The sequence below is a fragment of the Campylobacter sp. LMG 17559 genome (genome assembly GCF_024723605.1).
GTDB lineage: Bacteria > Campylobacterota > Campylobacteria > Campylobacterales > Campylobacteraceae > Campylobacter_D.
In genome coordinates, this window is the sequence record NZ_JANQCZ010000004.1 from 1 (window position 1) to 111914 (window position 111914).

Below are 111914 nucleotides of genomic sequence, written 5' to 3' on the forward strand. Positions count from 1 at the left end.
AATGGGTTTAGTCAATGAAGGATTTAAGTGAATTAATCATCAAATTTTTGACCTAAAATATTGCCTTTAAAATCTGTATAAATTTCCATCATATTATTTGTTCTAAATTTATAGCCATTTATTCTTTTATCTACTTCTACAATAGCTGCATTTGGTTGCGCTGCTTGTACTTTAGTTATTACTTCTTTTGGGATAAATCCTGTTGGAATGCCTTTGTATTTACCATCAACTTCTTTCCAGTCTCCATTAATGATAAAGTCAATTTCTGTTCCATCAACCAAATTTACTTCGTAAGAATCCACGTCTTGTTTTACATAACCTACATTTACACCTTTAAAATGAGTGTTTAAAAACTCTTGAGCCTTTTGAGGTAAAGCACTTGGACTAACAATCATATCTGCAAACATAGAACTTGCACAAACCAAACTAGCCAACATTAATTTCATTTTCATTTTTTCTCCTTTAAATAAAAGTTGAAAGAATGATATTATTTGCTTGTGAAATTTGTGTGAATTTTAATTTTTAAAGCCAACTATCTTATTTTTGTCAAATGAAGATTCTATTTCTTTTTCTATGGTGTGTAAAAAATCACTCATTTTAAAAACACCATCTTTAGAAATAGCCGCTTTTAAAGCCGTATTTTTAACCACCATTACAATTTGAGCTCCACTTAATTCATATGAGGCTAATTTTTTTAAATCAAAACTACCTTCAAATTTAGCATTTTTAGGTAAAGCTTTTTGCCATATCATTAAGCGTTGTTCATAATTTGGCTTTTTAAATTCTATTTTATACTCAAATCTTCTTGAAAAAGCCACATCTAAACTTTCTAAAAAGTTAGTTGTTGCTATGATAACTCCACTAAAGCGCTCGATTTGTTCCAAAAAAATATTTTGCATTTGATTATGCATTTTATCAGCACCGCCACTGCTTTCTACTCTAGTACTTAAAAACTGATCCGCCTCATTTAAAAGTAAAATAGGGCTTTGCTTACTTGTTTGACAAAGCTCTTTATAAGTATCAAAAATCTTTCTTACATTTTGTTCACTCTCGCCCACATATTTACTTAAAATTTTCGAGCAATCAAAACTCAAAATGGATTTTTTCATAGCTTTTGCCATACTTAGCGCACTCATAGTCTTACCCGTACCAGCAGGGCCATAGAAAATTATCTTAGCTTCTATATTTTTATTAGTTTTTATACCCCATTTATTTAATCTTTCTAAAACCTTTTTATCTTGTTGTTTTAATATGCTTTCTAATAAATCTTTAGTGCTTTGGGGCATAATAACATCATCTATATTGGTATTTGGCTCGATTAGCTCAAAAATATCTTGCTCTTTAACCAAATTTTGAAGTTTAATTTTTTTATTCTTCTTTGGTTCTTTAAAATTAATAATTCTTTGTAAAATATCATCACTTAAATAAAAAATCTTAGTTATATCACCCAAAGAATTAACAAATTCATCATATTCTAAAAGATTTGAACTAAGTAGCTTAGAATCTTCTTCCAATAAAGCTTTGTTTTCTTGTTTTTGAGCCTCATCCTCGCTAATTAAATGAAGCAAAAAATTAAAATCTCTACTATAAGAATTTTCAGTATTTAGCAAATACTCTTCTTTTAACAAACTAATAAATATCAAGCATTCTTTATCATTTAAAGCATATTCTTTAAAAATCTCTGCTAAAACATTAGAAATTTTACTTTTCTTTAAACGCTCTTTAATGTATGCTTCAAATATAGCTATATCTTTTTTAATATTCTTGCTTTGAGAGCTTTTAGCAAAAAAACGCAATCTTTGATAAAGCTCGATTTTAAAAAATTCATCTTTTAAATATGCAATATGATCTTCATAAATTTGATCTTGCATATAATCTTGTATGGTTTTATTTTCTAAGACTTGCAAGAAAACTTCACTTAAACTTAACTCACATTGTAGCAAATTTAAAAGCAAGCTTGAGTTTTTACTTGCTTTAAAATCAGAAAAAATTTGAACAATAAAACCTTTTTCTATAAGATTTTTAAGATCTTTTAAATGATCTAAATACTCATACTCATCATTTTTAAAAACTTCGCTAAGAAGATTATAAGCATTAATACTTGCATTTGCCTGCAAATAATTTTTGCATAAATGCTTTAAAATTAAAATTTCATCTTCACTGCATTGTAAGTTTTTATAAATATTGCTTTTAAAAGTATCATTAAGAAAAAGTTTTAAATCTTTCATATTTTCCTTTATATTGACTTTATGCTAAATTTGATTTTGGATTTTTTATCATTAAAACTCATATTTTTATCACAAACCTCATAAAAAATATCATAATTTTTACTTACAATCTTTTGAGTAAAACCACAAGAAGTAGTTTGTTTATTTTTTCCATAAAAAATAGGTTTTTTATAGATTAGATCTTGCAAAAAATCATCATAATATTCATTATTAAAAAATCTTTTATTAAAAAAAGTTTTTGCATAGCATATGCCATTAACACAAATTTTATCGCTAATTTTTAATTCAAGTAAGGCTTTAGAAGCACTATAAAGCTCTAAACTTGTAAAATTTTTTCCCTCATATAAAAAACCATAATCAGCAAATTTAAACTCTGGGGTTTTTAAAATAACATAAGTACTTTGTGCTTGTGTTTTGCTTTTTAAAGCACAAGAGCTTAAAAAAACACACACAAAACACAAAAAAACTATTTGAAGTAAAGTTTTCATTTAAGGTTTTTAAAACTAAGATTAAGTTCTAAATTGAGTTCTTTTACTATTTTCATCACGCTTTGTAAATCATCAATTTGCTTACCAACTACGCGAATTTCATTACCTCTAATGCTTGAAGTTACCTTTAGCTTGCTATCTTTTATAGCTTTATTAATCTTCTTAGCACTATCAGTATCAATAGCGTCATTAACTTTTAAATTTAGTCTAAAATTTACTCCACTTTCCCTGCTTAACTCTTTAATACCATTAGGGTTTATCCCTCTTTTAATAAGCTTTGAAATAACAATATCTTTTAGCACTTCAAGCTTTGCTTCGCTAGAGCAAATAAATTTATAAACACTTTCTTTTTCATTTAACTCTATTTCACTTTTAATACCTTTTAAATCATATCTGCTATCAAGCTCTTTTTTAGCTTGCTCTAAAGCATTTTTTAACTCTTGCTTATCAATTTCCCCACTAATATCAAAACTATGTTCACTTGCCATTTTCTATAAACTCCTTAAGATTATTAAATACAATTTGGACTAAATTTTGTATAGATTCTTCACTTGCCCATGCAACATGTGGAGTGATGATTAAATTTTCTTTATTTTTTATACCAAGTAAAGGATGATTTTTAATCATAGGTTCTATTTCAAGCACATCAAGCCCTGCTTTGATGTTTTTCTCATTCATAACTTGAGCTAAATCTGCTTCGTTGATGATTCCACCGCGTCCTACATTAATCAAAATAGCATCATCTTTTAAAAGCATTAGTTCTTTTTTACTTAATAAATTTTTTGTCTTATCATTTAAAGGTGCGTGGATGCTAATTACATCACAAGTTTTTAAAAGCTCTTCAAGGCTTACTTTTTCATATTCATCATTATTATTAGTCCCTGAGGTAGAATAATAACAAATTTTAGAACCAAACATTTGAGAAACCTTAGCCACTTCTTTACCTATAGCTCCAAGTCCTATAATGCCATGTTTTTTACCAGTTAAAGTATGCAAAGTCTTGCTAAAATCACAAAACATTTCACTCTCACACCATTTACCCTCTTTGCTCCATTTATCATAATATGGAATTTGATTTAAAAAAGCAAAAAGCAAGGCAAAGGTATGGCTTAAAACACTTTTTGTAGAATAACTAGCTACATTTTTTACCACTATACCTTTAGAATTTGCATAAGCTACATCTATATTATTTACCCCTGTACCAAGTTGTAAAATAAGTTTTAGATTAGTGTTGTCTATCACTTTTTTGTCAATGATGATTTTATTTATCATCACAACTTGTGCATTAGCTATTCTTGCAATAACCTCATCTTTAGAAGTTAAATCATAACTTACAAACTCGCCAAAACTTTCAAAAGCCGTTAAATCCGCTCCACCTAAGGTAGCAGCATCTAAACACACTATTTTCATTAATCTTTTACTATATGTCCTACAAATTTAGAATAATTATCAAGTACTAATCCACCTTTTCTAAAACCTAACCCACAACCCTCATAAGCAAAGAAAACTCCTGCTTGATAATAATCATTTTCATTTTTGTTAAACTCAGCAAATTCTTGATATACAAAGCGATTATTTTGATAATCTCCCTTTGTTTCAAAACTTACATCTCCATTAGCTTCTATAATAGAAACATTGGCTCCTTCTCTACCAAAAACAGGTTTTTTAACACATTTTTTACCCACTAAAGGTTGATCACTTGTTTCAAGCAATAAAGGATGATTTGGATAAAGCTCCCATAAAATTTTCATTATACCTTTACTTTGAAAAAGTAAAGTATAAGCAGGATTTAAAATGATTGCTTTTTGATTTTGCATGATTTGCGTTAAAAGCATAGCAAGCTCACCCTCTTCTATGGCTATACTCTCCCAAGGAATGAGTTTGAAAAAATACTCAAAATTTACATCATTTTTAAAAATACCTTCAGGCGAAAATTCAACCTCATCTATGTAAGAAAATTCACTCTCAAAACCTGCTTCACTAGCAATATGTGCTAAAAGTTTGGTTGTAATCATATCCTCATCACTTCCTGCAATTGAAGAAAATAATATCTTCCAACCTTCATAATATTTTTCAAACTCACTTACATCTTCTTCTAAAGTGATAAGTCTTTTAAAATTATCTTTTAAGGCTTCATATATATTATTAAATTGCGAGCTTTCATCTAGGTTGTTTTGCTTTAAAATAGCCCATTGTAAAATAGCACTTTCAAATAAAGATGTTGGAGTATCAGCATTAAATTCTATTAGTTTTATAGGCTTACCATCAAGCCCACCTGCTAAGTCAAACCTACCATATAAATGCCAATGCACATCATTTTCCCAACTCATCTTAATCGCATCAACCAAATTAAAAGGAATTCCAAGCTCATCAAAACGATCATTATCAATCACTTCTTGCGCAGCAGCTACAAACATATCATAAAGCTCGTTCACTGCTTCATAATATGCATTTGCTTCATTTTCCCTCACGCAAACTAAGTTAGAATCTAAATAATCACTTCCATCATTATCTGTATGCCATGAAAAACCTATTTGTTCTAAGTAAGATTTTTCTAAAGGATTTACTTTTAAAAAATTCATTTTTTACCCTTAAGATCCAAAAGAGTTAGAAGAACTTGAGGTAGCCTTAGAGCCACCACCAAAAAAGCCTGATTTTTTCGCACTTGAGCTTGAAGTAGCACTTGTACTTGCTTTATTAAAGCTATTTACACTTCTTTGATAAGCACTTTGATTTGAAAATGCTCCTCTTTGTTGATTTGCAAAATTTTGATTATTAAAAAGCTTTGAACCTATCCAACTACCAAGTATAGCACCAGCTGCACTTGCAAGCAATGTTTCGCCTAAAGAAAGTCCTCCGCTACTCATTTGAGCGTTATTTGGATTTGTTAAATTTGAGGTACCATTGTCTATTTTAGCAGCCTCTTCTTGGATTAATTTATCCATTTCTTCTTTACTTAAAACTCTTTCAGTTCCATCAAGTTGTTTTAAAACCACCCTAGTTTCATCACTTGGAAATTGATCTTTGATTTTGTATTGATTTGGAGCGGTTTCTTCAATGATAACAAAAGCACCTTGAGTATTTGCTGCTTGGCTTAATGCATTATTAGAATCATTTGTATTGTTGCTACACGCACTTAAAGCACCGCCACTTATAGCAGCAATACCGCTTATCATACTAAGCTTAAGTATAGTTTTTATATGTTTCATAATCTTTCCTAAATTTATAAGTTTAACTTAATAAGATTTTAACAAAAAAAGTATTAATAAAAATTAATTGCTTTAATTTATCATAATCATTAAATTACTACTTAAAATAAATACAGCAAAAGCAAAAAATATAAAAGCACTTAAATAATCAATAAGTTTTAAATTCTTTTGATAAATTCTTACCATGAAAGGTTTTGAAAATAATAAAGAAATCAAAGAAAAGTAAATTATGGTTTCTAAAATCAAAACAAAAATTAAAACTATCAACATCCACCGCATTTGGGCAAAATCAAAACTTGCAAAAACGCTAGCAAAATAAAAAATAACTTTTGGATTAGATAAATTTGTAATCATCCCACTTAAAAATGCAGATATATGAGTCTTTTGGACTTTTATATTACCTATTTTTGCATTTTTATAAATCCCATAGGCTAAATACAAAAGATAGCAAGCTCCAAAACTTGATAAAGCAATTTGCAAAAATGGAAATTGATGAAAAATCACACTCAAACCAAGTATAGAAAGTATAATCCACACACTCATGGCCAAACTCACACCCAAGCTAGCTTTTAAAGCACTTTTAATACCCTCTCTTAAGGCATAAGAACTTACTAAGAAAAAATCAGGTCCTGGTAAAATAAGTCCAAAAAAATGAATGATTAAAATCCAAAGAAACATAAAAATAATCGAAGAAAAGCCGAAAATTCGGCTTTTTGGTATTAGAGTCTTGACTCGTAGCGTCTAAGCATATAAAGTCTTTTAAGCATTTTTTTGCGAGCTGAAATTTTTTGTTTTTTGCGAATTTCAGTCATAGGCTCAAAAAATCTTCTTGCGCGAACTTCAGTAACAACTAGATTTCTATCTACTTGTTTTTTGAATTTTCTATACGCTTCATCAAAAGACTCATTAGGATGTACCTTGATTCCTGGCACGACCCTCACCACCTTTCTTAAATAAAATTAAAAAAAGGATTATATCACAATTTCACTTGAAAATAAAATTTATTTTTGTAATAATTACATAAATAAAAATTAAACATAAATTCTTAATTAAGACAAAGTTTGGTTTAATTTTTCTAGTACTACAATTAAAAAAACTTTTTTAAGGAAAATAAAAATGAGTGCTTGTATCACCAACTATACTAAAAAAAGGTATATAGCTTATATTGTTTCTATGATTATTTTCATAGCATTACCTTTTGTAAAAATCAATGGAAATCATTTCTTTTTATTAAGTTTTGACCATAAAAAACTTAATTTGTTTTTTATTGCTTTTGATACCCAAGAGCTTTATTTAATGCCTTTTGTTATCATGGGTATGTTTTTAACTATACTTTTTGTTACCACCTTAGCAGGAAGAATTTGGTGTGCATGGAGTTGTCCTCAAACTATTGCTAGAGTTATTTATAGAGATTTATTACAAACAAAAATCTTTAAAATTCACAAAAGCACAGCAAACAAACAAAAACAAGCTGAGGGATTTTTTGTTCAAAAAGTTTTAAGTATTGTGATTTTTTATCTTTTTTCTCTATTAATGATGAGTGCTTTTTTATGGTATTTTGTGCCACCTGAAGATTTTTTTGTATATATTCAAAACCCTGCTGATCATTTATTGCTTTTAGGGATTTTATTTTGTGCCTCTTTGGCCTTTACTTTTGATATAGTGTATTTGGGTGAAAAATTTTGTGTTTATGTATGTCCTTATGCAAGAATTCAATCTGTAATGTTTGATAATAACACCGTTCAAGTTATCTATGATGATAAAAGAGGGGGTGTGATTTATGATGGACATACCAAACTTTATCAAAAACCACCACAAGGTGAATGTATAGGTTGTGAAGCCTGTGTAAAAATTTGTCCTACACATATAGATATACGCCAAGGAATGCAACTTGAGTGTATTAACTGTCTTGAATGTGCTGATGCTTGTTCAAAAATTCAAGCCAAATTTGATCGCCCTAGTTTGATTAACTGGACTAGTGCAAAAGCCATTGAAACAAGAGAAAAAGTAAAATATTTTAGATTTAGAACTATCGGATATTTAGTGGTTTTATGTGGTGTTTTTGCAGCCTTAGTTTTAATGGGAAGTAAAAAGGAAAATATGCTTTTAAATATTAATCGTTCTAGTGAGCTTTACCAAATTAGAAAAGCCCATGATGGAGAATTAATCATTAGCAATGCTTATGTATTTTTATTTCAAAACACAGACAATAAAACTCATGAGTATTATTTTGATGTGAAATTACAAGGCATTGAAGATGGTTTAGAAATCATTAGACCAAAAAAACCTTTTAAATTAAAAGCTGGTGAAAAAGATAAACAAATAGTTGTTTTAAAAGCTACTAAAAAACTAGCTGATAATGATAGAAAAGATACCGTAATACCTTTAACTATCAAAGCTTATGCGCTTGATGATAAAAACATCATAATCACAAGAGAAAGTAATTTTGTATATCCAAAAAATACCATTTTAGAAAGTAAAAAATAGTATGAAGAAAAAAATTTCTTCAAAATCTCAAGCAAGGCTTGAAAAAATCAAACAAATTGCTACAGAGTCATTTTTAAAAAACGGCTATGAAGCAACTAATCTTAAAGATATTATCAAGCAAGCTGGTGGATCTTTTTCTTGTGTGTATGAGCATTTTAAAAGCAAAGAAGGTTTATTCAGATCGATTTTAGATGATTTTACAGAAGAACATTTTGTTTTTACTCTAAAACGTATGGAAAATATACAAGATTCAAATTTAGAAACTTTTCTTTTTGAATTTGCTTTAATTTATCTTGAAATTTTTAATAATAAAAAAACATTAGCGGTGTCAAGATTAATTTTTTCTCAAGTATATAACGATAAAACAAATATTAGTGGATGGTTTGAAGAAGAAAATGAAAGAGAAGTGGAATATATACTTCAAAAAAGATTTAAACAAGACCAAAATCCCAATATTTCAAAAAATTGTAAATTCTTAAGCACAACCTTTTGTGCAATGCTAAGAGGTATATTTTTTATACAAAGTATCTTTAAAAATCAAGTTTTAATGGACAAGAAAACACAAGAAGATTACGCTCAAAAAATAGTAAAGTTATTTATACAAGGACTTATTAACTTTGATTAACTAAAATAAGATAGTATTTCCAACTTAAATAATTTTTGTAATATTAATTACACTTTTAATTAAAAATATTTTAAGGAAAACAAATGAAAGCAAAACTTTTAACTCTAGCTTGTGCTTCGCTTATATTTGTAGCATGCTCAGATGATAAGAATGCACAAGTTAAACAACTTCCTCCCCAACCTGTTAGCATTATGACTATGCAAAGTGCTAATTTGCCTTTAGAATTTACTTATCCTGCAAGATTAAGCACTGAATTAGATGTGGTGATCAAGCCTAAAGTAAGCGGTGAAATCAAAGCAAAATATTTCAAAAGTGGCCAAGCTGTTAAAAAAGGAGATAAACTTTTTCTTATAGAGCCTGATAAATACCAAGCAAGTGTAAATATGGCTTATGGAGAAGCTTTAGTCGCAAGAGCTAGTTTTGATGATGCTGAAAAAAATTTCAAAAGAGATCAAATTTTAATAGAAAAAAATGCTATTTCACAAAAAGAATTTGATGCAAGTTTGGCTAAATTTAATTCTACTAAAGCTAATTTAGAAAGCGCTAGAGCAAAGCTTACTAATGCAAGATTAGATTTAAAATACACCGTAGTAAGCGCTCCATTTGATGGGGTTTTGGGAGATGCGCTAATGGATGTGGGCGATTATGTAAATGCTTCATCAACTGAGCTTGTGCGTATTACAAACATTAACCCTATCTTTGCAGACTTTTATATTTCTGATGTAGATAAAATCAATATGAATAAAAATATTCAAAGTGGCAACTGGCAATTAGAAAATATCCAAGTGCAAGCTAATGTTGGCGGAGAGCTTTTTAATGGAAAATTATATTTTATAGATAGTGTTATAGACACCCATAGTGGTGGGGTAAAAGCAAAGGCTATTTTTGACAATAACAACTCAAGTTTAATGCCTGGTTCTTTTGCAAATGTTCATGTTGAAGGCTTTGTTCAAAAAGATGGTTTTGAAATTCCTCAAGTTGCACTTTTACAAGATGATAGTGCTACTTATGTTTATACCTTAGTAGATGGAAAAGTAGTTAAAACTATTGTTAATGTTATTTATCAAACTTCTGATAAAGCAATCATTGACAAGGGCTTAAAAAATGGCGATAAAGTGATTTTAAATAACTTCAAAAAAATCCGTCCTGGTGCAAGTGTTAGCGTAATGGAGAATAAATAATGTTTTCTAAATTTTTTATAGAAAGACCTGTATTTGCTTCTGTTGTAGCTATTATCATTTCTTTAGCAGGGATTATAGGGCTTTATTCTTTACCTGTAGAACAATACCCTTCTCTAACTCCACCCGTTGTAGAAGTAGAAGCTACTTACTCAGGAGCCGATGCTCAAACAGTGGCTCAAACAGTGGCTATTCCTCTTGAAGATGCAATCAATGGGGTTGAAAATATGATTTATATGGATTCAACTTCAAGCTCTTCAGGTGATATGAGTTTAAGTGTGTATTTTAACATAGGTACAGATCCTGACCAAGCAACAGTTGATGTTAATAATAGAATTTCAGCTGCTATGGCAAAGCTACCTGAAGATGTTAAAAAAACCGGTGTTAGCGTAAGAAAAACTGGTTCAAGCATTTTAGAGGTTGCTACTTTATATTCCCCTGATGGTTCTATGGATTCACTTGAAGTATATAATTATGCTGCATTAAATATCTTAGATGATCTTGCTAGGGTTCCTGGTGTGGGTAAGGCTGTGGCTATTGGCTCAAGAAATTATTCTATGAGAATTTGGCTTAATCCTGATTTATTAAACAAATACCAAGTTACTACAACGGATGTTATTGCTGCAGTTAGTGAGCAAAATGCTCAATATGCTACTGGTAAGATAGGTCAAGAGCCTGTAGTAGAAAAATCTCCTTATGTGTATTCAGTAACCATGCAAGGAAGGTTAAAAAATACCAAAGAATTTGAAGATATTATCATAAGAGCAAATAGTGATGGTTCTTTTTTAAGACTTAAAGATGTGGCTGAAGTTTCTTTAGGTTCAAGAGAATATCTTTTTAATGGTAGATTAAATGGAAATGATGCTACTCCTATTTTGATTTTCTTACAAACTGGAGCAAATGCAGTAAGCACAGCTGAATTAGTACAGAAAAAATTTGAAGAACTTTCTAAAAGTTTTCCTGAGGGCTTAGCCTATAAAGTGCCTTATGATACAACTTTGTTTATTAAAGCTTCTATTAAAGAAGTGGTAAAAACTTTTTTTGAAGCACTTATTTTAGTTGTGATTGTAATGTATTTATTCTTAAAAAATTTCCGCTCAACCATTATACCTATGATTGCTGTACCTGTTTCTATTTTAGGAACTTTTGCAGGATTATATGTCTTAGGCTTTAGCATTAACCTACTTACGCTTTTTGCTTTAGTTTTGGCCATTGGTATTGTTGTTGATGATGCAATTATCGTGGTTGAAAATATCGATAGAATCATGCATGAAGATCCAAATATAAGCATAAAAGAAGCAGCTATTAAAGCCATGGATGAAGTTGCCGCACCTGTTGTATCTATCGTTCTTGTGCTTTGTGCAGTATTTATACCTGTTTCATTTATATCTGGCTTTGTGGGAGAAATTCAAAAACAATTTGCTATAACCCTTGCAATTTCAGTTGCAATCTCAGGTTTTGTAGCCTTAACACTAACCCCATCTTTATGTGCGATTTTTTTGAAAAGAAACGAGGGTGAGCCATTTTATTTTGTGAAAAAATTTAATGATATTTTTGATTGGTCTACTGAAGTTTTTGGAGCTGGTGTAGCTTATATACTTAAAAGAACTGTACGTTTTGTTATGATATTTTTTCTTTTAATAGGTGGTTTATATGGATTATTTAAATTAGTACCAAACTCACTTGTTCCACCTGAAGATCAAGGAAGCTTTTTATCGGTTGTAAATTTACCTGCAGCATCTTCTCTTAATAGAACTACTCAATCAATGGATGCTATGGCAGAAGAAATTCTTAAAAATGAAAATGTGACAGATGTTGTAGGTCTTATAGGTTATGATCTTTTCACAGGCTCTTTAAAAGAAAATGCCGGTGCAATGTTTGTGAATTTAAAAGATTGGAATGATAGAGATACCAGTAGTTTTGACTTAGTTGGATCTTATAACAAACAATACTTTTTAAATCCAAATTTCCAAACTTTTTTTGTTAATCCACCGCCAATCCAAGGTTTAAGTTTAACTGGTGGTTTTGAAATGTATGCACAAAATCGTGGTGGTAAAAACTATGATGAAATTCAAGCGGATGTAAATAAATTAGTTGAAGCAGCAAACAAACGTCCTGAACTTAACAACGTAAGAACAACGCTTGATACTAATTTCCCACAATTAAAATTAGAAATTGATCGTGATAAAGTAAAACTTTATGGTTTAAATTTAGCAGATATATTTAACACGCTAAATGCCACTATAGGGACTTATTATGTAAATGATTTTTCTATGCTTGGAAAAAATTATCGTGTAAATATTAGTGCCATTGGAGATTTTAGAAATACTCAAAATGCCTTAAAAAATATCTTTGTTAGAGCAAAAGATGGTTCTATGGTAGCCCTAGATAGCGTTTTAACACTTCATAGAGGGGTTGGACCTGATGATGTAAAACGCTTTAATATGTTCCCATCAGCACTAGTGCAAGGCGATCCTGCTCCTGGTTATACTTCAGGACAAGCAATTGATGCTATTGCTCAAGTTGCTAAAGAAACTTTGGGAGAGGATTATTCTATTGCCTGGGCAGGTTCAGCTTATCAAGAAGTTACAAGTAGTGGCGCAGGTCAAGTAGCTTTTGTGCTAGGACTTTTATTTGTATTTTTAATCTTAGCAGCACAGTATGAAAGATGGCTCATGCCTTTAGCAGTAATCACTGCTGTACCTTTTGCGGTATTTGGTTCTTTACTTCTTGTATGGCTTAGAGGCTTAGAAAATGATATATATTTTCAAACAGGACTTTTACTTTTAATAGGTCTTTCAGCTAAAAACGCCATTTTGATTGTTGAGTTTGCTATGGAAGAGCATCTTAAAAAAGGAAAGAGTATTTTTGAAGCTTCTATTAGTGCGGCAAAATTAAGATTTAGACCTATTGTAATGACTTCATTAGCATTTATTTGTGGTATTTTACCTTTATACTTTGCTTATGGAGCAGGAAGCGCAAGTCGTCATGCAATAGGTACGGGTGTCATAGGGGGTATGATAGCAGCTTCTACTATAGCCATTTTCTTTGTACCTTTATTTTTCTATTTACTAGAAAGTTTTAATAAATGGCTTGATAAAAAAAGAGGTAAAATCAATGCGTAAATTAATAATTTTTGCAAGTTGTTTTTTAATAACAGCTTGTAGTTTAAAACCAAATTTAGAAATCAAAGATGTAAATTACACTAAAAGTTTAGATCAAAACATTAGCATTAATAAACAATGGTGGAAAGCTTTTAATGATAATTATTTAAACACCTTAGTCGATCAAGCTTTAAAAAACAATAACGACTTGCAAATTGCATATATGAATTTACAAAAAGCTTATGAAACTTTAGGTATAGCAAGAAGTGATTTGCTTCCTAAGCTTGATGGAAGTGCTAGTGGAGCAAGAGGAAAAACTAGCATTAATGCTCCAAGCAACAAAAGTAATGAATTTGTCTATGGTAATGATTTTAACATGGGTTTAAATTTAAGCTATGAAGTAGATTTATGGGGCAAATACAGAGATACTTATGGTGCTTCAAAAGCAAAATTACAAGCTAGTGAGTTTGACTATGAAAGTGCGAGATTAAGCTTAATTTCTAATGTAGTAAAAACTTATTTTAATCTAGCAAGCTTAAGCGAGCAAGTAAAAATTTTAGAAGAAACAACCCAAAGTTATCAAAAAACTTATGAGTTAAAATTAGAGCATTTTAAACTTGGAGTGATTAGTGAGTATGAGCTTAACAAATTTAAAGCTGAGCTTGAAAATTCAAGAGTTTTACTCACAAATGCTAAAATTCAAAAAGAAGCTAATACTAAAGCTTTAAAAATCTTAACTTCAAATGATATTGATGATATACTTTATAATAGCATAGAGTATAAAAAAATAGGACAATACGAGCTTAGCATACCTGAGGGCATTGGCAGTAAAATTTTACTTCAAAGACCTGATGTGCAAGCAAGTTTAAAAACTTTAGAAGAAAAAAACTATCTTGTTGGAGTAGCTAGAACTGCATTTTTACCAAACCTTTCTTTAACAGGACTTTTGGGCTTTCAAAGTAATGATTTAGATCTTTTAGTCAAACATGGAAGCAATACTTGGAATGTAGCTGGAAATTTTGCAATGCCGATTTTTCATTGGGGTGAGATTATGAATAATGTTAATATTGCAAAACTTACCAAAGATGAAGCATTTTTACAATATGAAAACACCTTAAAAACAGCCTTTGGGGAAATAAGACTTGCTTTATTTAACCGCCAAAGCTATTATGAAAATGAGCAAAATTATAAAAATTTATTTCTAGCTCAAAGTAAAATTTATGAAATTTCTACCTTAAGATATGAAAATGGTGTGATTAACTTGGCTGATTTTTTACAAGATCAAAGAAATTACCTAAATGCTAAACTTTCTTATACTAACTCATCTTATGAGCTTGCAAATTCTATCGTAGATGTTATGAAAGCTTTTGGTGGAGGATTTAACGCTAAAGAAGAATCAAAAGAAAACATCAAAGCTATGGAAGAAAACTTAAAGGAAAACTTTTATAACAACTAAGTCTTTAAGGCTTAGTTGTTAATGCATTTGAATTTGAATTCTTTGATTAAAATTATTATTTCCTCTATCTTTTGGGCTATTATGCTCAAAACGATAACGCATACTGCCTGAAACATTAACATCTTGGAAAATTTCATCTAAAGGCGCAGAATTTGACACACTTATAAGTCCTAGTAAAAATACAAAAAATGCTATAAAAATCTTTTTCATTATAAAGCCTTTGTAAAAATATGATACAATTATAGTCTTTTTAAATAACTACAAAATGAAAATTTAGGAAAAATATGAATTTTTTACAAAACCTAGCTCTTTCTTACTCACACAAAGCTATGCAAAAATCTTTAGAAAATGGTTTTGATGTGAAACTTTTAAAAGAAGGACAAGAAAAAAAATTTAATCCAAAAAAATCTTATATGCTTTATGCTCACATACCATTTTGTCATACTTTTTGCCCATATTGTAGTTTTCATAAGTATTATTACAATGAAGATTTAGCAAAAAGATATTTTGAAAGTTTAAGAGAAGAAATCAAACAAGTCAAAGATAAAGGATTTGATTTTACTTCTATGTATGTGGGTGGTGGTACTACTTTAATCAACGAAGAAGAGCTTGCTAAAACTTTAGAACTTTGCAAAAAATTATTTAACATCAAAGAAATTTCTTGTGAAACCGATCCAAACCATATTGACCCGAAAAAATTAGAAATGTTTAAAGGGCTTATAGATCGTTTAAGTTGCGGTATACAAAGTTTTGATGATGATACTTTAAAAAAAGTAGCAAGATATCATAAATTTGGTTCAAGTAAAGAACTTCAAGAAAAACTCTCTAAAGCCATAGGCGTGCTTCCTATTATGAGTCTTGATTTGATTTTTAATTTTCCTTCTCAAACCAAAGAGCAATTACTCAATGATTTAGAAATAGCCAAGAGTTTAAAACCTCAACAAATCACAACTTATCCTTTGATGAAATCCAATTTAACCAAAGATAATATCGCAAAAACTTTAGGAGTAAGTTTTAAAGATAATGAATTTGAGTTTTATAAAATCATTGTAGATTTTTTCAAAGATTATGAAAGAAATAATGCATGGTCATTTTCTTTAGAAAAAAGTAGCTTTAATGATGAGTATGTAAGTAGCCATCATGAGTATTTAGGTGTTGGAAGTGGAGCTTTTAGCTTTTTAGATGGAGAACTTTTAATCAATGCTTTTAATTTAAATGATTATTCTAAACTCATCAAAGAAAAACAAAATGCAAATATTGCTAAAGCTAATTTTGGTAAAAAAGAAATCATCAAATATGTCTTTTTAACCGAAATGTTTACTGGTAAAATCGAAATTGATAAATTTAACAAAACTTTAGAATGTAATTTAGAAAAAGATCTTTTCATCGAGCTTTTAGGCCTTAAACTAAGCAAAGCTATAAAAAAAGAAAACAATACTTTATATACAAGTGAATTTGGACGTTATTTGTTTATGGTATTGATGAAAGACTTTTACACAGGCATGGATTTAGTGCGTGCTGTATTTAGAGATGATAAACGCTTACAAGATAAAGAACGCATTAATATCATGCAAGAAAATGTTGATCCACTTGATTTTAAAAGTATGGAGTTTAAAGGATAAAAAGCCTTAAAAAAAGGCTTTTTATTAAAACGGTCTTACCACCATCATAATAGCGATGATTATAAATAATATCGTTGGAATTTCATTATAAGCTCTAAAGAATTTTCCACTTTTTTGGCAAGTATCATTTTGAAGTTGTTTTAAATAATAATAATTTTGCAAATGATAAATGATTAAAAGTAAAGCACAGGTTAATTTAGCATGCATATATCCACCTACCATTAACACATCTTTATTAGCCATCATCATCAAACTTCCAGTGATTGCAGTAGCTATCATAGCAGGAGTTTGGATATAAAAATACAATTTTCTTTCTTGAATTTTCACCACTTCCACAAAGCCTTTATTGTCTTTATGCTCTGTGTGATAAACAAAAAGTCTTGGCAAATAAAACATTCCAGCCATCCATGAAACAAAAGCCAAATAATGCACCATTTTAATCCATAAATACCATTCATTCAAAAAATCTAACATTTTTCTCCTTTTTTATTAAAAATTTCTTTTATTAAAATCAAAGCTACGCTAATGTTAATCATCACATCAGCTAAATTAAACACAGCAAATTCAAACCACTTATGCCAAAATACAAAATCCACTACACCTATATGCACAAAGCGATCAAGTAAATTAGAACACCCAGCAGATAACATAATAGCAAAAGCAATCAAATGCGTTTTAAAAAAGTCTTTTTGATAAAGCAAATACCCAAACAAAGCCAAAATAAAAACAAGCTGTATGTATTTTAAATACTCTCCTAAAAATGCAAACATTGAAAAGGCCACACCGGTATTATAGGTTAAAACTAAATCAAAAAATTCACCCTTATACTCAAGCCCTTGTAAAAACAAACACTTGCTTGCTTGATCTAATATAAAAATCAAAGCAAAAACAAGCCAAAATTTTAAAGGCAAGATTTTAAGCATTCAATGCTTTCATAAAAAAGCTTTCAACAGCTTTCATTTCTTTTTCTAAAAGCTTAATGTCTTTTGCTTCAAGTAATAAGCGTATTAAATTTTCTGTGCCTGAATACCTAAACAAACTAGCAATTCCTTTTTTCTCTAAGTCTTTTTTCAACTCTTCTAAGCCTGCAAGCTTGCTTAAGTCTTTTTTCTCTGAAATTTTAAGATTATGTAAAAGTTGTGGATAAGGCTTAACTTGATTTAAAATTTCACTTGCGCTTTTTGCTTCACTAAGCATTAAAGCACTAAATTGTAAAGCAGCTACCAAACCATCTCCGGTTTTTGCATAGTCACTAAAGATAATATGCCCACTCTGCTCTCCGCCAAAATTTCCACCACATTCTTTGAGTTTTTCAAGCACGTATTTATCACCTACATTGCAAGTTTCATGTGTGATTTTATGTTTAGTTAAAAACTCTTTTAAAGCACCATTACTCATTATAGTGCTAACCACGCTTGATTTTAGCTTGCCTTGTTTTTTCAAAAATAAAGCTAAAACACCTAAAAGACTATCTCCATGAGCTACTTCGCCTTTTTCATCCACAACAACCAAACGATCTGCATCCCCATCAAAAGCAAAGCCCACATCTGCTCTAAATTTCTTTACTTCCAAAGCTAAATTTAAAGGATGCAATGCTCCACAATTTTCATTGATATTTAAACCATTTGGCTTATCATTGATCACAATCACATCTGCACCAAGTTCTTTAAAAACCGTAGGTGCTACCTTATAAGAAGCTCCATGAGCCACATCTAAAACAACGCGTAAAGACTTTAAAGTCAGCTCTTTAGGAAAAGAATTTTTTATAGAAACAATATATCTTCCTATCACATCATCAATTCTTTTTGCTTGACCAATTTGTGATTTTGTTGTTCTTGCTTCTTCTATGAGTTTATCATTAAAATAAATTTCTTCTATTTTTGCTTCTGCTTGCTCATCAAGTTTATTTCCATGTGCATCAAAAAATTTAATGCCATTATCATAGTAAGGATTATGCGAAGCTGATATCATAATACCTGCATCACAACGCATATCTTCAGTTAAAAACGCAATAGCAGGTGTTGGCATAGGACCTATTTCTATAACATTATAACCTATAGAAGTAAGTCCTGAAACGATAGCATTTTCTATCATATAACCGCTTCTTCTTGTGTCTTTTCCTACCAAGATATTATTTGTAAGGGCTTTATCTTTAAAATAAATTCCAGCAGCCATAGCCAAACGCATAGCTAAAAACGAGTCCAAAAACTCCCCTGCTTTACCGCGTACTCCATCTGTTCCAAAAAGTTTCATTTTTTTACCTTTGATTTTAAATAGTGCAATTATAAGAAAAAAAGTTAAGTAATGTATAAATGTGAGAATTTTATAAACATTAGTTAGTAATAAAAATATATAATTTTTAAAATTTCACTTAAGGAAAATGAATGAAAAAAATCATCGCAGGGGTTGTAGTAGTAGTTTTACTAGCTATAGGGTTTTTTGCCTCAGCTTCTTACATTAACTCAATCAATGGAAAAATATTTGCTCAAATGAGCCAAGATACAGCATATTACAGTGTTGAAGATGCTAACTACACCAAAGGACTTTTAAATTCCAAAGGAAGTTTTATAGCTACACTAAATGACTTACCTTATAGTTTTAAAGTGAATGTGGATTTTTCTAATAATTTTTTTGCAAGTAACAATGCCATCGTTTCTATTTTAAATGAAAATGAAGACTTAAAAGGCATTTTCCCAAATGAAGAAATCTTTAAAATCTTAGTTAGTGCAAAAGGTGGAGACATTAACATCAATGCAAAAATAAATGATATTAATTTTACGCGCAATGATACAAATTTAGTTTTAAATAATACATCTTTTAAAATTACAGGTTCTGAGGAATTTGTAAAAAATATGGAACTTAATCTAGGTTATGTTTTATTAGAACAACTATCTCATGAAGAAAAATTAGAAGCAAAAAATATCAAAATTTCTGAATTTCCTATACAAAAATTAAGTTTTAATGATATTTTTAGCCCTAGTAGAAATAGTGAGCAAAATATAAGCATTGATAGTGCTAATTTTATAAGTTCTATTGCTTTTGACTTTGATAAATTAAAAATTTTTGCAAAAACAGCTCAAAATGCTCAAAATGATTATGATAGTGTTTTAAAACTAGATTTAGCTAAATTTAACCTTGTAAATGAAAACTTTATGCTAAATAACATTAACTTAGATATGAATTTTAATAATCTTTCTAAAAAAGCTTATGATAGCTTAGTGCAAAACTCAAATACTGATATTTTTTCTATGATGCTTTTAGCAAGTCAGTTTTTAAAAGCAAACCCACAAATCATCTTAAATAATCTAAGCTTTGAAAAAGAAGGTAAAAAATTTGATGCAAATGGGCAAACTATTTTCACTGAAAATAATATAAAATCACAATTTCACGCAAACACAGAAATTCTTCCTAGTCAAATTTGGCCTGATTTTGCAAATTTTGATACTTATTTTGTAGATAATAATGGCTCTTATGTACTTGATTTTATCTATGATGATTCTAACAAAAGTGATGTTACAACTATCATTAATGGCGAAAGACTTACCATAAATCCACAATGACAAATTTAAGCTTAACTTTTCGTCCTAAAACTTTAGATGAGGTTTTAGGACAAGAAAATTTAGTAGAAATTTTTAAAAAATTCATACAAGTTTCAAAACTCCCTCATAGTGTATTTTTTGGTCCAGCAGGTTGTGGAAAAACCTCTTTTGCAAGGACTATAGCGTATGAGTATAAACTAGACTTTTATGAGTTTGATGGAGGAAATTTTAAGCTTGAAGAGCTTAGAAAAATACTAAGTAATTATGAAAATTCTTTATACAAACCTTTGATATTTATCGATGAGGTGCATAGGCTTTCAAAAACCCAACAAGAAATGCTTTTAATCCCTTTGGAAAATCAAAAATGCCTTTTCATAGGTGCAAGCACTGAAAACCCTTACTTTACTTTAACTTCAGGCATAAGAAGCAGAAGTATGCTTTTTGAATTTAAAGGTTTAGAGTATAAAGACTTAGAAAAACTTGCCACAAAGGTGCAAGAAAAACTCCAATGCAAAATCGATGATGATGCCAAAGACTTTTTAATCACTTCTAGTGCAAATGATGCAAGAAGCTTTTTAAATTTATGTGAATTTGCTTTGGCTTTAGATAGCACTCATATCACGCTTGAAACTTTGAAAAAATTAAGAGCAAATGTTTTAAGCGATGGCACTTCAAGTAAAGACACACACTATAGACTAGCTAGTTCTATGATAAAGAGCTTAAGAGGAAGTGATGTGGATGCGAGTTTGTATTATCTTGCGAGATTGATTGATGGGGGCGAAAGTGCGGATTTCATCGCTAGAAGATTAGTGATATTTGCAAGTGAAGATATCTCAAATGCAAACCCACAAGCACTTAATCTAGCCACAAGCACACTCATAGCAGTAAAAAACATAGGTTATCCTGAAGCTAGGATCATCTTAGCTCAGTGTGTGGTATTTTTAGCAAGTTCGCCCAAGTCAAACTCAAGCTATCTTGCTATAAATGAAGCGCTAAATTATGTGCAAAACAACCCTGCATTAAAAATACTTCCTTATCTTGATAATAACAACACTCAAAGAAAAAACTACCTTTATCCGCATGATTTTGGAGGATGGGTTAAGCAAAGATACCTAGAAAAAGATTTGAAATTTTATCATAGCAAAGGCATAGGTTTTGAAGCACAGCTAGACTTATGGCTAAATGATATGAAAAAAGTTAAAAAGTGATTTTAAGCACAATGTAAAAATATTTTTATATAATTTTCATTTTTTGGTTCCGTAGCTCAGTTGGTAGAGCACCACCTTGACATGGTGGTGGTCGTTGGTTCAAGTCCAATCGGAGCCACCATTTTTTATTTCTTTTGATCAATTCACTACATATATTTTAACAAATTCGTAAATTCTTGGATTTCTTTTTCTTGATCTAAAATGATTTTTTTCGCTATATCAGTGATAGTTTTGTCTTTAGAGTAAAATAAAATTTGTTTTGAAGCATCTACAGCGCCTTGATGGTGTGCTATCATCGCTTCTAAAAAATCTTTATTGATGTTTTTGCTTTCTTTAACCGAACTCATTAAAATCATCATTTTTTGCATTAACTCTTTTTCTTCTTGGACAAATTTTTTATAAGTTTCTTCATCAATTTGAGTTTTTGTATAAAGATTTTTATCTAGAATTTCTTGAAATTCTTGAATTTCTTTTTCTTGAGCTTTGATGATATTTTGAGCGATTTTTTTCATCTCTTCACTTTTAGTATGTTCTAATAAAAGCTTAGATGAATCAATAGCACCTTGATGATGTGGAATCATATTAGCTAAAAAATCTCTTTCTATGTCATTGCTTTGTACTAAAGGATTTTTCATCATAGGTTCATGCATACTCATCATGATTTGTGATGAAATACTTCCAGAAGCTTCATGATGAGCATGATGAGAATTTGCAGCAAATAAAGCACTTGCCAAAACTAAACTTGAAACTATAGTTTTTATTTTCATTTTTTTCCTTAAACTTTTAATTTAAAATCAAAAATATATAAAAATATCACAAACTAAAATTAACAAAAAAATTCAATTTTTTTTTGTTATAATTTATTTAAAAATACACAAGGATGGAAAATGCTTAGAGAACTACTTGAGATAAAAAAAGAAATGGAACCTATAATTCATGATTGTTCAGTAAAAATTCAAGTAGCCGCAAGAGAAGTAATCGTAAGAAAAAGAGAATATGAAATTTATGGGCCTATGATAGATAGAGTATATCTTGATAATGCCATTTATATTAAAATTTTTGGTAGTGGACGTGATACAAAAAGCACTAAAGTAGATATTAAAAACGGCCTTTATATGGTTTATGTAGCACCTGATAAACCAACTAATCAAGAAATTATGAATAAACTAAAAATAGCATTTGAAAGTATAGATAATAAATTCATCTCAAGAATTTTAGAACTCAATAGAAGAATGAAAGAAGTGATTAATAAAACCCAAGCAACCCTAGCAAAAGCATCAAATATGAATGTTTTAATAGAAACTAACCTAGGCGAAGCAAGTGCTGCACATAAGTTTGTAATCACTATCAAATATTTAAAAGATAATCAAAAATTAGAATTAAAAAATTCAAAATCTGCAGGTAGCTTTAGAGATACCAAAAATCACATCAACCTAGTAGTAGAAAAAAGCACTGATTCAGCAGTATGTGAAAAACTTTTACATGATGTTGAAATTTATTTTATAGGAAATGGAAAATAAAATTACTTTTTCACTCTCAAATTTGCTAAATGCGTCAAAGCCACTGCGATAGCATCTGTGATATCGAGTGGCTTAATATCTTTTGAAATTCCAAGCAATCTTTTCACCATAAAAGCTACTTGTTCTTTAGTAGCTTTTGCTTTACCTGTTACGGTTTTTTTTACTTGCAAAGGTGTGTATTCTGCAAATTCTCCATGGGTTTGTAAGATTTTTAAACTCAAAGCTCCACGAAATTGTGCTAGTTTTAAAACCGTTTTTGGATTATAAGCAAAAAATATATCTTCTATAGCTACCTCATCAAATTGATGATTTTTAAAGATTAAATCAAGTCCTTCACATAATTCTGTGATTTGATACTGTAAATCATTAGGCTTGATTTTAATAAGCCCTGCTTCTATGAGTTGATTTTTATTATTAATTCTTTCTACAATAGCGTATCCACAATACCTAGAACCAGGATCTATCCCTAAAACTTTCAAACTTTTCACCTTTTTATTCACATAGATGTGAAATTTAAATTTTTATGTGAATAATTTTAACCATTTTTTATAAAAAATAAGCTAGAATTTTAAGTTTTACATCATAATTTATAAGAAAAATAATGAATATAAAAGATTTTTTACTTGAGTTTAAAACTGAAATTAGCAATAACGAATACAATACTTACATTTCTCACTTACAATTTAGTGAAAAATTAAGTAAAAATAATATCTTAGTATTTATTGCACCAAATCATTTTTTGGCTAAATTTATACAAACAAAATACGCACAAAAATTAGCTTATTTTTATGAAGTAAAAACAGGAATTAATCCTCAAGTTAAAATCATCACAAATGATCAAAAGGTAGAGAAAAAACATTTTTCTACAGATATTTCACAGATTAAATTTCAAAGTACTATTTTAAACCCTTCTTTTACTTTTGAAAGTTTTGTTGTAGGAGATTCTAATCAATTTGCCTATGCAACCTGCAAAGCCATAACCGATAAAAGCAAACTTGGAAAGTTATACAACCCTATCTTTATCTATGGCCCTACAGGACTTGGAAAAACTCACTTGCTTCAAGCTGTCGGAAATGTGTGTTTGGATAATGGATATAAGGTTATTTATGCTACAAGTGATAATTTTATCAATGATTTTACCATGCATTTAAATAACAAAACCATGAGTAAATTCCATGAAAAATACAAAAATTGCGATGTTTTACTCATCGATGATGTGCAGTTTTTAGGTAAAACAGACAAAATTCAAGAAGAATTTTTCTTTACTTTTAATGAAATCAAAGAAAAATTTGGACAAATCATCATGACAAGTGATAATCCTCCAAATATGCTAAAGGGCATAACAGAACGCTTAAAAAGTCGTTTTGCAAATGGGATCATCGCAGATATCACTCCACCTCAGCTTGATACAAAAATCGCAATTATCAAGAAAAAATGCGAATTTAATGCTATTTATCTTAAACCCGAAGTCATAAGCTACATCGCTACTTCAATGGGAGATAACATCCGAGAAATAGAAGGCATGATTACAAATTTAAATGCTCAAGCAAGACTTTTTAACCAAGAAATCACTTTAGAAATTGTTAAAAGCTTTATGAAAGATCACATTAAAGAAACAAAAGAAAATATTAGTGTTGAAGATATACTTGCTGATGTTTCAAAAAGCTATAATCTTAAACCTAATGATATAAAATCAAATAAAAAAACACAAAATATCGTTATGGCAAGAAGGGTTGTGATATTTTTAGCAAGAGAGCTAACGACTATGTCTATGCCTCAACTTGCTAGATTTTTTAATATGAAAGATCACACCGCCATTTCACATAATATTAAAAAAATTCAAGAACTAATGAGTGAAAATGAAAACTTAAAAGCCATAGTAGAAGAATTAAGAAATAAAATTTTGACAAAAATAAAAAGCACCCTGTGAATAAAAGTGAAAAACAAAAAATTTTATTCTACGAGTAAAATTTCTATAAAAAAAGACTTTTAAAAAGCATTTCACATTTTCACATTGCCTATTATTATGATAAAATAAATTTAAAAAATAAAGGAAGTAAAAATGAAAATTAGCATTAACAAAAACACTTTAGAATCTGCCATAGTTTTAACTAATTCTTATGTAGATAAAAAAGACTCAAGCAATATCGCTTCTCACTTACTTTTTGAAGTGGTTGAAGATAAATTAATCATAAGAGCAAGTGATTATGAAATAGGTATTAATTATAAAATCAAAAAAATCAAAGTTGAAAGTGCAGGTTTTGCAACTGCTAATGCTAAAAGTATTTTAGATATTATAAAAAGTTTAAATAATGAAGATGTAGTCTTAGAAACCATAGAAAATTTCCTTTTTATTAGACAAAAAGGAACTAAATATAAACTTCCTATGTTTAATTATGAAGATTTTCCAAATTTCCCAAGCACAGAAGGAAAAGATAAATTTGATATTGATTCAAGTGATTTAAGTAGATCTTTGAAAAAAATCCTACCTGCGGTTGATACAAATAATCCAAAGTATTCTTTAAATGGTGCTTTACTTGATATAAAAACTACTCACATTAGCTTCGTAGGAACAGATACAAAACGCTTAGCAGTTTTCACACTTAATAAAACAAATGAAAAAGAATTTAATCTTTGTATTCCTAAAAAAGCTATTTTAGAAATACAAAAAATCTTTTTTGAAAAAATTGAAATTTATTATGATGAAAATATATTGATTGCAAAAAATGATAATTTTGAGTTTTTTACAAAACTTATCAATGATAAATTCCCTGATTATGAAAGAGTAATTCCAAAAAATATCACAAAAGAATTTATTTTTAAAACTGAAGAATTTATGGATGCATTAAAAAAAATCAATGTAATTACTGAAAAAATGAAATTAAATTTCCATAAAGATAAACTTGTATTTGAAGGTATTAGTTTAGATAATATGGAAGCAAAAACTGAACTTGAAATGGAACTTAATATAGATGAAGAATTTAATCTTTGTATAAAAAATAAATTCTTCACTGACTTTTTAAATTCTATTGAAAGTGAAACATTTAAACTTAGCATAAATGAACCTCATATGGCATTTTTAGTTTCAAGTGAAGAATTACAAACTGTAATTATGCCAGTTATTTTATAAGGAAAATAAATGCAAGAAAATCAAAACTATGGCGCAGGAAATATTAAAGTTTTAAAAGGCTTAGAAGCTGTTAGAAAACGCCCTGGTATGTATATAGGTGATACCAATATAGGCGGTCTTCATCATATGATTTATGAAGTAGTGGATAATTCTATTGATGAAGCTATGGCAGGTTTTTGTGATACGATTAATGTAGAAATTACTACAGAAGGCTCTTGTATAGTAAGTGATAATGGTAGAGGAATTCCTGTGGGAATTCATCCTACTGAAAATATACCTACTTTAACTGTAGTTTTAACCGTACTTCATGCAGGTGGAAAATTTGATAAAGATACTTATAAAGTTTCAGGTGGTTTACACGGGGTTGGTGTGAGCGTTGTAAATGCTTTATCAAAAAAATTAGTTGCTACAGTACATAGAGATGGAGAAATCTATCGCCAAGAATTTTCAGAAGGTAAAGTCACAAGCAATTTTGAAACCATAGGTAAAAGTAAAAAAACAGGAACAATCATAGAATTTTGGCCAGATGATCAAATTTTTGAAGTGACTGATTTTGATTATGAAATTTTAGCTAAAAGATTTCGTGAACTTGCATATTTAAATCCAAAAATTACTATAAATTTTAAAGATAACCGCGTAGGAAAAGCAGAAAGTTTTCATTTTGAAGGTGGTATAAGCCAGTTTGTTACAGATTTAAATAAAAAACAAGCTTTAACTAAAGCCATATTTTTCAATGTAGATGAAGAAGATGTAAATGTTGAAGTAGCATTGCTTTATAATGATAGTTACAGTGAAAATTTACTTTCTTTTGTAAATAATATCAAAACTCCAGATGGTGGAACGCACGAAGCAGGTTTTAGAATGGGCTTAACTCGTGTTATAAGTAATTACATTGAAGCAAATGCTAGTGCTAGAGAGAAAGACTCTAAAATCACAGGTGATGATGTAAGAGAAGGTTTAATAGCAGTTGTAAGTGTAAAAGTGCCTGAGCCACAATTTGAAGGACAAACTAAAGGAAAATTAGGTTCAAGTTATGTTAGACCTATAGTTTCTAAGGCTTCTTTTGAGTATTTGACAAAATATTTTGAAGAAAATCCTATCGAAGCAAAAGCTATCATGAATAAAGCCTTAATGGCAGCTCGTGGTAGAGAAGCAGCTAAAAAAGCTAGAGAGCTAACAAGAAAAAAAGAAAGTTCAAGTGTAGGAACTTTACCAGGAAAATTAGCTGATTGTCAAAGTAAAGATCCAAGTGAAAGTGAAATTTACTTAGTTGAGGGTGATAGTGCGGGAGGTTCTGCAAAACAAGGTAGAGAAAGAACTTTCCAAGCGATTTTACCTTTAAGAGGTAAAATACTCAATGTTGAAAAAGCAAGACTAGATAAAATTTTAAAAAGCGAACAAATTCAAAATATGATCACAGCTTTTGGTTGTGGGATCGGTGATGAGTTTGATATAGAAAAACTAAGATATCATAAAATCATCATCATGACCGATGCTGATGTGGATGGTTCTCATATACAAACTTTGCTTTTGACATTTTTCTTCCGCTTTATGAATGATCTTGTAACAAATGGACATATTTATTTAGCTCAACCACCTTTATATCGCTATAAAAAAGGACAGAAAAAAGAAATTTATCTAAAAGATGAAAAAGCTTTAAATGATTATTTGATCGAAACAGGTATAGAGAGTTCTACTTATGAGGGTATAGGATTAAATGATTTAAAAGATTTTCTAAAAATCGTTGCAGCTTATAGAAGTGTTTTAAAAGAATTAGAAAAAAGATTTAATGTAATTTCAGTGATTAGGTATTTGATAGAAAATCCTGATTTGATAAAAGCTTCTAATGAAGAATTATTTAAAGTTATAAAAGAATTTTTAGAAAAACAAAGTCACAATATCTTAAATTCATACATTAATGAAAATGAAATTCGTGTTTATGTGCAAACTGAAAATGGTTTAGAAGAGCTTATCATTAATGATGATTTATTTGCTAATCCTTTATATGAAGAGGCAAATTATATTTATCAAAAAATCAAAGATAGAGATTTAAAATTTGATAAAGATATTTTAGAAATTTTAGATGAAGTTGAAAAAAATGCTAAAAAAGGTGCTTATATACAACGCTATAAAGGTCTTGGTGAGATGAATCCTGAACAACTTTGGGAAACAACTATGGATCCAAGTAATCGTCGTTTGTTAAAGATCACCATAGAAGATGCTCAAAGAGCAAATGATACTTTCAACCTTTTCATGGGTGATGATGTAGAACCACGCCGTGAGTACATACAAGCTCATGCTAAAGATGTTAAACATTTGGATGTTTGATTTTTAAAATGAAAACTTTTTTACAAAATATTCCAAAAGTAGAATTACACTTACACATTGAAGGCTCATTAGAGCCTAAAATGATGTTTGAATTAGCTAAAAGAAATAACATTGTTTTAAAATATAAAAGTGAAGATGAGATAAAAAAAGCTTATGATTTTTCAAATTTGCAAGATTTTTTAGATATATATTATCAAGGTGCAAATGTCTTACAAACCAAGCAAGATTTTTATGATTTAACCTTTGCTTATATGAAAAAATGTAAAGAGCAAAATGTAGTTCATACCGAAATTTTTTTCGATCCTCAAACTCATACTGCTAGAAATATACCTTTAAAAGATGTTATAGAAGGTATTTGGCAAGCTTTACAAAAAGCAAAAGAAGAATTTGGAATTTCAAGTTTTTTAATCGCTTGTATTTTAAGGCATTTAAGTGAGGATGAGGGTTTAAAAACTTTAGATGAGCTTTGTTTATATAAAGATAAAATCAAAGCCATAGGACTTGATAGTTCCGAAATCAATAATCCTCCTTTTAAATTTAAAAATTTATTTCAAAAAGCTAAAGAAGAAGGTTTTTTGTTAGTTATGCATGCGGGTGAAGAAGGAAGTAGTGAGTATATCAAACAAGCTTTAGAGCTTGGTGTAAGTAGAATAGATCATGGTGTAAGATGTGAAGAAGATTTAGAGCTTGTAAAACAATTAGCAAAAAGTCAAATTCCACTAACAATGTGTCCTTTATCAAATATAAAATTAAAAGTTTTTCAAAATATGCAAGAACATAATATTTTAAAACTTTTAAAACAAAATCTTTGTGTTTGTGTAAATTCAGATGATCCTGCGTATTTTGGTGGATATATCTTAGAAAATTTTATAGCCTTAGATGAAACTTTTAAGCTTAGTAAAGATGAGGTTAAAAAACTTTGTATTAATGCTGTAAATGCTTCTTTTTTACAAGAAAATGAAAAAGAAAATTTAAGAAAGCTAATTTTTAATTTTCAAGAATGATTTTTTTAATTAGCGGAGAAAGTCATACAGGTAAGACCTTGCTTGCTCAAAAACTTCTTGAAAAATTTTCTTATCCTTATTTGAGTTTAGATCATCTAAAAATGGGTTTGATTAAAGGAATGAAAGATTTTCCTTTTAAAGTAGATGAGGATGAAAAAATAGCTGAGTTTTTATTTCCTATTGTAGATGGTATAATTCAAACTTGTATAGAAAATAAACAAAATTTAATCATTGAGGGAATTTATCTTACTCCTAAAAGAGTTCAAAAATTTAAAAATAATTCTTTAATAAAGATATTTTATATTATTTTTTCAAAAGAATATATCCTACAAAATTATAAATTAATATATCAAAAGAAAATATTATAGAAACTCGTTTAACCAGTGAAAAAGAAAATATAAATATTTTAATATCAAATCATCAGTATTTAAAATCACAATGTGAAAATTTTAATTTACCTTTTTTAGAAATCAAAAAAGACTATGAAATTGAAATTCAAAAAGCTTTTGAAATTTTTGTATAATTTTAATTTTAAATAGGAGAAATTGTATGAGATATGGTGAAAAAGAAATCAAAGAATTTGATGTTGAAAATATGGAAGTTTGGCCAAATGATGCTAAAAATGATTATGTGATTAAAATTACTTTGCCTGAATTTATGTGTTGTTGTCCACGTAGCGGGTATCCTGATTTTGCTACGATTTACTTAGAATACATTCCAAATAAATTAGTAGTAGAACTTAAAGCAATCAAACTTTATATCAATACTTTTATGTATAGAAATGTTTCACATGAAGCAAGTATTAATGAAATTTACAATACTTTAAAAGAAAAACTTGATCCAAAATGGATAAAAGTAGTAGGTGATTTTAACCCTCGTGGTAATGTGCATACTGTGATTGAATGCAGATCTGACTTAGTAGTGCCACAAAATTAAATTTTTATTAAAAATAAAAGGATATATTAAGTCTTATTTTAAAGGAGGAAAATATGAAATTAAAATTATTTAGTTTAGTTGCAAGTGTTGCTTTGGTTTCAAATTTAGCTTTAGCAGATGAAAATTCAGGTTTACTTTTAGGTATTGATGCGGGATGGTTTCATACTAAGGTAAAATCTGATCTTGATCATAGTAAAACAAAAAATATTAAATATAACGGTGATTTAGAAGGTGATGTTCCTGTTTTTGGTTTAAGAGTTGGTTATCGTTTTAGTGAAAATCATAGACTTTATGGTGCTTATAATTACTCAAGTGAATTTAGTGATGTAATCAATACTACAAGATTAAAAATTGATGGAGAATTTACCACACATAAGTTTTTACTTGGTTATGATTTTACTCCAAAAATTTTTGAAAAAACAAGAGCAGTTTTAGGTGTATATGGTGGTTATGCAAGAACGGATATGACTTTAAAAACAAGCTTTTTATCTTTATCTCAAGACTTTGATGGTTATACGTATGGGGCAAAAATCGGTGCTTTATATGAGTTAAATCAAGCAAATGAAATTGAGTTTGGTTTTAAAGCTGAGCAAACTCATTACAATACAAGAAATTTTTATCAAAATATGGTAGGTTCAAACTTTTATGATCCTAAACAAACAAATTATGGTTTATATCTAGGATATACTTATAAATTTTAAGGAGAATATATGCCAAAAGATGCAAATGGAACTGAGCTTAATGCAGGTGATAGTGTAAGTGTTGTGAAAGATTTAAAGGTTAAAGGTGCAAGCACTACTTTAAAGCGTGGCACGACTATAAAAAATATTAAACTTACAAACAAAGACACTGAAATTGAAGCTAAAGTAGATAAATTTGGTGTGATTGTTTTAAAAACTGAATTTCTTAAAAAAATATAGTAAAAATTCCCAATCAATCTTGGGAATTTTCTTCTTGATAAACACAATGTTTAAAAATAAATTGATGTTCCTCAGGCAAATTTTCAAATAAAGCATTTGCGAGTTGTCTTATCTCCCAAAGAGCTGATTTTGAGCTTCTTAGAGTAATAAAATTTTGCAAACTTCTTGCATTAATCGTTAAAGTTAATTCTGTTTTATAGCTTTCTGGTAAGCAGTATTTTGCTATGTCTAAACTAATGCTATTTTGCAAAATCAAACGCAAATTTTCTAAAGCTTTAATACTTGCATTATCTACTACTTCATTTCCAGTTAATACCAAGTATCTTTTAGCATTTTCAAAGTCATTTTCTTTAAATTCACTTTCATTTCTTAGTTCTTTTAAAGTATATCTTGTGCTTTTTACACTAGGACTAGTATGGCGGTGTCTTGCAACTTCTTGTAAGCATGCTCTTGAAATACCTTGTATATAAAAAGTATAGTTTAAATGCTCTAAGGTTGAAGCATGTTTGAATTTATTTCCCACACGATCTATTAATTCTTTATCTTTTTCGCCACCACAATCGCCTTTGTCAAAACTTTGCCAACATGTTCTTGTCGCATGAGAGCATACAGAAAGTGGAGTATGGTTTAATAATGTGATTTTCATCGAAAAATTCCTTCAAAAATAATTGAATTTTACACAAATGTTTATAAAAATAAAATTTTTTATTCGTTATAATTTCAAAAAAAGAAATTAAGGTTATTTTATGAAATTAAAACAAACTAAGTATATTTTTGTAACCGGTGGTGTTTTAAGCTCATTAGGAAAAGGTATAGCAGCGGCTTCTATAGCTACGATTTTAAAAAATTCAGGTTTAAAAGTAAGTATTTTAAAAGCAGATCCTTATATCAATGTAGATCCTGGTACGATGAGTCCTTTAGAGCATGGAGAAGTGTTTGTTACAGATGATGGAGCTGAGACAGATCTAGACTTAGGACATTATGAGAGATTTTTAAATGAGAGCTTATCTCAGGATAATAACTTCACAACAGGTAGAGTTTATCAAAGTGTTATAGAAAAAGAAAGAAGAGGAGATTACTTAGGAAAAACTATACAAGTAATCCCTCATATAGTTGATGAGATAAAAGATCGCATTAAAAAGGCTGGAGTTGATAAAGATATTTTAATCGTTGAAATAGGCGGCACAGTAGGAGATATAGAAGGTTTACCATTTTTAGAAGCCATTAGAGCTTTAAAGCTTGAAGTAGGTAAATATAATGCTATTAATATTCACTTAACTTTAGTGCCATTTATCAAAGCAGCAGGAGAACTTAAAACAAAACCAACTCAACATAGTGTGGGAGAATTACGCCGTATAGGTATAAGCCCTGATATGATTATTTGTAGAAGTGAAAAATCTTTAGATAGAGAGTTAAAAGACAAAATCGCAATTTCATGTGGAGTTGAAAAAAATTGTGTTATAGAAAGTGTGGATGCAGCTAGTATTTATCAAATTCCACTAAATTTCTTAAAACAAGATATTTTAAACTCTATTGCAAGTTTATTAGATCTTCAAAATTTAAAGCCAAATATGAATGAATGGGATTCTTTAGTAAAAAGAGTCATCGCTCCAAGTAATGAACTTAGCATTGCTTTTGTAGGAAAATATGTAGATTTAAAAGAAAGCTATAAAAGTTTAACAGAAGCCATTATCCATGCAGGTGCAGCACTTGATGCGAGAGTAAATTTAAAATGGATCGATAGTGAAAAATTAGAAAATGCAAATATCGAAGAAAGTTTTAAAGATGTAAGTGGGATTTTAGTAGCAGGTGGTTTTGGTTATCGTGGGGTAGAAGGAAAAATCAAAGCCATACAATATGCAAGAGAAAATAAAATTCCATTTTTAGGAATTTGTTTGGGTATGCAGCTTTCTTTAGTGGAATTTGCACGCAATGTTTTAAAACTTGAAGATGCAAATTCTCATGAGTTTAATCCAAATTGTAAAAATCCTATCATCTTTTTGATTGATGAATTTATTGACGCAAGTGGGGAAAAGCAAATTAGAACAAGTAAAACTCCACTTGGTGGAACTATGCGTCTTGGGGCTTATGAGTGTCATATCAAGCCAAATACACTTTTAAGTAAGGTTTATGATAATCAAAAAAGCGTAAAAGAACGCCACCGCCACCGCTATGAAGCCAATCCAAAATACAAAGAAATGTTTGAGAAAAATGGGCTTATTATAAGTGGGGAAAATGAAGGTTTAGTTGAGGCTGTGGAGCTTAAAGATCATCCATTTTTCTTAGCAGTGCAGTTTCACCCTGAATTTACTTCACGCTTAGTTAGGGTTAATCCAGCTATTTTTTCTTTTATCAAGGCATCTTTAACAAATCATGCTAAATAAAGCCAAAATAAAAGAAATTTTACACCAGCGTTTTATCAACGATACGCATGTAAAGCTTTGTGATTTACCTATGCCATCTTGTTTAAAAGATGTCTATAAGGGTGCTTTACGTATCAAAGAAGCGATTGAAAAAAATCAAAAGCTTGCTATTGTTGGGGATTATGATGTAGATGGGGTGATTTCTTGTGTGATTTTATCTGAATTTTTTGATGATATCGGATATGACTATGTGGTAAAAATTCCAAATCGTTTTAAAGATGGATATGGTCTAAATGAAGAAATCATCAATGAACTTGATGGAGTAGATTTAATCATCACTGTAGATAATGGTATAGCAGCTTTTGATGCAGCAGAGCTTTGTTTGCAAAAAGGAATTGATTTAATCATCACTGATCATCATATGCCTCCAGCTACTTTACCAAAAGCTTATGCGATCATTAATCCTAAACAACAAGATTGTGATTTTCCTGATATTGAAATTTGTGGAGCTCAAGTGGCTTGGTATTTAGTCGCTGCGATAAAAGAAGTGTGTAAGATTAATTACAATATGTGTAAATTTATAGAGCTTTTATCAATTGCAATTATCGCAGATATGATGGAGCTTAGAGATTTAAATAGAGCCTTAGTTAGAAAAGGTATAGAGTGTATTAATGATTCAAAGCGTGTGGCATTTAAAGCGATTAAGCAGTATTTTGGTAAGGATAAATTTGAACTTGATAATATCAGCTTTTTAATCGCACCTTTGATTAATAGTGCAGGAAGAATGGATGATGCGATTATTTCTTATAAATTTTTACATTCTAAAAATATTGATGAGGTTATGGGTTATTTAGAACAAATCATTACTTATAATAATAGCCGTAAAGATGAAGAACGTGAGCTTTTTAAGCAGTGTTTAGAACAAGTTGATGAAAATGATCCTGTGATTATTGTCAATGGCCAAAATTGGCATGAAGGTGTTTTGGGTATAGTTGCAAGTCGTTTGGCAAAGCATTTTAACAAACCTGCCTTTGTTTTTTCAGAATGTGAGCAAAAGGCTAAAGCTAGCGTTAGAAGTGTGGGTAGGATAGATATTTTAAATGTTATAGAACAAGCTAAAGAATTTGTTTTAAGCTATGGTGGACATAAAGGTGCAGCTGGAGTTTTAGTAGAGCTTGAAAAATTTGGTGTTTTTAAAAGTAGACTTTATGAAATTTGTCAAAATATCCCTAAAGATGATTTTTATAATACTGATGAGGTTTTGGGTAGTATTGATCCAAATGAAGTTGATTTTGAACTTTTAGAGATATTAGAATTTTTTGAGCCTTTTGGGCATAAAAATCCAAGGCCATATTTTAAATTTGATAAGCTTTTTGTAAAAAATAAAAGAAAGCTAGGTAAAGATGAAAATCATATGAAGCTTATTTTAACTCAAGGAAATAAAACTCTAGAAGCTTTATTTTTTAATTTTGACTATGAGCCAGAACTTGGAGAAAGCATTGATCTTATAGCTAGTGTTTCTAAAAATAATTTTAGAGGATTAATCACCCCACAACTTACTATAAAAGAAATTCTTAGATAATTCATTAACTTAGCTATATAGTTTATAAATTTGCTATAGTATAAGTAATATAAAGGAGTAAAATGTTAAAAAATTTTTTATTGTTAGTAGTATTTTTTAATTTTACTTTTGCTTTTGATACAAAAATTTTTATAGGCGATACTTATATACCTGAAGATTTTTATAAGTACGATAAAGACTTTAAAACTGCAGCTAGAAAGTACAATATACCGACGGCTTTACTCAAAGCCATAGCTTTAACAGAAAATGCAGCTTATAAGCATAATATCACTAGCAAAAATAAAAATCAAACAAGAGATTATGGCTTAATGCAAATCAATAGCATTCATTTAAAACGCTATGGGATTAGTGAGAGTGAGATTGTAAAAGCTAGTGTAAATATTGACATAGCAGCGAGATTACTTCATGAGATTATACAAAAACATGGCTTTAGTTGGAATGCTATTGGAAGGTATCATTCAGCAAATGACAAATATAAAAATATTTGGCTTGATAAAGTGATGAAAAATTTAGTTGCTATAGTTTTAAAAGATAGTAAAGATCTTTTTATAATGGAAAAATTCAGAGCTTTTAAACTTGCTTCTCTTTTGATAAATGTGGATAAAAAACAATATAGAATTTTATTAGCAAGTAATAATTAAAACAAGAAATTATAAATTTTCTTGTTTTAAAGCTTCTGCTTGGTAATAAGCGATTAATGGCTCGATGATCTCATCAAAAAGACCACCTTCCAAAATCGCATCAAGTCTATATAAAGTAAGATTTATTCTATGATCGCTAATTCTATTTTGAGGGAAATTATAAGTGCGTATGCGCTCACTTCTATCGCCACTTCCAACTTGTGATTTTCTTGCCTCGCTTTCTTTAGCTAAGCGTTCTTGTTCTTGCATTTCAAAAAGTCTTGCTTTTAAGACTTTCATAGCACTTTCTTTGTTTTTATGCTGGCTTTTACCATCTTGATTTACTACAACTATACCTGTTGGAATATGAGTAATTCTTACAGCACTATCTGTGGTATTAACACTTTGTCCACCATGACCGCTACTACGCATTACATCGATTTTTAAATCATTTGGATTGATTTGAATTTCAACATCATCAACTTCTGGCATAATAGCCACTGTAATAGCTGAAGTATGAACTCTACCTTGAGATTCTGTTTCAGGTACTCTTTGAACTCTGTGCGTTCCACCTTCGTATTTTAATCTTGAATAAGCTCCATTTCCTTTGATGAGAATGATAATTTCTTTAAATCCCCCTACACTACCCTCGCTAGAACTTACGATTTCGTATTTGTAATCACGATTTTCAGCATAGCGTATGTAGGCTTTTACTAAGTCTCCAACAAATAAAGAAGCTTCATCTCCTCCTGTTCCAGCACGAATTTCTAAAAATATATTTTTATCATCGTTTGGATCTTTAGGCAATAAAAGAATTTTTAATTCTTCTTCAAGTTGTGGCTTTAAGACTTCGAGATTTTTAAGCTCTTCTTTTGCAAGCTCCCCTAGTTCTGCATCAGATAAAAGAATTTTATTTTCTTCGATTTCATCTAAAGTTTTAAGGTATTCTTTTGCTTTTTCTACTATGGGTTCTAAATTCTTTTGCTCTTTAGATAGAGCTGTCATTTTAGAAATATCATTAGAGATATTAACATCGCTAAGAAGAGTATTTAACTCATCAAAGCGTGCTAAAAAAGGTTTGAGTTTATCAGCTAACATTAAAAATTATGCTAATTTATTTACCAATAATGCTAATCTACTCACACGGCGTGATGCAGTTTGTTTTTTCAAAAATCCACGGCTTACCATAGCGTGAATGCTTTTATTAGCTACTTTTAGTGCATTTTGTGCAGCTTCTTTGTCATTGTTTGCTGCTGCTTCGCGAACCGCTTTTGTAATGTTTTTTAATCTTGTTCTATAAAATCTATTTCTTTCAGTTCTTTTGATAGTTTGTCTTGCTCTTTTTTCAGCAGATTTATGGTTTGCCATAATTTTCCTTTTTTATATAAATTAAATTGCTAATTATACAAGATTAAAATTAAAATTTAATTAATTTAAGTAATTTTAAAGTATCAATTAATCATATTCATGGCTTTTACTATGCAAGATTTTTGATCTTGACATTGATTTTCTAATTTTTCCGCAAGAGTTTCTTCATGTGTGACTGCAATAAAAACCATAATTACACTAAAAAGAGTAGTTAGAATTTTCATTAATTTTTCCTTTTTTAAATATTTTGAAAAATTATAAAAATTCTTTGTGGAAATAATGTGAATTTAATATTTTATATTATTTGTCTTTAAAAAATCGCGTAGTTTTTCGTACTCACCATTTTCCAAATAACGATATTTTCCTGCTTTTAACATACCAAGATCTAATGCTCCAAAAGCTACTCTTTTAAGATCCATCACTTCTAAATCAAAATGCCCAAAAAAGCGTCTTAGTTCTCTATTTTTACCTTCATTAATGATTACTTTTAGCTTCGTATAGCCACCACTTGAGCCAAAAATTTCAAAGCCTAAAAATGGAGCAAAACTCATTGAGGTTATTTTGGTTTTAGCATGAGCCCCTTTTTTTTCATTTTGAATTTCTAAGCCATTTTGCATAGCTTCGATAACATTTTTATCTATATTACCTTTTACTTTTAAGTAATATTCTCTTTCTAAATCACTATGCATAAGCGCATGGGCTATCACAGGTGAATCAGTTAACAAAAGCAATCCCTCGCTTGCAAAGTCAAGCCTTCCTACACTAAGCCAAGTGCTAAATTGTTTTGGTAAAGTATGATAGATGGTTTTTCTACCTCTATCATCTTTTTTACTAACTATTTCACCTTTTTGTTTGTGATAAATAATGACTGAAAATTGTGTTTTTTTATGGAGTTTTTTACCATTGATAAAAACTTTATCTTCAGCATTTACGCTATCACTTAGTAAGGCTGTTTTTTTATTGATTTTTACTAAGCCTTGCTTGATTAGCTCATCAGCCTCACGGCGAGAATATTTGCTATTATGTGAGATGAATTTATTAATTCTCATAATTTTTCTTTACATCACAAAAATAGTTGGTACTATGGTTGGATATTTTTTGATTTTTCTAAAAATATGTTTTCTTAGTACTTGTCTAATTTGAGCTTCTAAAACTTTTGGATTATCTAAAATTTCATCTTTTACATTTGGGAAAAATTGACTTAAAACATCACTCATTTCTTTTGAGAATGCTCCATCTTGTTTATCAGCTACCAAGCCATAACTAAATACTCTTGGTTTATTAATCAGTGTTTTACTTGCTTTGTCAAGCTGGGCGATGATGACAACTATACCACTATCTGCTAGTTTTTGTCTATCAATTACCACATCATCTGCGATTTGTTTGTTGATTTGATTATCTACAAAGACTTTTCCTGTTTTAACTGTTTTTACGCGTTTGATGTATTTTTGGCAAAGCTCTACTTGATCCCCATCACTCATTAAGTAGATATTTCTTTCAGGTATGCCACATTTTAGAGCAGTTTCTTTGTGTTTATTGATATGATTATACTCTCCATGCACTGGTAAGAAAAATTTAGGTTTTACCAAAGTTAGCATGAGTTTTTGCTCTTCTATACTAGCATGTCCGCTTACATGAATTTCGCTAAATTCTTGATAAGCTACTTTAGCCCCTGCTTTTAAAAGAAAATCAAGCACAGCAGAAACATTTGCTTCATTACCTGGTATTGCTTTAGCTGAAATGATGATTTGATCGCTTGGTTTTATTTTGATGAATTTATGTTCATCAGTTGCCATTCTATATAAAGCGCTCATAGTCTCACCTTGACTTCCTGTGGTGACAATTAGCACTTCGTTGTCTTTGTATTTGCTTACTTCATCAGCATCAATGAAAATTTTTCTATCAAGCTTGATATAGCCAAGTTCCATAGTGGTATAGAGATTTCTTTCCATAGAACGCCCTATAACACACACTTTTCTGCCGTATTTTAAACCATAGCTAATAGCTTGATATACGCGGTGGATATTAGAACTGAAAGTGCTCATGATTACTCTACCTTTAGTTTTGGCAAAAATTTGATCAAAAGTAGGCCCTACGGAGCTTTCACTTTTTGTATAGCCTTCTTTATACGAGTTTGTACTATCGCTTAAAAGACAAAGTACACCTTCTTCGCCATAATATGCTAAACGATTTAAGTCTGTTGGATAGCCATCAATTGGTGTTTGATCTATTTTAAAATCACCAGTGTGTATGATAGTCCCTGCTTTAGTTTTTATAGCTAAAGCACAAGCATCAATAACAGAGTGTGTTATATGGATCCATTCTAAGTTAAATTCACCTATTTCATAAATTTGTCTTTTAGTTACTGGCCTAAACCATTTACGCTCAGCTTTTAAACCATGCTCTTCAAATTTATTTGAAATCATACCTAGTGCTAAAGGTGTTGCATAGATAGGAAATTGAAATTCTTTGAAAAAATATGGCACAGCACCGATATGATCTTCATGAGCATGAGTGATGATGATAGCACGAATTTTATTTTTTATCTTTCTTATATAGTCAAAATCAGGTATGATAATATCTACTCCATGCATAGTTCCATCTGGAAAACTCATACCTATATCAACAATAATCGCATCGTTATTAGTTTCAAAAACAGTGATATTTCCACCGATTTCTCCAAGCCCACCCAAAGGTGTAATGCGAATTTTATGTTCACTTGAATTATTGTGTTTTAAAGGGTGAAGTCTTAGCTCATGCATGATCTTATTAGCTTCTATGCTTTTAGCAAGTTCTATTTGCCATTCTTCATTGCCACTTAATTTAGAAGGTAAATTTCTATTTTTTTTCTTTTTCTTTTTTTCTTCACTAGCTTCAGTTTGAGTATTTTCTATTTTTGTTCCGTTTTTATTTTCACTATTTTGCTCTTGATTTTGTGAATCTTTTTTTCTTTTGTTTCTAAATTTATTAAATCTTTTAGTTTTATTTTGCTCTTGAGTTTTGTTTTCTTCGCTCATAGTCATCCTTTAAATAGTCATAAATTTTAAGGTATGAATCAACGCTAATTTCATGAGCTCTTGAGGTAGAAGAGAGATTTAGTGCTTCAAATGCTTTTAAAATTTTTTCTTTTTTATTTTTAAAATTAGATAAGAGTTGTTTTCTAGGATTTTGAAAACAAGCTCTAAGAAATTCTTTAAAAGCTTCTATATTTTCACATTTTTGCTGATAATGAGTAGTTTTTATTAACTTCATTACAGCTGAAGTAACTTTTGGTGGAGGATTAAAGCTTTGTGGTTGTATATCAAAAAGCATTTGTCTTTGGCATATCAATGCACAAAGCACCCCTAAAGCCGAAAAATTACTTTCTTTTTCATTTGCACAAAATTTCTGTACCACTTCTTTTTGCACCATTACTATAAGCCCAAGACAATTTTGATCTTCTAGGGCTTTTAAAATCAAATTTGTAGCAATATAATATGGTAAATTTGCTACCAAAAAGTACTCTTTATCGCTTAAACTTCCTTGATCAAAAGCATCACTTGCATTTTGATGAATAAGCTCAAAATTTCCACCTTCAATCTCATTTTGAAATTTTTTATTTAAAATAGGAATCAAATCTTTATCAATCTCATAAGCTCTAATATGAGCTTGTGGGATTTTCAAAAGTTCTTGCGTTAAATCACCTAAGCCAGGCCCAATCTCAACTATATTTTTAGTATCTTTGGGTATGGCTTGGATGATTTTATCTACCACGCTTTTATCACATAAAAAATTTTGCCCAAAATGTTTTTTTGCTTTTATCATAAATTTATTTTATCTAAAAAATATTAATTATAGCATTATTTTAAGCGCTAATTAGATAAAATTTGAATTATTTTTTATAAAGGTTAATTTTTGAAAAATCTTATAGTATGTGCAGGAGGAAATGAGGATTTTAAATTTGCACAAAGTATTGGTATAGGTTTGGTTAATTCTGCTTTTTCTTTAGGTAAAATTTTAAGTCAAGTAAAAGTAGATAGAGTGATTTTTATAGGTACATGTGGAATTTACCAAGAAGGAAAAATTCTAGATATTTATGAAAGTTCTAACGCAGCGAATTTAGAATACGCAGATTTATTTGATAGTTTTTATACGCCTATAGCAAATGAGATTAGATTAAATGTTTCACATGAAACTATGATTAATTCTTCAAATTATATTTGCAAAGATGAAAATATCGCCCAAGAATTTTTTAAAAAAGGCGTACATATAGAAAATATGGAAGCATACGCAGTGCTTTCTTGTGCAAAAATGCAAGGGATAGAAGGAATTTGTTATTTATGTGCGACAAATTTTTGTAATGAATTTGCACATGAGGATTTTTTAAAAAATCACCAAAAGGCAAAAGAATTATTAAAAGATTTTTTGTTAGATAAAAAACTTATATAGGAAAAAAATTGAGTGAATTAAAAAATATATTAGATTTTACTAAAGAAGAATTAGAAAATTTAGTCCAGCCAAAATTTAGAGCAAAGCAAATTTTTGAATGGGTATATAAAAAATATGCAGACGATTTTTTACAAATGTCGTCTTTGCCAAAAGATTTTAGAGTGTACTTGCAAGAAAATTTTCATTTTTCACCTCTAAAATGTGTGAAAGATGAAAAAAGCAAAGATGGTAGTATAAAATATCTTTTTGAACTTTTAGATGGTAAAAAAATAGAAGCTGTTTTGCTACCTATGAAAGAAGAACTTGTAGATGAAAATGGAAAAATCATCAAACATGCAAGATATACTATTTGCGTTTCCTCGCAAGTGGGGTGTAAAAGTGGGTGTAGTTTTTGTCTGACTGCTAAAGGCGGTTTGAAAAGAAATTTAAGTGCAGGAGAAATAGTAGGACAAATTTTGTGGATTAAAAAATATAACAACATACCTTATGAAAGAAGAGTTAACATAGTCTATATGGGTATGGGTGAACCTTTGGATAATCTTAAAAATGTTTCTAAGGCAGTTAGAATTTTAGCAGATAATGATGCTTTAGCAATAAGCCCTAGAAGACAAACTATAAGTACAAGTGGTTTAGCAAAACAGATCAAAGAGCTTGGAGAAATGAATTTGGGTGTGCTTTTGGCTATTTCGCTCCATGCTGTAAATGATGAGCTTAGAAGTGAATTAATGCCCATTAATAAAGCTTATAATATAGCAAGCATTATGGAAGCGGTGAGAAGTTTTCCTATAGATCAACGTAAAAGAGTGATGTTTGAATATCTTTTAATCGATGGGATAAATGACAAAATAGAGCATGCCAAAGAACTAGTGAAGCTCTTAAATGGTATAAAAGCTAAAGTGAATTTAATACTTTTTAATCCACATGAAGGAAGTTTATATAAAAGACCAAGTGTTGAAAATGCGGTTAAATTTCAAGATTATTTAAGCGCCAAAGGTGTTACTTGTACGATAAGAGAAAGTAAAGGACTTGATATTTCAGCTGCATGCGGACAGCTTAAAGAAAGGCAGAGTAAACAATGACTTTTTTAGATATAGCACAGCTTATTTTTATAAGCATAGTGGTGATCATAGGACTTGGTGGAATTATTTATGTATTAAAAAATGAAGATAAATGATTAATTGATATATTTTTTTAATCTATCAATGACATCTGTTATAATTTTATCTATTTCATGACATAATAATTCATTGCATTTTTTATCGATAAAAACATAGTCTTTGTTGTATGTTGGCCAAAATATACTATCCTTTTTAGGATATAATCCAATACTAGGGATTTTTATATTGCTTGCAATATGAATTGGGCCTGTACTAGGGCTAATAATACATTTTGATTGAGATATAAGTTCTACTAAATTTAAAATATCATCATTGTTTTTAAAAATATAAATTTCTGATAAAAGATTTATATTATATTGTTTAACACTTCTTATAAAAGTGTCATGAATATCATTATAAGTTGGAATAATAATATTTATATTTGGATATGAAAATCGAATTTTTTCTATGAGATTAAAAAATGAAACTAGGTTTAGTGTAAAATCTACTGTAATGCTAAAAGGGTTTATAATGATAAAATTTTTAATATTGTTTTCTTGAAGATAATTTTTAACAATATCTTTATTTTCATCTAATGTTTTTATAGTGGTATCAAAATTGATTTTTTTATGCATTTATCAAATTTTTTAGGATCTATTTTTCTAGCATAATATAACATTCTATCTCTATCACTTCTATTTTTAAAAAATCTTTTTGTTATACTTGTAAAGATAGTTTTACATTTAAAAGAAAATATACTAACAAATTTTGCTTTTACAATAATATTTTTTGTGTTTGTTTTTATAAGAAGTTTAATTAAAAAAGATTTTGCATGAAATGATATTAAATAATCTAGTGAATATTTATTGATTTGATCGATAATATTTTCATCAATTTTTTCAATTAGTTCTATATGATCAATAAAATTAAAATTTTTTAAAATGGACTCGGTGTTTTTTCTGCAAAAAACTGTTATATTTGCTTGGTAAATATATTTAATTGCATATAGCATATCTAAACTAGCAACCATATCTCCGATATTATGAGGACAAAAGTATCCAATAGAAATATTTTCTTTCATTGTATTATTTCCTTTAAAAACTCATCTTTTATATCTTTTTGAGATTGTATCAAAAATTTTTGATTTTTATATGTAAATTCTAAGCTAAAAGAGTGTAAAAGCAGTCTTTTAGCACCTGTGATTTGAGCTCTTTTTATATCGCTCATTTTTCCATCTAATATTTGCTCTATTTGTGTTTTTTCTAAACCATATAAAGGTTCACCTAAAATTTTATGTTTCACATGAAACAAATGTAGTCTTATTTGGTGTTGTCTGCCTGTTAGAGGTTTAGCTAAAATTAAACTAGTATCTAAATTTTCAAAATATTCTAAAGTGTAAAATTGCGTTAAGGCTTCTTTACCATTTTCACAAATATACATTCTAGTTTTGACTGTGTCGTAGTTTTTAGCCAAATCCATACTTTTATCTACTATAAATTCTTTTTTAGTTTTTCCTTTTACTAGAGCAAGATAGCTTTTTTGCACTAATCTTTTTTCAAACATGGTTTTTAACTCAATTTGTGCATTTTTATGTTTAGCTATGAGTAAAAGTCCGCTTGTTTCTTTATCTAATCTATGAGCTACGCAAGCTTTTTCACCCCATAAATGCCAAATTTCATCACAAAGACTATAAGTACAATTGCGTCCATTAGGATGAGTTAGTACCCCGCTTGGTTTTTCTACTACAGCAAAATCTTCATTTTCATAAACTATTTCCAATCCTTTAGGGTTATTTTCATATACGATTAATTCCACTAAGCCATCTAAAAATTTGTTTTTTTCTTCTACCAAATTTCCATTACAAAATAGTCTTTTTTTATCAATGAGTTTTTGCGCTTCACGCATAGAGATTTTTAACTCATCCATAAGTAGTCTAAATGCCTTTTTTCCATTATTTGCTAGTTTCTTTTTTATATATGCCATTTAATAACTTTCTTAGGTAATTTATAATAAAATTCAAACTATTTTTTTTCATAAAAATTATATAAAAAAAGGTCTTGAAAATGGTTGAAAGATATAGTAGAGAAATCATGGTTAAAAAATGGGACATGCAAGCAAAATATGATGCATGGTTAAAAGTGGAATTAGCTGCTGTGAAAGCGTGGAATAAACTTGGTCTTATTAAAGATGATGATTGTGAAAAAATTATAAAAAATGCAAAATTTGATATAGCAAGAATAGATGAGATAGAAAAAACTACCAAACATGATGTTATCGCTTTTTTAACTAGTGTAAGTGAAAGTTTAGGCGAGGAAAGTCGTTTTGTGCATTATGCGATGACAAGTTCAGATTGTATTGATACTGCAGTTGCTTTGCAGATTAAAGATAGTTTAGAACTAATCTTGCAAGATTTAGATCAAGTTTTAGCAGCGATTAAAACAAGAGCGTATGAGCATAAAAACACCTTAATGGTAGGAAGAAGTCATGGAATTCATGGAGAGCCTATAACTTTTGGCTTAGTTTTGGCTATTTGGTATGATTCGCTAGTTCATGCAAAAGATTTAATCATTCATGCAAAAGAAGTGATTAGCTATGGAAAAATCAGCGGTGCTATGGGAAATTTTGCTCATGCTCCGCTTGAATTTGAAGAAGAAGTTTGTAAAAATTTAGATTTAAAGCCAGCACCAGTTTCAAACCAAATTATACAAAGAGATCGTTACGCACAGGTTATCTCGGCTTTAGCTATTTTAGCTTCAAGTTGTGAGCAAATTGCTGTTGCTATCCGCCATTTTCAAAGAACAGAAGTATATGAAGCTGAAGAATATTTTTCTCAAGGACAAAAAGGAAGCTCAGCTATGCCTCATAAAAGAAATCCTGTTTTGAGTGAAAATATCACCGGTCTTTGCAGGATGATAAGAGCTTATGTAACACCTGCTTTAGAAAATGTAGCATTGTGGCACGAAAGAGATATATCACATTCTAGTGTAGAAAGATTTGTATTGCCTGATGCTTTTATCACGACTGATTTTATGCTTGCAAGATTATGCGGTGTGATAGAAAAGCTTTTGGTGTATCCAGAAAATATGATGAAAAATTTAAATTTAACCGGAGGGCTTGTATTTTCTCAAAGAGTGTTGCTTGAACTTCCATTTAAAGGTATAAGTAGAGAAGAAGCTTACAAGATCGTTCAAAGAAATGCTATGAAAGTTTGGGCTGATTTGCAAAATGGCAAGCCTGCGTTAAATGAAAAAGGTGAGAGTTTGTTTTTGCTAGCTTTATTAGCTGATGAGGATTTGAAAAAGTCTTTAAGTGAAGCAGATATTAGAAATTGCTTTGATTATAACTACTATACCAAAAATGTAGATAAAATTTTTGCAAGAACTTTTAAATAATAAACTAGGGGTTGTGAGTGAAAGTATTAAAAAGAAATGGTAGAACTGAAGAGTTAGATGTTTCCAAGATTAAAAAATATACCACCGACGCGGTGGCAAATTTAGAAAATGTTAGTCAAAGCGAGCTTGAAGTAGATGCAAAAATTCAATTTCGCGATGGCATAACAACAGAAGAAATCCAACAAACTCTTATAAAAACAGCAGTAGATAAAATAGATATTGATAGACCTAATTGGACCTTTGTTGCTGCAAGATTATTTTTATATGATTTGTATAAAAAAGTAAGTGGTTATAGTGGTTATAAACATTTAAGAGAATACCTTGAAAAAGGTGAAAAAGAAGGTAGGATTTTAATCGGCTTAAAAGAAAAATATGATTTAGATGATCTTAATACTTATATCAAGCCAGAGCGCGATTTACAATTTACTTATCTTGGTATAAAAACTTTGTATGATAGATATTTGATTAAAGATTCTAAGGGTATGCCTATAGAATTACCACAACAAATGTTTATGGCTATTGCGATGTTTTTAGCGCAAAATGAGCTAGATTCTCAAACTTGGGCTAAGAAATTTTATGATTTAATCTCAACTTTTGAAGTAATGCTTGCAACCCCAACCCTTTCAAATGCAAGAACCACAAGACATCAATTAAGTTCATGTTATATAGGAAGCACGCCTGATAATATAGAAGGGATTTTTGATTCTTATCAAGAAATGGCACTTTTATCTAAATTTGGCGGTGGTATAGGTTGGGATTGGTCTAAGGTGCGTGCTATGGGTGGAAGCATAGATGGGCATAAAAATGCAGCAGGTGGGATCATACCATTTTTAAAAATCACCAATGATATAGCAGTAGCTGTTGATCAACTTGGTACTAGAAAAGGTGCAATTGCTGTATATATTGAACCTTGGCATATGGATATTAATGACTTTTTAGATTTGCGTAAAAACTCAGGTGAAGAAAGAAGAAGAGCGCATGAGCTTTTCCCTGCTTTGTGGATTAATGATTTGTTCATGAAAAGAGTAAGAGCAAATGACAAATGGACGCTTTTTGATCCTGCTGATACAGCAAGTTTGTGTGATTTATACGGTGAAGAATTTGAGAAAAAATATGAAGAATTTGAAAAAGATGAAAGCATAGTCAAAGAAATTGTTGATGCTAAAGAGCTTTGGAAAAAAATTCTTTTATCTTATTTTGAAAGTGGCTTGCCGTTTTTGTGTTTTAAAGATAGTGCAAATAGAACAAATCCAAATTCTCACGCAGGAATTATAAGAAGTTCAAATTTATGTACAGAAATTTTTCAAAATACAGAACCAAATTATTATCAAATCAAAATCGTATTTGATGATAAAACAGAACTTCATTTAGATGAGGATGAAGAGCTTACAATAGATGGAGGATATAAAAAGCTTGCTAAAAAAGTTTCTACTTTAGATAGTATTAACGGTAAAAAAGTCTATATAGTAGAAAAATACAAAAACGAAGGAAAAACCGCAGTTTGTAATCTTGCAAGTATAAATTTAAGTAAAATCAATACCAAAGAAGATATTCAAAGAGTAGTGCCAACAGCGATAAGAATGCTTGATAATGTGATTGATTTAAATTTTTATCCTCATGTAAAGGTTAAAAATACCAACCTAAAATCACGCGCTATAGGACTTGGTGTGATGGGTGAAGCGCAAATGTTAGCTGAAGCTCAAATTTATTGGGGTTCTAATGAACATTTTGAAAAAATTGATCGCATTATGGAAATGATTAGCTATGAGGCTATTTTAGCTAGCTCAAATTTAGCCTTAGAAAAAGGAAGCTACCCTGACTTTGAAGGATCAAACTGGAGTAAAGGTATAGTGCCAATTGATGTAGCAAATGAAAATGCTAAAAAACTTACTGCAAGCGAAGGTTTATTTGATCAAAGTGAGTGTGATTGGGAAAAATTAAGAGAAAAACTAAAAAGAGATGGTATAAGAAATGGTTATTTAATGGCTATAGCACCAACTTCTTCTATTTCTATTTTAGTAGGCACTACTCAAACAATTGAGCCTGTATATAAAAGAAAATGGTTTGAGCAAAACTTAAGCGGTATGATACCAACCGTGGTGCCAAATCTAAGTGCTAATACTTGGCAGTATTATACTCCTGCTTATGAGCTTGATCAAAAAATCTTAGTAAAAGCAGCAGCGATTCGTGGTAAATGGATTGATCAAGGTCAATCATTAAATATCTTTGTTTCTTTAGATAAGGCAAGCGGTGGATATTTAAATGAAATTTATCAACTTGCTTGGGAATTAGGTGTTAAATCAACTTATTATCTAAGAAGCGAAAGCCCTGATAGTCAAAAAGTAAATGATGATGTGGTTGATAGAACTATAGAATGTGAAGGTTGTCAATAAAAATGGAGAAACAAAATGCATACAAAAAACTCACTACCGGAGCTTACGCTTAGGGGTATAATACTAGGAAGTATTTTAACGATTATTTTTACTGCCTCAAATGTATATTTGGGGCTTAAAGTTGGTCTTACTTTTTCTACTTCTATTCCTGCTGTTGTGATTGCAATGGCCGTTTTAAAAATCTTTAAAGACTCTAATATTTTAGAAAATAATATGGTTCAAACTCAAGTTTCAGCCGCAGGTACGCTTTCGGCTGTGATTTTTGTTATACCAGGTCTTTTTATGTGTGGATATTGGTTTGAATTTCCACTTTGGCTTACTTTTATGCTCTGTCTTTGTGGGGGTGGATTGGGCGTGCTTTTTACCATACCTTTGCGTAGAGCTATGGTGGTAGAGAGTAAATTAGCTTATCCTGAAGGAAGAGCTGCTGCTGAAATTTTAAAAGTAGCTAATAAAGATCAAGCCGATAAAAAAGGAAAAGTAGGCTTAAAAGAAATCACACTTGGCGTGGCTTTTGCTTCTGTGATAAGTCTTTTTTCAAGCGGTTTTAAACTACTTTCAAGTGGAAGTAGTTTTGCATTCATTTGGCAAAAAATGACTTTTGGCTTTTCTATGGGCTATTCAGTAGCGCTTTTGGGTGCTGGATACTTAGTAGGTATAGCCGGAGGTGTTGCGTTGCTTGTGGGTATGGTGCTTGCTTGGATGGTTTTTGTGCCATATTTTTCTGCTAAAGAAAGTTTTGACGCGAGTTTAAGTGCACTTGATATAGCTAATCAAATTTGGGCTCAAAAGGTGCGTTTAATAGGCACAGGAGCTATTGCCATAGCAGCATTATGGACTTTAATAGAACTTGCAAAACCTGTATATGATGGCATGAAAAATATGCTTAAAAAAACCTCGTTAAATCTTTCACAAGATCCTAAAGATATGGATTTATCTTTAAAAGCTATGTTGGGTTTATTTGTACTTATGTGTATAGGTTTGTTTGTTTCATTTTACGCTTTTGTGGCTGATTCAAATTTAGCAAGTGGCTATCAAATTCTTTTTGCCTTAGTAGGAGCTTTAGTGGCTATTTTTATAGGCTTTTTTGTAGCTTCTGCTTGTGGATATATGGCAGGTTTAGTGGGTTCATCATCTTCTCCTATTTCGGGTATAGGGCTTATTGGGATTATAATTTCTTCTTTGATTATTTTACTTTTGGGTTATCAAGTAGATTTATTTAGCGATCCTTTAATGTCTAAATTTGCCATCGCTTTTGCTATATTTACTACTAGTGTTATTTTAGCAACTGCTGCTATTTCTAATGATAATTTACAAGATTTAAAAACTGGTTATTTAGTAGGTGCAACTCCTTGGAAACAGCAAGTTTCTTTGATTATAGGTTGTGTATTTGGAGCTTTAGCTATCGCTCCTGTTTTAAATTTATTATACCAAGCTTATGGTTTTGTGGGTGCAATGCCAAGAGAAGGAATGGATGAGGCAAATGCACTTGCTGCACCACAAGCAAATTTGATGAGTACTATAGCACAAGGCATTTTTAACGCTAATATCGATTGGAGTTATATTATAGCGGGAGCTTTTGTGGGCGTTGGTATAATTATCGTCGATCGTTTATTAAGAAAGAAAAATATGTCTTTGCCACCTTTAGCTGTGGGTATAGGTATATATTTGCCACCTGCTATTATTATGCCTTTGTTTATAGGTGGATTATTAGCGTATTTAATCAAAAGGCGTTTAGAGCAAAGATATGCTAAAAATGCTCATAAAAAAGAACTCATTCAAGAGCATGAGCAAAAAGGAACCTTATTTGCCTCTGGTTTGATAGTAGGTGAGAGTTTGTTTGGAGTGTTAATAGCTGGTTTAACTGTGCTTTCTATTAGTAGAGGTGGGGCTGAAGATCCACTTGCTATTGCAACTTCATTTAAAGACGATGGGATTATAGGTTTTGTAGTTTTTGTAGCGATTATGCTAATTTTTGCAAGAAGAGTACTTAAAAAATGAATTTAGATTATTACTATGCTTTGATTTTAGGAATCATTGAAGGTCTGACAGAATTTTTACCTATTTCATCTACAGGACATATGATCTTAGGTGCTGAAATTTTGGGTTTAAATATAGATGATTTTTGGAGAAGTTTTTTTATCATCATTCAGCTTGGTTCTATACTAGCGGTGATTTTTATTTTCAAAGATAAACTAACTCAAAAACTTGATATTTGGTTAAAACTTGCTGTGGGCTTTTTGCCTGCAGGTGGAGTAGGTTTTATAGCATATAAGTTTTTAAAAGAAATATTTAATGGCTATACCGTGGCTACTATGTTAATCATTGGTGGGATTATTTTTATCATTATAGAACTTAAACATAGAAAAAAAGACTATGATATACATTCTTTAGATGAGGTAAGTTATAAACAAGCTTTTTTGATAGGTTTAACTCAAGCTCTTGCTATCATACCAGGTACTTCAAGAAGTGGAGCAAGTATCATAGGTGGCTTATTGCTTGGGCTTGATCGCAAAGTGGCTTCTGAATTTTCATTTTTACTTGCAATTCCTACTATGATTATCGCAACAGCTTATAGTATTTATAAAGAACCACAAATTCTAAGCAATATGAATAATTTCATTCCTTTAGCCATAGGTTTTGTAACAGCTTTTATAGTGGCTTTTGTGGTAATAAAAATATTTTTAAAATTAATCAGCAAGATAAACTTCATACCTTTTGGAATTTATAGGATAATTTTAGGTTTTTTATTTTTATACCTTTTTATGAGTGGTGCTTTAGATATATCAAGAACGGGTGTTTGAAATATAAAAATATCCTTTATTTAAAAAAAGTTTAAGTTTTTCATAGCTAAAATTAGTCTTATATTTTAATTTAAGCTCACAAGGTTAGTGAGTGTTAAGGGTAGAAATGACAAAAGATATAATTGCATATGCAAATAATGAAACTTTGGTAGATACTCAAAGTTTTAACAATGACACAAATTTAATTCCGATTTATTTTGATAACTCTAAAGAAAGTTTAGAAGTTATCCGCCACTCTTGTGCGCATTTAATGGCTCAAGCGATTAAAAGTTTATATCCAGAGGCTAAATTTTTCGTAGGGCCTGTGATAGAAGATGGGTTTTATTATGATTTTAGAGTTGATAGTAAGATTTCAGAAGAAGACTTAAGCAAAATCGAAAAGAAAATGAAAGAACTAGCAGAAGCAAAGCTAGACATCATAAAATACGAACTTTCAAAGGCTGAGGTTAAAGAAAAATTTGCTAATGATGATTTAAAACAAGAAGTTTTACTAAGAATTCCTGATGGGAAAGTAAGTATTTATAAGCAAGGTGAATTTGAAGATTTATGCCGTGGACCTCATGTACCAAATACTAGATATTTAAGATTTTTCAAGCTTACTCGTGTAGCGGGAGCGTATTTGGGTGGTGATGAAAAAAGAGAAATGCTCACAAGAATTTATGGTACTGCTTTTGCAGATAAAGAAAGTTTAAATGAATACTTAAAAATCATTGAAGAAGCTAAAAAAAGAGATCACAGAAAACTTGGTAATGAAATGAAACTTTTTGCCTTTGATGATGAAATAGGCGGTGGGCTTCCTATATGGCTTAGCAATGGTGCAAAATTAAGAAGCAAATTAGAGCATTTATTATATAAAGCACATAGATTAAGAGGTTATGAGCCTGTGCGTGGGCCTGAACTTTTAAAAGCTGATGCTTGGAAAATTAGTGGGCATTATGCAAACTATAAAGAAAATATGTATTTTACGCAAATTGATGAGCAAGAATATGGCATTAAGCCGATGAATTGTGTAGGACATATTAAAATTTATCAAAGTGATGTTAGAAGTTATCGTGATTTACCTTTGAAATTTTTTGAATATGGTGTGGTACACCGCCATGAAAAAAGTGGAGTTTTGCACGGGCTTTTTAGGGTAAGAGAATTTACTCAAGATGATGCGCATATTTTTTGTATGCCAAGTCAGATAAAAGAACAAGTTTTAGAAATTCTAAGCTTTGTTGATACTTTGATGAAGGCTTTTGAATTTGATTATGAAATGGAAATTTCAACACGCCCAGCAAAAGCAATAGGCGATGATGAAATTTGGGATATAGCTACAAAGGCTTTAAAAGAAGCTTTAGATGAGCAAGGTTTAAAATATGGCATTGATGAGGGTGGTGGAGCTTTCTATGGTCCAAAAATCGATATCAAAATCACTGATGCACTAAAAAGAAAATGGCAGTGCGGAACTATACAAGTAGATTTTAACTTACCAAGTCGTTTTAAACTCGAATACACAGACGCAGATAATGAGAAAAAACAACCTGTAATGCTTCACCGTGCTATTTTAGGTTCTTTTGAAAGATTTATAGGAATTTTAGTAGAGCATTGTGCGGGTGAGTTGCCATTTTTTATAGCACCAACTCAAGTAGTTATAGTGCCTATTTCACAAAATCATCATGATTATGCAAAAGAAATAGCAAGAAAACTTTTAGAACTTGGCATTGATAGTGAAGTGTATAATAAAAATGAAAGCTTAAATAAAAAAATCCGCACAGCCGAAAAAGCACATGTGCCTATGATACTTGTTTTAGGCGATGAAGAAGTAGCAAACAAAAGTGTGGCTTTAAGAGATAGAAGAGCAAAAGAACAAAAAACAATGACTTTAGATGAATTTATAACCCTAACAAAGGAGAAATTAAGTGAGGTACGCTTTTGAGTAAAGAAAAAGAAGTATTGCTAAATGAAGAAATTCAAGCAGATGAGATCAGATGTATAGGTGATGATGGCAAGGTTTATGGCATTATTAGTAGTGATGAAGCGCTAGATATAGCAAATAGGCTAGGGCTTGATTTGGTGATGATAGCCCCTGAAGCCAAACCACCTGTATGTAAGATAATGGATTATGGAAAATTCCGTTATCAACAAGAAAAGAAGCAAAAAGAAGCAAAGAAAAAACAAAAAGTTATTGATATAAAAGAAATCAAACTTTCTGTGAAAATCGCTCAAAATGACATTAATTATAAAGTCAAACATGCAAGTGAGTTTTTAGAGCAAGGCAAGCATGTTAAATTTAGAGTGTTTTTAAAAGGTCGTGAGATGGGCTCTCCTGAAGCAGGGGTGGCGTTGCTTGAAAAAATTTGGCAAATGGTTGAAGATATAGCAGATAGAGACAAAGAGCCTTTGCTCGAAGGACGCTATGTAAATATGCTAGTAACTCCTAAAAAGAAAAAATAAAATGCCAAGAGAAGCTTTAAGGAGTAGCATAAGTCAGCATATGCCAAAAAATACTTATTCAAAAAATGATGATTTGAATATAGATGAGGCTATGAGACAAACTAAATTATACTTAGAAAATAGATTTGGAGGTATTGATAATTTTTCTAAAGAGCAATATTATCTTACTATAGAAAATAAACTCGATATTTCTTTTATGATTAATAGTATAAAGGAAACAAATATCCGTGCTCAGTTTGATATGGAATATGAAAATAATTTTATAAAACCTGATGGAGGAGTTTTGTTTTTAAATAATCCTTCAGGATATAAAAAAGTATTATTGATCGCTGAAGCAAAACGACAAGGGACAAATGATATTAGGTTACAAGAAGGAAAAAATAGACAAGCTACAGGAAATGCAATAGAGAGATTGGGAAAAAATTTAACAGGTATCAAAGCCATGTTAAATCATGAAAAAATAACTCCTTTTGTATGTTTTGGATGGGGTTGTGATTTTGCTTCAGATCAAAAAAGTGTATTAGCAAAATTAAATGTATTAAATGAATTTTATTATTTGAATAAAACTTATATTTTTAAAGCCGATGGGAATAGTGATCATAATTATTTTTCTCCTGTTAGTATGTATTTTAGAGAAGAAAAATGGGAGATTGGTGAAATGTTTGAAATTATGAAAGAAATAGCTGAGACATCTTTAAGGTATTATATTTTTTAATGAATAATAAAAAAGAAAACCCACGTTTTTTAAAAGAACAAATCATAACCTATCTTGGTAATAAAAGATCCTTGCTTGAGTTTTTAAATCAAGGCTTTAAATTCGCACAAGATGAGCTTAAAAAAGACAAATTTAGTTTTTGTGATGTATTTAGTGGCTCTGGGGTAGTTTCGCGTTTTGTGAGGCCTTATGCAAGTTTTATTATGGCAAATGATTTGGAAGATTATTCTAAAATCATCAATGAGTGTTATTTAAGCAATCAAAATGCACAATTTTTACAAGAATTACAAAAATATTATGATTTTTTAATTTCTGATTTAAAACTCAAAAAAGGCTTTATAAGTAAGCTTTATGCGCCAAATGATGATGAACATATCCAAAAAAATGAAAGAGTTTTTTACACGCTTAAAAATGCGATGTATTTAGACTCTATGCGAGAAAAAATTTCAAGCCTGCCAAGTAATATACAAAAATACTTCATCGCACCACTTATCTATGAAGCAAGTGTGCACGCAAACACAAGTGGGGTTTTTAAAGGTTTTTATAAAGATAAAAATGGCATTGGTAAATTTGGAGGAAATGGAGCAAATGCGCTTAGTCGTATAAAGGGTGATATAGCTTTAAAAATGCCTATTTTTTCAAATTTTACTTGTGAATATGAGGTTTTTCAAAAAGACGCAAATATTTTAGCTAAAGAGCTTGATAGCTTTGATGTGGCGTATTTGGATCCACCTTATAATCAGCACCCTTATGGATCAAATTATTTTATGTTAAATTTAATCGCTAATTATAAAAAGCCAAGGGAAATTTCAAAGGTTTCTGGCATACCAAAAGACTGGAACCGCAGTGCTTTTAACAAAGAAAAAAAAGCCGAAGATGCTTTGTTTGATTTGATAAATGATTTAAAAGCTAAGATTGTATTGCTTTCTTATAATTGTGAGGGTTTTGTAAAAAAAGAAAATTTCACAAAAAGACTTCAAAGTCTTGGAGAATGCTTTGTACTTGAGCAAAAATATAATGCCTTTAGAGCTAGTAGAAACCTTTCTAAGCGCTCTATGCATATACAAGAACAACTTTATGTATTAAAAAAGAAGAATTAGAATTTAATTTTTCTAAAGCATAGTTGTAGTAAAATGATAGCTTTCTTTTATGAAAAAATTTATCCAAAGGATACACATGCCAAAAATGAAAAGCGTTAAAAGTGCTGTTAAACGCTTCAAAGTAGGTAAAAATAAAATCAAAAGAGGCGCTGCTTATAGAAGCCACATTTTGACTAAAAAACCTGCTAAAAGAATGCGTGATCTTCGCACTTCTAAGTATGTTCACTCAACCAATGTTAAAGCGGTTGAAAAAATGTTAGGAATTTAAGCTCGCTTAAATTTAGTTTTTGACGAAAGTCATTCAAACTCCCCTTATTTTAAAGGGCAAGATTCGTTTAACGAACGCCAATTTGTGAAAGGATAAATATGGCAAGAGTAAAAACAGGTGTTGTAAGACGCCGTAGACATAAAAAAGTTTTAAAACTTGCGCGTGGTTTTTATAGTGGTCGCCGCAAACACTTTAGAAAAGCTAAAGAACAATTAGAAAGAAGTTTGGTTTATGCGTATCGTGATAGACGCCGCAAAAAACGTGATTTCCGTCGTCTTTGGATAGTGCGTATCAATGCAGCTTGCAGACTAAATGATATTAGTTATTCAAGATTTATAAATGGTCTTAAAAAAGCAGGCATTGAGCTTGATAGAAAAATTTTAGCTGATTTAGCGATGAACGACGCAGCTGCTTTTGCTAAAATCGCAGATGCTGCTAAAAAAGCACTTTAATCTTACTGCAAGGCTTTTTATAAGCCTTGTTTTTCTCTTTACTCTCTTTTTAAATTCTCTTTTTGCTAAAGATATTTTGCTTTTTAAAGTTTATGATGAAAAAGCATTTAAAGATGTAAATTTAAGCCATTATCTCATGAGCGAAAAACTCGATGGCGTAAGAGGGCTTTGGAGTGGTAAGTCTATGCAAACAAGAGCAGGAAATGCTATAAAACTCCCTTCATTTTTCACAAAAAACTTTCCTAAATTTGAGTTAGATGGAGAACTTTGGATAAAAAGAGCTTCTTTTGAAGAAATTTCATCTTTAATACGCCAAGAAAACCCTGATGAAAAACTTTGGCAAAAAGTAAGTTATAATGTCTTTGATGTGCCAAATGCTTGCGAGGAATTTAAACTTGATCCTTGTACTTTAGAAGCAAGATTAGAAGTTTTAAAAAAGTATTTAGCTAAAAATCCAAATGATTTTATAAAAATCATCCCACAAATTCGCATTAAAGATAAAAATCATTTAAAGCAATTTTACCAAGATATCATTTCGCATAAAGGCGAGGGTGTGATCATAAGATTAAACAACGCACCTTATGAAAAGAAAAGATCAAACAATGCTTACAAACTAAAACCTTTTGATGATACAGAATGTGTTGTAAAAAAGCATTTTGAAGGTAAGGGAAAATTTGAAGGTAAAATGGGATCTTTACTTTGTGAAGCAGTGATTGAGGATAAAAAAGTAAGTTTTAAGATAGGCTCAGGCTTTAAAGAAAGCGATCGCTTAAACCCTCCACCAATTGGTGCTATCGTCACTTTTAAATACAATGGCTTAACCAAAAATGGCAAGCCAAAATTTGCTAGTTTTTTAAGAGTGCATGAAAATAGCGTTTTAAGATAAAAGTAAATTTCAACTTTTCTTTAAAAAAGCACTAAAACAAAGATAAAACACAAAAGCTATACAAGCGCTAGCTATGATACAAGCTCCACTTGCAAGATTATAATAAAAACTCACAAAAAGCCCTATCACGCAAAAACTTATGCTCAAAAGTGTAGAGATGATCATCATTTGACCAAGCTTTTTAGAAAAACTCTCAGCGATAAATGCAGGTATGCTAAGCAAAGCTATCACAAGTATAAGTCCTACTACTTTGATGCTTATAACGATACAAAAAGCCATCATTGCGATTAAAAGATAATGAAAAAGATTAGTTTTAACCCCTCTTAAGCTTGCAAATTCTTTATCAAAGCTTAGAATTTCAAATTGACGATAAAAAAGCAATACTAAAATGATAAAAATCACATCAATCACTGCAAATAAAACTATATCTTGTGTAGGCACAGACAAAATACTACCAAATAAATACCCCATTAAATCACCATTATACCCAGGGGTTAAGTCTATGAGTATGATACCAACAGCCATTCCAAAAGCCCATATAACCCCGACTATATTGTCACTTCTAAAAGGATATTTTTGTACTAAAAACGCTACAAGCAAGGCTAAAAAAAGAGTAAATAAGCTCGTACTAACAAGTACTGGCAAACCAAAATAAAATGCTATACCTATGCCCCCAAAAGCCCCATGCGTAATACCTCCTGCCATAGAACTTAAGCGGTTGATCATGATCAAAGTCCCCATAATCCCACAAGCAATGCTAGTTAAAAATGCAGCCAAAAAAGCATTTTGTATAAAAGAGCTAGATAAAAGTTCAAGCATGGTTTTTTCCTTCACAGCAACATTGCTCCAAGCTAAGCTCCACATCACAAAAATGCGTGTGATTTTGGCTTAAATGCGCTAGTAAATGTGCCTTTTTTTCAGGGGTGTTTTCATGCAAGAATAATTCTTTGTTTAAATATGCGATTTTATTTGCATAAGCTAAGCTTACATTTAAATCATGGCATATTACTATCACACCAACCCCGCTTTCGTGTAATTTTTTCAAAAGCTCAAAAATCTGCACAGAGCCTTTAGTATCTATACTTGCAGTAGGCTCATCAAGGATTAAAAGCTTGCATTCGCTTGCTAGGGCTCTTGCTATATAAACTCTTTGTCTTTGACCTCCGCTTAGTTCGTTGATTTTTTTATCCCAAAAATTTCTCATACCTACTTTTTCTAAGGCTAGTAAGGCTTGCTCTTGATCTTTTTTGGTATAAAAACCAAAGAATTTTTTATCCACCCTTCCCATCATCACCACTTCTAGTACACGCACTGGAAAGTTTGGGTTTGCTAAAGTATTTTGTGGGACATAACCTATATCTTTTAAACTTAAGTTTTCAAAGTTTATGTTTTTATGACTATTTAGTAAGCCTAGTATGAGTTTTAAAAGTGTAGATTTACCTCCGCCATTTGGCCCTACTATGGCTAAAAAGTCTTTGCTTTCATAGTTTAGGTTGATATTTTTTAAAACCTCATCTTGGTTGTATGAAAAGTTTAAATTTTTAATATTGATTTTTATCATTGTAAAACGCTTGCTATATTTTTTGCATCTTTTAAAAGTTCATTTTCATAATCACTTGGCAAATGATCAAGTTCTATGATTTTAAGATTATAATTACTCGCCATAGCCTTAATAGTATTATTATTAGCTCCTTTAGGTACAAAAATAGCTTTTATTTGCTCTTTTTGTATGAGTTTTGCAAGCTTGGCTAAGTCTTTTGGCTTAGGTTCTTTTCCTTCTATTTCAACAGGAATTTGGCTTAGATGATATCTTTTTGCAAAATACCCCCAAGATGGATGATAGACTAGAAAATGCTTGTTTTTTACATTTTTAAATAAAGCTTGTATTTGTAAATTTAATGCATCCATTTCTTTTAAGAAATTTTCTAAATTTTGCTCATAAAATGCTTTGTTTTGTGGGTATTGTTCTATAAGTGCTAAAGTGATATTTTTAGCATGAGTTTTTGCTAAAAGTGGATCAAGCCATGTGTGAGGGTCATCTCCATGATGATGGTGTCCTTCATGCGCATGCTCTTGCAAAGGTATAAAATCAATGCCATTTTGAGTAGAGATGATTTTGGTATTTTTAAGATTATTTTTAAGTTTTAAAATCCAAATTTTTTCAAATTCTAAATTGGCTGTGAAGTAAATATCGCTTTTTTCAAGCTTTAAAATACCGCTTGGTTTAAATTCGAAAGTATGCTCATTTGCATTAGGTGGTATGACTATATTAATATCTAAAGTATCTTTGGCAATTTGCTTTACAAAGTAAGCTTGTGGGGCTATGCTAACACTTACCAAATCTTTAGCATATATACTTAAAAATGAAATCAAACACAAAAACAATACACGCATAATTTTCCTTTCTAAAAACAAAAAAATATTATACTATATTAGAAAAAATAAGGAGTGAAGATGAATTTATGGAATAAAAAAGCAAAAAGCTATGCAAGGTATAATCCTAGTTTAAACGAAATTCAAAAAGCTACTTTTGCAAAACTTGGATCTTTACAAGATAAAAGCGTGGTAGATATAGGTTGTGGGAGTGGTGTTTGGACTTTACATTTGGCACAAAAAGCAAAAAGTGTTTTGGGTGTAGACAGCTCTAGTGCTATGCTTGAAATTTTACAAGAAGATGCAAAAACTCATGCTATATCAAATGTAAAAACCCTAAATTTAGACTTTGAAAACTTTTATAAAAACAATAACACGAAATTTGACTTAGCCTTTTTGAGTATGTCTCCTACTTTACAAAATGAAAAAGACTATAAAGCTTTTTTAAGCTTAGCTTCTAAAAAAGTGTATTTAGGCTGGGCAAGTAGGCGCAAAAGTAGCTTTTTAGATCCTATATTTGAGCGTTTTAACACGCATTTTAAAGGTTTTTATGAAGAGGATTTACAAAGTTTTTTAAATGCGCAAAATATCTCTTATGAAAGTGAAGTTTTTAACGAAACTAGAGTGGTAAAAAGAGACAAAGATAGTGCGATAGAAAATGCTTTGTGGCATTTGAGTATGAATGGTATTAATGCAAACAAACAAGAGTTAGAAAGCTTTGTAAAAGATGAGGTAGAAGAGATTATAGAAGCTAAGATAAAACTTTTAATCATTAGCTAGTTATACTAGCTAAGATTGATTTTTGAAATTTCATCTTGAATTTTTAAAGTTTCATTTAAAGTTTGTATGATCAAGGTAAAATGTTTATGGTCTATGTCTTCTTCTTTGTGGCTTTTTAAGTATTTATCTAGCACAGCATAACCACCTATTTTAAACTCATAAATTTCAGGACTTACTTCGTTAAAATACAAACTTTCGTTTATAAAAAGCTCTTTTGTGTCTTTGTTGTATTTTATTTTTTGTATTTTGAAATTTTTATTTTTGACACTTTTAAACAAAGCTTCGCCCGCATTTGAATTTAACTCATCATCTTTTAATAAATGTAAATTTAAAAGCTTTAAACCTAGTTTGCTTAAATTTTTAAAAGTTTTTTTATTTTCTACAAAAGGAATTTTTGGAAAATCAATTTTTAAAAAATCAAGGTATTTTTCTCTATAGTTTTTATGAAAAAGCACAGCATAAACATAGCCTAGTATATCTTCAGGCGAGAATTTTTCTTTGTAAAGATCATCTATGAAAGTTCTAAAGCTTTCTTTGAAATTTTCTATTTTTGAGGTGAAATTTTCTTCATTGAAATTTGGATTTTCTTTTTTTAGGAATTTTTTACTTCTAGTTGTAGGGTAAAGATAGAGTGGGAAGATATTGTTTGGGCCATTACCTCCAGATGCTAATGCTTGATCTGTAATTGTTGTTGTTAAAAAACAATGATTCCATTCTGTTTTAGAATCTTTTAATTGTCTAGGAATGCTTAATCCTAAATTTTTTCCTTCTAAAAATGTTCCATTACTTCTCTCCTAGGCATACAATGAAAACCCTTTGATTGTCCTGTATAATAAGTCCAACGAATATCAAATGGACGATAGTGAATTTTCTTATAATTAAATGAATTATTTTGAGTATCTTTTAGTTCTTTTTGTGCGTATTCTATTTTCCAATCTCTAGAATCTTGTCCTAAATCAAATTCCTTTCTTGCACTTTCTATATCTAATGATAAAAATCTTTTAATTCTTGTTTTAAGATTTTCTAAAGATTCCAAGCTATTGGAATTTGATATTACAAATTTATCTCTACCGCTAACAATTCCTACACTTGAAAGCATAAAAATATCTTTTACGCTTATGCCTTTGTTGTATTCTTCTAATAAATCATTATTTTGTGGTAAGAAAAGATAAAAAGGCTCATTATTTTTAACCAAAGTCCATTTAATAGAATTTAAATCATTTTCATATAAAAATTCGTATTTGTCTTTTCTTTTGCCGTATAAATCATGATAATAAATCTTTGTATTTTTTGTTTTTGAATTTTGTTTTATAAAGATATTTATGCTCACACCTTGCATGATATCAAAGACATTATCATCTTTACTTCCATCTGGAGCTTTTTCTTTTTTATTGGTATCGCCATGTAAGTTAAGTATATAAATTTTATCAAAGCTTTGCATTAAAGAATATCTCATACCTCTAAAGGTAGGATTATCTAAAAAGCCATTATTTGAAATAAAAGCAAAAATTCCACTTTCTTGAGAGTCGATTTTACTTTGTGCAAAGCGTATAAATTTTACATAATCATCTAAAAGCCATTTTGGATTTTTTTCATTTTCTAGTTTGTGTTTTTCATATATAGCTTTAAAAGTACTTGTGTTTTGTTTGGATTTTTCTTTAAGATACGAGCTTATCCACTTTTTTTGTTCATCATTAAGATTTGCTTTGCTTGGTTCTAAACCATAGCTTATTTTGATCTCATCTTCATATAAGCCTTTGTTACTACTTGCTCCACTATAAGGTGGATTGCCTGTGATGATTAGAATTTGTTCTTCTTTTATCTTTTGGGCTTTTTTAAATTCGTTGGTTAAATCAGCAAGTGTAAAAAGTGTGTTTTGATTATCTTGTTCTTTGGATATGCTTTTAGAATACAAAGTATTTGTTAGTGCTATTTTAAGACTTTCATTGCCATTTAATGGAGAGCTAAATTCTTCTTTAAAGCTTTGAGAAAGTTTTAAGTGTGCTATGGTATAAGGTGCTATTAAAAATTCAAAACCGCAAAATTTATCTATCAAAGCTTTTGGATTATAATTAACGCTATTTTTATTTATAGGTTCTAAGGCTTTTCTAAAAGCTTCAAGTAAAAATGTACCAGTGCCTGTGGCAAAATCAAGCAAGGTTATATCTTTGTTTAAAGCTTCGCTTAATCCTTTTTTGTGATTGAAATCTTGTTTTAAAATTTCATCTATGGCATTTATGATGAAATTTACCACAGGCACAGGAGTATAATACACTCCCCTTACTTCTCTAAGCTTTGGATCATAGCTTGCTAAAAATGTTTCATAAAAGTGTAAATAAGGATCTTTGTGAGTAGATAAAATACTACGATTAAATAGATCTTTTTCACTAGTTTTGTTTAGTTCTTTTATAATACTTGTAATGTCTATGTGATTTATAATGTTTATAATTTCTTCCAAAAGCCATTTTATATTTTCTAAATTTTCAAAACTATCATCTAAAAATCCACTCATAGAACGAATCAATGGAAATGATTTTGGTATGAATTTTTTGGCATTGTTTAGATCTATTTCTTTTGCGGTATCGTTGTTTAATTTAGCTAAGAATAAGCTATAAGTTAGAGTTTGTGCAAAAGAATCACAAAATTCTTCATAGGATAATTCTTTATAAAGTGTTTCTTTGAAAGTGTTAAATAAACTTATCAGCACTTCATTTTCGATAGAAAGCAAAAGCTCATCTTTTAAAATTCTTGTTCTTAGGCTTAGATGATTTGCAAAATCTAAAGCTGAATTTATGGGATTTGGGATTTTGGTAAAAAATATACTAAAAAGCTCGTTTAACTCTTGCATTTTAGTATCTAGCAAAGATTGATTTTTAATAATGTTTTTTATCTCATCAAGAGAGCAAATTTTTACTTCTTTGCAAACAACGATCTCGTTTTTCTCATTTAAGCTTAATAATATAAATCTTAAATAATCTGTGAGAATGATATTTGGGCTTAATTTTGTGTATTTTAAAATTTGATCACTTTTTATGATGTTGTCAAGATTTGCATTTACTCTTTTATTTTCTATGTAGCCTAGTGTTAGAAAATCTTTTGTTATTAAAAAATCCGGAGCGCCTCTACCTTCTTTGTCATTGTTTGGTTCTTGTTTGATAGAGATTTTATTTTGCTTGTCTTGATTTTCTTTTATAGCTTGTAATAAATTTTGCAAAGCTGTTCTATGTGTGTGTTCTTTATCATTGATAGAAATATCTTTTATGTCTTCTAGATAAGCTTTTAGCATTAATTTCCTTTTAATTTGCAACTTTGAAATTTAAAGTTTTTCCTGCCATAAATGGCACTACATCGCCGTATTTTTGTGCTACTTGCCATTCTTGTTTTTCTAAAGTGATGATTTTATCTTTTTCAAATTTAAGATTATGGATTTTACAAGCATTATCTGAAATAAATTTTTGTAAATTTGCTTCATTTGAATGTATTTCAAAAAGTTCAGCTAAAACAGGCAATATAATAGGCGCACTAAATACTCCAGCTGCACACCCACAGCATTCTTTGGTATGTAATGGATGAGGTGCGCTATCGCTTCCAAACATAGCTTTTTCATAACCACTAAAAGCAAGCTCACATAAAGCGTCTTTGTCTTCATAGCGTTTTGCAATAGGTTTGCAAAATAAATGTGGATCCATCTTGCCACCCACTACATCATCAAGCGTTATCATCAAATGGTGTAAAGTGATGGTTGCGTATAAATTTTCATAATCTTTTAGTAAATCACACAAAATTTTAGTGGTAATATGCTCCATTACGATTTTTAATTTTGGAAAGTTTTTTGCCAGTTTTTCATAAATTTTAGCAAAATTTGCTTCTCTATCCATTACAAAATCATTTGTTTCTCCATGCACTAGCAAAGGTATGTTTAATTCACTCATAGCATTTAGTGTAGGTTTTAACTTTTCTATATCAAAGCTTGAAATTCCATTATCTGAGTTGGTAGTGATACCTGCAGGATAAAGCTTGATAGCAAAAAGCTCATCTTTAGCTTTTTCTAAAAATTTCTCATCATAGTCTTTAAAAAATAAAGTCATCAAAGGCGTAAAATCTTCATTTTTGCATGCTTTTAAAATGCGTTCTTTGTAAGCTTTTAATACATTTGTTTCGGTAAGCGGGGTGATTAAATTTGGCATGATAACCCCTGCTTTAAAGTCTTTTGCGCTAAATGGAGCTACAAGTTCAAGCATGCTTTCATCGCGTAAATGTAAATGCATATCCAAAGGGTTTTTAAGTGTCATTTTATCTCCTATTTGAGCTTATATAAGCCGTTTTTGAGCTTTTCAAGCAAAGCTTTTTCTTCTAAAAATTTAAAAGTAGAAATGATGGTAGGTTTACTGATGTTTAGTTGTTTAGAAAGCTCTTCTATGTTTGCAAAGACAAAACCATCATCATCAGCATGAAGGGCTAAAAATTCTAAAATTTCAAAGCGTTTTTTACCAAATATTTTTGCACATAGTATTTTTACTTTATCATCCATTCTCTAACCAAATCAAAAAGAATAAAACTCCAAGTAATTATAGCTAAAACCACGCTAAAAAACACCCCAGCGCTCGCACAATCTTTTGCCTTTTTAGCTAAGATGTGAAATTCGCTCGTGCAAAGATCCACACAAGCTTCTATGGCAGAATTTAGCGCTTCTACGATTAAAATTAGCACCAAAACAAATACAAGCACAAAATGCTCTAAAAAACTTACAGGCAAAAATAAGCTTGCAAAAATCAAAGGTAAAATAATGGCAAATTCTATCCTAAAAGCCATTTCATCTTGGAGTAAAAATTTAATTCCATTAAAGGCATAGCTTGCATTTTTAAATAAAGAATACTTTGGCTTCATTAAGGATTTTCCTTTAAATTTTTGCTAAATATATCATAATTTGCCTCATATTCTTTGCTATTTACACTAAAATACCCCAGCAAGCTTGAAAAAAGATTATCTTGAGAAAGTCTATAGTCTTTTTTGCTCTGCAAATCTTGGCTTAATTTGCTATCTTTACTCCAAAATATCATTGGTATATGTTTTTGTTCTTTTGGTGCTATTAAATAAGGCATACCATGAAGATAAATTCCATTTTCACCTAAACTTTCTCCATGATCTGATAAATAAAGCAAAGAAGCTTCTTTGGCAGGATTTTGCTTAAGCATATCTATAAGGCTTTTTATAATAAAGTCTGTATAAAGTAAAGTATTATCATAGGTGTTGATGATTTGTTCGTGTGAGCAGGTATTTAGCTCGTTTGTATCACATGTTGGCATAAATTTTTTAAATGCATTTGGATAACGTTTGTAGTAAGTTGGCCCATGTGAGCCTTGTAAATGTACAACGATGATTTTATTTGAATTTGTATTTTCAAGTTCTTGTTTTACAAGTTCAAGTAAGCTCTCATCGTAGTCTTTTGCAATGAGTTTGTGTTTTATACGATCGCAATTTCCTTTACAGCCCCCTGAGTTATTACCAAACCAAACACTTTGTACTCCAACATTTTGCAAGATATCTAAAACATTTTCTTCGTATAATCCATCTTCAAAATTTACTCTTTTGTGTCTTGAAAACATACAAGGCAAACTTCTTGCAGTAGCCGTTCCACATGAACTTACATCGCTAAAATATACTAAATTTGGTTCATTTTTGGTATAAAAATTAGTATCATTTGTGCTGTATCCACCTAAAGAATAATTACTCGCTCTAGCAGTTTCACCTATGACTAAAATCATAAGCTTAGTTGTATTGGTATCTTTTAAACTTGCATCATTTGAAATGATAGTTAGTTCTTTTTTACCTGCTAGTTTTTTCTTTGTAAATTCTATGCTTGAGTATATTGGATAAAATGGCAAATTATACATTCTAACGATATTGTGTGATCTTAAAAAAGGCAAAAGTGTTTTTGAACTAAGAGCTACTAAAGCAAAGCAAAATACCAAAGAAGTCAAAAATAATACACTTTTTTTGAAAAAATATCTTTGATAATCAATCTTAGTAAAAATCACAAGCAAACTAGGAAAAATCACAAAGACTAAAATATACAAAGCAAAGGAAAAATTAAAATAAGAAAAAAACTCTCTATTGTCTGTTTCAACGACATTTTGTATCATATGATCATCGATTAAAACCCCATAATTGCTAACAAAATAACTACAAATAGCACAAGTACTAAGTAAAAATATGCTTAAAATTTTGGTGATATAGGGAAAATATACCAAAGATAAAACACTCAAAACCAAGAAAAAATAAATTCCAAAAAACACACTAAAAAGCATAGTGTTTTGATCTATCTTTTCATATACAAACTCAAACAACGGGAAATTAAACGCCATGATAAAAATCGTATTAAGCAGGGTAAATTTTGTCCATGAAAGCTTTAGGTGCATTTTTTTCCTTTGGAATAAAATAAAAACTTAGTCTATTTGAATAAAATTAATAAATCACATATAAAATAGCAACAAAAGAAGATTGGTAAAGGTATTTTATGAAATTATTATCATGGAATGTAAATGGCCTAAGGGCAATTTGTGATAAAAACGCACTGGATTGGATTGAAAAAGAAGAAATCGATTTTATAGGTTTTCAAGAAATCAAAGCACATGAGGATAAATTTCCAAAAAGAATTTATGAGTATCCTTTTAAACATATGTATTCAAATAGCGCTAAAAGAGCAGGGTATTCTGGTGTAATGAGTTTGTGTAATTTTGATAGTGAAGTCAAAAAATGTGAATTTTTTGATGATGATGAGGGTAGGGTTTTAGAACATAGTTTTAAAAATGTAGTTTTGTTTAATATTTACTTTCCAAATGGTCAAAAAGATGAAGAGCGTTTGAGCTTTAAAATGAAATTTTATAATGATTTTTTAGTGTATTTAGATAAACTTTTAAAAGAAGGTAAAGAAATTATTATCTGTGGAGATGTAAATACTGCTCACCGTGAGATAGATTTAACCCACCCAAAAGCTAATGAAAAGACTTCAGGCTTTTTGCCGATTGAGCGTGCTTGGATAGATGATTTATTAAAATTAGGCTTTATAGATACTTTTAGGCATATAAATGGTGATATTAAAGAAAAGTATTCGTGGTGGAGCTATAGAATGAAAGCAAGAGAAAGAAATGTAGGCTGGAGGATTGATTATTTTTTCATTTCTAATGGCTTAAAGGATAAGCTCAAAAATGCCTTTATAAGAGATGATATTTTTGGTTCAGATCATGCTCCTGTAGGGATAGAAATAGATATTTAAGGCATTTTTTGATGTCTTAAATAATTATTAAGTAAAAATTGCTATAATTTTGTCTTCAAACTGCAAATTGGCCCATTCGTCTAGCGGTTAGGACATCGCCCTTTCACGGCGGTAACACGAGTTCGAGTCTCGTATGGGTCACCACTCTATATTTTTCTCCACAGTATTATTTTTTTCATTTTTTATCAAAATTCATCTATTTATTTATAATTATTTATTATTTTGTAAATATATATTTATATTAAGTTAATTTTAAATTAATAATTATTAATATTCCAAATCTTTTGTTTAATTTCATTAAATTTATTTTGACTTCACACTTGTTTTTTAAAATATACAAAAAGGAGGGGCAAAATGTATAAAGTTAAAAACAAAAATGAGTTAATGAATTTGGTGCACAATGAAAGAATTTCTCTAAGAGATATTGATGTTTCTTTGATAGAAGATTTTTCATTCGTTTTTTATTGTTCTACTAGAAAAGATTTTTTGGGTATTGAGCGTTGGGATGTATCTAAGGCTAAAGATATGTCTTATATGTTTTATTGTTGTGAAAGTTTTAATGCAGACTTATCACGCTGGGATGTTTCAAATGTCGAAAATATGGCAAGTATGTTTTTTAACTGCAAAAATTTCAACAAAGACTTATCAAGATGGAATACACAAAATTTAAAAGATATGTCTTATATGTTTTTTAATTGTGTTAAATTTAATCATTCTTTATTGCACTGGAAAACCTCTAATGTAATCAGAATGGCACATTGTTTTGAAAACTGCCATGCGTATGAGCATAATGTGGCAAGCTGGGATGTGCAAAATGTAATTACCATGGCCTATCTTTTCCATAATTGTAAAAATTTTCACCACGAGCTAGATGAGTGGAATATCCAAAGAGATTGTAATACTGATAAAATGTTTGGAAATCGTGGTATTGATAAACTTTATGCTGTAAAAGGCGTGGAGTTAAAATAATCAAATTCACACATTTTTTGTGTGAATTTTTCTTTTATTTCTTTAAGTTTTTCATCAAGTTTTTGTACTAAACTTATCTTTTAAAAGTGCTATTTTATAGTGCTTAGAGATTATTTTTTAGGAAAATTTCCATGAGAATAAAATTTATTATAAAAAGAGATAAAAGCCAAGTTACATTTGATATTTTTAAAATTAAAAATGCTATTTTCAAAGCCAATATAAATTCCACAGATGAAAAATTAAATAATGATTTTTTAGATAAACTTTGTGATGAGGTTGTGGCTTTACTGGATGAAAAACACATACAAGTAGAACAAATTCAAGATAAAGTTGAAGAAGTTTTAATCAAAAATGCCTTAGTCAATACTGCAAAATCTTATATTTTATATCGCCAAAAAAGAACACAAATTCGCAATGGTAGCTATGATTTGCTAAGTTTATATGATGATTTAACTTTTAAAGATTCTAAAGAAGCTGATTTAAAAAGAGAAAATGCAAATATTAATTCAGATAGCGCTATGGGTATGATGTTAAAATATGGCTCAGAAGGTGCAAAATACTATGTAGATGAGTGTATTTTGCCAAAACATATCGCAAATGCGCACAAAAACGGCGATATACACATACACGATAAAGACTTTTATATGCTAACGCAAACTTGCTGTCAAATAGACTTATTAAAGCTTTTTGAAAATGGCTTTAGCACAGGACATGGAAGCTTGCGTGAGCCAAATGATATCAGATCTTACGCTTCTTTAGCTTGCATTACCTTGCAGGCTAATCAAAATGAAATGCATGGAGGCCAGTCTATACCCAATTTTGATTTTGCTATGGCAAAAGGCGTGGCAAAGACTTTTCAAAAAGAGTATAAAAAGGCTATAAATGCTTTTTTTGAAATAAAATTAGAGCAAAGTTTAGATGAGCAATGCTTTAAAAATGCTAATTTTCAAGCTTCAAGTGAAAAAGAATGCTTCAAAGAGCTTTTAAGGCTTGATTTAAATAGTGATGAGAATTTTTTAAAACAAGCAAATGCTTATGCTTATAAAAGAGCATTAAAGCAAACCCAAGATGCGACTTTTCAAGCTATGGAAGCTTTAGTGCATAATCTTAATACTATGAACTCAAGAGCAGGAGCCCAAGTGCCTTTTAGTACGCTAAATTATGGTACCGATACATCTTTTGAAGGGCAAATGGTGATAGAAAATTTACTAAAAGCTACGATGAGAGGTTTAGGAAATGGCGAAACGCCAATTTTCCCTGTGCAAATTTTTAAAGTAAAAGAAGGTATTAACTATAATGAAGCGGATCCAAACTATAAGCTTTTTAAGCTTGCTATAGAGTGTGCTTCTAAAAGACTTTTTCCAAATTTTAGCTTTTTAGATGCGAGTTTTAACGCAAAATACTATAAAAAGGGCGATTATAATAGTGAAGTAGCTTATATGGGTTGTAGAACTAGAGTTATGGCAAATGTTTATGATGAGAGCAAAGAAATCACAAGTGGCAGGGGAAATTTGAGCTTTACAAGTATAAACCTTGTGCGTTTAGCCATAGAAGCTAAAGGAAATTTAGAGCTTTTTTACTCACTTTTAAAAGAAAAATTAGAACTTGTGTATGAGCAATTACTTCATAGATATAAAATTCAAAGTCTAAAAAAGGTTAAAAATTTCCCATTTTTAATGGGCGAGGGAATTTGGATAGATTCAGATTCTTTAAAAGAAAATGATAGCGTAGAAAAAGTTATCGCACATGGGACTTTGGCTATAGGTTATATAGGACTTTGTGAGAGTTTAATAGCTTTGATAGGTTCTCATCATGGACAAAGCCAAGAAGCAAGAGAGTTTGGCTTGCAAATCGTGCGTTTTATGCGTGAATTTGTCGATGAAAAAGCACTCAAAGATAAGCTTAATTTTTCACTCATAGCTACCCCAGCTGAGGGTTTAAGTGGAAGATTTTTAAAACTAGATCAAAAAAAATACGGCATTTTAAAAGGCATAACCGATAAAGATTTTTATACCAATTCTTTTCATATTCCTGTAGATTTTCCTATTAGCATATATGAAAAAATTCAAATAGAAGCTCCATATCATGAGCTAAATAATGGCGGGCATATTACTTATGTAGAATTAAATGGCGATGTGAGTAAGAATTTAGAAAGTTTTGAACGCATTATAAAATGTATGAAAGAAAGCAATATAGGCTATGGCTCGATTAATTTCCCGCTAGATAGGGATCCAGTGTGTGGTTATAGTGGTGTGATAGATGAGTTTTGTCCAAAGTGCCATAGAAAAGAAGATGATATTAAATTCGAACGCATAAGAAGAATCACAGGCTATTTAGTAGGAACGCTTGATCGTTTTAATGACGCTAAAAAAGCTGAAGTTCATGCAAGAATTAAACACGATTTTTCTTAGATTAGCTGGTGTTATAAAAGAATCCATAGTCGATGGCTATGGTTTGCGTTATGTGATTTTTACTCAAGGTTGCCCTCATCATTGCAAAGGCTGTCATAACCCACAAACGCACGATTTTAACAAAGGATATTTGCAAGATTTAGCAAGTTTGTATAATGAGATTTGTAAAAATCCTTTGCTTCAAGGTGTTACTTTTAGTGGTGGAGAGCCTTTTATGCAAGCAAAAAAATTAAGCATTCTAGCAAAACACATTAAGGCTTTAGGACTTGATCTTACCATATATACAGGCTTTACTTATGAAGAGCTATTAGAAGAAAAATCAAAAAAAGAATTACTTATCTTAGCTGATGTTTTGATAGATGGGAAGTTTATTTTAGAGCAAAAAGACTTATCTTTAAAATTTAAAGGTAGTAAAAATCAACGCATTATCGATGTAGCAAAAAGCTTAGAGCAAGGCAAAGTAATACTTTTTGAAAAATAAAGACTCATTTAGTCTTTTTTAATTTAACTATGTTAGAATGTTATAAAATTTAAAAAAGGAGAACAATATGTTTGAATTAAGAAAACTACCTTATGAAGCAGACGCTTTTGGAGACTTTTTAAGTGCAGAAACTTTTGCATTTCATCATGGCAAACACCATCAAACTTATGTAAACAACCTAAACAATCTTATCAAAGATACTGAATTTGCGGGAAAAGATTTAGTTTATATTATACAAAATTCAAATGGTGGAGTTTTTAACAACGCTGCTCAAGTATATAATCATGACTTTTATTTTGATTGCATTAAGCCAAAAACATGCTGTGGCTGTGGCTGTTCTTTGAGTGCTGAGTTTAAAGCAGCAGTTGAAAAAGACTTCGGCTCTATGGAAAATTTAAAAGAAGAATTTATCAAAGGAGCTACAGGGGTATTTGGTTCTGGTTGGTTCTGGTTAGTTTATAACACTCAAAATCAAAAATTAGAACTGGTAGCTACAAGCAATGCTGCTACACCTATTACTGAAGGTAAAGTTCCGCTTTTAGTAGTTGATGTATGGGAGCATGCTTACTATGTAGATCACCGCAATGCGCGCCCTGCGTATTTAGAAAAATTCTACGCGCACATTAACTGGGAATTTGTAGCAAAAGCTTATGAATGGGCTATTAAAGAAGGCATGAACTCAGTAAGCTTCTATGCAAACGAACTTCACCCTGTAAAATAATCAAGTTTTTTTAAGAAAAACCCCGTAAAATAGACTAAATACAAAAATTAGGAGGTTTTATGGAGGTTTTTCTTTCTGTCGTGGCTACTTTATTTTGTGTATTTTTAGTAGCCTATTTTATTCTTAAAAAATACAATCCTATCTTTACTTTTTTTCTCTCAGGTATTATTATCTTAATCATCATTTCTTTAGCAACTGGCGAGTCTGTGCTAAAACAAAGCTTAGGAAATCCTGTTTTTGATGTCTTTGGTTTTGTAACTCAAACTTTTAAGACAAATTTAGCTGGTGTGGGGCTTATTATAATGTCTGTTGCAGGTTTTGCAGCCTATATGAAGCACATTAATGCTTCGGCAAAGTTAGCTTTTGTAGCAAATAAACCGCTAGGCAAGATTAAAAATAAATACCTAGTTTTAAGTGGAACTTTTGTAGTGGGCATGGCTTTAAAAATAGTTATTTCAAGTTACACAGGATTGTTACTTTTGTTGCTTGCTTCGATTTATCCTGTTTTAATCGCCATAGGAATTCGTCCTATTACTGCTGTATCGGTTTTATCATTAATTGCACTTGATTATGGTCCTAAAGATGGCAATTCTATAAATTTAGCAGATATGGTAGGCATTGAAAATGTTGTTGCTATGTTTTTTGAATACCAAATTTATCCTGTTATAGCTTATGTTGTTGTGATAGCTTTGCTTATTCCGTTTTATTATAGTTATATGGATAAAAAAGACTTAGCAAAAGGCGTTGTGGATAATATCGAACACATGGAAATAAAAAACCCAAATTGTCCTTTATTTTATATTTTCTTACCTTGGCTTCCTATAGTGTTTTTATTTGGTGCTTATTTTGCAAATTTATATGGATATAAAGTGAAGCTAGATGTGGTGAGCGCCAATTTTTTAAGTATAAGTTTGGTTTTTATTTTAGAGTATGTTAGACATAAAGATGCAAAAAAACTTGCAGATGATTTGATGGTGATACTAAAAGCTATGGCAGAAATTTTTGTAAGTGTTGTTTGTATTATCATTGCAGCTTCTATTTTTGCAGAAGGTATTAAAGCGTTAAAAGGTATAGAACATTTAGCCTTAGCAGTTTCTTCTATGGGGGCTTCTGCTGTGTTGCTTACTATTATAGTTTTAAGCTTTATTGTGTATTTTGCAAGTGTGATTATGGGTAGTGGGATTGCTGCTTTTAATGCTTTTGGAAGACTTGCTCCAGATATTGCTCAAAAACTAGGGATTAATCCTATCTCACTAGCTTTGCCACTTGAGATTGCTTCTTGTTTGGGGCGTGCTGCCTCGCCAATATCGGGTGGAATTTTAGCCTTAGCAGGCTTTGCAAAATTAGATCCTATAGCCATTGTTAAAAGATCTACTCCTATGTTGCTTGTAGGAATGGCTTTAAATATCCTAATAGCTTGGTATTTTGCATAAATTTAGAGTGATGGCTTTTAAGCTATCACTCTAAAACAACCCCTTCATTTAGCACAACTTCGCCTATTACATAAGCGTCTGAGCTTTCTAAAACTTTTCCTACATTAGATGGATCTACCACCATAACTAAACCCACACCCATATTAAAGCTTCTATACATTTCAGCCTCTTCTACACTTTGGCCTATTTGGTAAAAAATTTCAGGAGTTTTTAGATGATGTTTTCTGATGATTGCGCCTATTCCTCTTGGGAAAACTCTAGGTAAATTTTCCACCAATCCACCACCTGTTATATGAGCTAGTGCATTAATGAATGGTTTTAATTTTAAAAAGTCTTTTACATAAATTCTTGTAGGTTCAAGTAAAATATCGATTAAATTTTTACCATTTATTTTATCATCAAACTTAAGCTTTTGTGCTTCAAATAGCACTTTTCTAGCTAAAGAATATCCATTAGAATGAAGCCCGCTACTAGGCAAAGCTAGTAAAATATCTCCATTTTTTACAAAATTTCTTCTATCGATTTCATCTTTTTCGGCCATACCCACTGAAAAACCTGCTAAGTCAAAATCATTGCTATGATACATTCCAGGCATTTCAGCGGTTTCTCCGCCTATTAAGGCACAATTTGCTTTTTTACAACCATTAGCAATCCCTGCTACGACTTTTTTAGCAACTTCTACATCTAATTTTGCAGTTGCATAATAGTCTAAAAAAAACAAAGGCGTAGCAAAATTACAAATTAAATCATTCACACACATTGCTACTAAATCTTCACCTATGGTGTCAAATTTTTGACTATCAATAGCAAGGCGCAACTTTGTACCTACGCCATCAGTTGCTGCTAGCATAACAGGATTTTTAAAACCACTTGGCATAGCAAAAGCACCCGAAAAAGAGCCTATGCCACCTAAAACATTTTCATTAAAAGTTTCTTTTACTAAAGGCTTGATTGCTTCTACAAAAGCATTGCCATTGTCTATACTTACGCCCGCATCTTCATAGCTTATATTCATTTATCTTCCTTTAAGAATTTAAAAGGTATTTTAACTAAAAATGTTTTAAGGCTAAATTATGCAAAATGCTTATTTTGTAACTTCAAATATAGCGGGTGGAAAGTCAAGCTTTATAAAAATAGTTCAAAATTTGGGTTTTGATACTTTAAGCGCAGATGTGATAGCTCATGAGCTTTTAAATGAAAATGCAAATTCCATAGCTAAGCTTTTTGATAACGATGATTTAATCATAGCGGGAAAAATAGATAGAAAAAAACTTGGAGCTATTGTATTTAATGACTTAAATGCTAAAAAAAAGCTAGAAGATTTTTTACATCCTAAAATCAAAGAAGTTATTTTACAAAAAGCTCAAATTTTAGATAAAAAAAACAAGGCTTTTTTTATAGAACTGCCTTTATTTTTTGAAAACAATCACTATCAAAATTTAGGAAAAAGTATATTAATTTATACTCCAAAAGAACTTTTGCTTCAAAGACTAATGCAAAGAGATAATTTAGATGAAAACGAAGCTTTAAAAAGAATTAATTTACAACTTGATATAGAAGAAAAACTAAAAAAAGCAGATTTTGTGATAAAAAATACCTCAGGTTATGAAAATTTTGAGAAAAATGTGCTAAATTTTTTAAAACACACTTTAAAGGTTGAAAAATGAAATTTTACAAGTACTGTGCTAGCGGGAATGATTTTGTGGTGTTTGCAGATAGTGAAAAAAAAGATCGTAGCGAATTAGCTAAAATTCTTTGTAATCGTTATGAAGGCATAGGCGCTGATGGGCTTATAGTAGTTGTGCCTCATGATAGATATGATTTTGAATGGGAATTTTATAATTGTGATGGGAGCAAGGCAAGTATGTGCGGTAATGGCTCACGCGCAGCAGCTCATTTTGCTCATCATTATTTAAAAAAGTCTCAATATTTAAATTTCTTAACCGGCGCAGGACTTATAAAATCTTTTGTTGATGATGATATAGTTGAAATCAAACTTAGCGGGGTAAAGGATATTAAAGAAGCTTTTGAGTATAAAGGTAGAATTTGGCAAGGCTGTAATACTGGTGTCCCGCATATAGTAACCTTTGTTGATGATTTAAACGAATTTGATGTAAATTTATGCAAAGAAGTGCGTAAAAGATACAATGCAAATGTTAACTTTGCCAAAGTAGAAGATGATGAATTTATAAGAGTTAGAACTTATGAACGTGGAGTAGAAGATGAGACTTTAGCTTGTGGTACGGGTATGGGGGCTTGTTTTTATCTAGCGTATTTAAATCAAGAGGTAAAAGATGATATTTTGGTAAAGCCAAAAAGTAATGAAAGTTTGTATTTTAGATTAGAAGAGGATCAAATATTTTTTAGAGGAAAGGTAAAGTGCTGTTTTGAAGCTGATTATAATTTTACTTAGTAGTGTTTTATTTTTAAAAGCTGAATTTATAGCAGGTTTTGATGAGCAATATTATGCTTTAAGTGTAAAAGAAAAGCGTGAAGTTTTTATCAAAAAAATTAATGCTTTATTGGATGTTTCTTTTAAAGAGATAGAAAAGGAAAAAGAATTTATAGAATTTTTCTTTAAAGAGGCTATAAAGAATAATTTTAGAAAGCTAAATACTAATGCTGTACAAAAACTATGGTCTTTGAAAGAAAAATACCGTGTTAAAAATTTATATGATCACAAAGAATATCAAATGCGTATCCAAAAGGTTCCAAAGTCTTTAGCTATAGCTCAAGCTATTATTGAAAGTGCAACTGGTACAAGTCGCTTTGCTAAAGAGGCAAATAATTTATTTGGAGAATGGACTTGGGGTGAAAAAGGTTTAGTGCCAAAGGAAAGAGGCGAGGGTAAAACTCACAAAATTCGTATATTTGATAGCTTGCAAGAAAGTGTGGATTCGTACTTGCTTAATTTAAATCGTCACGATGCTTATAAGGAATTTAGAGCTTGGCGGTGGGATGCTATAAATCAAAATGAAAAACTTGATGGTAAAGAAGCGGCAAGTCATTTAGAAAAATATTCAGAGATTAAAAGTAATTACACTAAGCTTATTTTATCTATCATCGAGCAATATAAGCTTGATGAGTTAGATTAATTACCCAAGGCCCACTCATCAAAAGGTAAAATCATCACGCGCACCCCCTCAACGAAAAACTCATCTCTTTGTGAAAGCGTGATGATATAAATAGTCGAAAGTGCAAGTTGATTTTTACTAAGGATTTTTTTGACTTTTAAGCTAAGTAAATCTTTATCTTTAAAGGGTGAGCATAAAAATGCATTTTTAAGACTTGGTAAGTAAAAATCAAAATGCTTAGTATAAAAAATTTCTTGTTTAAATTTAAACAACTCACTTAAAATTAAATTTTCAAACAAAGTACTAAAGTCTTTTTGTATGCTTAGAGAATTTTTTAGTGAAAAGTCCCAAAAATATACTTTTTTTAAATTCTTTTCAAGATTTTTTACAAAATACAAAGTGTAGTTTGATTCTAGTTTTTCTATGCTTTTATATAAGGTATCTTTGGAAATTTTTATACTATTTTTTAGAGTTTTTAATAGTCCATTAACGCTAAATTCATTCCCAAGTTCTAAGGCGATTTGTTTGAGCATGGTAAGCTCTAATGGGGTATAAAAGCTTTTTAAGTATGATGAGTTTGTGTTAAGGTTGTGATTTAAAATCACATTGCGTCCTGTATGTAAAAAATAACTTACCATGGTTTTGGTATCAGCATATTTTTTGTTTAGGCTTAAAAATTCTTCAAAGTCTAAATAATCTAAATGAAGTTCTTCAAACTGATCTAAGCAAAAATTACTATCACAAACGCTTATTATGATTTGTAAATTAAGGTGTTTTAAACTAGCAAAGTCAAAATCATGAGTAAAGTTACAAAGTGCTAAAAATTTAATCTGTGGATTATAAGTTAAAAACGAATTTAAATTTATTAAAGCATTTGCTTGAAATTTTAAATCATCACAATCAATAAAGAGTATATTTTCACTTTTATACAAAGATAAAAAATTTAAAATCAAATTTTTCTTACCACTTGCAAAACCACCTTTTATGATGATGTTTTTATGGGTTTGGATTTGAATTTTTCTTTCATCAAATTTTTGAAATTTTGGGTAATTATCGTAAAAAAATTGTAGTGATTTCATAGATTTCTTTATACTAAATGGTGGAGCATAGCGGGTTCGAACCGCTGACCCCAACGCTGCCAGCGTTGTGCTCTCCCAGCTGAGCTAATGCCCCTTTAGATTTTGAAATCATACTATATTTTTTCTTAGATTTTCTTAATGCATAAAAAATCTTGTAAAATTTATAAAATTTAATTTTTATCCTTTCTAAAAGGAAAATAATTAAAAAAAATGCATAAATTTCTTGACATAGCAAAGTATGTTTTTATATAATCTCAACATCATTTTATATGGTGGTTAGATTCTTATGGGTCTAACGAGTTCTTTACAAAGGAAAAAATATGGAAAGAATCAGGCTTAAGCTAAAAGCTTATGACCACAGAGTTCTAGATCGCACAGTTGCAGCAATTGTAGAAGCTGTTAAAAGAACAGGTGCTGACATCAGAGGTCCAGTGCCAATGCCTACAAAAATCAAAAGATACACAGTTTTGAAATCTCCACACATCAATAAAGATTCACGCGAACAATTTGAGATGAGAATTCATGCTCGTATGCTTGATATTGTAGCAGCTACTCCAGATACAGTAGATTCACTCACTAAGCTTGACTTGGCTCCAGAGGTCAATGTTGAAGTAAGAGCTATGGGTAAATAAGGATAGAATATGGAATACATTGTAGAAAAAATTGGTATGAGTAGAACAATCAGCACACCAAGCATTCCTGTAACCTTACTTAAACTTGTTCAAACTAAAGTATGTGAAGTAGAAAATGGAAAAGCTTTGGTTGCTTATGTAAAAGGCAAAGCAAATAATAAATGCATTGCGGGTCAGCAAAAAAAATACAATCTTTCAGCTGAATATAATAGATTTGCTTCTTTAGAAGTAGCAAACACAGAAGCAGGCGATATTGATCTTAATCCTTTAAAAGAAGCTTCTATTTTAAAAGTAAGCTTTAATTCTAAAGGTAGAGGTTATAGTGGGGTTGTTAAAAGACACGGATTTGCCGGAGGTCCTGCAAGTCACGGTTCAAGATTCCACAGACGTCACGGATCAATCGGTAACCGCGAATGGCCAGGTCGTGTTCAACCAGGTATGAAAATGGCAGGTCATTATGGTAATGTAAAAGTTACTGTTAAAAATGAAGTAGTTTCATTTGATGAAGAAAATGGCATCTTAGTAGTAAAAGGTGCAGTACCAGGATTTAATGGTGCTATGGGTAAAATAAGGATTGCAAAATGAGTAAAGTAACTGTTTTAAATGATAAATTTGAAAAAGCTAGTGAACTCGATCTTCCAGCAAAATATGCAGAAGTTAATCCTCACAACCTTTATTTATATGTAAAATCTTATCTTGCTAGCCTTAGAGCAAACACAGCTCATACTAAAGGTAGAAGCGATGTAAGCGGTGGTGGTAAAAAACCATGGAGACAAAAAGGTCGTGGTGGTGCAAGAGCAGGTTCAACAAGAACGAATGTTTGGGTTGGTGGTGCTGTGGCATTTGGTCCTACAAACAATCGTAACTATTTCCAAAAAGTTAATAAAAAACAAAAACGCTTAGCGCTTGAAAGAGCATTGGCTGATAAAGCACAAAACAATGCATTATTCTCAGTAGATAGTTTAAGCATTGAAAGCGGTAAAACAAAAGATGCAAATGCAGTTATTAAAAAGCTTGGTTTAAAAGATGCTTTAATTGTAAAAGATTTACTAGATGAAAAAACACTTCTTGCTTTTAGAAACTTAGCAAATTGCTATGTAGTTGATATTAGCGAAGTAAATGCTTATTTAGTATCTGTATTTAATGCTGTTATCATTGAAAAAGCAGCGCTTGAATCTATCGTAAAAGAGGGTTAAAATGGCAGATATTACTGATATAAAAACAATACTTTACACTGAAAAAAGCTTAAACCTTCAAGAGCAAGGTGTTGTAGTTATTCAAACTTCTCCAAAAATGACTAAAAATGGTCTAAAAGAAGTTTTAAGAGAATATTTTGGTGTAACTCCAGTAAGAATTAATTCTTTAAAAATGGATGGAAAAGTAAAGCGTTTTAGAGGTCGTGAAGGTCAAAGAAATAGCTTTAAAAAATTCTATGTTAAGCTACCAGAAGGTGTGAGCTTAGAAAGTTCGGAGGCATAAGATGGCAATTAAAACTTATAAACCATATACTCCAAGTAGAAGATACATCACAGGTGTAAGCTCTGATGATATCACAGCAAAAGCTAGTGTACGTTCATTACTTGTAAAACTTCCAGCTCATGCAGGTCGTAACAATAATGGTAGAATCACAAGCCGTCATAAAGAAGCAGGTGCTAAAAAACTTTACAGAATTATAGATTTTAAAAGAAGAAAATTTGGTATTGAAGGTAAAGTTGAAGCAATCGAGTACGATCCATACAGAAATTGTCGTATTGCATTAATCTCTTATAGAGATGGTGAAAAAAGATACATCTTACAACCAAAAGGTTTAAGCGTTGGTGATGTTATTTGTGCTGCTGAAAGCGGACTTGACATTAAACCAGGTAATGCAATGAAATTAAGAAATATCCCAGTGGGTACTATCGTACACAATATCGAGTTAAAACCAGGCAAAGGCGGTCAAATGATCCGTTCAGCAGGTGCTTATGCTCAATTAATGGGTAAAGAAGAAAAATACGTTATCTTAAGACTTGCAAGTGGTGAAATGAGACAAGTTTTAGCTGAATGTATGGCAAGTATCGGTGAAGTTGGTAATGAAGAATGGTCAAATGTGACTATCGGTAAAGCTGGTAGAAATCGCCATAGAGGTATTCGTCCTCAAACAAGAGGTTCTGCGATGAACCCAGTTGATCACCCGCACGGTGGGGGTGAAGGTAAGAAAAATTCAGGCCGTCATCCAGTTACTCCATGGGGTAAACCAACTAAAGGTGCTAAAACTCGCCGTAAAAAAGCTAGCGATAAGCTAATAATTTCAAGAAGAAAAGGAAAGTAAGATGGCTAGGTCACTAAAAAAAGGTCCTTTTGTTGATGACCATGTAATGAAAAAAGTCATCGCTGCTAAAAAAGCTAACGATGGTAAGCCAATTAAAACTTGGTCAAGACGCAGCACTATTATACCTGATATGATAGGTTTAACTTTTAATGTTCATAATGGAAAAAGCTTTATCCCAGTATATGTTACTGAAAATCATATCGGTTACAAATTAGGTGAATTTGCACCTACTAGAACATTTAAGGGTCACAAAGGCTCTGTTCAGAAAAAAATAGGTAAGTAAGGGAGATTTATGAGTAGAGCATTAATTAAATTCATAAGATTATCTCCAACTAAAGCGAGATTGATTGCTAGAGAAGTTCAAGGTATGAATGCAGAGCTTGCATTAGCTAGTTTGAAATTTATGCCAAATAAAGGTGCTAAATTTATAGCAAATGCTATTTCAAGTGCTGTAGCAAATGGCGGATTTGAAGCAAATGAAGTTGTTGTTTCAAGTTGTCGTGTTGATGCTGGTGCGGTTTTAAAAAGATTTAGACCAAGAGCTAGAGGAAGTGCTAGTCGTATTAGAAAGCCAACTTCACACATTTTGGTAGAAGTTAGTAAAGTAGAAGCAAGTGCTGAAAAAACTACAAAAGCTAAAAAAGCATCAGTGAAAAAGGAAAGCTAATATGGGACAAAAAGTAAATCCGATTGGTTTAAGACTAGGAATTAATAGAAACTGGGAATCAAGATGGTTTCCTACAAAAGCTAATTTAGCAGAAAATATTGGTGAAGATTATAAAATCAGAACTTTCTTAAAAAGAAAACTTTATTATGCAGGAATTAGCCAAATTCTTGTAGAAAGAACAGCGAAAAAATTAAGAGTAACTGTTGTAGCTGCAAGACCAGGGATTATTATTGGTAAAAAAGGTAGTGATGTTGATATTTTAAGAAAAGAACTTCAAGATTTAATCAAAAAAGAAGTTAATATCAATATCAAAGAAGAAAGAAAAGCAGGTGCTTCAGCTCAGCTTGCAGCTGAAAGTGTTGCTACTCAACTTGAAAAAAGAATTGCTTTTAGAAGAGCAATGAAAAAAGTAATTCAAGGAGCGCAAAAAGCAGGTGCTAAAGGGATTAAAGTTTCAGTTTCAGGCCGTTTAGGTGGTGCTGAAATGGCAAGAACTGAATGGTACTTAGAAGGTCGTGTTCCACTTCACACTTTAAGAGCAAAAATCGATTATGGTTTTGCAGAAGCACATACTACTTATGGAAACATAGGTATTAAAGTATGGATCTTCAAAGGTGAAGTTTTACAAAAGGGTGTTCAACCTGAAAAAACCGAAGAAAACGCTCCAGCTAAAAAAACTAGAAGAGCAAGAAGAGGTAAATAATCATGTTAATGCCAAAAAGAACAAAATATCGTAAAATGATGAAAGGGCGTAACAGAGGTTATGCCAACAGAGGGACTGAATTTACTTTTGGTGATTTTGCCCTAAAAGCAACTGAAGCTGGCCGTATCAATTCACGTCAAATCGAAGCAGCTCGTATTGCTTTAACTCGTTTTGTAAAAAGACAAGGTAAAACTTGGATTAGAGTTTTCCCAGATAAACCTCTAACTAAAAAACCTTTAGAAACTCGTATGGGTAAAGGTAAAGGTGCAGTTGAGGAATGGGTAATGAACATTAAACCAGGTCGTATCATTTATGAAATGGCAGGGGTTAATGAAGAAATGGCAAGACAAGCTTTAACTTTAGCGATGCACAAGTTGCCATTTAAAACTAAGTTTGTTACAAGAGAGAGCCAAAATGAAATATACTGAGATTAAAGATAAAACAGCAGGTGAGCTTGCAACAATGCTAAAAGAAAAAAAGGTGCTTTTATTTACTTTAAGACAAAAGCTAAAAACAATGCAGCTAACTAATCCTAAAGAGATTAGCGAAGTTAAAAAAGACATCGCTAGAATCAATACTGCAATTAGCGCTTTAAAATAAGGATAGAAAATGGCATTTAAAAGAGAAATTCAAGGCGTTGTTGTTCAAATTGCTGGAGATAAAACAGCAACAATTTTGGTTGAAAGAAAAGTGGTTCACCCAAAATACAGAAAAATCGTAAAACGCTTTAAAAAATATTTAATTCATGATGAAAGAAATGAACTTAAAGTGGGAAATACTGTAGTTGCTATTGAATGTAGACCACTTTCTAAGAGAAAATCATTTCGCTTAAAAACTATAGTATCAGCAGGAGTTGAGTAATGATTCAAAGTTTTACTAGGCTTGCAGTTGCTGATAATAGCGGTGCAAAAGAATTAATGTGTATTAAGGTTTTAGGTGGTAGTAAAAGAAGATACGCTACTGTTGGTGATGTGATCGTTGCATCTGTAAAAAAAGCTCTACCAAATGGTAAAGTTAAAAAAGGTCAAGTAGTAAAAGCAGTTATCGTTAGAACTAAAAAAGAAATTCATAGAGATAATGGTTCTTTAATTCGTTTTGATGAAAATGCAGCAGTTATTCTTGATGCTAAAAGAGAGCCTATCGGAACGCGTATTTTTGGACCAGTAGGTCGTGAAGTAAGATATGGTGGCTTTATGAAAATTGTTTCACTAGCACCGGAGGTGTTGTAATGAAATTAAAAATTAAAAAGAATGATATGGTAAAAGTTATCGCAGGCGATGACAAAGGCAAAACAGGTAAAGTTTTAGCAGTATTTCCTAAAACAAATAAAGTAATTGTTGAGGGTTGCAAAATCGCTAAAAAAGCTGTTAAGCCAAGTGATAAAAATCCAAACGGCGGTTTTATCAATAAAGAAATGCCAATGGATATTTCAAATGTAGCAAAGGCAGGAGAATAAGATGATGAGATTAAAAGAAAAATATACTCAAAATATCAAACCTGCTTTAGTAAAAGAATTTGATATCAAAAATCCTATGCTTATTCCTTTTATTGAAAAAGTTGTAATCAGCGTAGGTGCTGGGGAATTAGCAAAAGATCAAAAAGTATTACAAAATGTTGCAGATACTATTTCATTGATCGCTGGACAAAAAGCAGTTATCACAAAAGCTAAAAAATCAGTTGCTGGTTTTAAAGTGAGAGAAGGCTTCCCAGTAGGTGTAATGGTAACATTAAGAAAAGACAATATGTATGCTTTCTTAGATAAGCTTATTACTATAGCTCTTCCTCGTGTTAAAGACTTTAGAGGTCTTCCAAGAGATGGTTTTGATGGAAGAGGAAACTATAACTTTGGTTTAGATGAGCAGTTAATGTTCCCAGAAGTTGAATATGATAAAATCTTAAGAACTCATGGTATGAACATTTCTATCGTTACAACAGCAAAATCAGATAAAGAGGCACAAAAATTATTAGAATTATTTGGCGTGCCATTTGCAAAAGGAAAGTAATATGGCTAAAAAATCAATGATTGCAAAAGCTGCCCGCAAACCTAAATTTAGCGTTAGAGGGTATACTAGATGCCAAATTTGTGGAAGACCACATTCAGTTTATAGAGATTTTGGAATTTGTAGAGTTTGCTTAAGAAAAATGGCAAATGAAGGTTTAATTCCTGGTCTTAAAAAAGCAAGTTGGTAAGAGGAAAGAACCATGATAAATGATTTAATTTCAGATTCACTAACAAGAATTAGAAATGCAGGGATGAGAAGATTAGAGACTACTCAACTTTTGCATTCTAAAGTTATCGAAGCTTTACTTGGAATTTTCCAAGCTAAAGGCTATATTGAAAGCTTTAATGTTATTGAAGAGGATAAAAAGAAATTCATCAATGTAGTTTTAAAATACGATGAAAAAGGTAAAAGCGTAATTAACGAAGTTAAGCGTATTTCTAAACCTGGTCGTCGTGTTTATAAAGGCAAAGATGAGATCAAAAGATTTAAAAACGGTTATGGTACTATCGTAGTAAGCACTTCAAAAGGTGTTTTAGCTAACGACGAAGCTTACAAAGCAGGCGTTGGCGGCGAAGTTTTATGTACTATTTGGTAAGAGTTTCTACTTTTTATGGTATTCGGTATCCATTCTTATAAAGTAGTCATATCGTAGACAAGTAAAAAGGAAAAATGAATGTCTCGTATAGGTAAACAACCAGTTGCTATTCCAAGTGGAGTAGAAGTAAAATTAGAAGGTAACTTGCTAAAATTCAAAAAAGGAAATTTAGCAAAAGAGCTTGATACAAAAGCAAATGTTAATGTTGAGATTAAAGAAGGACAAATTCTTTTCTCTCCTAAAGGTGAAGATAGACAAAGTAGAGCTTATTGGGGAACTTATAGAGCTTTAGCTCAAAACATCATCATCGGTTTAACTGATGGTTTTAGCAAAACTTTAGAAATCAACGGTGTTGGTTATAAAGCTGCGTTAAAAGGTAAAGTTCTTGAACTTGCTTTAGGTTTTTCTCATCCTATCAACTATGCTATTCCAGAAGGCATAGAAATTACTGTTGATAAAAACAATGTTATTATCAAAGGTAGCGATAAACAAGTGGTAGGTCAAGTTGCTGCTCAAATTCGTGAATTTAGACCACCTGAGCCTTACAAAGGAAAAGGTGTTAAATATTCAGATGAGCGTATTATCCGCAAAGCTGGTAAGACATCTAAGAAGTAAGGATAGAATATGAGAGCAAATGTATTAAAAAGAAAAATATCTTTAAGAATTAAAAGAAAAAAAAGAATTAGAGCAAAAATTTCAGGAACACAAGCTCTTCCAAGAGTTTCTGTTTTCAAATCAAACAGAACTTTATATATCCAAGCTATCGATGATGTTAAAGCAGTAACTTTAGCAGCAGTAGATGGAAGAAAAATTGGCGTTAAAGCAAATAAAGAAGGCGCTAAAAAAATAGCAGCTGAATTTGCAAAAGTTTTAAAAGCTAAAAACATAGAAGAAGCAGTGTTTGATAGAAATGGTTATTTATACCATGGTGTGATTGCAGCATTAGCTGAAGCACTAAGAGAAAACGGAATCAAACTATAACCCAAAAGGAAGATCGATGGAAAAATATAATAGAGAAGAATTTGAAGAAGTAATCGTCGATATCGGCAGGGTTACTAAGGTTGTTAAAGGTGGTAGAAGATTTAGATTTACTGCTTTAGTTATCGTTGGAAATAGAAAAGGTTTAGTTGGTGTGGGCTATGGAAAAGCTAAAGAAGTTCCAGATGCTATAAGAAAAGCAGTTGATGATGCTTTTAAAAACATTGTTGAAGTTAAAACAAAAGGTTCAACTATCCCTCATGATGTAGAAGTAAAATACAACGCAAGTAGAATTTTACTTAAACCAGCAAGCGAAGGTACAGGGGTTATAGCAGGTGGTTCAACACGTCCTATCGTGGAACTTGCAGGTATTAAAGACATTTTAACTAAGTCTTTAGGTTCAAATAATTCAGCAAATGTTGTGCGTGCTACTATCAAAGCACTTACAATGCTTAAAGGATAATCAATGAATTTAACAAAAGCACCAGGTTCAACACATAAAACCAAAAGAATAGGCCGTGGTCAAGGTAGTGGTATGGGTAAAACTTCTACTAAAGGTGGAAAAGGCCAAACTGCTAGAAAAGGTTATAATGAAAAAAGAGGTTTTGAAGGGGGTCAACAACCACTTCAAAGACGTTTACCAAAGGTAGGCTTTACTTCTAAATTTGAAAAACCTTATGTGATTAATGTTGAAAAAATCACAGCAATCAAAGAGCTTAGCGAAATTACATTTGAAACAATCAATAGCATTCATAAGCTTTCAAAAAATGTAAATAAAGTTAAGCTTATTGGAGCAAGCGCTAAAGATCTTGCTAGTAAAATTAAAGACGAGAAGATTACTTTTAGCGGACAAAAATAATGAATAAAACATTGACAAATAAAATTCTCATAACATTAGCTTTTTTATTCGCTTATAGAATATTAGCTTATGTTCCAGTTCCGGGGGTTAATGTCAGTGTTATCAAGGAATTTTTTGATTCTAATGCATCTAATGCATTAGGCTTGTTTAATATGTTTAGTGGGGGTGCTGCTGAAAGACTTAGCATCATCTCTCTAGGCATTATGCCTTATATTACTGCTTCGATTATTATGGAGCTTTTAGCGGCAACTTTTCCTAATATAGGAAAAATGAAAAAAGAACGCGATGGTATGCAAAAATATATGCAAATTATCCGTTATGCTACTATAGCTATCACTTTGATACAAAGTATAGGCGTTTCTATAGGCTTACAAAGTCTTCATGGAAAAGCAGGTCAATCAGCCATTATGATTGATATGAATACTTTTATCGCACTTTCTGCTGTTTCTATGCTTGCAGGTACCATGCTTTTGATGTGGATAGGTGAGCAAATCACTCAACGCGGTATAGGAAATGGTATTTCTTTAATTATCTTTGGTGGTATTGTTTCTACAATTCCAGGTGCAATTAGTGGAACAGTAAATTTGGTAAATACAGGCGAGATGAATTTCTTGACTATCATTGCCATTTTAGTTGTAATTTTACTTACTATTTGGGCTATTATAGTAGTAGAACTTGGAGAAAGAAGAATTCCTATTTCTTACTCAAGAAAAGTAATCATGCAAAATCAAAACAAACGTATTATGAACTATATACCTATTAAGATCAACTTAAGTGGTGTTATTCCTCCTATTTTTGCAAGTGCGATTTTGATGTTTCCAAGTACTATTTTACAAACAAGTACAAATGAATATGTGTTAAAAATTTATGACTTTTTAAATCCAAATGGATTTTTCTTTCATATTTTAACATTCTTACTTGTTATTTTCTTTGCGTATTTTTATGCATCAATTGTATTTAATGCAAAAGATATAGCTGAAAATCTTAAAAGACAAGGTGGTTTCATACCAGGTATTAGACCAGGTGAAGGAACTGCAAATTATCTTAATGAAGTAGCGTCAAGACTTACCTTGTCAGGTTCTATTTATTTAGGGCTTGTAGCTACATTACCATGGCTTATTGTGAAGTTGTTTGGTGTGCCTTTTTATTTTGGCGGAACTTCTGTTTTGATTGTAGTTCAAGTAGCACTTGATACAATGAGAAAAATCGAAGCCCAAATTTATATGAATAAATACCAAACTTTAAGTGCAGTAGGCTTATAAGAAAGTAGATTTTCTACTTTCTTCCTTTTTAAAGGATTTTGATGAGACTAGGCGTTTTTGATAGCGGTGTAGGTGGGCTTAGTGTTTTAAAATCTTTACTTCAAGCAAAACTTTTTAAAGAATATATCTACTATGGGGATACTGCAAGAGTGCCTTATGGGGTTAAAGATAAAGAAACCATCATTAAATTTTCTCTAGAAGCTTTAGAATTTTTCAAAGAAAAAAAAGTAGATATGCTTATTATTGCGTGTAATACAGTTAGTGCGCATGCTTTAGAAATTCTAAAAGCAAATGCACCATTTCCGGTTCTTGGAGTTATAGAAGCAGGAGTTTTAGCGGTTAAAAACTCTTTAGAAGATAAAAACTCTAATATATTAGTCATTGCAACACAAGCTACCGTGGATTCTCACGCTTATAAACAAGCTTTAATTAAAGAAGGTTTTTTAAAAGTGGAAGAAAAAGCAACTGGGCTTTTTGTACCTATGGTTGAAGAAGGGATTTTTCAAGGAGATTTTTTAAAAGCTGCTTTTGAGTATTATTTTAATAAGCTCAAATTTCACCCTAATGCTTTAATCTTAGCATGCACACATTTTCCCTTAATCGCTCATTCTTTGGAAGAGTATTTTGGTAAAAACACAAAACTTATTCATTCGGGTGAAGCTATAGCTTTGCAATTACAGCAAGAATTTAACTTAACATCAATTCATAAAGAAGCTAATATCGAATTTTACGCTTCAAGTGATGTAGAAAAACTAAAAAAAATTGCAAATTTATGGCTTTAAATTAATAGCTATTTACTAAAATATTTTTTATATTTATAATTTATTTTTATTTAAACATAGTTGCATTATAATCTTTATCATTTCTAATGAAAGGACTAACATGAAAAAAATGTTAATGTGTGCAGCTATGGCACTAAGTTTAGGAGCAGGAATTTTGGAAGCAAAACCAAAAGTTGCAATTTTAGCTACAGGTGGAACTATTGCAGGTTCGATTGATAGTTCAGTAGCTACTACAGGCTATACAGCTGGTGTTTTGGGGGTTGATACTTTGATTAAAGCAGTACCTCAAATTCAAGATTTAGCAGTAATTAGCGGAGATCAAATTGCTAATATTGATAGCAAAGATATGACAAATGAAATTTGGCTAAAACTTGCTAAAGAAGTTAATAGACTTTTAAAATCTGATGTAGATGGAGTTGTAATTACCCATGGTACTGATACTATGGAAGAAACTGCATATTTCCTAAATTTAACCGTAAAAAGCGACAAACCTGTTGTTTTGGTTGGTGCAATGCGCCCATCAACTGCAATTAGTGCAGATGGTCCTAAAAATCTTTACAACGCTGTAGCATTAGCAGCAAATCCTCAAGCAAAAAATAAAGGCGTAATGGTAGCTATGAATGATAGAATTCAAAGTGCTAGAGGTGTTATGAAAACCCATAGTTTAAATGTAAATGCATTTAGCTCACCAGATATGGGTGATATGGGTTATATAGTAGATGGAAAAGCATTTTTCTATAATACTAATACAAAATTACACACTAAAAAATCTCCATTTGATGTTAGCAAACTAAAAGAATTACCAAAAGTAGATATTCTTTATAGCTATGCAAATGATGGTAGCGGTGTTGCAGCAAAAGCTTTGTTTGAAAATGGAACTAAAGGTATAGTTGTAGCTGGAACAGGTGCTGGTAGTATCCATGATTATCAAAAAGATGTGTTAAAAGAATTGCTTAAAAAAGGTCTTAATGTAGCGGTAAGCTCACGTGTGGTAGCTGGTAGAGTTGCAGTAAGTGATGCTGATGCAAAACTTGGTTTCATTGATACAGGTGATATGAGTCCTCAAAAAGCTAGAGTGTTATTAATGCTTGCTCTAACTAAAACAAGCGATCCTAAGAAAATCCAAGAATATTTCTTAAAATACTAAAATCTTAAACACCCAAATGCTACAATAACATTTGGGTGGATTTTTCAATCAAAATCTTACTTAAATTAATCACAAGGATATTAAATGAAACAATATGAAAGTTATAAATGCCAAAAATGTGGCAATGAAGTAGAAGTGCAAAATGTAGGTGGTGGAAAGCTTAGCTGCTGTGGTCAAGAAATGGAGTGTATTACTAAAGATTTAACAGCTGTAAATTTAATGAAAGCTTTTGCGGGTGAATCTATGGCAAGAAATAAATATGATTTATTTGCAGATATTGCCCAAGAAGAAGGTTGGCATGCTATTGCAAAACATTTTAGAGAAGCTGCAGAAAACGAAAAATGGCACGCAAGAGCTGAGTTTAAAGCTTATCATGAATTAGTAGATGGTAAGGCTTTAGAAGAAACTGCTAAAAATTTAATCTGCGCAGCAGAGGGCGAAAACTATGAGCATACTACTATGTATCCAAATTTTGCAAAAATCGCAGAAGATGAGGGCAAAAGAAATATAGCAAGATTATTTACAGCTATAGGCAAAGTAGAAATTGAGCATGAAAGAGAATATCTAGCGCTTAAAAAAATGCTTGAAGAAGAAGATTTCTTTAATTCAGAAGTAGAAGAATTATGGGTTTGTGAAGTTTGTGGGCATATACACCGTGGTAAAAAAGCACCAAATGCCTGTCCTTTATGTAAAGCTCCAAAAGAATACTTCAAACGTGAATTTTTAGGATAATTTTAAAAACCTTGATAAAAATGATAAAATATTTTATTTTTATCAAGGTTTAATATGCAAATTTTAACTCATCCTTTCAAACCTTTTTTTGATGAAAACTCAAAAGTTTTAATACTAGGTTCTTTTCCATCTATCAAATCAAGAGAAGAAAATTTTTATTATCAACATAGTAAAAATCGCTTTTGGCGTATCTTTGAAATATTATTTGAGTGTGAGTTAAAAACAGTACAAGATCAAAAAGTTTTTTTAAAAGCAAATCATATAGCACTTTGGGATGTTATAGCAAGTTGTAAGATAAAAAATTCAGATGATAAAACCATTTCTTATGCTAAAGCAAATGATATAAGTATTATTTTAGATAAGGCAAATATAGAAAAAATTTGTGTATTAGGTAAAGTTGCAAGTAAATATTTTGCTAAATTTTATCCTGAGCAAGAATTTTTTGAACTTCCTTCAAGTTCTCCTGCTAATATGAATTATTCTTTAGAAAACTTAGTAGAAAAATATAGCATTATAAAGGAAAAATAATGGCTTTAGTTGGAGTAGATGAGGCTGGGCGTGGGGCTTTGGCTGGAGATATGCACATAGGAGCTTGCAAGCTTTTAAAAAATATTGATGGTTTGGCTGATTCTAAAAAATTAAGTGCAAAAAAAAGAGAAGAACTATATGAGCAAATTCTTTCTAACTCAAATTTTTTAATCCTTGCTTTTTCGCCTTTGCAGATTGATACTTTAGGGCTTAGTCAGTGTTTACAGCTGGCTTTAAAAATCATAAAAAAGCATTTTAACCAAGATGAGATTTTATATGATGGAAATTTAAATTATGGAGTTTTAGGCATAAAAACCATGATTAAAGCTGATATGAAAGTACAAGAAGTTTCAGCAGCTAGCATATTAGCCAAGGTAAGTCGTGATCAAAAAATGTGTCATTTTTCTAAATTATATAATAATTATGATTTTGATAAACACAAAGGTTATGGTACAAAAGCTCATATAGAAAAGATTAAAGCATTTGGTTATTCGCCCTTACACCGCAAAAGCTTTATGTTAAAGTGTTTTGAGAAAAGTTTATTTGATTAAATTGTGTGATTTTTACACTTTTGTATTTTGAATTTTACTTTCTTTTAAAAATAATAGAATGTTTTAATATTTGAAATATTATTATTAAGATAAAAAAATATAGTCAAAAAATATTTTTTTAATAATTATTTATTAAAAATAATAATATTAGTTAAAATTGCTATATGTTTTAAGAAAAATTAATTTTTTTCTATTATAGTAATATAAAAATATTTCAAGGGGTATTATGTCTTTACTTTTAAGTGGGTTAAAGATTGGAAATTTTTATATAAAAAATCGCATTGTAATGCCCCCTATGGATATGTATGAAACGCAAGTTTTAGATGGTAAAATTAATCAGTTTCACTTGATACATTATGGAGCCAGAGCTTTGGGTGGTATTGGGCTTATCATAGTTCAAGCTTGTGCGATTAATGAAAATGCAAAAATAGCTGATAATGATATAGGTCTTTGGGGAGATTTTCAAATTCAAGGACATAAAGAGCTTGTTGAGCTTTGTCATCATTTTGGTGCTAAAATTGCCATTCAGCTAAATCACAGTGGGCGTAAAAACTCGTGTAAAGAAGCCATATCAAAAGCCCCAAGCAATATAGCTTTTAGTGAAAAATTTTCCAAACTTCATGTTTTAAGCAAAGATGAAATTTTACAAATTGAGCAAGAATTTATTCAAAGTGCTAAAAGAGCTAAAGAAGCAGGTTATGACGCAGTAGAGCTTCATAGCGCTCATGGATATTTGCTTAGTTCGTTTTTATCGCCTTTATCAAATCAAAGAGATGATGAATATGGTGGTAGTTTTGAAAATAGAATACGTCTTTTGTGTGATATCATTAAGCGCATAAAAAAAGAAGTTGATATTGCTTTATTTGTAAGAATTTCAGCCACGGAATGGCAAGAAGGTGGTTGGAATTTAGAAGATAGTAAAAAACTTGCCTTGGTTTTAGAAAAATTAGGTATTGATATGTTAGATGTTTCAGCAGGAGGAAATATCAATAAACCTTCTTTAGTGCCAAACATAGCACCACTTTATCAAGCTCCTTATGCTAAGGCTTTAAAAGAAGTTGTTAAAATTCCTATATCTTGTGTAGGTCTTATAAATAGTGCTAGCGAAGGCGAGGCTTTGCTTTTGGGTGGGGTGTGTGATTTGGTTTGTTATGGTAGAAAATTACTAAGAAATCCAAATTTTGCAAATGAAGCCGCAGTTGCTTTAAATGAAAGAGAAAAAATTATGCCAAATTATACTAGAGCATATTTGTAAAATAATACAAAAAGTTTTTTTAGGTAAAAGCTTTTTTTATTATTTTTTACAAGGAGAAAATGTGGATAATCTTAAGTGGAATTCTTTTGATACGCGTTGGATGCTTTCTCTTTTTGGGACTGCAGTTGGTGCGGGGATTTTATTTTTACCTATTAAGGCGGGTGTTGGTGGTTTTTGGCCAGTTGTTGTGATGGCTTTGATTATTTTTCCAATGGTGTATTTAAGCCATAGAGCCTTAAGTCGTTTTGTATGCCAAGCAAATGGTAATGATAAAGACATTACTCATGCGGCTGAAGAGTATTTTGGTAGAAAAGTAAGTATTTTTATTTCTGTGCTTTATTTCTTTGCAATTTTCCCAATTTGTTTAGCATATTGTGTAGGTATAACTAATACTTTTGAGAGTTTTATTTATAATCAATTCTTACCACTTTTAGATCCAAATGGTTCTTTTGCAAGTGCAATTAGTGCTATGTATCAAACAAGTGTTAATGAACAAGGAAAAACTATAGCTAATTTACTTCCTTTTTATAGAGCGCTTTTTGCTTTTGTTTTGGTAAGTGTTTTTATGCTTATTATGCTTTTTAGTGAAGAATTAATCACTAAAGTATGCGAATGGCTTGTGTATCCTTTATGTGCTATTTTATTTTTATTTTCTTTATATCTTATTCCACAATGGTCATTTGAAAGTTTTAGTGCTATTCCTGGTACGAAAGAATTTATCACTATAGTGTGGCTAACTTTACCAGTTTTAGTGTTTTCGTTTAATCACTCACCGGCTATTTCTACTTTTTCTCTAAGTGTAAAAAGAGAATATCCTGAAAATTCGGTACAAAAAGCAAATCAAATTTTGCTTAGAACCTCTGTAATGTTGCTTGCTTTTGTTATGTTTTTTGTGGTATCTTGTGTGCTTTCTTTAACTCCAGCCGAACTTGCTGAAGCTAGAGCGCAAAACATACCTGTGCTTTCTTATTTTGCTAATAAGCTTGATAATCCATTTATTTCTTATGGTGGTCCATTAATTGCATTTTTAGCAATTTCTAGTTCGTTCTTTGGGCATTATTTTGGTGCTAGAGAAGGCGCTTATGGTATAGTTAGAAAATGTTGCAAATTAGCAGGTAATGAAAACCCTGATTTGAAAAAAATCGCAGTTTATTCTACTTTAGTAATGTATATTGTTATGTTAATTACTGCTTATGTAAATCCAAGCATTTTAGGTTTTATTGAAAGCTTAGGTGGTCCAATTATTGCTGCAATCTTATTCTTAATGCCTATGATTGCAATTTATACTGTATCTAAAATGAAAAAATTCCAAAATAAAGCTTTAGATGCATTTGTATTTATCACAGGTATTTTGACAATTATTACTGTAATTTATACTTTTTAAGGTGTTAGTGAATGAGTAGTAATTTAAGTATATTTAAAGTTGGTGTTGGTCCTTCATCTTCTCATACCTTAGGACCAATGCTAGCGGGTAATATGTTTTGTGAAAAGATTAAAGATAAAATCACACAAATTACAAAAATTCAAATCAGACTTTATGGCTCTTTATCACTTACTGGTAAAGGCCATTTAAGTGATAAGGCTATTATATGGGGTTTGAGTGGCTTAAGAGCAAAAGAACTCAACGCTGCTTTGCAAGATCGTGTGTTTAATAAAATTTTACAAGATAAAATTTTGGTTTTAAATGCTCAAAAAGAATTAAATTTTGATTATGATAAAGATTTGATTTTTGAAAAAGACTTTTTACCTTTACATGAAAATGGGTTAAAAGTAAGCGCTTATGATGAAAATGGAGAAATCATTGCTGAAGAAATTTATTATTCAGTGGGTGGTGGTTTTGTTATGAGTGAAGCTGAGCTTCAAAAACACAAAGACGGAGCTTGCGAGCAAAAACACACTAAATTAGAACTTGATGTTAACAATGCAAGTGATGCTTTAAAAATTTGTGAAGAAAGATCATGGGATCTAGCAAAACTTTCTTATGAATACGAGCTTCAATTTCATACTAAAGAAGAAATTAGAGCTTATTGTTTAGAAATTTGGGAAGTAATGCAAGAAGTTTATTATAATGGTATTCATCCAAGTTCAGATTTTCTTCCAGGAAATTTACATTTAAAACGCCGTGCAAAAGGGCTTAATGAGCGTTTGGCTATGACAAGCGATCCTTTGGGGATTATTGATTTTATTTCTTTATATGCTATTGCTATTGCAGAGGAAAATGCAAGTGGAGCTAGAGTAGTAACTGCTCCAACTAATGGAGCTTGCGCTGTTGTGCCTGCTGTAATGCTTTATCTTAAAAATCATACGGTTGGTTTTAATGATGAAAAGGCTATTAATTTTTTACTAACTGCTATGTTAATAGGTTCTTTTTATAAGAAAAATGCAAGCATAAGTGGTGCTGAAGCTGGCTGTCAAGCTGAAATTGGTAGTGCAAGTTCTATGGCAGCAGGAGCTATGGCTACTGTGATGGGTTTTGATGCAAAGATAGCTTGTAATGCTGCTGAAATTGCGATGGAACACCATTTAGGATTAACTTGTGATCCGGTAAGTGGTTTAGTGCAAATTCCTTGTATAGAAAGAAACGCCTTTGGAGCAATTAAAGCTATTTCAGCTGCTAGAATGGCAATGAGTAGAAAATCAACTCCAAAAGTAAGTCTTGATGAGGTTATAAAAACTATGTATGAAACCGGCAAGGATATGAACTCAAAATACAAAGAAACTTCTTTAGGTGGTTTAGCTACTAATCTTACAAGTGTATGTTAAAACCTTAAGTTGTAAAACTTAAGGTTTTTCCTTAAAGCTTTTAAAAGCGCATAAATGCTAAATTTTTAAAAATTTTAAGGAAAACATAAATGATAGAAATCAAAAAACCAGCAGAGATAGAAAAACTACGCAAAGCAAATGAGCTTGTAGCTAGAACGCTTGATTATCTAGAGGGCATTATAGTTCCAGGTATGAGTTTAAAAGAAATTGATATTAAAGCGGAAGAATTTATACTTGATCATGGTGCAAAACCATCTTTTAAAGGTTTATATGGTTTTCCAGGCAGTATTTGCATCTCGCTTAATCAAGCTTGTATTCATGGTGTAGGCGATGAACGTATTTTAAAAGAAGGCGATATTTTAGGTCTTGATGTAGGTACTTGCATAGATGGATACTATGGAGATGCAGCAAGGACTATACCTATAGGTAAAATTTCAGCTACTGATGAGGCGTTAATTGCTTGTGCTAAAGATGCTTTATATTATGCTATAGATATTATCAAAGAGGGTATGCGTTTTAAAGAGCTTTCTTATGAGCTTGGTGAGTTTATTACTAAAAGAGGTTTTGTGCCTTTGAAAGGTTATTGTGGTCATGGTATAGGTAAAAAACCTCACGGTGAGCCTGAAATTCCAAATTATTTAGAACCAGGTGCTAGTGCAAAAAGTGGACCTAAAATCAAAAATGGCATGGTATTTTGCATAGAGCCTATGGTATGTCAAAAAGATGGCACGCCAGTGCATTTAAAAGGTAATTGGGAAGCAGGAAGCAAAGATGGTTTAAATGCTGCTCATTATGAGCATTGTGTTGCTATTATAAATGGTAAGGCAGATATTTTATCTAAGTAAGAAAGTTTAATCTTTCTTACTCGAATGTTTTTAATTTTTCTGAAAGTTTAGAAGCATTTTCTAAAACATCTTGTGAAATTTGCGTTAAATCAAGGGAGTAGTTTTTAACACAATTTGCAAGCTCAGTTACTTTTTCTATATTTTGTTCTAGTTCATTCATTTTAGCTTTTGATTCATCGCTTTTTTCTTCCATGATTTTAGTAGAATGAATACTTGTTTTTAATTTTTCTATAGAAGTTCCAACCTCACCTTGTAAGATATTAGCTTTGTTAGAGGTATCATTCATGGATTGATGAATTCCATCCATCAAACTTTTGTTGTCATTGATTTGTTGCACTATAGTTCTTACAGTAGTTTCTATAGCAACTAAAGATTTTGTGGTTTTATCTGCTAGATTTCTAACTTCATCAGCAACTACAGCAAAGCCACGTCCATGCTCGCCTGCACGCGCTGCTTCAATAGCTGCATTTAGCGCAAGTAGGTTGGTTTGGTCGGCTATGTCTTTTATGGTTGTAGTAACTTCTACTATGCTATCAGCACTTTGTACTAACATATCCATAGCACTTAAAACACTTTGTTCTTTTTCACCACTTAACAATATAAGCTCTACTAATTCTTTAAGTGTAAGCTCAACTTTAGCCATTACTTCTTGCATACCATGCATATCATTTATAGTGTTTTTAGCTAAATTTTGTGTTAAGTCTATATGGCTTTCTAAGATAGAACTTATTTCATGGACATTAGAAATTTGTTCATGTTGTAAAAGTGAGCTTTGCTGCAAAACTTCAGCATTTTGAGAAAGCTTTTGTGAGCTTTTGTGACTTGAATTTGCAGTTTGTATAGCTTCTAAAACTGAATTTTGCACTATTTGTATAAAAGAGTTTATGTAGCCAGCACTTGTAGCCAATTCACTTTTTTTATCAATATCTAATCTTGCACTTAAATTCGCATGCTCGCCAGCTAAGTTTGCACTTAGTTTTTCAAGTAAAGATATAGGTATGATTACTTTTTTTAATGTTAAAAGTATGAAGAAAATCAATACAGCTAAGGTGAATAAGAAAATTCCTATAGCGGTGTAAAGATTGTATTTGTTGTTAAGATTAATTTCTTGAGCAATGAAATTTTTATGAGATATGATTTCTTTTTGTAATTCTTGATCAAGAAAACTTTGAGAATTATCTTTTAAAATTTTAATCTGACTTAGTATCATTTTACAATGTGTGCTAAAAAGTTCAAATAATTCTTGTGGAAGCTGTGGATCGTTTGTGTTTAAATTTGCTACTAAACTTTGGAGACGATTTTGTGCTAAAGGTTCTAGTATATCCATAGTTCCTATGATGCTTAATATATCCCCGATAGATTCTATTTGTCTAGCTTCTTGAGCAGTAAGTGCTAGCTTGTTTGTTTGTTTAATGATTTCTTGTTGAATTTCATAAAGATAAAGTTTTGAATTTATAGCAATAGAATTAGCTGATTTAAAATGCTGTAATTGAGCATTTTTTTTCTCAAAAATCGTTTGTATTTTTTTAGTGTCTATTTTATTGGCTTTTAAAATTGCTAAAGTATTTTCAAAATCTTGTATTAAAGCAACGCTAGTGTCATAATTTTGCAAATTGAGTTTATTTTTAAAAATCTCATCTATTTTGGTATCTAGAATTTCTAATTTTTGAAAAGAACCCATGATGAGTGAATTTCTTTTTGTGGTGTTGTAGGTATTAAAGATAAATAAAGTCAAAGTTAAAAGTAACACCAAAACCACTATAGACAAAGAGATGAATTGTTTTAAAAAAGAAAAAGATTTTTTATTTGAGTGGGTCATGGTATTCTCCTGTTAAAGAATTTAAAAAAGCAACTATATCATCAACCACATCTTGTTCTAAAAATTTACCAAGTTGATAATAAGCCATAAATTGCACGCAAGCATCAAGTGTTGGCATGGAGCCATCATGAAAATAAGGAGCAGTTTTGGCTATATTTCTAAGGCTTGGCACTTTTACTACAAATTGATCATGAGGATCTTGGGTAATCTCATAGCGCCCTTTCCAGTTTGTTCCATTATCATAAGGTACAAATACTCCCATTTTTTGATACATATTGCCACCTATATTTTGACCTTGATGGCATGCTATGCAACCGTTTGACAAAAAAGCATTGTAACCTCTTTTTGCTTGCTCGCTTATTGCATTTTTATCACCTTTTAAGTAGCGATCAAAAGGAGAATTTGGAGTGAGTAAGGTTTTTTGAAACTCAGCTAAAGCGTGTGTTATATTTTCAAAGCTAATTTCTCCATAAAGTTTTTTAAACTCTTTTTCATAAATTGGGTTATCTTTTACAATTTGTACTACTTCATTTTCATCTTTTAAGCCCATTTCTTTGGGATTTAATAAAGGATGTTTGGCTTGATCTTGCAAGTCTTTTGCATTGCCTCTCCAAAATTGAGATAGATTAAAAACAGCATTGAAATTTGTAGGCGTATGAAATGGTTCGTCTATTATGCCATTAATACCCGTTGAAAAAGTTTTATTATCAACTCCAAATTTTGTAATATCATGACAAGTATTACAAGATACTTTTTTATCTTTTGATAAACTTGTATCCATGTAAAGTTTTTTACCTAAAATAGCTTTTTCTTTATCATAAGGAACACTTTCAGGTAAAGGGGTAATCATTTCAAGTGCTAAAAGTGGTAGTAAAGAAAATATTAAAATAATAAAAGTTTTCATAATCATTTTCCTTATTTTTATAAATTTTTAATTAATAATTTTTCTTAATTATAGCACTAAAATCTTAATCTTTTATAAGTAAATACAGTGGTTAGAAGCGTTATAAATGATAAAAATAAAATATAAATAAAAATTCCATAAACAAAAGGATTCTCAGGTCTTATAGCTAAAGAATGCAACATAAATACAAGCTGAGGTGTAAAACCACCCGCTATAGCATAGGCTATATTATAAGAAAAAGAAATTCCACTAAAGCGAATACTTGGTTTAAAAATTTTACACATTAAAATAGGTGCTAAGGCATTAATACCACCAAAAAAACATGCAATAAAATAAAAATATATACTTAAATGTAAAATTTGAGCATAGAAAAAATAAAAATAAAAAAAGCAAGAAAGACTAAAACCTATTGTAAAAATCAAACTAGTGGTTAAAAAGCCAAATTTATCTACCCAAATTCCAGCAAGCAAGGTTCCGCAAGATAAAATCACTATTGCAATCATTTGTATTAAAATAGCGTCTGTTTTATCAAGAACTAAAACTTCAGGTATAAAATTTGGCATAAGTAAAATAAGTATAATCACACAAGCTGTAAGCATCCATGTTAAAAGCATAGAAGCGATGATATCTAAAAAAATATTTTTTTCTTTAAAAAGAGCTTTTAAAGGAAATTTTTCTAAATCATTTTCTTGGTGCATTTTTTGAAAAATCGGTGTTTCTTCTAGAAATTTTCTAAGATAGATAGAAATAATACCAAAAATACCACCTATGGCAAATGGAATACGCCAAGCATAATCATAAATTGATTCTTGATCAAAACAATGATTAATTACTAGCGCAACAAAACATCCCAAAAGAATACCAAAAGCCATAGAAGCATTAATAGCGCTAATATAAAAACTATCTTTTCCATCGGGTGCATGTTCTTTTACAAAAACCCAAGCACCAGGTAATTCTCCGCCTATGGCTATACCTTGAGCTATTCTAACAAGTAGTAAAAAAATAGGAGCTAAATAACCTATACTTTCAAAAGTAGGTATAAAAGCTAAAGAAAAAGTTGGAAGTACCATGAGTAATATGCTTAACATAAACATTTTTTTACGGCCAAATTTATCACCAAAATGAGCCATAACTATGCCACCAAGTGGTCTAGCTAAATATCCTGCCGCAAAAGCTCCATAAGTATTTAAAAGTTTCCAAAAATCACTTAAATCACTTGGAAAAAAATTTCTTGAAATATAATTAGCAAAAAAGACAAAAATCACAAAGTCATAAAATTCTAAGGCCCCACCTAAAGAAGATAAGGAAAGTGTTTTATAATCACTTCTTTTTAAACTTTTTGGCATCTAAATACTTTCTTTTTTGTAGTAATTTTATAATTATAGTAAAAAAATATCATAGTTTGTTAAAAAATATTAAAAATTTAACAAGAAAAATTGTGATAAAATAATAGTTCTGTATTTTGTAGAAAGGAGAAAAGCATTGGCAAAAGATGATATTATCGAAATTGATGGTAATGTAATCGAAGCTTTACCTAATGCAACTTTTAAAGTTGAATTAGATAATAAACATGTGATACTTTGTCATATTGCAGGTAAGATGCGTATGCATTATATTAGGATTATGCCTGGCGATAGAGTTAAAGTGGAACTAACACCTTATAGCCTTGATAAGGGTCGTATTACATTTAGATACAAATAAGTCTAAGTTGTTTAAAAGCAAAAGTAAAATATAATTAGCACTTTTGCAGAAAATGCAATAAAACTGTATGAAGAAGTATTTTCAAAATCACCACTTATTTTGAAAATAGTTGGTTGCTCTAAAAACCTGGTGCAGTTGTAAAAAAAGTGGAATTTACAATAACAGGAGTAAAGCATGAAAGTTAGACCATCTGTTAAAAAGATGTGTGACAAATGCAAAGTAGTTCGTCGTAAAGGCGTAGTTCGCATTATTTGCGAAAATCCAAAACACAAACAAAGACAAGGATAATTTATGGCTCGTATTGCAGGTGTGGATTTACCAAAGAAAAAAAGAATTGAATATGGTTTGACTTATATTTATGGTATAGGTTTGCATACTTCAAGAAAAATCTTAGATAAAACAGGAATTTCTTACGATAAAAGAGTTCATGAACTAAGTGAAGATGAAGCAGCAGCTATCCGTAAAGAAATTCAAGAAAACTATATGGTTGAGGGTGATCTTAGAAAACAAGTTGCTATGGATATCAAAGCATTAATGGATCTAGGAAGCTTTAGAGGCTTAAGACATAGAAAAGGCTTACCGGTTCGTGGTCAAAAAACAAAAACAAATGCCAGAACTAGAAAAGGTAAGAGAAAAACCGTTGGTGCAAAATCATAAGGATAGAAAATGGCAAAAAGAAAAGTAGTTAAGAAAAAAGTAGTTAAAAAAAATATAGCTAAAGGTATAGTTTATATCAGTGCAACATTTAATAATACTATGGTTACTGTAACTGATGAAATGGGAAATGCTATCGCTTGGAGTAGTGCAGGTGGTTTAGGATTTAAAGGTTCTAAAAAATCAACTCCTTATGCAGCACAACAAGCAGTAGAAGATGCTTTAAATAAAGCAAAAGAACATGGTATTAAAGAAGTAGGTATTAAAGTACAAGGACCAGGAAGTGGTCGTGAGACAGCGGTTAAGAGTGTAGGTGCTATGGAAGGTATTAAAGTAACTTTCTTAAAAGATATTACCCCATTAGCTCATAATGGTTGTAGACCACCAAAACGTCGTCGTGTCTAAGAATAAGATATAAGATTTAGGAGAATTATAATGGCAAGATATAGAGGACCAGTAGAGAAATTAGAAAGACGACTTGGCGTAAGCTTGGCAATGAAAGGCGAAAGAAGATTAGCAGGTAAAAGTGCTTTAGATAAACGCCCTTACGCACCAGGTCAGCATGGACAAAGAAAAGCTAAAATCAGCGAATACGGACTTCAATTAAGAGAAAAACAAAAAGCTAAATTTATGTATGGAGTTAGCGAAAAACAATTTAGAAGATTATTTAGTGAAGCTGCTAGAAAAGATGGCAACACCGGTGCGCTTTTAATCCAGCTTTTAGAACAAAGACTTGATAATGTTGTTTATAGAATGGGTTTTGCTACAACACGCCGTTTTGCTAGACAACTTGTAACTCATGGACATATTTTAGTAAATGGTAAAAGAGTAGATATTCCTAGTTATAGAGTAGAAGCAGGTCAAAAAATCGAAGTGATTGAAAAAAGCAAAAACAATCCTCAAATTTCAAGAGCGATCGAACTTACTGCTCAAACTGGTATAGTTGCTTGGGTTGATGTAGAAAAAGATAAAAGATTTGGAATTTTTACAAGAAAACCTGAAAGAGAAGAAGTTATCATTCCAGTTGAGGAAAGATATATCGTTGAGTTGTACTCTAAATAATAAAGGTTTTTGATATGAGACATATTACAACTTCTGCTTATACACCGACAGAGTTTAGTATTGAAAATATCAGTGATACAGTAGCAAAAGTAAGTGCATGGCCTTTTGAAATCGGCTATGCTATTACTTTGGCGCATCCTTTGCGTCGTTTGCTTTATTCAAGCACAGTAGGTTTTGCTCCAACAGGAGTTAAAATCAAAGGCGTAGCACATGAATTTGATAGTATGCGTGGTATGCTTGAAGATGTAGCATTGTTTATTATCAATCTAAAAAAATTAAGATTTAAACTAAAAACAGATTCTGAAAAAGAAGTTATAACTTTTAGTTTTAAAGGACCAAAAGAAATTTGCGGAAAAGACTTAGATAACGATGTTGTTGAGGTTGTGAACGCAGATAGCTATCTTGCAACGATCAATGAAGATGCAGACTTAGAATTTACCTTAATCATTGAAAAAGGTATAGGTTATGTACCTTCTGAAGAAGTGCAAAATTTCTTAGATCCTGAATTTATAGCACTTGATGCATTCTTTACTCCAGTAAAACATGCAGTTTATGATATAGAAAAAGTGCTTTTTGAAGATAACCCAGATTATGAAAAAGTTGTTTTTACAATCACAACTGATGGTCAAATTTCACCAAGTGATGCTTTTAAAAATGCTTTAGAAGCAATGTATAAACAATTATCAGTGTTTGATAAAATCACTAATGCTCAAAGCGTTGTAAGAAGCCAAACACAAAATAATGAAGTAGAGCATGTAAAATTACTTCAAAATATAACTGAGTTAAATTTAAGTGCAAGAAGCTTTAATTGCCTAGAAAAAGCAAATGTGGTTTATATCGGTGAGCTTGCTTTAATGAGTATAGGCGAACTTGCAGATTTAAAAAATCTAGGTAAAAAATCTTTAGATGAGATTAAAAGTGTGATGGAGTCTATAGGTTTTCCTATAGGAAATTCAAAACTCAGTGATAGTGCAAAAGAAACGCTAAAAAGAAAAATTACAGAATTAAAAGCACAAAATGAAGGATAATCAATGAGACATAGACATGGATATAGAAAGTTAGGTCGCACTTCTACTCACCGTGCAGCCTTATTAAAAAACCTTACCATTGCTATTATTAAAGCAGGTAAAATAGAAACAACATTACCTAAAGCAAAAGAATTAAGAGGTTATGTTGAAAGATTGATCACTCGTGCAAGAAAAGGTGATTTCAATGCTCATAGAGCAGTTTTTGCTAGCTTGCAAGATAAAGAAGCTACAAATAAACTTGTAACAGAAATCGCACCTAAATTTGCAGATAGAAACGGTGGTTATACAAGAATCATCAAAACAAGAATCCGCCGTGGCGATGCTGCAGAAATGGCTTTCATCGAATTCGTAGCTTAATTTTTAGCCTTTTTAAAGGCTAAAAACTTATTAATTTTTTTATTTACTTACTATTTTTTGTATTTTTATCCATTTTTTGCTACTATTAATCTTTTTAACTACAAAAAAGGAAAAAAATGCAAGAAAATTCAAGATTACGCATAGCTATACAAAAATCAGGTCGTTTAAGTAAAGATTCTATCGCCTTGCTTGAATCTATAGGCGTAAAACTTCGCATACACGATCAAAGCTTGATTGCTTTTTCTACAAATTTACCTATTGATTTACTTAGAGTAAGAGATGATGATATACCAGGATTAATTTTTGATGGAGTGGTAGATCTTGGTATAGTTGGAGAAAATGTTTTAGAAGAAAATGAACTAGAAAGAAAATCAAAAAACGAAAATGCAGATTTTATAATGCTTAAAAAGCTTGATTTTGGTGGATGCCGTTTGTCTTTAGCATTGCCAGAAAATAGTGAATATAAAGGTATAGAAAGTTTTAAAAATTTACGCATAGCAACTTCTTATCCACAGCTTTTAAAGCGTTTTATGGAAGAAAATAACATTCCTTATAAAACTTGTATGCTAACAGGCTCAGTTGAAGTAGCGCCAAGTGCAAATTTAGCTGATGGAATTTGTGATTTAGTTTCAAGTGGTGCTACTTTAAAAGCAAATGGACTTAAGGAAGTTATGGTAATTTATAAATCAAAAGCTTGCATTATTCAAAGAAAAGAAAGTTTAGCTTCACATAAACAAGAATTAATCGATAAACTACTCATTAGGATTAATGGAGTTATGCAAGCAAGAGAGTCAAAATACATCATGTTGCATGCTCCTATTGAAAAGCTGGAAAAAATCACAGCTTTATTGCCAGGTGTTGAAAAACCTACGATTTTACCTTTAGAAAATGATAAAGCTAGAGTGGCACTGCATATGGTAAGTCAAGAAAATTTATTTTGGGAAACTATGGAAGCTTTGAAAAAAGAAGGCGCAAGTGCGATTTTAGTTTTACCTATTGAAAAAATGCTCTCTTAAAGGATAAAAATGCAAATACTTGATTTTGAAAAATTAAACCAAAGCGAACAAGAATTAGCACTCAAGCGTCCTGCTATAAGCGCTAATGCACAGGTTAAAACCATAGTAGAACAAATCATTGAAGATGTCAAAATAAATGGCGATGAAGCTTTAAAACAAATGGCTGTAAAATTCGATAAAGTAGAGTTAAATTCCATCAAACTAAGCGATGAAGAGCTTAGTAATTTAGCAGAGCAAATTGATGATGAGTTAAAACAAGCTATTAAAATAGCTTATGAAAATATCTATAAATTCCACAAAGCTCAAGAAAGTAAAACCATAGAAGTTCAAACCTTTGAAGGGGTAACTTGTAAGGTGCTAACAAGAGCTATTGAAAAAGTAGGACTTTATATACCAGGAGGCTTAGCACCACTTTTTTCAACTGCACTCATGCTAGCTATCCCAGCTAAAATTGCAAAATGTAAATTTATAGCCTTAGCTTCCCCAGCACCACTACACCCTGCTATTGCTTTTGTAGCAAAACTTTGCAAAGTTGATGCAGTGTATCAAATAGGTGGAGCAGGAGCTATAGCAGCACTTGCTTATGGAACGCAAAGTGTGCAAAAAGTAGATAAAATTTTTGGCCCAGGAAATGCCTTTGTAACTGAAGCCAAAAAGCAAGTTAATAATCATGGAGTGGCTATTGATATGCAAGCAGGACCTTCTGAAGTGTTAGTTTTAGCAGATGAGTTTGCTAATGCTAAATTTATAGCTTCAGATTTACTCTCGCAAGCTGAGCATGGAGCAGATTCTCAAGCGATTTTAGTTTGCACAAGTGAAAAATTAGCCAAAGAAGTAGATAGTGAAGTTGCTTTACAGCTTGAAAAACTCTCGCGTAAAGAAATTGCTTCCAAATCTTTAGCACACTCTAAAATCATTCTTGCAAAAGATATAAAACATGCCATAAGTATTTCAAATGACTATGCACCTGAGCATTTGATCATTCACACGCAAAATCCATCTAGCTTGCTTGATGATATTATGCATGCAGGTTCAGTATTTTTAGGTGAGTATTCTCCAGAATCCATGGGAGATTATGCAAGTGGAACAAATCATGTATTGCCAACTTATGGTTTTACTAAGTCTTATTCTTCATTAGGGCTTGCTGATTTTATGAAAAGAATGACTGTACAAGAACTTAGTAAAGAAGGCTTTAAAAAGCTTGGGCCTGTGGTGGAAATTTTAGCAGCAGCTGAAGGGCTTGATGGGCATAAAAATGCCGTGAGTTTAAGATTAGAAAGTCTAAAATGAGTGTAAAAATTTTATTTATTGATAGAGATGGCACGCTCATTGATGAACCAAAAGATGATTTTCAAATCGATTCTTTGGAAAAACTTGAGTTTGAAAAAGGTGCCATCAATGCACTTTTAAAGTTAAAAAATTTTGGTTTTAAATTTGTTATGGTGAGTAATCAAGATGGCCTAGGCACAAATTCTTTTCCTAGGGAAAATTTTGACAAGGCTCATGAAAAAATGCTAAGTGTTTTTCAAAGTTGTGGTATAGAATTTGAAGATATTTTTATATGTCCACATTTTGAGCATGAAGATTGTGCCTGTAGGAAGCCAAAAACTGCCATGCTTGAAAACTATATCAAAAATAAACTTTATGATAAAAATAAAAGTTTTGTCATAGGTGATAGGGACAGCGATATGCTTTTGGCACAAAATCTTGGAATTCAAGGTTTAAAATATGATAAAAACGATTTTAACTGGGAGCAAATCGCTGATTTTATCTTGCAAAATTACCGCAGTGCCTGCATAGAGCGTAATACCAAAGAAACTCAAATTCAAGTTAAAATAGCTTTTAATGAAAAAGCAAAAGCTAATATAAAAACAAATATCGCATTTTTTGATCATATGTTAGAGCAAATTGCCACACATGCAAATATATCTTTAGAGATAAAATGCAAAGGGGATTTAGAAGTTGATGAACATCATAGCGTAGAAGATGTCGCACTTTCTTTGGGAGAGGCTATTAAAAATGCACTTGATCAAAAAATAGGCATTGCAAGATATGGCTTTGTTTTGCCTATGGATGAGTGCTTGGCAAGTTGTGCGATTGACTTTTGTAATAGACCGCATTTAGTTTATAAGGCTAAGTTTAAAAAAGAAAAGCTCGGAGAATTAAGCACAGAAATGATAGAGCATTTTTTCTACTCACTAAGTTATGCTATGGGTGCGAGTTTGCATTTAAAAGTTAAAGGCAAAAACGATCATCACAAGGCCGAAGGACTTTTTAAAGCCTTTGCAAGAGCTTTAAAAATGGCTATAAAAATAGAAAATGAAAACCTAGCAAGCTCTAAAGGAGTGATATGAAACTAGCGATTATAGATACAGGTTGTGCGAATTTAGCTTCTCTTGCTTTTGCAATTGAGCGTTTAGGGCAAAAAAGTATCATCACGCATGATTTAAAAGAACTCTCACAAGCAGATAAACTTTTGCTTCCTGGGGTTGGCACAGCAGCTAAAGCAATGGCTAATCTAAAAGCACTTAATTTAGAAAATTTTATCCAAACTACCACAAAACCACTTTTAGGTATTTGTCTTGGTATGCAAATTTTGGGTAAATTTTCAGAAGAATTACACCAAAAAACACTTGGTATTATGCCTTTTGATGTACAAAAATTCCAAGAAAAAGCAAATTTTACTTTCCCGCATATGGGGTGGAATCAAGTCTTTAGCTCACATGAACTTTTTAAAGGCTTAGATGGGGCTTATTTTTATTTTGTGCATAGTTATTGTGTGGGCTTAAATGAATACACCATCGCAGAGTGTGAGTACTCTACCAAATTTAGTGCAAGTTTAAATAAAGACAATTTTTATGGCGTGCAGTTTCACCCTGAAAGAAGTGGTGAAGCGGGTGAAGTGTTATTAAAAAATTTCATAAATATGTAGGTAAAAATGCAAACTCAAATCATTCCAGCATTAGACTTAATAGATGGTAAAGTAGTAAGGCTTTATAAAGGTGATTATGCTAAAAAGCAAGAATACAGCTTTGATCCTTTAGCTAAATTTCAAGAGTATGAGGCTCAAGGCATTGCTTGGCTTCACTTGGTGGATTTAAGCGGTGCAAAAGATCCTAGTAAAAGACAACTAAAACTCATAGAAAACCTAGCTTCTAAAATCAAAGTAAATCTTCAAGTAGGCGGAGGAATTCGCACTAAAGATGAGGTTAAAGCTTTGTTTGATAGTGGTGTTAAACGCGTAGTTATAGGCTCTTTAGCGGTTAAAAACAAAGCCTTTACACAAGAGCTTTTAAATGAATTTGGTGTAGAAAATATAGTCTTAGCGCTTGATAGTATTTGCGTTAAAGATGAGTTTTTTGTGGCCATTGATGCATGGAGTAAAACAAGCGATGATAAATTATTTGAGCTTTTAAATTTTTATAAAGATGTAAAGCACATTTTATGCACAGATATTTCTAAAGATGGCACGATGAGTGGAGCAAATATCGCTTTATATAAAGCTTTATATGAGAAATTTCCACATTTACAAACTCAAGCAAGCGGAGGCGTGGCAAGCTTAGAAGATTTTAAAAAGTTAAATGGCATAGTAAGTGGTATCATCGTAGGTAAAGCCTTGCTTGATAAAGAATTTAGCATAAAGGAGGCTCAAGAATGCTTGCAAAACGCATAATCGCATGTTTGGATGTAAAAGATGGTAGAGTAGTTAAAGGGGTGCAATTTAAAAACCATGAAGATATGGGCGATATCATCGAGCTTGCTAAATTTTACTCACAAAATGGCATTGATGAACTTGTGTTTTATGATATTACAGCTTCAGCTAAAAATGAGCGCATTGATAGAACTTGGGTAAGCAAGGTAGCACAAAATATCTCTATACCATTTTGCGTCGCAGGGGGTATAAAAAGCGAAGATGACGCAAAAGAGCTTTTAGCAAATGGTGCTGATAAAATTTCTATTAATTCCCCTGCTTTAAATGACCCTGATTTAATCTCACGCCTTGCAAAAAGCTTTGGAGTGCAATGCGTAGTTGTAGGTATAGATACTTTTAAAGATGAAAACAACGAGCTTTTAGTCTATAAATACACTGGAGATGAGAGTAAATCTCATCATAGCGGTAAAAAAACACTAGAATGGGTAAAGCAAGTATGCGAGCTAGGAGCGGGTGAAATCGTGCTAAATATGATGAATCAAGATGGTATGAGAAAGGGCTATGATCTTGATCAACTTGCTAAAGTTAGACAGATTTGCCCTGTGCCTTTAGTAGCAAGTGGTGGTGCAGGGGCCAAAGAGCATTTTTTAGATGCTTTTAAACTTGGTGTTGATGGAGCTTTAGCAGCTTCAGTGTTTCATAAAAAACTTATAGATATTAAAGAATTAAAACTATTTTTAAAAGATCAAGGCATACAAATTCGTATTTAAAGGAAAAGCTATGAAGATAAATGAAGAAGAATTTATAAAAAGCATTAACTGGCAAAAGGTTAATAACCTTGTTCCTGTGATCATTCAAGATTATCATTCTTGTGAAGTTTTAATGCAAGGCTTTATGAATGAACAAGCTCTAAGAGAGAGTTTTAAGCACCAAAAGGTTGTGTTTTACTCACGCACTAAAGAGCGTTTGTGGATGAAAGGTGAGCAAAGTGGGAATTTTTTACATATTATAGATATGGGACTTGATTGCGATAGAGATTGTATCTTGATTTTAGTTAAACCTAGCGGGGCTACTTGTCATACAGGTGATACTTCTTGCTTTGAAACACTTTCTAAAAAGGCTGATTTTGTATTTTTATCGCGTCTTGAAAGGCTGATTAATTCTCGTAAAACTACCTGTGCAAGCTCTTCTTACACGGCGGAACTTTTTTCAAAAGGTACTAAACGCATAGCACAAAAAGTAGGCGAAGAAGGCGTTGAAACGGCTTTAGCTGCTACTGTTAAAGACAAAGATGAGCTGATAAATGAAGCAGCTGATTTACTTTATCATTTAGATGTTTTATTAGCTGATGCGGATTTGAGTTTAAATGATGTGATTGCTAAATTAAAAGAAAGAAACAAAAGTTAAGCGTGATTTCTCACGCTTAATTAAGCAATATTTTTGAAAAGATTCACTGACTATATCGAGTAATTTTAAAAAAACTTTACACATTAAAATCTAATTTTTGATTTATTTTCTACTTTTTAATTTCATTTTATTTGTATTTTTGGAACACTTATTGCTTTATATCTGCATAAGCAATAGAAGATTGTGAGATATTCACAAAGCAATATTTTTTAAAGGATTTAATTATGATGAGATCTCTTTGGGCTGGGGTTTCTGGACTCCAAGCACACCAATACGCAATGGATGTAGAAGGTAACAACATAGCCAATGTTAATACATTTGGTTTTAAGTATTCTCGTGCGGATTTCTCAACGCTTATGAGTCAAACTTCTAAGATAGCTACAGCTCCAGATGGTAACCTAGGTGGTAAAAACCCTATGCAAGTAGGACTTGGTTCCGGTGTAAATTCTACTACTAGAATTCACTCTCAAGGTAATATCCAAACCACAGATAAAAACACCGATATGGCTATTAATGGGGATGGATTTTTCATCGTTTCAAATGATGGTGGTACTACTCAGTATTATACCCGTGCAGGTGACTTTAAAACAGATGCAGTAGGAAATTTCGTAGATAATAATGGCTATACTGTTCAAGGTTGGAACTATAATCAAGAAACAGGACAAATTGACTCTTCAACCTCAGTAGGCGATATAGTAATCCCACCTGGCATGAGTATGCCTGCTAGACCAAGTACTTCAGTAAGTCTTACAGCAAATTTAGATAGTGGTAATACCCTAGGTGCTAATGCTTCTGCTAAAAGACCTATTTATGCATTAGATTCTACTCATGGTCATAGGGAAGATACTGGAACAACTGTAGATGAAAATGATACTGGTCATACTGAGTTTTATACTACTTCAAAAAGTGGAGCCCAAGTAACAGAAAAAGGTGTAGATATGGGCGTGGTATTTAATGCTCAAGGCGAGGGCTTAAACCTAAGAGATGGTCAAGGTATATGGGTAAGTTATGCTGATGCTAAATGGTCTAGTAATCAAGCTTTTAATACTAGTCTTCCTACAACAGAGGCTGATATTCAAGCAAACACGCAGTATTCTTTTTGGGGATTTACTAGAGCCGATGGAACCCAAGTGCCTGCTACTTTAGATATAACTATTAATGGAACTAGAATCCAAGCTACAGGCGTGGGACAAGATACTTTTATCAATGCTATCAATGCTAAGACATCAGAAACAGGTGTAGTAGCTTCTATAGTAGATGGTAGAATGACATTTACCAATGATAATAGCACAGGAACTACATCAAAAACAAAAAATATCAATATTACTGTCGGTAACACAAATACAGCAGGTGAGAATATAAATGTAGGAGATGCTGGTACAATTCCTAATTTACAAGCACCTCAACCTGGAAACAATATTATAGGTGGAGCTCAGCAACCAATAAATGTTGTAACTGCTCATGAATATATTTATAGTGCAAACAATGTAGATATAGGAGCTAACCCAGACCCTAATGACGATACTACATGGCCTGATATGGCAGGAAGAAGAACTTTCCATACCACTGAGGATTTAAGAGAGCTTTTGCAAAGAGATGCTAGATGGGCCGTAGACTATGATGGAAGTGGAGGAAGAACAGAGGATGATGCTAATGCTGGTGTAAAAGTAGTAGTAGAAAGTGATGGTAGATTTAAAATCACAAATCCTGCTCAAGAAGGTGCAAAAGACATGACTTTTAAAGTTACAGGTTATTCTAATGAGGCTAATAAAATCGCTACTAATGATAAATTTACAGCTATGTTTAGTGCCTTAGATGGAAATTTCAATGCAGGTAATAATGAAAAATACTCTCAAGACATGTATCTTTCAGCTCATACTGCTAGTATAGAAATCTTTGACTCATTAGGAACTAGACATGAGTTAACTGTGCAATTTACTAAGCAAAGTAAAACAGCAGATGGTGGAGCTGAGTGGTCTATTATCATCTCAGTGCCTGAGCCTGCAGAGATTAATTTCAGTGGTGATGGAGCTCCAGGAAACATAGTAGTAGGAAATTTAAGATTTGGCAATGATGGCTCGCTTCAAAGCTATACACCAAATGTGCTAAATTTCACTGGAAATAACGGCTCAAAACCTGATCAAGTTATAAAACTTGACTTTGGTACAACAGGTGGTTTTGATGGTTTAACAAGCTATGATAAAGACTCAGCTACCAC

128 protein-coding genes and 3 tRNA genes (1 of these 131 running past the window's edge) are annotated in these 111914 nt (G+C 31.0%); 91 read left to right on the forward strand and 40 right to left on the reverse strand.

The features are described from left to right. Positions 1–32 precede the first annotated feature (32 nt). The 9 genes from CAMP5082_RS02640 to rpsU form a co-directional block, all read right to left on the reverse strand. Positions 33–452, reverse strand: coding sequence for a PepSY-like domain-containing protein (locus tag CAMP5082_RS02640; protein WP_263679336.1), 420 nt, complete (start codon positions 450–452; stop codon positions 33–35). Between the two features lie 63 nt (positions 453–515). Then, positions 516–2228 carry an ATP-binding protein gene (locus CAMP5082_RS02645; RefSeq protein ID WP_337205835.1) on the reverse strand — a complete coding sequence of 571 codons (1713 nt, stop codon included), beginning with the start codon at positions 2226–2228 and terminating at the stop codon, positions 516–518. 8 nt (positions 2229–2236) lie between these two features. Beyond that, the gene (locus CAMP5082_RS02650; RefSeq protein WP_337205836.1) at positions 2237–2716 is read right to left on the reverse strand and encodes a hypothetical protein; all 480 of its coding nucleotides are present in this window, start codon (positions 2714–2716) and stop codon (positions 2237–2239) included. Beyond that, positions 2713–3204: a YajQ family cyclic di-GMP-binding protein gene (locus tag CAMP5082_RS02655; protein ID WP_337205837.1), complete on the reverse strand. Its 492-nt coding sequence runs from the start codon at positions 3202–3204 to the stop codon at positions 2713–2715. The genes CAMP5082_RS02650 and CAMP5082_RS02655 overlap by 4 nt, the downstream gene beginning before the upstream one ends. After that, positions 3194–4126, reverse strand: a complete 933-nt coding sequence (locus CAMP5082_RS02660; protein WP_337205838.1) for a D-2-hydroxyacid dehydrogenase — start codon at positions 4124–4126, stop codon at positions 3194–3196. The genes CAMP5082_RS02655 and CAMP5082_RS02660 overlap by 11 nt, the downstream gene beginning before the upstream one ends. Then, positions 4126–5298 (reverse strand): glutathionylspermidine synthase family protein, encoded by a 1173-nt coding sequence (locus CAMP5082_RS02665; protein ID WP_263677924.1) that lies wholly within the window; start codon positions 5296–5298, stop codon positions 4126–4128. Before CAMP5082_RS02665 ends, CAMP5082_RS02660 begins: the two co-directional genes overlap by 1 nt. Positions 5299–5307: 9 nt before the next feature. Further along, positions 5308–5925 carry a UPF0323 family lipoprotein gene (locus CAMP5082_RS02670; RefSeq protein WP_263702378.1) on the reverse strand — a complete coding sequence of 206 codons (618 nt, stop codon included), beginning with the start codon at positions 5923–5925 and terminating at the stop codon, positions 5308–5310. A 72-nt stretch (positions 5926–5997) separates the two neighbouring features. Continuing rightward, positions 5998–6603 carry a LysE family transporter gene (locus tag CAMP5082_RS02675; protein ID WP_337205839.1) on the reverse strand — a complete coding sequence of 202 codons (606 nt, stop codon included), beginning with the start codon at positions 6601–6603 and terminating at the stop codon, positions 5998–6000. A gap of 41 nt (positions 6604–6644) precedes the next feature. Then, the gene (gene rpsU, locus CAMP5082_RS02680; RefSeq protein WP_002780697.1) at positions 6645–6857 is read right to left on the reverse strand and encodes a 30S ribosomal protein S21; all 213 of its coding nucleotides are present in this window, start codon (positions 6855–6857) and stop codon (positions 6645–6647) included. A gap of 184 nt (positions 6858–7041) precedes the next feature. Here rpsU and ccoG point away from each other — a divergent pair, with 184 nt between their 5' ends. The 5 genes from ccoG to CAMP5082_RS02705 all read left to right on the forward strand — a co-directional run bounded on the left by ccoG (position 7042) and on the right by CAMP5082_RS02705 (position 14775). Further along, positions 7042–8412 (forward strand): cytochrome c oxidase accessory protein CcoG, encoded by a 1371-nt coding sequence (gene ccoG, locus CAMP5082_RS02685; RefSeq protein WP_337205840.1) that lies wholly within the window; start codon positions 7042–7044, stop codon positions 8410–8412. A 1-nt stretch (position 8413) separates the two neighbouring features. Beyond that, positions 8414–9037: a TetR/AcrR family transcriptional regulator gene (locus tag CAMP5082_RS02690; protein ID WP_337205841.1), complete on the forward strand. Its 624-nt coding sequence runs from the start codon at positions 8414–8416 to the stop codon at positions 9035–9037. Positions 9038–9120: 83 nt separating this feature from the next. Beyond that, a complete protein-coding gene (locus CAMP5082_RS02695; protein ID WP_337205842.1) occupies positions 9121–10218 on the forward strand; it encodes an efflux RND transporter periplasmic adaptor subunit in 1098 nt (365 codons plus the stop codon). Continuing rightward, positions 10218–13340: an efflux RND transporter permease subunit gene (locus CAMP5082_RS02700; RefSeq protein WP_337205843.1), complete on the forward strand. Its 3123-nt coding sequence runs from the start codon at positions 10218–10220 to the stop codon at positions 13338–13340. The genes CAMP5082_RS02695 and CAMP5082_RS02700 overlap by 1 nt, the downstream gene beginning before the upstream one ends. Continuing rightward, the gene (locus tag CAMP5082_RS02705) at positions 13333–14775 is read left to right on the forward strand and encodes a TolC family protein (RefSeq protein WP_337205844.1); all 1443 of its coding nucleotides are present in this window, start codon (positions 13333–13335) and stop codon (positions 14773–14775) included. Before CAMP5082_RS02700 ends, CAMP5082_RS02705 begins: the two co-directional genes overlap by 8 nt. An 18-nt stretch (positions 14776–14793) precedes the next feature. On the opposite strand, the gene CAMP5082_RS02710 is transcribed toward CAMP5082_RS02705, so the two are convergent. Continuing rightward, the gene (locus CAMP5082_RS02710) at positions 14794–14985 is read right to left on the reverse strand and encodes a mini-MOMP protein (protein WP_039627274.1); all 192 of its coding nucleotides are present in this window, start codon (positions 14983–14985) and stop codon (positions 14794–14796) included. A gap of 74 nt (positions 14986–15059) precedes the next feature. Here CAMP5082_RS02710 and CAMP5082_RS02715 point away from each other — a divergent pair, with 74 nt between their 5' ends. Then, positions 15060–16397, forward strand: coding sequence for a coproporphyrinogen III oxidase family protein (locus CAMP5082_RS02715; protein ID WP_337205845.1), 1338 nt, complete (start codon positions 15060–15062; stop codon positions 16395–16397). Between the two features lie 24 nt (positions 16398–16421). Here the strand turns inward: CAMP5082_RS02715 and hemJ are convergent, their stop codons facing one another. From hemJ to glmM, 3 genes are read right to left on the reverse strand one after another with little or no spacing between them, the layout of a single operon-like run. Continuing rightward, complete coding sequence (hemJ, locus tag CAMP5082_RS02720; protein ID WP_337205846.1) at positions 16422–16871, reverse strand: protoporphyrinogen oxidase HemJ; 450 nt, start codon at positions 16869–16871, stop codon at positions 16422–16424. Further along, positions 16865–17320 carry a signal peptidase II gene (lspA, locus tag CAMP5082_RS02725; RefSeq protein ID WP_337205847.1) on the reverse strand — a complete coding sequence of 152 codons (456 nt, stop codon included), beginning with the start codon at positions 17318–17320 and terminating at the stop codon, positions 16865–16867. Before lspA ends, hemJ begins: the two co-directional genes overlap by 7 nt. Further along, positions 17313–18650 carry a phosphoglucosamine mutase gene (gene glmM / locus CAMP5082_RS02730; protein ID WP_039629248.1) on the reverse strand — a complete coding sequence of 446 codons (1338 nt, stop codon included), beginning with the start codon at positions 18648–18650 and terminating at the stop codon, positions 17313–17315. The genes lspA and glmM overlap by 8 nt, the downstream gene beginning before the upstream one ends. 131 nt (positions 18651–18781) lie before the next feature. Here glmM and CAMP5082_RS02735 point away from each other — a divergent pair, with 131 nt between their 5' ends. From CAMP5082_RS02735 to CAMP5082_RS02745, 3 genes are all read left to right on the forward strand, one after another. Further along, entirely contained in the window at positions 18782–19957 is a 1176-nt protein-coding gene (locus CAMP5082_RS02735) for a DUF945 family protein (protein ID WP_337205848.1), read from the forward strand. Next, entirely contained in the window at positions 19954–21144 is a 1191-nt protein-coding gene (locus tag CAMP5082_RS02740; RefSeq protein ID WP_337205849.1) for a replication-associated recombination protein A, read from the forward strand. Before CAMP5082_RS02735 ends, CAMP5082_RS02740 begins: the two co-directional genes overlap by 4 nt. Before the next feature lie 45 nt (positions 21145–21189). Next, positions 21190–21265: transfer RNA gene (locus tag CAMP5082_RS02745), tRNA-Val, on the forward strand. A 25-nt stretch (positions 21266–21290) separates the two neighbouring features. Here the strand turns inward: CAMP5082_RS02745 and CAMP5082_RS02750 are convergent. Then, the gene (locus CAMP5082_RS02750; RefSeq protein WP_337205850.1) at positions 21291–21911 is read right to left on the reverse strand and encodes a DUF305 domain-containing protein; all 621 of its coding nucleotides are present in this window, start codon (positions 21909–21911) and stop codon (positions 21291–21293) included. Between the two features lie 120 nt (positions 21912–22031). Between CAMP5082_RS02750 and CAMP5082_RS02755 the strand changes: the two genes are divergently transcribed. Beyond that, positions 22032–22664 carry a hypothetical protein gene (locus CAMP5082_RS02755; protein ID WP_263682817.1) on the forward strand — a complete coding sequence of 211 codons (633 nt, stop codon included), beginning with the start codon at positions 22032–22034 and terminating at the stop codon, positions 22662–22664. Between the two features lie 2 nt (positions 22665–22666). Here the strand turns inward: CAMP5082_RS02755 and ruvC are convergent, their stop codons facing one another. Then, positions 22667–23143 carry a crossover junction endodeoxyribonuclease RuvC gene (ruvC, locus tag CAMP5082_RS02760; RefSeq protein ID WP_039619511.1) on the reverse strand — a complete coding sequence of 159 codons (477 nt, stop codon included), beginning with the start codon at positions 23141–23143 and terminating at the stop codon, positions 22667–22669. Between the two features lie 122 nt (positions 23144–23265). Here ruvC and dnaA point away from each other — a divergent pair, with 122 nt between their 5' ends. From dnaA to CAMP5082_RS02800, 8 genes are all read left to right on the forward strand, one after another. Next, a complete protein-coding gene (gene dnaA / locus CAMP5082_RS02765) occupies positions 23266–24594 on the forward strand; it encodes a chromosomal replication initiator protein DnaA (protein ID WP_087684857.1) in 1329 nt (442 codons plus the stop codon). A 132-nt stretch (positions 24595–24726) separates the two neighbouring features. After that, positions 24727–25794, forward strand: a complete 1068-nt coding sequence (gene dnaN, locus CAMP5082_RS02770) for a DNA polymerase III subunit beta (RefSeq protein ID WP_337205851.1) — start codon at positions 24727–24729, stop codon at positions 25792–25794. Positions 25795–25803: 9 nt separating this feature from the next. Then, positions 25804–28122: a DNA topoisomerase (ATP-hydrolyzing) subunit B gene (gene gyrB, locus CAMP5082_RS02775; protein ID WP_039627623.1), complete on the forward strand. Its 2319-nt coding sequence runs from the start codon at positions 25804–25806 to the stop codon at positions 28120–28122. Positions 28123–28130: 8 nt separating this feature from the next. Next, positions 28131–29126, forward strand: a complete 996-nt coding sequence (locus CAMP5082_RS02780; protein ID WP_337205852.1) for an adenosine deaminase — start codon at positions 28131–28133, stop codon at positions 29124–29126. After that, positions 29123–29494: a hypothetical protein gene (locus tag CAMP5082_RS02785; RefSeq protein ID WP_337205853.1), complete on the forward strand. Its 372-nt coding sequence runs from the start codon at positions 29123–29125 to the stop codon at positions 29492–29494. Before CAMP5082_RS02780 ends, CAMP5082_RS02785 begins: the two co-directional genes overlap by 4 nt. Before the next feature lie 181 nt (positions 29495–29675). Further along, on the forward strand, positions 29676–30062 hold the full coding sequence (gene queF, locus CAMP5082_RS02790; protein WP_263682821.1) for a preQ(1) synthase: 387 nt from the start codon (positions 29676–29678) through the stop codon (positions 30060–30062). A 53-nt stretch (positions 30063–30115) separates the two neighbouring features. Further along, positions 30116–30763, forward strand: a complete 648-nt coding sequence (locus tag CAMP5082_RS02795) for a porin family protein (protein ID WP_263679300.1) — start codon at positions 30116–30118, stop codon at positions 30761–30763. A 9-nt stretch (positions 30764–30772) separates the two neighbouring features. Next, a complete protein-coding gene (locus tag CAMP5082_RS02800) occupies positions 30773–30982 on the forward strand; it encodes an alkylphosphonate utilization protein (RefSeq protein WP_039617052.1) in 210 nt (69 codons plus the stop codon). Positions 30983–30995: 13 nt separating this feature from the next. On the opposite strand, the gene thyX is transcribed toward CAMP5082_RS02800, so the two are convergent. Further along, the gene (thyX, locus tag CAMP5082_RS02805) at positions 30996–31628 is read right to left on the reverse strand and encodes an FAD-dependent thymidylate synthase (RefSeq protein WP_039617054.1); all 633 of its coding nucleotides are present in this window, start codon (positions 31626–31628) and stop codon (positions 30996–30998) included. 100 nt (positions 31629–31728) lie between these two features. Here thyX and CAMP5082_RS02810 point away from each other — a divergent pair, with 100 nt between their 5' ends. The 3 genes from CAMP5082_RS02810 (at position 31729) to CAMP5082_RS02820 (ending at position 35568) form a co-directional block, all read left to right on the forward strand. Beyond that, the gene (locus CAMP5082_RS02810) at positions 31729–33366 is read left to right on the forward strand and encodes a CTP synthase (RefSeq protein WP_087699096.1); all 1638 of its coding nucleotides are present in this window, start codon (positions 31729–31731) and stop codon (positions 33364–33366) included. Next, positions 33356–34927, forward strand: a complete 1572-nt coding sequence (gene recJ, locus CAMP5082_RS02815; RefSeq protein WP_337205854.1) for a single-stranded-DNA-specific exonuclease RecJ — start codon at positions 33356–33358, stop codon at positions 34925–34927. Before CAMP5082_RS02810 ends, recJ begins: the two co-directional genes overlap by 11 nt. A 62-nt stretch (positions 34928–34989) precedes the next feature. After that, positions 34990–35568 carry a lytic transglycosylase domain-containing protein gene (locus CAMP5082_RS02820; protein WP_263679297.1) on the forward strand — a complete coding sequence of 193 codons (579 nt, stop codon included), beginning with the start codon at positions 34990–34992 and terminating at the stop codon, positions 35566–35568. Between the two features lie 9 nt (positions 35569–35577). Here the strand turns inward: CAMP5082_RS02820 and prfA are convergent, their stop codons facing one another. The 6 genes from prfA to rsmA form a co-directional block, all read right to left on the reverse strand. After that, positions 35578–36645, reverse strand: a complete 1068-nt coding sequence (prfA, locus tag CAMP5082_RS02825) for a peptide chain release factor 1 (RefSeq protein ID WP_263708645.1) — start codon at positions 36643–36645, stop codon at positions 35578–35580. 6 nt (positions 36646–36651) lie between these two features. Further along, positions 36652–36915, reverse strand: coding sequence for a 30S ribosomal protein S20 (gene rpsT / locus CAMP5082_RS02830; protein ID WP_039617063.1), 264 nt, complete (start codon positions 36913–36915; stop codon positions 36652–36654). An 83-nt stretch (positions 36916–36998) separates the two neighbouring features. After that, on the reverse strand, positions 36999–37139 hold the full coding sequence (locus CAMP5082_RS02835; RefSeq protein ID WP_257396458.1) for a hypothetical protein: 141 nt from the start codon (positions 37137–37139) through the stop codon (positions 36999–37001). A 63-nt stretch (positions 37140–37202) separates the two neighbouring features. Further along, positions 37203–37964, reverse strand: a complete 762-nt coding sequence (locus CAMP5082_RS02840) for a pseudouridine synthase (protein ID WP_263724989.1) — start codon at positions 37962–37964, stop codon at positions 37203–37205. A gap of 9 nt (positions 37965–37973) precedes the next feature. Next, the gene (locus CAMP5082_RS02845; RefSeq protein WP_337205855.1) at positions 37974–39932 is read right to left on the reverse strand and encodes a ribonuclease J; all 1959 of its coding nucleotides are present in this window, start codon (positions 39930–39932) and stop codon (positions 37974–37976) included. Further along, on the reverse strand, positions 39898–40719 hold the full coding sequence (rsmA, locus tag CAMP5082_RS02850) for a 16S rRNA (adenine(1518)-N(6)/adenine(1519)-N(6))-dimethyltransferase RsmA (RefSeq protein WP_337205856.1): 822 nt from the start codon (positions 40717–40719) through the stop codon (positions 39898–39900). The genes CAMP5082_RS02845 and rsmA overlap by 35 nt, the downstream gene beginning before the upstream one ends. Before the next feature lie 90 nt (positions 40720–40809). On the opposite strand from rsmA, the gene CAMP5082_RS02855 reads away from it, so the two are divergent. The 3 genes from CAMP5082_RS02855 to CAMP5082_RS02865 are packed head-to-tail and all read left to right on the forward strand — an operon-like array spanning position 40810 to position 42517. After that, positions 40810–41343: a purine-nucleoside phosphorylase gene (locus CAMP5082_RS02855; protein ID WP_263682832.1), complete on the forward strand. Its 534-nt coding sequence runs from the start codon at positions 40810–40812 to the stop codon at positions 41341–41343. Positions 41344–41351: 8 nt separating this feature from the next. Continuing rightward, on the forward strand, positions 41352–42422 hold the full coding sequence (gene rlmN, locus CAMP5082_RS02860; protein ID WP_337205857.1) for a 23S rRNA (adenine(2503)-C(2))-methyltransferase RlmN: 1071 nt from the start codon (positions 41352–41354) through the stop codon (positions 42420–42422). Then, on the forward strand, positions 42419–42517 hold the full coding sequence (locus CAMP5082_RS02865) for a hypothetical protein (RefSeq protein WP_087685297.1): 99 nt from the start codon (positions 42419–42421) through the stop codon (positions 42515–42517). Before rlmN ends, CAMP5082_RS02865 begins: the two co-directional genes overlap by 4 nt. Here the strand turns inward: CAMP5082_RS02865 and CAMP5082_RS02870 are convergent, their stop codons facing one another. The 3 genes from CAMP5082_RS02870 to CAMP5082_RS02880 are packed head-to-tail and all read right to left on the reverse strand — an operon-like array spanning position 42518 to position 44423. Beyond that, on the reverse strand, positions 42518–43075 hold the full coding sequence (locus CAMP5082_RS02870; RefSeq protein WP_257937853.1) for a glycosyltransferase family 9 protein: 558 nt from the start codon (positions 43073–43075) through the stop codon (positions 42518–42520). Further along, the gene (locus tag CAMP5082_RS02875) at positions 43042–43521 is read right to left on the reverse strand and encodes a hypothetical protein (protein WP_337205858.1); all 480 of its coding nucleotides are present in this window, start codon (positions 43519–43521) and stop codon (positions 43042–43044) included. Before CAMP5082_RS02875 ends, CAMP5082_RS02870 begins: the two co-directional genes overlap by 34 nt. Beyond that, on the reverse strand, positions 43518–44423 hold the full coding sequence (locus tag CAMP5082_RS02880) for an RluA family pseudouridine synthase (RefSeq protein WP_337205859.1): 906 nt from the start codon (positions 44421–44423) through the stop codon (positions 43518–43520). The genes CAMP5082_RS02875 and CAMP5082_RS02880 overlap by 4 nt, the downstream gene beginning before the upstream one ends. Positions 44424–44503: 80 nt before the next feature. Here CAMP5082_RS02880 and purB point away from each other — a divergent pair, with 80 nt between their 5' ends. The 11 genes from purB (at position 44504) to CAMP5082_RS02935 (ending at position 56886) form a co-directional block, all read left to right on the forward strand. After that, on the forward strand, positions 44504–45832 hold the full coding sequence (purB, locus tag CAMP5082_RS02885) for an adenylosuccinate lyase (protein WP_337205860.1): 1329 nt from the start codon (positions 44504–44506) through the stop codon (positions 45830–45832). Between the two features lie 17 nt (positions 45833–45849). Beyond that, entirely contained in the window at positions 45850–48225 is a 2376-nt protein-coding gene (locus CAMP5082_RS02890; protein ID WP_337205861.1) for a ribonucleoside-diphosphate reductase subunit alpha, read from the forward strand. Positions 48226–48240: 15 nt separating this feature from the next. Next, on the forward strand, positions 48241–50226 hold the full coding sequence (locus CAMP5082_RS02895) for an OPT family oligopeptide transporter (protein ID WP_337205862.1): 1986 nt from the start codon (positions 48241–48243) through the stop codon (positions 50224–50226). Next, complete coding sequence (locus tag CAMP5082_RS02900) at positions 50223–51029, forward strand: undecaprenyl-diphosphate phosphatase (RefSeq protein WP_337205863.1); 807 nt, start codon at positions 50223–50225, stop codon at positions 51027–51029. The genes CAMP5082_RS02895 and CAMP5082_RS02900 overlap by 4 nt, the downstream gene beginning before the upstream one ends. Positions 51030–51135: 106 nt before the next feature. Next, positions 51136–52947 (forward strand): threonine--tRNA ligase, encoded by a 1812-nt coding sequence (gene thrS / locus CAMP5082_RS02905; RefSeq protein ID WP_337205864.1) that lies wholly within the window; start codon positions 51136–51138, stop codon positions 52945–52947. After that, positions 52944–53465, forward strand: a complete 522-nt coding sequence (gene infC, locus CAMP5082_RS02910) for a translation initiation factor IF-3 (RefSeq protein WP_039617082.1) — start codon at positions 52944–52946, stop codon at positions 53463–53465. The genes thrS and infC overlap by 4 nt, the downstream gene beginning before the upstream one ends. Before the next feature lie 40 nt (positions 53466–53505). Beyond that, on the forward strand, positions 53506–54180 hold the full coding sequence (locus CAMP5082_RS02915; protein ID WP_337205865.1) for an EcoRI family type II restriction endonuclease: 675 nt from the start codon (positions 53506–53508) through the stop codon (positions 54178–54180). Further along, positions 54180–55280: a DNA adenine methylase gene (locus tag CAMP5082_RS02920; RefSeq protein WP_337205866.1), complete on the forward strand. Its 1101-nt coding sequence runs from the start codon at positions 54180–54182 to the stop codon at positions 55278–55280. Before CAMP5082_RS02915 ends, CAMP5082_RS02920 begins: the two co-directional genes overlap by 1 nt. A gap of 76 nt (positions 55281–55356) precedes the next feature. Next, complete coding sequence (gene rpmI / locus CAMP5082_RS02925; RefSeq protein WP_039617094.1) at positions 55357–55548, forward strand: 50S ribosomal protein L35; 192 nt, start codon at positions 55357–55359, stop codon at positions 55546–55548. A gap of 98 nt (positions 55549–55646) precedes the next feature. Beyond that, on the forward strand, positions 55647–56000 hold the full coding sequence (rplT, locus tag CAMP5082_RS02930; RefSeq protein WP_039617097.1) for a 50S ribosomal protein L20: 354 nt from the start codon (positions 55647–55649) through the stop codon (positions 55998–56000). Then, a complete protein-coding gene (locus CAMP5082_RS02935; protein ID WP_337205867.1) occupies positions 55978–56886 on the forward strand; it encodes a DNA ligase in 909 nt (302 codons plus the stop codon). Before rplT ends, CAMP5082_RS02935 begins: the two co-directional genes overlap by 23 nt. A gap of 9 nt (positions 56887–56895) precedes the next feature. Here the strand turns inward: CAMP5082_RS02935 and CAMP5082_RS02940 are convergent, their stop codons facing one another. The 3 genes from CAMP5082_RS02940 to CAMP5082_RS02950 are packed head-to-tail and all read right to left on the reverse strand — an operon-like array spanning position 56896 to position 59280. Beyond that, on the reverse strand, positions 56896–57705 hold the full coding sequence (locus CAMP5082_RS02940; protein WP_263663698.1) for a metal ABC transporter permease: 810 nt from the start codon (positions 57703–57705) through the stop codon (positions 56896–56898). Next, entirely contained in the window at positions 57698–58447 is a 750-nt protein-coding gene (locus tag CAMP5082_RS02945; protein WP_039627659.1) for a metal ABC transporter ATP-binding protein, read from the reverse strand. Before CAMP5082_RS02945 ends, CAMP5082_RS02940 begins: the two co-directional genes overlap by 8 nt. Next, a complete protein-coding gene (locus CAMP5082_RS02950; protein ID WP_337205868.1) occupies positions 58444–59280 on the reverse strand; it encodes a metal ABC transporter solute-binding protein, Zn/Mn family in 837 nt (278 codons plus the stop codon). The genes CAMP5082_RS02945 and CAMP5082_RS02950 overlap by 4 nt, the downstream gene beginning before the upstream one ends. A gap of 60 nt (positions 59281–59340) precedes the next feature. Here CAMP5082_RS02950 and CAMP5082_RS02955 point away from each other — a divergent pair, with 60 nt between their 5' ends. Further along, positions 59341–60039: a class I SAM-dependent methyltransferase gene (locus tag CAMP5082_RS02955; protein WP_337205869.1), complete on the forward strand. Its 699-nt coding sequence runs from the start codon at positions 59341–59343 to the stop codon at positions 60037–60039. 5 nt (positions 60040–60044) lie between these two features. Here the strand turns inward: CAMP5082_RS02955 and CAMP5082_RS02960 are convergent, their stop codons facing one another. Genes CAMP5082_RS02960 through CAMP5082_RS02985 form a run of 6 tightly spaced genes read right to left on the reverse strand, consistent with a single transcriptional unit; the run spans position 60045 to position 66458 of the window. Then, positions 60045–60785 (reverse strand): type ISP restriction/modification enzyme, encoded by a 741-nt coding sequence (locus CAMP5082_RS02960; protein ID WP_337205913.1) that lies wholly within the window; start codon positions 60783–60785, stop codon positions 60045–60047. 23 nt (positions 60786–60808) lie between these two features. Next, positions 60809–63325, reverse strand: coding sequence for a type ISP restriction/modification enzyme (locus tag CAMP5082_RS02965; protein ID WP_337205870.1), 2517 nt, complete (start codon positions 63323–63325; stop codon positions 60809–60811). A 10-nt stretch (positions 63326–63335) separates the two neighbouring features. Further along, positions 63336–64331 (reverse strand): dihydroorotase, encoded by a 996-nt coding sequence (gene pyrC, locus CAMP5082_RS02970; protein WP_337205871.1) that lies wholly within the window; start codon positions 64329–64331, stop codon positions 63336–63338. Positions 64332–64339: 8 nt separating this feature from the next. Further along, a complete protein-coding gene (locus CAMP5082_RS02975) occupies positions 64340–64570 on the reverse strand; it encodes a helix-turn-helix domain-containing protein (RefSeq protein ID WP_337205872.1) in 231 nt (76 codons plus the stop codon). Then, positions 64555–64926 (reverse strand): diacylglycerol kinase, encoded by a 372-nt coding sequence (locus CAMP5082_RS02980; protein WP_047207846.1) that lies wholly within the window; start codon positions 64924–64926, stop codon positions 64555–64557. Before CAMP5082_RS02980 ends, CAMP5082_RS02975 begins: the two co-directional genes overlap by 16 nt. Then, on the reverse strand, positions 64926–66458 hold the full coding sequence (locus tag CAMP5082_RS02985; protein WP_337205873.1) for a phosphoethanolamine transferase: 1533 nt from the start codon (positions 66456–66458) through the stop codon (positions 64926–64928). The genes CAMP5082_RS02980 and CAMP5082_RS02985 overlap by 1 nt, the downstream gene beginning before the upstream one ends. Before the next feature lie 98 nt (positions 66459–66556). Here CAMP5082_RS02985 and CAMP5082_RS02990 point away from each other — a divergent pair, with 98 nt between their 5' ends. The 7 genes from CAMP5082_RS02990 to dcuC all read left to right on the forward strand — a co-directional run bounded on the left by CAMP5082_RS02990 (position 66557) and on the right by dcuC (position 73330). Beyond that, a complete protein-coding gene (locus CAMP5082_RS02990) occupies positions 66557–67315 on the forward strand; it encodes an exodeoxyribonuclease III (RefSeq protein WP_337205874.1) in 759 nt (252 codons plus the stop codon). A 69-nt stretch (positions 67316–67384) separates the two neighbouring features. After that, positions 67385–67459 (forward strand) — tRNA-Glu (locus tag CAMP5082_RS02995). Between the two features lie 210 nt (positions 67460–67669). Continuing rightward, the gene (locus CAMP5082_RS03000) at positions 67670–68284 is read left to right on the forward strand and encodes a BspA family leucine-rich repeat surface protein (RefSeq protein WP_263702415.1); all 615 of its coding nucleotides are present in this window, start codon (positions 67670–67672) and stop codon (positions 68282–68284) included. Between the two features lie 131 nt (positions 68285–68415). Then, entirely contained in the window at positions 68416–70695 is a 2280-nt protein-coding gene (locus tag CAMP5082_RS03005; protein ID WP_337205875.1) for an anaerobic ribonucleoside triphosphate reductase, read from the forward strand. Next, entirely contained in the window at positions 70667–71176 is a 510-nt protein-coding gene (nrdG, locus tag CAMP5082_RS03010; protein ID WP_337205876.1) for an anaerobic ribonucleoside-triphosphate reductase activating protein, read from the forward strand. The genes CAMP5082_RS03005 and nrdG overlap by 29 nt, the downstream gene beginning before the upstream one ends. Positions 71177–71243: 67 nt before the next feature. Then, positions 71244–71897, forward strand: a complete 654-nt coding sequence (gene sodB / locus CAMP5082_RS03015; RefSeq protein WP_263706970.1) for a superoxide dismutase [Fe] — start codon at positions 71244–71246, stop codon at positions 71895–71897. Between the two features lie 59 nt (positions 71898–71956). After that, positions 71957–73330: a C4-dicarboxylate transporter DcuC gene (gene dcuC / locus CAMP5082_RS03020; protein WP_263663713.1), complete on the forward strand. Its 1374-nt coding sequence runs from the start codon at positions 71957–71959 to the stop codon at positions 73328–73330. Between the two features lie 25 nt (positions 73331–73355). On the opposite strand, the gene purM is transcribed toward dcuC, so the two are convergent. After that, positions 73356–74345 carry a phosphoribosylformylglycinamidine cyclo-ligase gene (gene purM, locus CAMP5082_RS03025; RefSeq protein ID WP_263663714.1) on the reverse strand — a complete coding sequence of 330 codons (990 nt, stop codon included), beginning with the start codon at positions 74343–74345 and terminating at the stop codon, positions 73356–73358. Between the two features lie 58 nt (positions 74346–74403). Between purM and coaE the strand changes: the two genes are divergently transcribed. The 3 genes from coaE to CAMP5082_RS03040 are packed head-to-tail and all read left to right on the forward strand — an operon-like array spanning position 74404 to position 76425. Further along, positions 74404–74997: a dephospho-CoA kinase gene (coaE, locus tag CAMP5082_RS03030; RefSeq protein ID WP_337205877.1), complete on the forward strand. Its 594-nt coding sequence runs from the start codon at positions 74404–74406 to the stop codon at positions 74995–74997. Further along, positions 74994–75743, forward strand: a complete 750-nt coding sequence (gene dapF / locus CAMP5082_RS03035; RefSeq protein WP_263679251.1) for a diaminopimelate epimerase — start codon at positions 74994–74996, stop codon at positions 75741–75743. The genes coaE and dapF overlap by 4 nt, the downstream gene beginning before the upstream one ends. Then, positions 75718–76425, forward strand: coding sequence for a glucosaminidase domain-containing protein (locus CAMP5082_RS03040; protein ID WP_337205878.1), 708 nt, complete (start codon positions 75718–75720; stop codon positions 76423–76425). Before dapF ends, CAMP5082_RS03040 begins: the two co-directional genes overlap by 26 nt. Here CAMP5082_RS03040 and CAMP5082_RS03045 read toward each other — a convergent pair. Both CAMP5082_RS03045 and CAMP5082_RS03050 read right to left on the reverse strand, forming a co-directional pair. Then, a complete protein-coding gene (locus CAMP5082_RS03045) occupies positions 76422–77483 on the reverse strand; it encodes an ATP-binding protein (protein ID WP_337205879.1) in 1062 nt (353 codons plus the stop codon). The two genes, CAMP5082_RS03040 and CAMP5082_RS03045, sit on opposite strands and share 4 nt — an antisense overlap. Before the next feature lie 18 nt (positions 77484–77501). Continuing rightward, positions 77502–77577: transfer RNA gene (locus CAMP5082_RS03050), tRNA-Ala, on the reverse strand. Positions 77578–77803: 226 nt separating this feature from the next. Here CAMP5082_RS03050 and rpsJ point away from each other — a divergent pair. The 30 genes from rpsJ to map all read left to right on the forward strand — a co-directional run bounded on the left by rpsJ (position 77804) and on the right by map (position 96096). After that, positions 77804–78115: a 30S ribosomal protein S10 gene (gene rpsJ / locus CAMP5082_RS03055; protein ID WP_012660810.1), complete on the forward strand. Its 312-nt coding sequence runs from the start codon at positions 77804–77806 to the stop codon at positions 78113–78115. Between the two features lie 9 nt (positions 78116–78124). Continuing rightward, entirely contained in the window at positions 78125–78700 is a 576-nt protein-coding gene (gene rplC / locus CAMP5082_RS03060) for a 50S ribosomal protein L3 (RefSeq protein WP_012660811.1), read from the forward strand. Further along, on the forward strand, positions 78697–79311 hold the full coding sequence (gene rplD / locus CAMP5082_RS03065; protein WP_039617137.1) for a 50S ribosomal protein L4: 615 nt from the start codon (positions 78697–78699) through the stop codon (positions 79309–79311). Before rplC ends, rplD begins: the two co-directional genes overlap by 4 nt. A 1-nt stretch (position 79312) precedes the next feature. Next, complete coding sequence (locus tag CAMP5082_RS03070; RefSeq protein ID WP_039617139.1) at positions 79313–79594, forward strand: 50S ribosomal protein L23; 282 nt, start codon at positions 79313–79315, stop codon at positions 79592–79594. 1 nt (position 79595) lies between these two features. Beyond that, positions 79596–80426: a 50S ribosomal protein L2 gene (rplB, locus tag CAMP5082_RS03075; RefSeq protein ID WP_039625087.1), complete on the forward strand. Its 831-nt coding sequence runs from the start codon at positions 79596–79598 to the stop codon at positions 80424–80426. Position 80427: 1 nt separating this feature from the next. Beyond that, entirely contained in the window at positions 80428–80709 is a 282-nt protein-coding gene (gene rpsS, locus CAMP5082_RS03080; protein ID WP_039617142.1) for a 30S ribosomal protein S19, read from the forward strand. Between the two features lie 9 nt (positions 80710–80718). Further along, positions 80719–81093, forward strand: a complete 375-nt coding sequence (rplV, locus tag CAMP5082_RS03085) for a 50S ribosomal protein L22 (RefSeq protein WP_039617143.1) — start codon at positions 80719–80721, stop codon at positions 81091–81093. 1 nt (position 81094) lies between these two features. After that, a complete protein-coding gene (gene rpsC / locus CAMP5082_RS03090; protein ID WP_039617145.1) occupies positions 81095–81796 on the forward strand; it encodes a 30S ribosomal protein S3 in 702 nt (233 codons plus the stop codon). Between the two features lie 2 nt (positions 81797–81798). Next, a complete protein-coding gene (gene rplP / locus CAMP5082_RS03095) occupies positions 81799–82224 on the forward strand; it encodes a 50S ribosomal protein L16 (RefSeq protein ID WP_012660818.1) in 426 nt (141 codons plus the stop codon). Continuing rightward, positions 82211–82396 (forward strand): 50S ribosomal protein L29, encoded by a 186-nt coding sequence (gene rpmC, locus CAMP5082_RS03100; protein WP_012660819.1) that lies wholly within the window; start codon positions 82211–82213, stop codon positions 82394–82396. The genes rplP and rpmC overlap by 14 nt, the downstream gene beginning before the upstream one ends. Positions 82397–82405: 9 nt before the next feature. Further along, on the forward strand, positions 82406–82657 hold the full coding sequence (rpsQ, locus tag CAMP5082_RS03105) for a 30S ribosomal protein S17 (RefSeq protein ID WP_039617148.1): 252 nt from the start codon (positions 82406–82408) through the stop codon (positions 82655–82657). Next, entirely contained in the window at positions 82657–83025 is a 369-nt protein-coding gene (gene rplN / locus CAMP5082_RS03110; protein WP_012660821.1) for a 50S ribosomal protein L14, read from the forward strand. Before rpsQ ends, rplN begins: the two co-directional genes overlap by 1 nt. Further along, positions 83025–83252 carry a 50S ribosomal protein L24 gene (rplX, locus tag CAMP5082_RS03115; RefSeq protein WP_012660822.1) on the forward strand — a complete coding sequence of 76 codons (228 nt, stop codon included), beginning with the start codon at positions 83025–83027 and terminating at the stop codon, positions 83250–83252. Before rplN ends, rplX begins: the two co-directional genes overlap by 1 nt. Position 83253: 1 nt before the next feature. Next, positions 83254–83799, forward strand: coding sequence for a 50S ribosomal protein L5 (gene rplE, locus CAMP5082_RS03120; protein WP_012660823.1), 546 nt, complete (start codon positions 83254–83256; stop codon positions 83797–83799). 1 nt (position 83800) lies between these two features. Beyond that, positions 83801–83986 carry a type Z 30S ribosomal protein S14 gene (locus tag CAMP5082_RS03125; RefSeq protein ID WP_012660824.1) on the forward strand — a complete coding sequence of 62 codons (186 nt, stop codon included), beginning with the start codon at positions 83801–83803 and terminating at the stop codon, positions 83984–83986. Between the two features lie 12 nt (positions 83987–83998). Continuing rightward, positions 83999–84394: a 30S ribosomal protein S8 gene (gene rpsH / locus CAMP5082_RS03130; protein WP_039617152.1), complete on the forward strand. Its 396-nt coding sequence runs from the start codon at positions 83999–84001 to the stop codon at positions 84392–84394. Positions 84395–84472: 78 nt separating this feature from the next. Further along, positions 84473–85009, forward strand: coding sequence for a 50S ribosomal protein L6 (rplF, locus tag CAMP5082_RS03135; RefSeq protein ID WP_039617154.1), 537 nt, complete (start codon positions 84473–84475; stop codon positions 85007–85009). Positions 85010–85018: 9 nt separating this feature from the next. Continuing rightward, on the forward strand, positions 85019–85375 hold the full coding sequence (gene rplR / locus CAMP5082_RS03140; protein ID WP_039617157.1) for a 50S ribosomal protein L18: 357 nt from the start codon (positions 85019–85021) through the stop codon (positions 85373–85375). A 16-nt stretch (positions 85376–85391) separates the two neighbouring features. Beyond that, positions 85392–85835 carry a 30S ribosomal protein S5 gene (rpsE, locus tag CAMP5082_RS03145; RefSeq protein ID WP_039617161.1) on the forward strand — a complete coding sequence of 148 codons (444 nt, stop codon included), beginning with the start codon at positions 85392–85394 and terminating at the stop codon, positions 85833–85835. Between the two features lie 3 nt (positions 85836–85838). Next, positions 85839–86231: a 50S ribosomal protein L15 gene (gene rplO / locus CAMP5082_RS03150; RefSeq protein ID WP_039617163.1), complete on the forward strand. Its 393-nt coding sequence runs from the start codon at positions 85839–85841 to the stop codon at positions 86229–86231. Further along, the gene (gene secY, locus CAMP5082_RS03155) at positions 86231–87493 is read left to right on the forward strand and encodes a preprotein translocase subunit SecY (protein ID WP_039667833.1); all 1263 of its coding nucleotides are present in this window, start codon (positions 86231–86233) and stop codon (positions 87491–87493) included. Before rplO ends, secY begins: the two co-directional genes overlap by 1 nt. A gap of 41 nt (positions 87494–87534) precedes the next feature. Then, positions 87535–88275: a glutamate racemase gene (gene murI / locus CAMP5082_RS03160; protein WP_337205880.1), complete on the forward strand. Its 741-nt coding sequence runs from the start codon at positions 87535–87537 to the stop codon at positions 88273–88275. A 115-nt stretch (positions 88276–88390) separates the two neighbouring features. Next, positions 88391–89422, forward strand: a complete 1032-nt coding sequence (locus CAMP5082_RS03165; protein ID WP_263726778.1) for a type II asparaginase — start codon at positions 88391–88393, stop codon at positions 89420–89422. 84 nt (positions 89423–89506) lie between these two features. Beyond that, positions 89507–90154, forward strand: a complete 648-nt coding sequence (locus CAMP5082_RS03170; protein ID WP_012660833.1) for a ferritin family protein — start codon at positions 89507–89509, stop codon at positions 90152–90154. Between the two features lie 54 nt (positions 90155–90208). After that, positions 90209–90682: a DNA-deoxyinosine glycosylase gene (locus CAMP5082_RS03175; protein ID WP_337205881.1), complete on the forward strand. Its 474-nt coding sequence runs from the start codon at positions 90209–90211 to the stop codon at positions 90680–90682. Beyond that, positions 90682–91233, forward strand: coding sequence for a ribonuclease HII (locus CAMP5082_RS03180; RefSeq protein WP_337205882.1), 552 nt, complete (start codon positions 90682–90684; stop codon positions 91231–91233). The genes CAMP5082_RS03175 and CAMP5082_RS03180 overlap by 1 nt, the downstream gene beginning before the upstream one ends. 226 nt (positions 91234–91459) lie before the next feature. Continuing rightward, the gene (locus CAMP5082_RS03185; protein ID WP_337205883.1) at positions 91460–92488 is read left to right on the forward strand and encodes an oxidoreductase; all 1029 of its coding nucleotides are present in this window, start codon (positions 91460–91462) and stop codon (positions 92486–92488) included. Positions 92489–92588: 100 nt separating this feature from the next. Continuing rightward, positions 92589–93872 (forward strand): aromatic amino acid transport family protein, encoded by a 1284-nt coding sequence (locus CAMP5082_RS03190; RefSeq protein WP_442863318.1) that lies wholly within the window; start codon positions 92589–92591, stop codon positions 93870–93872. A gap of 11 nt (positions 93873–93883) precedes the next feature. Next, positions 93884–95251: an L-serine ammonia-lyase gene (locus CAMP5082_RS03195; protein ID WP_066007744.1), complete on the forward strand. Its 1368-nt coding sequence runs from the start codon at positions 93884–93886 to the stop codon at positions 95249–95251. A gap of 89 nt (positions 95252–95340) precedes the next feature. Beyond that, positions 95341–96096 carry a type I methionyl aminopeptidase gene (gene map / locus CAMP5082_RS03200; protein ID WP_263706953.1) on the forward strand — a complete coding sequence of 252 codons (756 nt, stop codon included), beginning with the start codon at positions 95341–95343 and terminating at the stop codon, positions 96094–96096. A 16-nt stretch (positions 96097–96112) separates the two neighbouring features. On the opposite strand, the gene CAMP5082_RS03205 is transcribed toward map, so the two are convergent. The 3 genes from CAMP5082_RS03205 to CAMP5082_RS03215 are packed head-to-tail and all read right to left on the reverse strand — an operon-like array spanning position 96113 to position 100165. Continuing rightward, positions 96113–97915, reverse strand: coding sequence for a methyl-accepting chemotaxis protein (locus CAMP5082_RS03205; protein WP_337205885.1), 1803 nt, complete (start codon positions 97913–97915; stop codon positions 96113–96115). Further along, the gene (locus CAMP5082_RS03210; RefSeq protein WP_442863319.1) at positions 97899–98822 is read right to left on the reverse strand and encodes a cytochrome-c peroxidase; all 924 of its coding nucleotides are present in this window, start codon (positions 98820–98822) and stop codon (positions 97899–97901) included. Before CAMP5082_RS03210 ends, CAMP5082_RS03205 begins: the two co-directional genes overlap by 17 nt. A 53-nt stretch (positions 98823–98875) precedes the next feature. Beyond that, a complete protein-coding gene (locus CAMP5082_RS03215) occupies positions 98876–100165 on the reverse strand; it encodes an MFS transporter (protein ID WP_337205887.1) in 1290 nt (429 codons plus the stop codon). A gap of 136 nt (positions 100166–100301) precedes the next feature. On the opposite strand from CAMP5082_RS03215, the gene infA reads away from it, so the two are divergent. The 15 genes from infA to flgE all read left to right on the forward strand — a co-directional run. Then, on the forward strand, positions 100302–100520 hold the full coding sequence (gene infA, locus CAMP5082_RS03220) for a translation initiation factor IF-1 (protein WP_012660842.1): 219 nt from the start codon (positions 100302–100304) through the stop codon (positions 100518–100520). A 174-nt stretch (positions 100521–100694) separates the two neighbouring features. After that, a complete protein-coding gene (gene rpmJ, locus CAMP5082_RS03225; protein WP_002781429.1) occupies positions 100695–100808 on the forward strand; it encodes a 50S ribosomal protein L36 in 114 nt (37 codons plus the stop codon). 3 nt (positions 100809–100811) lie between these two features. Then, a complete protein-coding gene (rpsM, locus tag CAMP5082_RS03230; RefSeq protein ID WP_012660843.1) occupies positions 100812–101177 on the forward strand; it encodes a 30S ribosomal protein S13 in 366 nt (121 codons plus the stop codon). Between the two features lie 9 nt (positions 101178–101186). After that, positions 101187–101579: a 30S ribosomal protein S11 gene (gene rpsK / locus CAMP5082_RS03235; protein WP_012660844.1), complete on the forward strand. Its 393-nt coding sequence runs from the start codon at positions 101187–101189 to the stop codon at positions 101577–101579. A gap of 30 nt (positions 101580–101609) precedes the next feature. After that, positions 101610–102236, forward strand: a complete 627-nt coding sequence (rpsD, locus tag CAMP5082_RS03240; protein ID WP_039617184.1) for a 30S ribosomal protein S4 — start codon at positions 101610–101612, stop codon at positions 102234–102236. A gap of 14 nt (positions 102237–102250) precedes the next feature. Beyond that, positions 102251–103264 carry a DNA-directed RNA polymerase subunit alpha gene (locus CAMP5082_RS03245; RefSeq protein ID WP_337205888.1) on the forward strand — a complete coding sequence of 338 codons (1014 nt, stop codon included), beginning with the start codon at positions 102251–102253 and terminating at the stop codon, positions 103262–103264. A gap of 3 nt (positions 103265–103267) precedes the next feature. Then, the gene (gene rplQ / locus CAMP5082_RS03250; RefSeq protein WP_012660847.1) at positions 103268–103621 is read left to right on the forward strand and encodes a 50S ribosomal protein L17; all 354 of its coding nucleotides are present in this window, start codon (positions 103268–103270) and stop codon (positions 103619–103621) included. A gap of 116 nt (positions 103622–103737) precedes the next feature. Beyond that, positions 103738–104637, forward strand: a complete 900-nt coding sequence (hisG, locus tag CAMP5082_RS03255) for an ATP phosphoribosyltransferase (protein ID WP_039667846.1) — start codon at positions 103738–103740, stop codon at positions 104635–104637. Positions 104638–104646: 9 nt separating this feature from the next. Beyond that, positions 104647–105927, forward strand: a complete 1281-nt coding sequence (hisD, locus tag CAMP5082_RS03260; RefSeq protein ID WP_337205889.1) for a histidinol dehydrogenase — start codon at positions 104647–104649, stop codon at positions 105925–105927. Then, positions 105924–106991, forward strand: a complete 1068-nt coding sequence (gene hisB / locus CAMP5082_RS03265) for a bifunctional histidinol-phosphatase/imidazoleglycerol-phosphate dehydratase HisB (protein WP_337205890.1) — start codon at positions 105924–105926, stop codon at positions 106989–106991. The genes hisD and hisB overlap by 4 nt, the downstream gene beginning before the upstream one ends. After that, positions 106988–107569 carry an imidazole glycerol phosphate synthase subunit HisH gene (gene hisH / locus CAMP5082_RS03270; RefSeq protein ID WP_337205891.1) on the forward strand — a complete coding sequence of 194 codons (582 nt, stop codon included), beginning with the start codon at positions 106988–106990 and terminating at the stop codon, positions 107567–107569. Before hisB ends, hisH begins: the two co-directional genes overlap by 4 nt. Positions 107570–107575: 6 nt before the next feature. Next, positions 107576–108310 carry a 1-(5-phosphoribosyl)-5-[(5-phosphoribosylamino)methylideneamino]imidazole-4-carboxamide isomerase gene (gene hisA, locus CAMP5082_RS03275; protein ID WP_337205892.1) on the forward strand — a complete coding sequence of 245 codons (735 nt, stop codon included), beginning with the start codon at positions 107576–107578 and terminating at the stop codon, positions 108308–108310. Continuing rightward, on the forward strand, positions 108292–109059 hold the full coding sequence (hisF, locus tag CAMP5082_RS03280) for an imidazole glycerol phosphate synthase subunit HisF (RefSeq protein ID WP_039625107.1): 768 nt from the start codon (positions 108292–108294) through the stop codon (positions 109057–109059). Before hisA ends, hisF begins: the two co-directional genes overlap by 19 nt. 10 nt (positions 109060–109069) lie before the next feature. Then, positions 109070–109696 carry a bifunctional phosphoribosyl-AMP cyclohydrolase/phosphoribosyl-ATP diphosphatase HisIE gene (hisIE, locus tag CAMP5082_RS03285; RefSeq protein WP_257928252.1) on the forward strand — a complete coding sequence of 209 codons (627 nt, stop codon included), beginning with the start codon at positions 109070–109072 and terminating at the stop codon, positions 109694–109696. A 224-nt stretch (positions 109697–109920) separates the two neighbouring features. Continuing rightward, positions 109921–111914, forward strand: the 5' portion of a protein-coding gene (flgE, locus tag CAMP5082_RS03290) for a flagellar hook protein FlgE (protein WP_337205893.1). Its footprint extends 391 nt past the window's final position; 1994 of the gene's 2385 nt are visible here — the first part of the coding sequence; it begins with the start codon at positions 109921–109923; the stop codon falls past the right edge of the window.

Bases quoted from the DNA above. Each gene is read 5' to 3' on its own strand.
- rpsT (WP_039617063.1), bottom strand. From the start codon at position 36,915: ATGGCAAACCATAAATCTGCTGAAAAAAGAGCAAGACAAACTATCAAA.
- rplN (WP_012660821.1), top strand. From the start codon at position 82,657: ATGATTCAAAGTTTTACTAGGCTTGCAGTTGCTGATAATAGCGGTGCA.
- rplX (WP_012660822.1), top strand. From the start codon at position 83,025: ATGAAATTAAAAATTAAAAAGAATGATATGGTAAAAGTTATCGCAGGC.
- rpsM (WP_012660843.1), top strand. From the start codon at position 100,812: ATGGCTCGTATTGCAGGTGTGGATTTACCAAAGAAAAAAAGAATTGAA.
- CAMP5082_RS02675 (WP_337205839.1), bottom strand. From the start codon at position 6,603: ATGTTTCTTTGGATTTTAATCATTCATTTTTTTGGACTTATTTTACCA.
- CAMP5082_RS03185 (WP_337205883.1), top strand. From the start codon at position 91,460: ATGTCTTTACTTTTAAGTGGGTTAAAGATTGGAAATTTTTATATAAAA.
- hisIE (WP_257928252.1), top strand. From the start codon at position 109,070: ATGAAGATAAATGAAGAAGAATTTATAAAAAGCATTAACTGGCAAAAG.
- CAMP5082_RS03045 (WP_337205879.1), bottom strand. From the start codon at position 77,483: ATGAAATCACTACAATTTTTTTACGATAATTACCCAAAATTTCAAAAA.
- CAMP5082_RS02895 (WP_337205862.1), top strand. From the start codon at position 48,241: ATGCATACAAAAAACTCACTACCGGAGCTTACGCTTAGGGGTATAATA.
- CAMP5082_RS03245 (WP_337205888.1), top strand. From the start codon at position 102,251: ATGAGACATATTACAACTTCTGCTTATACACCGACAGAGTTTAGTATT.
- rpsS (WP_039617142.1), top strand. From the start codon at position 80,428: ATGGCTAGGTCACTAAAAAAAGGTCCTTTTGTTGATGACCATGTAATG.
- thrS (WP_337205864.1), top strand. From the start codon at position 51,136: ATGACAAAAGATATAATTGCATATGCAAATAATGAAACTTTGGTAGAT.
- CAMP5082_RS02650 (WP_337205836.1), bottom strand. From the start codon at position 2,716: ATGAAAACTTTACTTCAAATAGTTTTTTTGTGTTTTGTGTGTGTTTTT.
- rpsQ (WP_039617148.1), top strand. From the start codon at position 82,406: ATGGCATTTAAAAGAGAAATTCAAGGCGTTGTTGTTCAAATTGCTGGA.
- CAMP5082_RS02645 (WP_337205835.1), bottom strand. From the start codon at position 2,228: ATGAAAGATTTAAAACTTTTTCTTAATGATACTTTTAAAAGCAATATT.
- CAMP5082_RS02710 (WP_039627274.1), bottom strand. From the start codon at position 14,985: ATGAAAAAGATTTTTATAGCATTTTTTGTATTTTTACTAGGACTTATA.
- CAMP5082_RS03180 (WP_337205882.1), top strand. From the start codon at position 90,682: ATGGCTTTAGTTGGAGTAGATGAGGCTGGGCGTGGGGCTTTGGCTGGA.
- rpsE (WP_039617161.1), top strand. From the start codon at position 85,392: ATGGAAAAATATAATAGAGAAGAATTTGAAGAAGTAATCGTCGATATC.
- rpmJ (WP_002781429.1), top strand. From the start codon at position 100,695: ATGAAAGTTAGACCATCTGTTAAAAAGATGTGTGACAAATGCAAAGTA.
- CAMP5082_RS02985 (WP_337205873.1), bottom strand. From the start codon at position 66,458: ATGCACCTAAAGCTTTCATGGACAAAATTTACCCTGCTTAATACGATT.
- CAMP5082_RS02660 (WP_337205838.1), bottom strand. From the start codon at position 4,126: ATGAAAATAGTGTGTTTAGATGCTGCTACCTTAGGTGGAGCGGATTTA.
- rpsC (WP_039617145.1), top strand. From the start codon at position 81,095: ATGGGACAAAAAGTAAATCCGATTGGTTTAAGACTAGGAATTAATAGA.
- rpsH (WP_039617152.1), top strand. From the start codon at position 83,999: ATGATAAATGATTTAATTTCAGATTCACTAACAAGAATTAGAAATGCA.
- CAMP5082_RS02705 (WP_337205844.1), top strand. From the start codon at position 13,333: ATGCGTAAATTAATAATTTTTGCAAGTTGTTTTTTAATAACAGCTTGT.
- rplP (WP_012660818.1), top strand. From the start codon at position 81,799: ATGTTAATGCCAAAAAGAACAAAATATCGTAAAATGATGAAAGGGCGT.
- CAMP5082_RS02700 (WP_337205843.1), top strand. From the start codon at position 10,218: ATGTTTTCTAAATTTTTTATAGAAAGACCTGTATTTGCTTCTGTTGTA.
- dnaA (WP_087684857.1), top strand. From the start codon at position 23,266: ATGAATATAAAAGATTTTTTACTTGAGTTTAAAACTGAAATTAGCAAT.
- CAMP5082_RS03165 (WP_263726778.1), top strand. From the start codon at position 88,391: ATGTGTGCAGCTATGGCACTAAGTTTAGGAGCAGGAATTTTGGAAGCA.
- CAMP5082_RS03190 (WP_442863318.1), top strand. From the start codon at position 92,589: ATGCTTTCTCTTTTTGGGACTGCAGTTGGTGCGGGGATTTTATTTTTA.
- glmM (WP_039629248.1), bottom strand. From the start codon at position 18,650: ATGAAACTTTTTGGAACAGATGGAGTACGCGGTAAAGCAGGGGAGTTT.
- CAMP5082_RS02920 (WP_337205866.1), top strand. From the start codon at position 54,180: ATGAATAATAAAAAAGAAAACCCACGTTTTTTAAAAGAACAAATCATA.
- CAMP5082_RS03205 (WP_337205885.1), bottom strand. From the start codon at position 97,915: ATGACCCACTCAAATAAAAAATCTTTTTCTTTTTTAAAACAATTCATC.
- hemJ (WP_337205846.1), bottom strand. From the start codon at position 16,871: ATGTTAGATTTTTTGAATGAATGGTATTTATGGATTAAAATGGTGCAT.
- CAMP5082_RS03125 (WP_012660824.1), top strand. From the start codon at position 83,801: ATGGCTAAAAAATCAATGATTGCAAAAGCTGCCCGCAAACCTAAATTT.
- secY (WP_039667833.1), top strand. From the start codon at position 86,231: ATGAATAAAACATTGACAAATAAAATTCTCATAACATTAGCTTTTTTA.
- CAMP5082_RS02810 (WP_087699096.1), top strand. From the start codon at position 31,729: ATGAAATTAAAACAAACTAAGTATATTTTTGTAACCGGTGGTGTTTTA.
- CAMP5082_RS02740 (WP_337205849.1), top strand. From the start codon at position 19,954: ATGACAAATTTAAGCTTAACTTTTCGTCCTAAAACTTTAGATGAGGTT.
- CAMP5082_RS02640 (WP_263679336.1), bottom strand. From the start codon at position 452: ATGAAAATGAAATTAATGTTGGCTAGTTTGGTTTGTGCAAGTTCTATG.
- CAMP5082_RS02980 (WP_047207846.1), bottom strand. From the start codon at position 64,926: ATGAAGCCAAAGTATTCTTTATTTAAAAATGCAAGCTATGCCTTTAAT.
- hisB (WP_337205890.1), top strand. From the start codon at position 105,924: ATGAGTGTAAAAATTTTATTTATTGATAGAGATGGCACGCTCATTGAT.
- CAMP5082_RS02840 (WP_263724989.1), bottom strand. From the start codon at position 37,964: ATGAGAATTAATAAATTCATCTCACATAATAGCAAATATTCTCGCCGT.
- dapF (WP_263679251.1), top strand. From the start codon at position 74,994: ATGAAATTTTACAAGTACTGTGCTAGCGGGAATGATTTTGTGGTGTTT.
- CAMP5082_RS02755 (WP_263682817.1), top strand. From the start codon at position 22,032: ATGCTTAGAGAACTACTTGAGATAAAAAAAGAAATGGAACCTATAATT.
- map (WP_263706953.1), top strand. From the start codon at position 95,341: ATGATAGAAATCAAAAAACCAGCAGAGATAGAAAAACTACGCAAAGCA.
- CAMP5082_RS02665 (WP_263677924.1), bottom strand. From the start codon at position 5,298: ATGAATTTTTTAAAAGTAAATCCTTTAGAAAAATCTTACTTAGAACAA.
- CAMP5082_RS02955 (WP_337205869.1), top strand. From the start codon at position 59,341: ATGAATTTATGGAATAAAAAAGCAAAAAGCTATGCAAGGTATAATCCT.
- CAMP5082_RS02690 (WP_337205841.1), top strand. From the start codon at position 8,414: ATGAAGAAAAAAATTTCTTCAAAATCTCAAGCAAGGCTTGAAAAAATC.
- rplE (WP_012660823.1), top strand. From the start codon at position 83,254: ATGATGAGATTAAAAGAAAAATATACTCAAAATATCAAACCTGCTTTA.
- nrdG (WP_337205876.1), top strand. From the start codon at position 70,667: ATGCAAGAATTAAACACGATTTTTCTTAGATTAGCTGGTGTTATAAAA.
- CAMP5082_RS02655 (WP_337205837.1), bottom strand. From the start codon at position 3,204: ATGGCAAGTGAACATAGTTTTGATATTAGTGGGGAAATTGATAAGCAA.
- rplC (WP_012660811.1), top strand. From the start codon at position 78,125: ATGGAATACATTGTAGAAAAAATTGGTATGAGTAGAACAATCAGCACA.
- rpmI (WP_039617094.1), top strand. From the start codon at position 55,357: ATGCCAAAAATGAAAAGCGTTAAAAGTGCTGTTAAACGCTTCAAAGTA.
- CAMP5082_RS02940 (WP_263663698.1), bottom strand. From the start codon at position 57,705: ATGCTTGAACTTTTATCTAGCTCTTTTATACAAAATGCTTTTTTGGCT.
- coaE (WP_337205877.1), top strand. From the start codon at position 74,404: ATGCAAAATGCTTATTTTGTAACTTCAAATATAGCGGGTGGAAAGTCA.
- rpsK (WP_012660844.1), top strand. From the start codon at position 101,187: ATGGCAAAAAGAAAAGTAGTTAAGAAAAAAGTAGTTAAAAAAAATATA.
- CAMP5082_RS03195 (WP_066007744.1), top strand. From the start codon at position 93,884: ATGAGTAGTAATTTAAGTATATTTAAAGTTGGTGTTGGTCCTTCATCT.
- CAMP5082_RS02990 (WP_337205874.1), top strand. From the start codon at position 66,557: ATGAAATTATTATCATGGAATGTAAATGGCCTAAGGGCAATTTGTGAT.
- CAMP5082_RS02695 (WP_337205842.1), top strand. From the start codon at position 9,121: ATGAAAGCAAAACTTTTAACTCTAGCTTGTGCTTCGCTTATATTTGTA.
- rpmC (WP_012660819.1), top strand. From the start codon at position 82,211: ATGAAATATACTGAGATTAAAGATAAAACAGCAGGTGAGCTTGCAACA.
- pyrC (WP_337205871.1), bottom strand. From the start codon at position 64,331: ATGACACTTAAAAACCCTTTGGATATGCATTTACATTTACGCGATGAA.
- CAMP5082_RS02750 (WP_337205850.1), bottom strand. From the start codon at position 21,911: ATGAAAATAAAAACTATAGTTTCAAGTTTAGTTTTGGCAAGTGCTTTA.
- hisF (WP_039625107.1), top strand. From the start codon at position 108,292: ATGCTTGCAAAACGCATAATCGCATGTTTGGATGTAAAAGATGGTAGA.
- purM (WP_263663714.1), bottom strand. From the start codon at position 74,345: ATGAATATAAGCTATGAAGATGCGGGCGTAAGTATAGACAATGGCAAT.
- CAMP5082_RS02945 (WP_039627659.1), bottom strand. From the start codon at position 58,447: ATGATAAAAATCAATATTAAAAATTTAAACTTTTCATACAACCAAGAT.
- murI (WP_337205880.1), top strand. From the start codon at position 87,535: ATGAGACTAGGCGTTTTTGATAGCGGTGTAGGTGGGCTTAGTGTTTTA.
- hisH (WP_337205891.1), top strand. From the start codon at position 106,988: ATGAAACTAGCGATTATAGATACAGGTTGTGCGAATTTAGCTTCTCTT.
- CAMP5082_RS03175 (WP_337205881.1), top strand. From the start codon at position 90,209: ATGCAAATTTTAACTCATCCTTTCAAACCTTTTTTTGATGAAAACTCA.
- CAMP5082_RS02670 (WP_263702378.1), bottom strand. From the start codon at position 5,925: ATGAAACATATAAAAACTATACTTAAGCTTAGTATGATAAGCGGTATT.
- CAMP5082_RS02965 (WP_337205870.1), bottom strand. From the start codon at position 63,325: ATGCTAAAAGCTTATCTAGAAGACATAAAAGATATTTCTATCAATGAT.
- CAMP5082_RS02785 (WP_337205853.1), top strand. From the start codon at position 29,123: ATGATTTTTTTAATTAGCGGAGAAAGTCATACAGGTAAGACCTTGCTT.
- lspA (WP_337205847.1), bottom strand. From the start codon at position 17,320: ATGCTTAAAATCTTGCCTTTAAAATTTTGGCTTGTTTTTGCTTTGATT.
- recJ (WP_337205854.1), top strand. From the start codon at position 33,356: ATGCTAAATAAAGCCAAAATAAAAGAAATTTTACACCAGCGTTTTATC.
- CAMP5082_RS03000 (WP_263702415.1), top strand. From the start codon at position 67,670: ATGTATAAAGTTAAAAACAAAAATGAGTTAATGAATTTGGTGCACAAT.
- CAMP5082_RS02820 (WP_263679297.1), top strand. From the start codon at position 34,990: ATGTTAAAAAATTTTTTATTGTTAGTAGTATTTTTTAATTTTACTTTT.
- CAMP5082_RS02950 (WP_337205868.1), bottom strand. From the start codon at position 59,280: ATGCGTGTATTGTTTTTGTGTTTGATTTCATTTTTAAGTATATATGCT.
- queF (WP_263682821.1), top strand. From the start codon at position 29,676: ATGAGATATGGTGAAAAAGAAATCAAAGAATTTGATGTTGAAAATATG.
- hisD (WP_337205889.1), top strand. From the start codon at position 104,647: ATGCAAATACTTGATTTTGAAAAATTAAACCAAAGCGAACAAGAATTA.
- rplQ (WP_012660847.1), top strand. From the start codon at position 103,268: ATGAGACATAGACATGGATATAGAAAGTTAGGTCGCACTTCTACTCAC.
- rplT (WP_039617097.1), top strand. From the start codon at position 55,647: ATGGCAAGAGTAAAAACAGGTGTTGTAAGACGCCGTAGACATAAAAAA.
- CAMP5082_RS02880 (WP_337205859.1), bottom strand. From the start codon at position 44,423: ATGGCATATATAAAAAAGAAACTAGCAAATAATGGAAAAAAGGCATTT.
- CAMP5082_RS02795 (WP_263679300.1), top strand. From the start codon at position 30,116: ATGAAATTAAAATTATTTAGTTTAGTTGCAAGTGTTGCTTTGGTTTCA.
- hisG (WP_039667846.1), top strand. From the start codon at position 103,738: ATGCAAGAAAATTCAAGATTACGCATAGCTATACAAAAATCAGGTCGT.
- CAMP5082_RS03170 (WP_012660833.1), top strand. From the start codon at position 89,507: ATGAAACAATATGAAAGTTATAAATGCCAAAAATGTGGCAATGAAGTA.
- CAMP5082_RS02715 (WP_337205845.1), top strand. From the start codon at position 15,060: ATGAATTTTTTACAAAACCTAGCTCTTTCTTACTCACACAAAGCTATG.
- rsmA (WP_337205856.1), bottom strand. From the start codon at position 40,719: ATGATAAAAGCAAAAAAACATTTTGGGCAAAATTTTTTATGTGATAAA.
- CAMP5082_RS03070 (WP_039617139.1), top strand. From the start codon at position 79,313: ATGGCAGATATTACTGATATAAAAACAATACTTTACACTGAAAAAAGC.
- CAMP5082_RS02875 (WP_337205858.1), bottom strand. From the start codon at position 43,521: ATGAAAGAAAATATTTCTATTGGATACTTTTGTCCTCATAATATCGGA.
- rplR (WP_039617157.1), top strand. From the start codon at position 85,019: ATGAGAGCAAATGTATTAAAAAGAAAAATATCTTTAAGAATTAAAAGA.
- rplB (WP_039625087.1), top strand. From the start codon at position 79,596: ATGGCAATTAAAACTTATAAACCATATACTCCAAGTAGAAGATACATC.
- CAMP5082_RS02870 (WP_257937853.1), bottom strand. From the start codon at position 43,075: ATGCATAAAAAAATCAATTTTGATACCACTATAAAAACATTAGATGAA.
- CAMP5082_RS02865 (WP_087685297.1), top strand. From the start codon at position 42,419: ATGACTTTTTTAGATATAGCACAGCTTATTTTTATAAGCATAGTGGTG.
- CAMP5082_RS02900 (WP_337205863.1), top strand. From the start codon at position 50,223: ATGAATTTAGATTATTACTATGCTTTGATTTTAGGAATCATTGAAGGT.
- ccoG (WP_337205840.1), top strand. From the start codon at position 7,042: ATGAGTGCTTGTATCACCAACTATACTAAAAAAAGGTATATAGCTTAT.
- hisA (WP_337205892.1), top strand. From the start codon at position 107,576: ATGCAAACTCAAATCATTCCAGCATTAGACTTAATAGATGGTAAAGTA.
- dnaN (WP_337205851.1), top strand. From the start codon at position 24,727: ATGAAAATTAGCATTAACAAAAACACTTTAGAATCTGCCATAGTTTTA.
- rpsD (WP_039617184.1), top strand. From the start codon at position 101,610: ATGGCAAGATATAGAGGACCAGTAGAGAAATTAGAAAGACGACTTGGC.
- CAMP5082_RS02915 (WP_337205865.1), top strand. From the start codon at position 53,506: ATGCCAAAAAATACTTATTCAAAAAATGATGATTTGAATATAGATGAG.
- dcuC (WP_263663713.1), top strand. From the start codon at position 71,957: ATGGAGGTTTTTCTTTCTGTCGTGGCTACTTTATTTTGTGTATTTTTA.
- CAMP5082_RS02845 (WP_337205855.1), bottom strand. From the start codon at position 39,932: ATGAGCGAAGAAAACAAAACTCAAGAGCAAAATAAAACTAAAAGATTT.
- sodB (WP_263706970.1), top strand. From the start codon at position 71,244: ATGTTTGAATTAAGAAAACTACCTTATGAAGCAGACGCTTTTGGAGAC.
- gyrB (WP_039627623.1), top strand. From the start codon at position 25,804: ATGCAAGAAAATCAAAACTATGGCGCAGGAAATATTAAAGTTTTAAAA.
- rpsJ (WP_012660810.1), top strand. From the start codon at position 77,804: ATGGAAAGAATCAGGCTTAAGCTAAAAGCTTATGACCACAGAGTTCTA.
- CAMP5082_RS03215 (WP_337205887.1), bottom strand. From the start codon at position 100,165: ATGCCAAAAAGTTTAAAAAGAAGTGATTATAAAACACTTTCCTTATCT.
- thyX (WP_039617054.1), bottom strand. From the start codon at position 31,628: ATGAAAATCACATTATTAAACCATACTCCACTTTCTGTATGCTCTCAT.
- CAMP5082_RS02780 (WP_337205852.1), top strand. From the start codon at position 28,131: ATGAAAACTTTTTTACAAAATATTCCAAAAGTAGAATTACACTTACAC.
- rplO (WP_039617163.1), top strand. From the start codon at position 85,839: ATGAATTTAACAAAAGCACCAGGTTCAACACATAAAACCAAAAGAATA.
- CAMP5082_RS02935 (WP_337205867.1), top strand. From the start codon at position 55,978: ATGCTGCTAAAAAAGCACTTTAATCTTACTGCAAGGCTTTTTATAAGC.
- rplV (WP_039617143.1), top strand. From the start codon at position 80,719: ATGAGTAGAGCATTAATTAAATTCATAAGATTATCTCCAACTAAAGCG.
- CAMP5082_RS03005 (WP_337205875.1), top strand. From the start codon at position 68,416: ATGAGAATAAAATTTATTATAAAAAGAGATAAAAGCCAAGTTACATTT.
- rplD (WP_039617137.1), top strand. From the start codon at position 78,697: ATGAGTAAAGTAACTGTTTTAAATGATAAATTTGAAAAAGCTAGTGAA.
- rplF (WP_039617154.1), top strand. From the start codon at position 84,473: ATGTCTCGTATAGGTAAACAACCAGTTGCTATTCCAAGTGGAGTAGAA.
- prfA (WP_263708645.1), bottom strand. From the start codon at position 36,645: ATGTTAGCTGATAAACTCAAACCTTTTTTAGCACGCTTTGATGAGTTA.
- CAMP5082_RS02735 (WP_337205848.1), top strand. From the start codon at position 18,782: ATGAAAAAAATCATCGCAGGGGTTGTAGTAGTAGTTTTACTAGCTATA.
- CAMP5082_RS02835 (WP_257396458.1), bottom strand. From the start codon at position 37,139: ATGAAAATTCTAACTACTCTTTTTAGTGTAATTATGGTTTTTATTGCA.
- CAMP5082_RS02975 (WP_337205872.1), bottom strand. From the start codon at position 64,570: ATGGATGATAAAGTAAAAATACTATGTGCAAAAATATTTGGTAAAAAA.
- CAMP5082_RS02800 (WP_039617052.1), top strand. From the start codon at position 30,773: ATGCCAAAAGATGCAAATGGAACTGAGCTTAATGCAGGTGATAGTGTA.
- purB (WP_337205860.1), top strand. From the start codon at position 44,504: ATGGTTGAAAGATATAGTAGAGAAATCATGGTTAAAAAATGGGACATG.